General features: G+C 70.3%; 77 protein-coding genes and 1 pseudogene (1 of these 78 only partly in view). 45 read left to right on the plus strand and 33 right to left on the minus strand.

All coding sequences use genetic code 11. The features are described from left to right. Nucleotides 1-289: 289 nt before the first annotated feature. Both O0S08_RS32680 and O0S08_RS32685 read left to right on the plus strand, forming a co-directional pair. Nucleotides 290-9337 carry a Tc toxin subunit A-related protein gene (locus O0S08_RS32680; RefSeq protein WP_269033303.1) on the plus strand — a complete coding sequence of 3016 codons (9048 nt, stop codon included), beginning with the start codon at nt 290-292 and terminating at the stop codon, nt 9335-9337. Between the two features lie 70 nt (nt 9338-9407). Beyond that, complete coding sequence (locus tag O0S08_RS32685; RefSeq protein WP_269033305.1) at nt 9408-10316, plus strand: hypothetical protein; 909 nt, start codon at nt 9408-9410, stop codon at nt 10314-10316. A gap of 214 nt (nt 10317-10530) precedes the next feature. On the opposite strand, the pseudogene O0S08_RS51365 reads toward O0S08_RS32685, so the two are convergent. Continuing rightward, nucleotides 10531-10779: pseudogene (locus O0S08_RS51365) on the minus strand (cation transporting ATPase C-terminal domain-containing protein); the annotation flags it as partial. Between the two features lie 315 nt (nt 10780-11094). Further along, the gene (locus O0S08_RS32690; protein WP_269033307.1) at nt 11095-13200 is read right to left on the minus strand and encodes a serine/threonine-protein kinase; all 2106 of its coding nucleotides are present in this window, start codon (nt 13198-13200) and stop codon (nt 11095-11097) included. A 64-nt stretch (nt 13201-13264) separates the two neighbouring features. On the opposite strand from O0S08_RS32690, the gene O0S08_RS32695 reads away from it, so the two are divergent. Beyond that, nucleotides 13265-13996, plus strand: a complete 732-nt coding sequence (locus O0S08_RS32695) for a hypothetical protein (RefSeq protein WP_269033309.1) — start codon at nt 13265-13267, stop codon at nt 13994-13996. A 29-nt stretch (nt 13997-14025) separates the two neighbouring features. Here the strand turns inward: O0S08_RS32695 and O0S08_RS32700 are convergent, their stop codons facing one another. The 5 genes from O0S08_RS32700 to O0S08_RS32720 form a co-directional block, all read right to left on the minus strand. Next, nucleotides 14026-14235: a hypothetical protein gene (locus O0S08_RS32700; RefSeq protein ID WP_269033311.1), complete on the minus strand. Its 210-nt coding sequence runs from the start codon at nt 14233-14235 to the stop codon at nt 14026-14028. Continuing rightward, nucleotides 14232-14861: an RNA polymerase sigma factor gene (locus O0S08_RS32705; RefSeq protein ID WP_269033312.1), complete on the minus strand. Its 630-nt coding sequence runs from the start codon at nt 14859-14861 to the stop codon at nt 14232-14234. Before O0S08_RS32705 ends, O0S08_RS32700 begins: the two co-directional genes overlap by 4 nt. Before the next feature lie 97 nt (nt 14862-14958). After that, nucleotides 14959-15918, minus strand: a complete 960-nt coding sequence (locus O0S08_RS32710; protein ID WP_269033313.1) for a hypothetical protein — start codon at nt 15916-15918, stop codon at nt 14959-14961. Nucleotides 15919-16362: 444 nt separating this feature from the next. Further along, the gene (locus tag O0S08_RS32715) at nt 16363-17883 is read right to left on the minus strand and encodes an FG-GAP-like repeat-containing protein (protein WP_269033315.1); all 1521 of its coding nucleotides are present in this window, start codon (nt 17881-17883) and stop codon (nt 16363-16365) included. 460 nt (nt 17884-18343) lie between these two features. Further along, nucleotides 18344-19351, minus strand: a complete 1008-nt coding sequence (locus O0S08_RS32720) for an AraC family transcriptional regulator (RefSeq protein ID WP_269033317.1) — start codon at nt 19349-19351, stop codon at nt 18344-18346. 383 nt (nt 19352-19734) lie between these two features. Here O0S08_RS32720 and O0S08_RS32725 point away from each other — a divergent pair, with 383 nt between their 5' ends. Continuing rightward, the gene (locus O0S08_RS32725) at nt 19735-20565 is read left to right on the plus strand and encodes a BON domain-containing protein (protein WP_269033318.1); all 831 of its coding nucleotides are present in this window, start codon (nt 19735-19737) and stop codon (nt 20563-20565) included. A 239-nt stretch (nt 20566-20804) separates the two neighbouring features. Here the strand turns inward: O0S08_RS32725 and O0S08_RS32730 are convergent, their stop codons facing one another. Both O0S08_RS32730 and O0S08_RS32735 read right to left on the minus strand, forming a co-directional pair. Beyond that, the gene (locus tag O0S08_RS32730) at nt 20805-24113 is read right to left on the minus strand and encodes an ATP-binding protein (RefSeq protein ID WP_269033319.1); all 3309 of its coding nucleotides are present in this window, start codon (nt 24111-24113) and stop codon (nt 20805-20807) included. Between the two features lie 375 nt (nt 24114-24488). Continuing rightward, the gene (locus O0S08_RS32735) at nt 24489-25619 is read right to left on the minus strand and encodes an SEL1-like repeat protein (RefSeq protein ID WP_269033320.1); all 1131 of its coding nucleotides are present in this window, start codon (nt 25617-25619) and stop codon (nt 24489-24491) included. A 312-nt stretch (nt 25620-25931) separates the two neighbouring features. Between O0S08_RS32735 and O0S08_RS32740 the strand changes: the two genes are divergently transcribed. Next, on the plus strand, nt 25932-26495 hold the full coding sequence (locus O0S08_RS32740) for a hypothetical protein (protein WP_269033321.1): 564 nt from the start codon (nt 25932-25934) through the stop codon (nt 26493-26495). A 535-nt stretch (nt 26496-27030) separates the two neighbouring features. Then, the gene (locus tag O0S08_RS32745; RefSeq protein ID WP_269033322.1) at nt 27031-30936 is read left to right on the plus strand and encodes a terpene synthase family protein; all 3906 of its coding nucleotides are present in this window, start codon (nt 27031-27033) and stop codon (nt 30934-30936) included. Nucleotides 30937-31386: 450 nt separating this feature from the next. Here O0S08_RS32745 and O0S08_RS32750 read toward each other — a convergent pair whose 3' ends face one another. The 6 genes from O0S08_RS32750 to O0S08_RS32775 form a co-directional block, all read right to left on the minus strand. Continuing rightward, on the minus strand, nt 31387-32673 hold the full coding sequence (locus O0S08_RS32750; RefSeq protein WP_269033323.1) for a hypothetical protein: 1287 nt from the start codon (nt 32671-32673) through the stop codon (nt 31387-31389). A gap of 272 nt (nt 32674-32945) precedes the next feature. Continuing rightward, nucleotides 32946-33209: an SDR family oxidoreductase gene (locus O0S08_RS32755; RefSeq protein ID WP_269033324.1), complete on the minus strand. Its 264-nt coding sequence runs from the start codon at nt 33207-33209 to the stop codon at nt 32946-32948. A 455-nt stretch (nt 33210-33664) separates the two neighbouring features. Next, nucleotides 33665-34372, minus strand: a complete 708-nt coding sequence (locus O0S08_RS32760; RefSeq protein WP_269033325.1) for a hypothetical protein — start codon at nt 34370-34372, stop codon at nt 33665-33667. A gap of 200 nt (nt 34373-34572) precedes the next feature. Next, the gene (locus tag O0S08_RS32765; protein ID WP_269033326.1) at nt 34573-35232 is read right to left on the minus strand and encodes a hypothetical protein; all 660 of its coding nucleotides are present in this window, start codon (nt 35230-35232) and stop codon (nt 34573-34575) included. A gap of 362 nt (nt 35233-35594) precedes the next feature. Next, on the minus strand, nt 35595-37832 hold the full coding sequence (locus O0S08_RS32770; protein WP_269033327.1) for a S9 family peptidase: 2238 nt from the start codon (nt 37830-37832) through the stop codon (nt 35595-35597). Between the two features lie 732 nt (nt 37833-38564). Then, nucleotides 38565-41033 (minus strand): VIT domain-containing protein, encoded by a 2469-nt coding sequence (locus O0S08_RS32775; protein WP_269033328.1) that lies wholly within the window; start codon nt 41031-41033, stop codon nt 38565-38567. 569 nt (nt 41034-41602) lie between these two features. Between O0S08_RS32775 and O0S08_RS32780 the strand changes: the two genes are divergently transcribed. The 4 genes from O0S08_RS32780 (at nt 41603) to O0S08_RS32795 (ending at nt 48809) form a co-directional block, all read left to right on the plus strand. Then, nucleotides 41603-42355: a dienelactone hydrolase family protein gene (locus O0S08_RS32780; protein WP_269033329.1), complete on the plus strand. Its 753-nt coding sequence runs from the start codon at nt 41603-41605 to the stop codon at nt 42353-42355. 57 nt (nt 42356-42412) lie between these two features. Then, a complete protein-coding gene (locus O0S08_RS32785) occupies nt 42413-42778 on the plus strand; it encodes a hypothetical protein (RefSeq protein WP_269033330.1) in 366 nt (121 codons plus the stop codon). 457 nt (nt 42779-43235) lie between these two features. After that, the gene (locus tag O0S08_RS32790; RefSeq protein WP_269033331.1) at nt 43236-43952 is read left to right on the plus strand and encodes a hypothetical protein; all 717 of its coding nucleotides are present in this window, start codon (nt 43236-43238) and stop codon (nt 43950-43952) included. Between the two features lie 444 nt (nt 43953-44396). After that, a complete protein-coding gene (locus O0S08_RS32795; RefSeq protein ID WP_269033333.1) occupies nt 44397-48809 on the plus strand; it encodes a protein kinase domain-containing protein in 4413 nt (1470 codons plus the stop codon). Here the strand turns inward: O0S08_RS32795 and O0S08_RS32800 are convergent, their stop codons facing one another. The 4 genes from O0S08_RS32800 to O0S08_RS32815 form a co-directional block, all read right to left on the minus strand. After that, complete coding sequence (locus O0S08_RS32800; RefSeq protein ID WP_269033334.1) at nt 48810-49712, minus strand: GDSL-type esterase/lipase family protein; 903 nt, start codon at nt 49710-49712, stop codon at nt 48810-48812. 137 nt (nt 49713-49849) lie between these two features. Next, nucleotides 49850-50455 (minus strand): RNA polymerase sigma factor, encoded by a 606-nt coding sequence (locus O0S08_RS32805; RefSeq protein WP_269033335.1) that lies wholly within the window; start codon nt 50453-50455, stop codon nt 49850-49852. Between the two features lie 424 nt (nt 50456-50879). Further along, nucleotides 50880-51323 carry a hypothetical protein gene (locus O0S08_RS32810; protein WP_269033336.1) on the minus strand — a complete coding sequence of 148 codons (444 nt, stop codon included), beginning with the start codon at nt 51321-51323 and terminating at the stop codon, nt 50880-50882. Nucleotides 51324-51819: 496 nt separating this feature from the next. Continuing rightward, nucleotides 51820-52647 (minus strand): TetR family transcriptional regulator, encoded by an 828-nt coding sequence (locus O0S08_RS32815; protein WP_269033337.1) that lies wholly within the window; start codon nt 52645-52647, stop codon nt 51820-51822. A gap of 333 nt (nt 52648-52980) precedes the next feature. Here O0S08_RS32815 and O0S08_RS32820 point away from each other — a divergent pair, with 333 nt between their 5' ends. From O0S08_RS32820 to O0S08_RS32840, 5 genes are all read left to right on the plus strand, one after another. After that, the gene (locus tag O0S08_RS32820) at nt 52981-53715 is read left to right on the plus strand and encodes a helix-turn-helix domain-containing protein (protein ID WP_269033338.1); all 735 of its coding nucleotides are present in this window, start codon (nt 52981-52983) and stop codon (nt 53713-53715) included. Next, nucleotides 53712-54875: a hypothetical protein gene (locus tag O0S08_RS32825; protein ID WP_269033340.1), complete on the plus strand. Its 1164-nt coding sequence runs from the start codon at nt 53712-53714 to the stop codon at nt 54873-54875. The genes O0S08_RS32820 and O0S08_RS32825 overlap by 4 nt, the downstream gene beginning before the upstream one ends. Before the next feature lie 202 nt (nt 54876-55077). Next, entirely contained in the window at nt 55078-56229 is a 1152-nt protein-coding gene (locus O0S08_RS32830; protein WP_269033342.1) for an IS5 family transposase, read from the plus strand. 228 nt (nt 56230-56457) lie between these two features. Further along, nucleotides 56458-57090 (plus strand): helix-turn-helix domain-containing protein, encoded by a 633-nt coding sequence (locus tag O0S08_RS32835; protein ID WP_269033343.1) that lies wholly within the window; start codon nt 56458-56460, stop codon nt 57088-57090. Between the two features lie 19 nt (nt 57091-57109). Then, the gene (locus tag O0S08_RS32840; protein WP_269041883.1) at nt 57110-57703 is read left to right on the plus strand and encodes a transposase; all 594 of its coding nucleotides are present in this window, start codon (nt 57110-57112) and stop codon (nt 57701-57703) included. 48 nt (nt 57704-57751) lie between these two features. Here O0S08_RS32840 and O0S08_RS32845 read toward each other — a convergent pair whose 3' ends face one another. The 4 genes from O0S08_RS32845 to O0S08_RS51370 form a co-directional block, all read right to left on the minus strand. Then, nucleotides 57752-59587 carry an NAD(P)/FAD-dependent oxidoreductase gene (locus tag O0S08_RS32845; RefSeq protein ID WP_269033345.1) on the minus strand — a complete coding sequence of 612 codons (1836 nt, stop codon included), beginning with the start codon at nt 59585-59587 and terminating at the stop codon, nt 57752-57754. Between the two features lie 70 nt (nt 59588-59657). Continuing rightward, the gene (locus tag O0S08_RS32850; RefSeq protein ID WP_269033347.1) at nt 59658-60251 is read right to left on the minus strand and encodes an aspartyl/asparaginyl beta-hydroxylase domain-containing protein; all 594 of its coding nucleotides are present in this window, start codon (nt 60249-60251) and stop codon (nt 59658-59660) included. An 80-nt stretch (nt 60252-60331) separates the two neighbouring features. Continuing rightward, a complete protein-coding gene (locus tag O0S08_RS32855) occupies nt 60332-61036 on the minus strand; it encodes an enoyl-CoA hydratase/isomerase family protein (protein WP_269033349.1) in 705 nt (234 codons plus the stop codon). A 731-nt stretch (nt 61037-61767) separates the two neighbouring features. Continuing rightward, nucleotides 61768-62052, minus strand: coding sequence for a MerR family transcriptional regulator (locus O0S08_RS51370; RefSeq protein ID WP_371879563.1), 285 nt, complete (start codon nt 62050-62052; stop codon nt 61768-61770). A gap of 166 nt (nt 62053-62218) precedes the next feature. On the opposite strand from O0S08_RS51370, the gene O0S08_RS32865 reads away from it, so the two are divergent. Both O0S08_RS32865 and O0S08_RS32870 read left to right on the plus strand, forming a co-directional pair. After that, nucleotides 62219-63280 carry an extracellular medium-chain-length polyhydroxyalkanoate depolymerase gene (locus O0S08_RS32865; protein WP_269033351.1) on the plus strand — a complete coding sequence of 354 codons (1062 nt, stop codon included), beginning with the start codon at nt 62219-62221 and terminating at the stop codon, nt 63278-63280. 5 nt (nt 63281-63285) lie between these two features. Then, entirely contained in the window at nt 63286-64083 is a 798-nt protein-coding gene (locus O0S08_RS32870) for an alpha/beta fold hydrolase (protein WP_269033353.1), read from the plus strand. A 60-nt stretch (nt 64084-64143) separates the two neighbouring features. Here the strand turns inward: O0S08_RS32870 and O0S08_RS32875 are convergent, their stop codons facing one another. Further along, a complete protein-coding gene (locus O0S08_RS32875) occupies nt 64144-65241 on the minus strand; it encodes an MYXO-CTERM sorting domain-containing protein (protein WP_269033354.1) in 1098 nt (365 codons plus the stop codon). A gap of 1546 nt (nt 65242-66787) precedes the next feature. Between O0S08_RS32875 and O0S08_RS32880 the strand changes: the two genes are divergently transcribed. The 3 genes from O0S08_RS32880 to O0S08_RS32890 are packed head-to-tail and all read left to right on the plus strand — an operon-like array spanning nt 66788 to nt 70296. Continuing rightward, nucleotides 66788-68185, plus strand: coding sequence for a hypothetical protein (locus O0S08_RS32880; protein WP_269033355.1), 1398 nt, complete (start codon nt 66788-66790; stop codon nt 68183-68185). Then, complete coding sequence (locus O0S08_RS32885) at nt 68182-69243, plus strand: ABC transporter ATP-binding protein (RefSeq protein ID WP_269033356.1); 1062 nt, start codon at nt 68182-68184, stop codon at nt 69241-69243. The genes O0S08_RS32880 and O0S08_RS32885 overlap by 4 nt, the downstream gene beginning before the upstream one ends. A gap of 21 nt (nt 69244-69264) precedes the next feature. Next, a complete protein-coding gene (locus O0S08_RS32890) occupies nt 69265-70296 on the plus strand; it encodes a polyamine ABC transporter substrate-binding protein (RefSeq protein WP_269033358.1) in 1032 nt (343 codons plus the stop codon). A 3-nt stretch (nt 70297-70299) separates the two neighbouring features. Here O0S08_RS32890 and O0S08_RS32895 read toward each other — a convergent pair whose 3' ends face one another. The 3 genes from O0S08_RS32895 to O0S08_RS32905 all read right to left on the minus strand — a co-directional run bounded on the left by O0S08_RS32895 (nt 70300) and on the right by O0S08_RS32905 (nt 74484). After that, the gene (locus O0S08_RS32895; protein ID WP_269033359.1) at nt 70300-70914 is read right to left on the minus strand and encodes a hypothetical protein; all 615 of its coding nucleotides are present in this window, start codon (nt 70912-70914) and stop codon (nt 70300-70302) included. A 332-nt stretch (nt 70915-71246) separates the two neighbouring features. Continuing rightward, nucleotides 71247-73544 (minus strand): sigma-70 family RNA polymerase sigma factor, encoded by a 2298-nt coding sequence (locus O0S08_RS32900; protein WP_269033361.1) that lies wholly within the window; start codon nt 73542-73544, stop codon nt 71247-71249. Nucleotides 73545-73581: 37 nt separating this feature from the next. Continuing rightward, a complete protein-coding gene (locus O0S08_RS32905) occupies nt 73582-74484 on the minus strand; it encodes a hypothetical protein (RefSeq protein ID WP_269033362.1) in 903 nt (300 codons plus the stop codon). Nucleotides 74485-74785: 301 nt separating this feature from the next. Here O0S08_RS32905 and O0S08_RS32910 point away from each other — a divergent pair, with 301 nt between their 5' ends. The 5 genes from O0S08_RS32910 (at nt 74786) to O0S08_RS32930 (ending at nt 86896) form a co-directional block, all read left to right on the plus strand. After that, nucleotides 74786-75889, plus strand: coding sequence for a carboxylesterase family protein (locus O0S08_RS32910; RefSeq protein ID WP_269033363.1), 1104 nt, complete (start codon nt 74786-74788; stop codon nt 75887-75889). 165 nt (nt 75890-76054) lie between these two features. Further along, nucleotides 76055-76609: a protein kinase family protein gene (locus tag O0S08_RS32915; RefSeq protein ID WP_269033365.1), complete on the plus strand. Its 555-nt coding sequence runs from the start codon at nt 76055-76057 to the stop codon at nt 76607-76609. 278 nt (nt 76610-76887) lie between these two features. Continuing rightward, the gene (locus tag O0S08_RS32920; RefSeq protein WP_269033366.1) at nt 76888-81123 is read left to right on the plus strand and encodes an AAA family ATPase; all 4236 of its coding nucleotides are present in this window, start codon (nt 76888-76890) and stop codon (nt 81121-81123) included. Between the two features lie 12 nt (nt 81124-81135). Beyond that, on the plus strand, nt 81136-83721 hold the full coding sequence (locus O0S08_RS32925; RefSeq protein ID WP_269033368.1) for a metallophosphoesterase: 2586 nt from the start codon (nt 81136-81138) through the stop codon (nt 83719-83721). A 244-nt stretch (nt 83722-83965) separates the two neighbouring features. Next, nucleotides 83966-86896 (plus strand): serine/threonine-protein kinase, encoded by a 2931-nt coding sequence (locus O0S08_RS32930; protein WP_269033370.1) that lies wholly within the window; start codon nt 83966-83968, stop codon nt 86894-86896. A 782-nt stretch (nt 86897-87678) separates the two neighbouring features. Here the strand turns inward: O0S08_RS32930 and O0S08_RS32935 are convergent. Next, complete coding sequence (locus O0S08_RS32935; protein ID WP_269033372.1) at nt 87679-87837, minus strand: hypothetical protein; 159 nt, start codon at nt 87835-87837, stop codon at nt 87679-87681. A 46-nt stretch (nt 87838-87883) separates the two neighbouring features. Here O0S08_RS32935 and O0S08_RS32940 point away from each other — a divergent pair, with 46 nt between their 5' ends. Together O0S08_RS32940 and O0S08_RS32945 are read left to right on the plus strand one after the other, a co-directional pair. Then, entirely contained in the window at nt 87884-88585 is a 702-nt protein-coding gene (locus tag O0S08_RS32940) for a YopT-type cysteine protease domain-containing protein (protein ID WP_269033374.1), read from the plus strand. Between the two features lie 376 nt (nt 88586-88961). Next, complete coding sequence (locus tag O0S08_RS32945; RefSeq protein WP_269033376.1) at nt 88962-89771, plus strand: hypothetical protein; 810 nt, start codon at nt 88962-88964, stop codon at nt 89769-89771. A gap of 12 nt (nt 89772-89783) precedes the next feature. Here O0S08_RS32945 and O0S08_RS32950 read toward each other — a convergent pair whose 3' ends face one another. Further along, nucleotides 89784-90401 carry an RNA polymerase sigma factor gene (locus O0S08_RS32950; protein WP_269033377.1) on the minus strand — a complete coding sequence of 206 codons (618 nt, stop codon included), beginning with the start codon at nt 90399-90401 and terminating at the stop codon, nt 89784-89786. 80 nt (nt 90402-90481) lie between these two features. Here O0S08_RS32950 and O0S08_RS32955 point away from each other — a divergent pair, with 80 nt between their 5' ends. Beyond that, the gene (locus O0S08_RS32955; protein ID WP_269033379.1) at nt 90482-93289 is read left to right on the plus strand and encodes a serine/threonine-protein kinase; all 2808 of its coding nucleotides are present in this window, start codon (nt 90482-90484) and stop codon (nt 93287-93289) included. A 2-nt stretch (nt 93290-93291) separates the two neighbouring features. Here the strand turns inward: O0S08_RS32955 and O0S08_RS32960 are convergent, their stop codons facing one another. Next, nucleotides 93292-94161, minus strand: coding sequence for a trypsin-like serine peptidase (locus O0S08_RS32960; RefSeq protein ID WP_269033380.1), 870 nt, complete (start codon nt 94159-94161; stop codon nt 93292-93294). Between the two features lie 187 nt (nt 94162-94348). On the opposite strand from O0S08_RS32960, the gene O0S08_RS32965 reads away from it, so the two are divergent. The 4 genes from O0S08_RS32965 (at nt 94349) to O0S08_RS32980 (ending at nt 98254) form a co-directional block, all read left to right on the plus strand. After that, nucleotides 94349-94747: a hypothetical protein gene (locus tag O0S08_RS32965; protein WP_269033382.1), complete on the plus strand. Its 399-nt coding sequence runs from the start codon at nt 94349-94351 to the stop codon at nt 94745-94747. A gap of 488 nt (nt 94748-95235) precedes the next feature. Next, entirely contained in the window at nt 95236-96612 is a 1377-nt protein-coding gene (locus tag O0S08_RS32970) for a transposase (RefSeq protein ID WP_269041884.1), read from the plus strand. Between the two features lie 48 nt (nt 96613-96660). Continuing rightward, the gene (locus tag O0S08_RS32975) at nt 96661-97656 is read left to right on the plus strand and encodes an isopenicillin N synthase family dioxygenase (RefSeq protein WP_269033383.1); all 996 of its coding nucleotides are present in this window, start codon (nt 96661-96663) and stop codon (nt 97654-97656) included. A 136-nt stretch (nt 97657-97792) separates the two neighbouring features. Then, entirely contained in the window at nt 97793-98254 is a 462-nt protein-coding gene (locus O0S08_RS32980) for a BON domain-containing protein (protein WP_269033385.1), read from the plus strand. A 59-nt stretch (nt 98255-98313) separates the two neighbouring features. On the opposite strand, the gene O0S08_RS32985 is transcribed toward O0S08_RS32980, so the two are convergent. Beyond that, complete coding sequence (locus tag O0S08_RS32985) at nt 98314-98772, minus strand: MarR family winged helix-turn-helix transcriptional regulator (RefSeq protein WP_269033387.1); 459 nt, start codon at nt 98770-98772, stop codon at nt 98314-98316. 55 nt (nt 98773-98827) lie between these two features. Here O0S08_RS32985 and O0S08_RS32990 point away from each other — a divergent pair, with 55 nt between their 5' ends. Beyond that, nucleotides 98828-99700: an SDR family NAD(P)-dependent oxidoreductase gene (locus tag O0S08_RS32990; RefSeq protein WP_269033388.1), complete on the plus strand. Its 873-nt coding sequence runs from the start codon at nt 98828-98830 to the stop codon at nt 99698-99700. Between the two features lie 4 nt (nt 99701-99704). On the opposite strand, the gene O0S08_RS32995 is transcribed toward O0S08_RS32990, so the two are convergent. Further along, entirely contained in the window at nt 99705-100661 is a 957-nt protein-coding gene (locus O0S08_RS32995) for an MBL fold metallo-hydrolase (RefSeq protein ID WP_269033389.1), read from the minus strand. 101 nt (nt 100662-100762) lie between these two features. Continuing rightward, nucleotides 100763-103906: a hypothetical protein gene (locus O0S08_RS33000; protein WP_269033391.1), complete on the minus strand. Its 3144-nt coding sequence runs from the start codon at nt 103904-103906 to the stop codon at nt 100763-100765. A 518-nt stretch (nt 103907-104424) separates the two neighbouring features. Here O0S08_RS33000 and O0S08_RS33005 point away from each other — a divergent pair. The 12 genes from O0S08_RS33005 to O0S08_RS33060 form a co-directional block, all read left to right on the plus strand. Next, nucleotides 104425-106596 (plus strand): ATP-binding protein, encoded by a 2172-nt coding sequence (locus O0S08_RS33005; protein ID WP_269033393.1) that lies wholly within the window; start codon nt 104425-104427, stop codon nt 106594-106596. Between the two features lie 569 nt (nt 106597-107165). Beyond that, nucleotides 107166-107762 carry a Pvc16 family protein gene (locus O0S08_RS33010; RefSeq protein ID WP_269033395.1) on the plus strand — a complete coding sequence of 199 codons (597 nt, stop codon included), beginning with the start codon at nt 107166-107168 and terminating at the stop codon, nt 107760-107762. 72 nt (nt 107763-107834) lie between these two features. After that, nucleotides 107835-109334, plus strand: a complete 1500-nt coding sequence (locus tag O0S08_RS33015; protein ID WP_269033396.1) for a phage tail sheath C-terminal domain-containing protein — start codon at nt 107835-107837, stop codon at nt 109332-109334. Between the two features lie 21 nt (nt 109335-109355). After that, nucleotides 109356-109817, plus strand: a complete 462-nt coding sequence (locus O0S08_RS33020) for a phage tail protein (protein WP_269033397.1) — start codon at nt 109356-109358, stop codon at nt 109815-109817. A 31-nt stretch (nt 109818-109848) separates the two neighbouring features. Beyond that, on the plus strand, nt 109849-110610 hold the full coding sequence (locus tag O0S08_RS33025) for a T4 family baseplate hub assembly chaperone (RefSeq protein WP_269033399.1): 762 nt from the start codon (nt 109849-109851) through the stop codon (nt 110608-110610). 187 nt (nt 110611-110797) lie between these two features. Next, nucleotides 110798-112033, plus strand: coding sequence for a hypothetical protein (locus tag O0S08_RS33030; protein ID WP_269033400.1), 1236 nt, complete (start codon nt 110798-110800; stop codon nt 112031-112033). A gap of 21 nt (nt 112034-112054) precedes the next feature. Beyond that, the gene (locus O0S08_RS33035) at nt 112055-112642 is read left to right on the plus strand and encodes a CIS tube protein (protein ID WP_269033402.1); all 588 of its coding nucleotides are present in this window, start codon (nt 112055-112057) and stop codon (nt 112640-112642) included. A 7-nt stretch (nt 112643-112649) separates the two neighbouring features. Further along, on the plus strand, nt 112650-112943 hold the full coding sequence (locus tag O0S08_RS33040; RefSeq protein ID WP_269033404.1) for a LysM peptidoglycan-binding domain-containing protein: 294 nt from the start codon (nt 112650-112652) through the stop codon (nt 112941-112943). 3 nt (nt 112944-112946) lie between these two features. Beyond that, on the plus strand, nt 112947-114080 hold the full coding sequence (locus O0S08_RS33045; protein WP_269033405.1) for a phage late control D family protein: 1134 nt from the start codon (nt 112947-112949) through the stop codon (nt 114078-114080). Between the two features lie 3 nt (nt 114081-114083). After that, the gene (locus O0S08_RS33050; protein WP_269033406.1) at nt 114084-114842 is read left to right on the plus strand and encodes a phage baseplate assembly protein V; all 759 of its coding nucleotides are present in this window, start codon (nt 114084-114086) and stop codon (nt 114840-114842) included. A gap of 30 nt (nt 114843-114872) precedes the next feature. Continuing rightward, complete coding sequence (locus tag O0S08_RS33055; protein WP_269033407.1) at nt 114873-115253, plus strand: GPW/gp25 family protein; 381 nt, start codon at nt 114873-114875, stop codon at nt 115251-115253. Between the two features lie 18 nt (nt 115254-115271). Continuing rightward, a protein-coding gene (locus O0S08_RS33060; RefSeq protein WP_269033408.1) for a baseplate J/gp47 family protein crosses the window boundary here: on the plus strand, nt 115272-115343 show its beginning. Its footprint extends 1422 nt past the window's final position; 72 of the gene's 1494 nt are visible here — the first part of the coding sequence; it begins with the start codon at nt 115272-115274; the stop codon falls past the right edge of the window.

The raw sequence follows: 115343 nt of genomic DNA on the forward strand, positions 1-115343 counted from the left end.
GCACGAGCCGTCTCCCGCCCAGAAGTGATACGCACGCGAATACGAGCGCGCACGAGGTTTGAACATTGTAGGGGATGGACGATGAAAGTCGAGGACAATTGTCTAACCCATCAATGGGCGTTCCCGCTCACTGGCCCTATCGACCCCGGCCCTGTGGCCTCGAAATATCCGGCCCGCGGGCTGCGACCAGTTTCTTCTTGCACAGCTTGACACCTTGGATTAGGTTCCAAACCTCGTTCGAACCTCGAGGAAGTCTGTCGCGCCGCTGCGCGCGAAGGAGCATTGCGGTATGCCGAGTCTCATTGTTACGGGCAAGGTGGTGACGACCGCGGGCGAGCCGGTGACCGGGAAAGTGGTGTCGATCCTGCCCCGAACCCGTGCCGATGCCTACGGGACGCCGGTCACCACCGTCATCACGCGCGATGGCACGTACACGTTGTCGTATAGCACGACCGGTGCGGAGAATTCGTTCGATGTCTACGTCATCGTCTCAAACTCAGGGGGCGGCGAGATTGGGCGGTCCGTGTTCCTGTACGATGTGTCCGGCGAACTCACCGTCGATATTGTCGTCGGAGACGACGAATACAGCGGTCGCTCCGAATACCGACGGATCGAGGCCAGGATCGAGGACCTGCGGGGCGACGTCGCCGTCGTTGCGCTCGACGCCGATTATCTCGAGTACCTCGCCGCGAAGCTCGGCATGGATCCGTTGCGCATCTCGCTGTACATTCATGCCCACCGGATGAACGCACATCTGGCGAGCGCCGTGCCGGCGGACGCAGTGCCGGCCTGGGCGTTCTATGCCCTGTTACGGATGGGGCTGTCGACCAATCTCGGCCAGTTGCTCGCCGAGGGGCGGGCGGCGCACGCGAATGCAATAGCGAGCGGCATCGCCCGCGGTGTCATCTCGGATCCCGGCGAAACCGCGGTGGAAGAAGCACTCGATGCGCTACAGGCGCAGGCCGCGGCCAGCGCGGTATGGGCCGACGACCCGGTCGCACCGACGATCAAATCGAAGTTCCGCCGGCTCCTCGATACGGCCTCAGGGGCCGAGGCGGAGCCGGACAAGCAGCTTCTATTCATCCAGAAACATCTGGCTCACACCGGTACGATCGACGAGTTCTGGGCGGCCGTTGAGATCGACAAGGACCTAGGCCCCACCGTGGTGGCCACCTATCAATGGACCATCCAGATCAGCGCCCTCGCCAACGACCACATGCCGCTCATCGAGCGGTTGCAGGCGAGGCGCGAGGATGTCGGCGAGGCGATCAAGAAGTTTCGCGACCTCGCGGAGCTCGACGTCAACCAATGGATCGCGCTCTTGAACACCGCGCCCGCGATCGGCGCGCCGCCATCGATCCCCACCGACTGGCCGGAGGAGGACCGGGTCCGGCGGTACGCAGAAACGCTCGAGCGCATCGTGGCCGACACGTATCCGACGGCCGTCGTCCACCAGCGAATCGTGCGCGACCACGCCGCGAACCCCGGGAGTATCGCCGGTGCCGCCGACCTGATTCAATTCTTCATCTACAACCCCGACTTCGAGCTGCTCACCGACGATCTCGAGGAATACCTGGCCGATAACACTGGTGCGCTCGACCACGTCACCGACGCAGCGGCCACGAAGGCGAACCTCAAGCGGTTCCAGCGGCTGACCCGCCTCGCTCCGCGCGGTCTCCACTACAACGTCGTCAAGCCGCTCTATCAGGCCGAGATCTACTCGGCGTTCCAGATCAGCCGCATGAGCCGCGCCAACTTCTTGCGGAGGTTCGGGAGCAGTTTCGGCGGCGAAGACATCGCCGGTGCGGTCTATCAGAAGGCTGCGCACACCTCGTCGATCGCGCTCGCCACGGCGGCGCGGTTCTCCTCCGCGTTCAATCCCGTCGCGAACAGCCACGTGCCGTCCATGTTGACGGAATTCGGATCGCACGCCGAGCTCAAGACAATCTTCGGCAACCTCGACTTCTGCGCCTGCGAGGATTGCCGCTCGGTGTTCAGCCCGTCGGCCTACTTCGTCGACCTGCTGCACTTCCTCGCCAATCAACCGGGGCAGGACGCCGGGTCCTCGGCCCTCGATGTTCTCAAGGCGCGCCGCCCCGAGCTGACGACCATCGAGCTCAGCTGCATCAATACCAACACCGAAGTCCCCTACATCGACCTCGTCAACGAACTGCTCGAATACCACGTATCGCGCCGCGCGGAGGCGCCGCCGTCGGTGCCGACGAGCTTCTGGCAGACCACCTGGACGGCCGAGGAGCTGGCGATCCGCCCGGAGCATCAAATTCAGGAGGCCTACGAGGTCACGGCACAGGGACTCTACCCGTGGCTCCTCCCGTTCGACCTCCCGTTCGCCGAGACTTCGATGTATCACCAGAGCTTCGACGTCTCGCGCGAGCGGATGGTGGACGCGAATCCGGCCGGCGGCGACTATGCCGACCGGCGCGCCCGCGCGCGGCTCGGGCTGGACCAGCTGACATGGTCCATCATCATCAATTCGGGCTTGCTCGGCGGGCCGCCGGGGGCCTACTGGAACGTCGCCGAGGACGACTGGCCGGACTCGCTGCGCGTCGTCTCGACCTTCTTGAAGGTCGCGGAGCTCGAGCTCCCGGAGCTGGCCACGCTGCTGCGTACGCGCTTCATCGGCGGGCTCGAGATCACGTACGCTAATCCGCCCGACGACTGCAACCTGGACCTCGCCCAGATGACGGATCTCGACGAGGACGACCTCGGCAAGATCCATCGATTCGTTCGCCTCCAGCGCAAGCTCGGGTGGACCGCCGAGGAGATCGACCACGCGTTGCATACGCTCGGCGGTGCGATGCCGGCGCTCGACGCCGAGATGGTGCGCAAGCTGGCCGTGGTCCATCGATTGAAGGAGCGCCTGGGCCTGCCGCTCGACGTCCTGTTGACGCTCTGGTCACCGATAGCGACCCACACGCCCGCGGACGACGAGACCAAGCCCAGCTTCTACACGGCCCGATTCATCAACCGGGTCCTCGACGGTGGCGGGACGTCGCTGTTCGCCGAGACGGATGGTGTACTGACGACCCCGGCCGGCCGCATGTCGATAACCTCGCGCGTCGCCACGGTCCAGGCCGCGCTCGGGGTCTCGGGGGAACAGGTCGTCTTCCTCGACGGCTGGATCGGGGGTCCCGACAACACGACGACCATGGCGAAGCTGTCCGCCGCGCACCGGCGCACGAGCCTCGCCAAGGCACTCGGCGTGTCGCTGCTCGAGCTGCGGCGGCTCATCGATGTCGTCGGCAGCTCTCCATTCCACGAGGAGGTGGGCGCACCCAGCGAGATCGACCTCGCCGCGACAGAGTCTTTTCTCGCCGCGGTGGCCGCGATTCGCGGCAGCGCCTTCACCAGCGAGCAGCTCGCGTATCTCCTGCAGCACACCGCGCCGACGACCCCGGGCGTTGCGCCGAGCCCGGAGGTCCGAACGCCCTTCCTGAAGGAGCTGGCGGCAGGTGTGAAGGCGATCGCGGACAAATACTCGCTCGAGGCCGGAGGGCTCGGAGAGGGCCCGCTCGGCGAGCGTCTTCGCGCCGCGCTGGCGGAGATCCTCGCGGCCGACGAGGTCGAGGCGGCGATGGCGATCGCTCAGGGCAATTCGTCGGAGGGGGACGTCGATCAGGAGGCGCGGATCGCCGCGCACTTCGATCCTGACAATGACGCGCGGTTGGTGTTCTTCAGCGACGTCGAGGTGGCGAAAAACAACCTGGTGGGGGGCGCTGCCTTCGATGAACGCGCCGAACGCTACAACTACATCCTCACCGAGCTCTATGCCGCGCTGCGCGAGCGGTCGAGCCGAGAGTTCGTGGTCCAGCGATTCGCCGAGCATTTCGGGGTCGCGGTCGAATCGATGCAGGCGCTGCTCTCGGAACACCTTACCGCGCCGTCGGATACGTTCCTCCTCGACTTCTTCGTCGACGACGGGTTCTTCGACGACGCGACGCCGGAGATCACCGGCCAGTTCGCATACGAGCGCGTCCACAAGAGCGCCCGCGTAATCGTTCGCTTTGAGCTCGACGCGACCGACCTGCATTATCTCTACGGCGACGGCGTGACCGGCTGGCTCGACCTCGACGCCCTGCCGAGCGGTGAAGGCGTGATCACGCCGGTCGCGTTTGCCGGGTGGAAGCGGCTGTTCGACTACACGCGCGCCCGAGCCCTGTTCCCCCATCACCCGGGGACGCTGAGCGAACTGCGGGCCGCGGCCGATACGGGCGAGGTCTTCGCTCTGCTGGTGTCCCGGCTCGGCTGGAGCCTCGCAGACGTGAGCTTCGCCAGCGAGACGATCCACGGGCTCAGTGTCGCCGACTTCGACGATGAGGCGGCGCTGCTGCTCGTCGCCGAGACGGTCACGGTCGCCCGGCTGCTCTACACTCCGGTCAGAGACGTGTACAACTGGGCGACATCCGAGCCCAACGTCGGCCAGGCCGTCGCCATGCGCAAGGCGCTGCGCGGGCGATATGACGAGAGCACCTGGAGAGGCGTCGCGCGCAGCATTCAGGACGTGCTCCGGGTCCAGCAGCGCGATGCGCTGGTCGCCACGCTGATCGCCAGGGGCATCGACGCCGATCCGACTGACATTCCGATCGCCAGCGCTGACCAGCTCTACGCCTATCTGTTGATGGACGTGGAGATGAGCGTATGCATGATGACCTCGCGCATCCGGTTCGCGCTCAGCGGGGTGCAGCAATTCATCCAGCGAGTGTTCCTGGCGCTCGAGGAGGACCTCCAATTCGACGAGGACGCCGAGAACGAGTGGCAATGGATGAAGCACTACCGGGTGTGGGAGGCCAATCGCAAGGTCTTTCTCTACCCCGAGAACTGGATCGACCCCGCCCTGCGCGACGACAAGAGCGAGTACTTCCGCGAGCTAGAAGAGACGCTGCTGCAGGGGGATGTCACCAAGTCTCTCGCCGAGACGGCCTATGTCGCCTACCTCGAGAAGCTGCAGTCCGTGGCGATCCCCGAGGTCATGGGCATGTACCATGAACGCGACTACGACCCCGACACAAAGCATCTCAAGGTCAACGACCTCCACGTCGTCGCTCGCACTGGACACGGACCCTACCGCCACGTCTACCGCAAGCGACAGGACCTCCGCCGCTGGACCGCCTGGGAGGACCTGCCCGGCGACATCCAGAGCGACCATATCATGCCGATGGTCTACGGCGGGCGGCTCTACGTGTTTTGGGTCGAGTTCCGAATGGAGGACGTGATGCCGGCTACGCTCGGTGGCAGCGGGGAATTCCCGATCAAGCAGCCGGTCGCCGATCTGTTCTGGATCGAGAAGCGGAACGGATCGTGGACCAGCCGCTTCCACGCCGAGGGGTGCAAGCTCAGCATCGGCGATGCGAGTCAATATGACACCCTCGATTGGGTGAAGCGCAATCGGTCTTGCATGGCTTTCATCGTACCGGAGACGCAGGCGCTGGAAATCCACGTCTGCGCATACGCCGGGTCCCAGGGAGAAAAGTCCGACGGTGTCACTGTCACGACACTCGGGCGATTCGTTTTGAAGCCGAAGATCGGCCGGTTCGTCTCCTCGGCCTCGGGCGGGGACCCGTACTATGTGACGTACGCGCCGCGCAGGCGACTCGGTCAACGATGGTTGGAAGTGTACGAGGGACGACCGGCGAAGTTCCGGTTGCCGAAGACCGGCGGTCGCGCGGAGCTCTTCAGCGAGGTCACACCGAGTTTCCGGACCCTGTTCAGGCACGACCTACCCGGGGAGGATCTCAGCGAGTCTGGATTCTTCGTCCTCGCCGAGCGCCACCAATTCTATGTCGTTCCCAAGGCGACCGAGAAGGGGCCGCAGGGCCCGCAGACCGGCTCGATGAACAAGCCGCCACCCAACGCGACGGAGCTCCTGCCGTGGAGCGCGTATGCGTTCTTGCCCACGGACTCGGCGCCCCTGTTCGGCGAACACCCCATGGACCTGTCGCAGAAGAAGTACCAGGCTGATTCGCTGCAGGTGCCGATGAAATGGAAGGGTACGATTCCCGGGGTCACCGCCACCCCGACGAAGGACAATGTCGTGTCGGGTCAATCGGCCGGGATGATCAAGGAACTCACCGACAAGTCCGAGGAGGTGCTCCTCACCCCGCCGGCGCCCAAAATGGATACAACCCTGGGGTACTGGGAAGAGAAGCTCTTTCGCGTGTTCGTCTTCCAGCACACCTATGCCGGGATGTTGCTCGGGCAGATCCGGCGCTACGGTGTCGAGGGCCTGCTCCGACCGCTGGCGGGGTCCGCGGGAGAGGAGCTCAGTCGCCAGCAGATCAGCGAGGTGGCCGTGCCCCAGGTCGCCGACTACGACGCGGACGAGCACCACTATCGGCCGGGTGCGGATCTCACCTTCCCGACGGCGACCGCCCCCATCGCGGACACGCTCGACTTCAGCTACGGCGGCGCTTTCAGCCTCTACAATTGGGAGATCTTCTTCCACGCGCCGCTCCTGATCGGCGACATCATGAGCCGGCAGGGGCGCTACGAGGAGGCCGATTCATGGCTGCGGGCGATCTTCGATCCGACGGCGTCGGACATCGAGCATGCCAACCGCTTCTGGCGGTTCAAGCCGTTCTTCACCACGCCGCACGTCCCCTCGATCAACGATCTGCTGCGGCTCCTGCAGGGCGACGATCCGGACGACCCCGCGCGCCTCGAGTTCGAGTATCAGGTCGAGGAGTGGCGGGACAACCCGTTCAACCCGCACCTGATCGCGCGCCTGCGCACCGGCGCGTACCAGTGGGTGACGCTGATGCGATACCTCGATAACCTGATCGCCTGGGGCGACGCGCGGTTCGCCGAGGACACGATCGAGTCGATCAACGAGGCGACGCAGATCTACATGCTCGCCAAGATGATCCTCGGCGACAGGCCGGTCGAGATCAAGAAGACGGTCGCTCCCGCGGTGAAGACCTACGACCAGATCGACCAGGATCTGGACAGCTTCAGCAATGCGCTCGTGGAGCTCGAGCCCAAGGTCAAGGGACCCCCGGGCTTCATTCAGCTCGACATCATCGCCAGCAAGGGCGAGTCGTGGCACACCAAGCACTCCGCGCCGCGGTTCTGGTACTTCTGCGTCCCCGGCAACCCGAAGTTGCTCTCGTACTGGGATGTCGTCGAAGACCGCCTGTTCAAGATCCGTCACTGCCAGGACATTCACGGCGTCGAGCGGCGGCTCGCGCTCTTCGATCCGCCGATCGATCCGGGCCAGATCATCAAGGCGCTCGCAGGCGGCGGCGATCTCGCCTCGGCGCTCTCGCAGCTCACGGGCCGGGCGCCGGTGTACCGCTTCCAGACCTACCTGTCCAAGGCGTACGAGCTCGCCAGCGAGGTCAAGGCGCTCGGGAGCGGGCTGCTCCAGGCGTATGAGAAGCGCGATGCGGAGGAGCTCGCGTTGCTGCGGAACGCCCACGAGCGTTCGGTGCTCGCGCTGGCACGGGCCGTGAAGGAGGCGCAGATCGAGGAAGCGGCGCAGGCCTTGCTCGCGGCCGAGTCGGCGCGGCCGATCACGCAGGCGCGGCGTGATTACTACCAAGGGCTCATTCAGAGCGGGTGGATCGCCAACGAGCACGCGCAGATCGAGCTTCAACAGTCGGCCATGAGCGCGACGGAGTCCGCGGGGCTGGCCAGCTTTCTGGGCAGCGAGCTCGGGCTCATTCCGGACTTCGACGGCGGCGTCGAGGGCGTGTCGTCGCCCGTGGTCAAGGCGTCGTTCGGCGGCTCGCAGCTGGCCGCCGTCGCCAACATGATCGCGGGGATCTTGCACACGCAGAGTTCGTACGATTCCATGGCGTCGAGCCTCGCGGGCACGACCGCGACGTACGAGCGCCGCCTGCAGGACTGGAAGCTTCAGGTCACGCTCGCCGACCTCGAGTTGGCGCAAATCGAGCAACAGGTCGAGGCCGCGAGAGCGAGGAAGGTCGTCAGCGAGAAGGAACTGCGAGCGCACGATCAGCAGATCGAGAACGCCGAGGTCGAGGACGCCTTTATGCGTTCCAAGTACACCGACAGCGAGCTCTACGGGTGGATGATCGGCAAGTTGTCGTCCCTCTACAAGCAGGCCTACGAGTTGGCGTACCGCGCGGCCGTCGCCGCGGAGAAGGCCTATCAATACGAGCTGCATACCGACGAGAGCTTCATCGGGTTCGGCTACTGGGATCAATCCCGGGCCGGACTGCTCGCCGGCGAGCTCCTCGCGCTGGACCTGCGGCGCCTCGACGCCGCGTACCTCGACAACAACATTCGCGAGTACGAGCTGACGAAGCGCATCTCGCTCGCTCAGCTCGATCCGTACGCGCTCGTGCAGCTGCGAGAGACCGGGTCATGTTACATGCGGGTGCCGGAGCACCTGTTCGACTTCGATCACCCGGGACACTACTTGCGGCGCATCAAGATGGTTAGCGTGGCGCTGCCGGGGGTCACGGGGCCGCACGTCAACGTCGGCTGCACGCTGACGCTCGAATCGAGCAAGATCCGCGTGTCGCCGGTAATCGGGGAGGATTACGCCGAGGATACCGGTAACGACGGGAGGTTCAAGTATCGGGTCGGGAAGGTCGAACAGATTGCGACGAGCAGCGGTCAGGACAGCACCGGGATGTTCGAGTCGAACCTCAACGACCCGCGGTTCTTGCCGTTCGAGGGCGCCGGGGTGATCGCTACCTGGCGGATCGACCTGCCGCAGACCAGGCGTCAGTTCGACTATCGGACGATCGCCGATGTCGTTGTCACGGTCCAATACACCGCACGCGAGGGCGGCGGCGCGCTGCGGACCGCGGCGCTGGCGAATGCGCAGATCGAGGCGGCGAACGAATACGCCAACAATTCAGACGTGCTGGGTTCGGCGCTGCTGCTGCGCGCGTCCACCGACTTCTCGGCGGCCTGGCACGCCTTCCTCTACGCCGAGACCGCGACCTCGGTGCGCGAGTTCGACATGGATCTGGTCGCCGAGCGCTTCCCGTACCTGGCAGCGAGATGGCCGAATCTCGAGATCAAGGCGGTTCGCCTCGTTCTCGTGACCGACGATCCACAGCAGGTCGATGACGTCACGCTCAAGCGCGACGGGGTGACGATCGGGACGCAACATCTGCAAACGGCCCCCGTGCTCGGGGACCTGCCGACCAGCAGCTATTCGACTCCTCCGGATACCGAGCCGGGGCCGTGGAAGGTGACGGTCGACGCCAGCGCCGCCAATCCGATCTTCCCGGACAAGTACCGGCAGGAATACACCATCGACGGTATAACCTACTCTCGGTTCAAGGATGGCGTGATTCGTGACATGGTCGTGATCGTTCATTACGAGCTCCCGACGACGTAGGAGTCTCGATGGGCGACGGGCGCGGCGTGCGCTGCTTGCGCCGCCCCCGATTTTGGTGTATCAACGCGATATGCGCGTTCGCTTCATGCTCTCGCCGCTGGTGCCCTGCCTGTCTCTAGTTGCCTCGGGGTGTCCGGATGGATCGTCGAACACCGAAACCACGCAGGCGACGACCTCTAGCGGGGTCAGCGGCGCAGATCCCTCTGGCACGGGGGGGCAGCAGTCGACCGGGACGGGCTCCGAATCGGGGACGGGCTCGGACACCGGGGGCGCGGGTCCCCACGCGATTTGCGAGCGCTACCTTCAGTGCGTCGCGGTAGTGGCCCCGGGCGACCTCCCGACGGTGCAGATGGGCTACGGCGACAACGGCATGTGCTGGCAAGGCAGCGAGGCCGACGCGCAATTGTGCCTGGATGCGTGTCAGGCCGGGTTGGAGATGTTCAACGACCTGTTCCCCGAGGAGCCGAAGTGCGGGCTGTGTCAGGACCATTCGGAGTGCGACATGGCCGCGGGTGAGCTGTGTCATTTGGGCAAGTGCGAGGTCACGACCTGCGGGGACGGAATCGTCGACGATCAGGACATTTGCGACGGTCAACCCCAGTGCGATTTGAATTGTCAGGGACCGCAGGATTGCAACCCGATCTCCAATTTCGGATGTATGCAGGACGAAGTCTGTACAGTGGACAATGACGGGCATGAATTCGTCTATGCGAACTGCCGCGACTTGGGTGACCCTGGCGCTCAGGTCGGAGCCCCGTGCATATGGAACAACGACTGCCATGTCGGCCTGGTTTGCGCCTGTCAGCAGAACTATCCTGCGTGCGAATCTCCGGGTGTCGAGGGTATCTGCGCGAGCTATTGCGACCTCGGTGCGCCGAACCCATGCCCGGATCCGCTGACGTGTGTTCCTTACGAAGACGAGACGGGCGGTCTTTTGCCGCCGGAGCTCGGGTTCCTCGGCGTCTGCGTCCCCGCGTGATTTCGATCGGCCCGGGCGGTCCGGGCGACGGGCCGCGCCCACCACTGAATGGAGTCGCTGGCGGGTTGTTTGTCGATCGGTCGCTCGGCCGAGCGTGACGCGGAGCGGCACTTCTTGCCGGCTTGCAGGCGTAGGCAGCCTCGAGGTCGTCCTGCCGTCGACGCTGGATCTGCTTGTTCGGCCGGCCGGCCAGCACGGTGAGCAAGGGCGGCCGGCTCGGCCGGCTGTCCCATGGGCGCGCGGCGGTACGGATGACGAACAACACCAGCGTCTGCGTGACCAGGGACTCGACGAACCAGCGGGTGTGGAACAGCGTGGGCGAGGCGTGGAACAGGTGGAGGAGCCCGTAGAACGTGAGGATGTCGTAGAGCGAACTGATCGGGCCGAGGACGACCATGAATCGACGGATCAGGCGGAGGTCCCACCGCCGCGCTTGCCGGCGCCGGGGAACCCGGTCAGTCACCAGCCGACGCGGGTGCGCTGGCGGCGTGGGGCATGGGGGACGATCGGTCGGGCTCGGCCTGCCAAGACTGCGTCGCCGCGCTTTGGTCGCGCGCGCCGACCCTGATTGCCAAACTGGCCGACCCGAGGTCCGCCAGGCCGCCGTCAGTGTTCGCAGGCGGGACGCTTTCTCGCGGCCGGCAGGGCGCCAGGCCCCCGGCGGCCGCCTTGCTCAGCTCTTCCTGGCGGCGAGGGCGAGGACGTCCGACGTGCTCAGGCAGCCCGCGGGAACCGGGGTTGGGGGTCGTCTGCGAGGGGCGGGATGCACCCGGCGATGTCACTCGCTGGCGCCGAGCGCGTCGAGGCGGGCCTGCGTCTGCCGTGTGTCGGGGTGCGAGTCGCCGAGCGTGTGCCGGCGGATCTCGAGCGCGCGCATCAGCAGCGAGCGCGCCGCGTCCAGGTCGCCGGCGTCGGCGCGCAGGCTGGCGAGGTGCCCGACGACGGTGGCGACGCCGTGATGCTCGGGCCCGAGGGTCGTCTCGGCGAGCGCGAGGGCCCGCTCGAGCTCCGTCGACGCCGCCGCACCATCGCCGCGGCGCGCGTGGACCAGCCCGAGCGCGGTGCGCAGGCGGACCTCGATCGGGTCGCCGGCATTGCGCCCGAGCGCGTTGAGGGCCAGCGCGCTCCAGCGCAGCGCCTCGTCGGTGCGGCCCTGGCCGTAGCCGATGGCCACGACGAGCTCGGTCCGCGCGCGCACCAGCGCCGACAAGTTGTTGCCGCGCTCGGCCGCCAGCGCCGCCGTGAACAGCGTCGCCTCGGCTGCCGCATAGTCGCGAGCGTGCGACTGCAACGAGCCCAGCAGCACCAGCGCCTCGGCGGTCGTGAAGTCGTGGCCGAGCAACTCGGCCTGGGTCGCCGCCTCGCGGGCGCGGGGCAGTGCGCGCGCGACCTCGCCAGCCTTCAGCAGCGCGGCGATCTCGTCGAGGCGGCCGGCGAGCGCCTGCACCTGCACGGCCACCGCCGGGTCGCTCGGTGCGATTTGCAGCGCCAGCTCGGGCCGCTCGCGGCAGGTCGCCAGAGGTCGCAGCCGGACCGCCGCCTTGACCGCGTTACCGAGCACGCCCTCGGCGTCCTCGGTGAACGCCACCACCAGCGCGCGCAGCTCGCCGAGGCTGCGGTCGAGGCAGGCGAGCTCGAGGTGCGCTTGCTCCTTGGGACCTGTCCTTTCGGCGTCGTTGGCGGCGCGACAGGCGGCCTCGCGGGCAAGCGCCCACTCCTCGGCGTAGGTGTCGAGCCGGGCCGCCACCTGCGACCACGCCTCGACCGCCTCGGGCTTGCCCGTGGCCAGAAACGCCTGGCGCACCGCTGCCCGCCGGCTCTCGCCCCAGACTTCGGCCGCCTCCGAACCTGCTCCTGCGCACAGGTCTTCCTGGACATGTTCTGTGCGCCAGGACCATCCGACCAGCCCGGTCGCCAGCGCCGCGCCGACTGCCCATAGCGCGGGCCCGCGGCGCCGGCTCGCCCGCTCGAGCGCCGCTAGCAGCGCCGCCATGTCGGGCCAGCGGTGGGCAGGCTCGACCTGCAGGCCGCGGAGGAGGATCCGCCGCAGCGCCGCCGGCACCCGCGCTCCCTCCGGCGGCGGCGCTATCGTCCCGGCCAGCGCGCGGCTGCGCAGCTCCTCCGCAGTCGCGCCGACGAACGGCCGCTGGCCGTGCAGCGCCTCCCACAGCGCGACGCAGAAGCTGAACTGATCGGAGCGGGCGTCGACCGCGGTGCCGCGGTGCTGCTCGGGGGACATATAGGGCAGCGAGCCGACCAGTGCGCCCGTCGCGGTCGAGCTGCCTCCAAGGACATGTCCTTGCAGCAATGTCCCGCGGGCCATCGAGGACGCCACCGCCTCGGCGGCCGCGTGGGCCAGGCCGAAGTCGGCCACGCGGGCCCGGCCGTCCTCGCCGACGAGCACGTTGTCGGGCTTGAAGTCGCGGTGGATGAGCCCGGCCTGGTGGGCGGCCCGCAGCCCGCGCCCGGCCTGCAGGAACACCTCGACCACCTCGCGCCAGCCGCGGGGCGCCTCGCCGAGCCACTGCGTCAGCGTCGTGCCGGCCACGAACTCCATGACCACGAACACCTGCTCGCCCCACGTCCCGGCCTCGTAGACGGTGACCGCGTGCGGGCTGGAGACCCGCGCCATCGCCTGGGCCTCGCGCAGCAGGCGCTCGCGGCCCGCGCTGCCGGCTCCGACGCGATCGGGCCGGACCAGCTTGATCGCCACCTTGCGCCCGAGCTCCGGGTCGAGGCCGGCGTAGACGACCCCCATGCCGCCCGCCCCTATCCGCTCGCCCACCACATAGCGCCCGAGCCGCAGCGCCGGCGCCGGCTCGCCGAGGAGCCGCCCGCGGACCTCCGCGAACAGGCGCTGGAACTCGAGCGGTCGCTCGCCCACGCGCGCATCAACGCCGTGATGGTTCGGCCCGGTCTCGACACCCATAGCCCGAGGACTCAAGACCATGCCTACCACTACCCACGAACCATCGGGCCTCATCGCCATCCGCGCGCTCGTCGACATGGAGCGCGAGCGACAGGACCGCGAGCAGGCCGCCGCCGCCGCTCGTGAAGCCGCCTCGGCCGCTGCCCGCGAGGCCGCCGCGGCGACCGCCCGCGCCGAGGCCGAGGCGCAGACCCGGGCCGCGGCCGAGGCCGCCGAGGCGGCGCGCCGGGCCGAGGAGCGCCGCCAGCACGAGGAGCGGCTGCGCGCCGCGGAGATCGAGGGCCGGCTGCGCGCCAGCCAGGCGGCTCACCTGGTCCACGTGCAGGCCGAGCTCGACGCTCGCGCCCCGCGCTCGCGCCCGGGCGCCGTCGGTCTGTGGACCGCCGGCGCCGTCGGCCTCGTCGGCCTCGGCCTCGCGGTGCTGCTCAAGGCCACCGCCGTGACCACGCCCGCGCCGGTGCTCGCGCCCGCGGGCGAGGACACCTCGATCCGCGACGCCCGCCGGGCGATCGCAGACCTCCGCGCGGGGATCCACGACATCGAGCGCGAGGCCGAGGCCGACCGCCGCGCGCTCCAGGACGCCATCGCCCGCGTCACGGCCCCCGCCGCCGCGCTCCCCGAACCCGCCGCCCCCGCGCACCCGCGCCCGACCGCCCGTCCCACGGCCAAGCCGGTCGACAAGCCGGTCGTCGGCAAGCCCGGCGGGATCAAGATCTGCGACACCAACGACCCACTGGCCGAGGACTGCTGAGTCGGGCCTGCGCCTGAAGACATGCTCCTTCAAACATGCTCGATCGGGCATGTCTGATCGAGCATGCTCTTCAGGCCATCCACGAACGTTCCCTCGCTGTCGCCGCCGCAGGTCGGCTTGAGACGTGCGCGTAGCGATCGGCGCCGCGGCTCGTCGTCGCCACGCGCCGTGAACTCACCCCGCTCGAAGGACGCCGCGCTGTTCACGAGCAGGTCGAGTCGACCGTCGCCGGCGCTCACGCGGCGGGGCCGCGCGGCAGCCCGCGGGCCGACAGCTCGCGGACCCAGTCGTCGAGGCGGTCGACCGTCGACGCGCGCAGCGCGGGCGTCTCGGCCAGGCGCTCGCAAGCGGCGACGACGAGCAGCCGGGCCTTGCGCAGGCGCCCGTACATGCCGGGTTCGGACAGCCCGTACATGCGGGCCAGCTCGCCGGCGGTGGCGCCCTCGAGGTGGTACAGCTCGAACGCGATCTGCAGGTCGATCGGCAGCTCGCGCAGCGCCTGCAGCAGGATCATCTCCTCGCGCCGGTGCGCCAGCGCGCTCGTGGGCGACGGCCCGAACCCGGCCAGCGAGTGCTCGATCGGGTCGAGGTGCTCGGCGTCGCGGCGCTTGCGGCGGAGGTGCGTCAGCAGCACCAGGCGGGCCGTGCCGAGCACGTAGGTGCGGAACGCCGACTCGCCGCGGAACCGCTCCTTGCCCTCGCACATGGCCAGGAACGTCTGCTGGATCAGGTCGGCCGCCGCCTCCTCGCCGACCTTGTAGTAGAAGAAGCGGCACACGACGTCGAAGTGACGCGCCAGCAACGAGTCGCCAGCGGCGCGGTCGCCCGCGCGCCAGGCAGTGAGCAGCTCCTCGTCGCTCGTCATGCCGGGCTGCAGTATAGCGGTGCCTGCGGACGGCAGTCACGCCGACGCCGACCGCCGCGTCGCGCTCGGCGAGGCCTTCTCGTCGAGACCACCGCCGTCACGCCGGCTCGATCCCGTACTCGCGGCGCAGCTCCTCGACCTGGCGCTCCATCACCGGCCAGAAGTCCCAGTGATCGGTGAAGTCGAGCTTGACCCGCGAGCCGCGGGCGAACGCCCGCACCACGTCGTCGATCGCGCCCGGCCTGTCGTTGTAGAAGCCGCGGGCCGGAGCTGCGAAGGCCGTCAGGCGCAGGCCGTGCTGACCGTTGAGCAGCAGGAACACCAGCACGCTGAACGCGTCCTGGCGCTTGTAGCCGGCCTGGAAGGCGAGCACGAGGCCCTCGCTCTGGAAGTCGGCGGCGTACCCCCCGAGGATGTGCGACAGGTCGTGGGCCAGCAGCGCCTCGGGCGCGCCGTGCTTCTCGCCCGGGAACTTGAAGTCGTTGGCGCGGTAAAACCGCCACAGCTCCTTGCCCAGCGAGCCCTCGGGGTAGTTCTCCAGCGCCCTGTAGCGCTCGGCCACCGCGCTGTTCTCCCACAGCCCGGCGAAGCTGCCGAAGTTCTTGACGACGCCGAGGAAGCCCTGGTCCTCGTACAGCTGCTTGATCCCCGGGCCGGCCAGGCTGCGGCGGATCACGTCGACGCGCAGCGCCATCAGCCGCTCGGTCTGGAACTTGCGCAACTGCGCCAGGGTGACCGGCTCGACCGCGAGCCCCGCCGCGAACCGCTCGATCGCCGCCTGCTCCTCGTCTGCCACCGTGTCGCGGACGAGCGTCAGCGTGACCATGCCGCTGATCAGCTGGGTGCGCAGCGCGGGGTCGTCGATCGCCGCCGCAAGCTCCTCGGGCGTGATCGGGCCGAGCGCGTCGAGGTCGACGGCGGTGCGCAGCAGGTGGCTCTGGATCGCCCCCAGCGCCTCGCGGCGGATCGGCGCCAGCGGGCCGGCCGCGGTGAGTACTGTCTTCATGGCGCGGAGGCCGGCGTGGGCCTGCTCGTGGGTCGGGATCAGAAACGTCATGGCTCGTTCTCCGTGGACCCATCGTGCGCCGCCGCCGACGGCCGCGCCTTGTCGCCGCGCGCCAACGACTTGTCGTCACGCGTCACTAGCCGCGCGCCTCGTCCCCAGGCGACCCGGCCTTGTCGTCGCGCGCCAACGATTTGTCGTCACGCGTCACTCGCCGGGCGCCTCGTCCCCAGGCGACCCGGCCTTGTCGTCGCGCGCCAACGATTTGTCGTCGCGCGTCACTCGCCGGGCGCCTCGTCCCCAGTCGACCCGACCTTGTCGTCGCGCGCCAACGACTTGTCGTCGCGCATTTTGTCGTCGCGCGTCACTCGCCGGGCGCCTCGTCCCCAGTCGACCCGGCCTTGTCGTCGCGCGCCAACGACTTGTCGTCGCGCGCCACTCCTCACGCGCGAGCCATGGCACGCGCGCCTCGTCATGCGTTCACGGGGGCGCACTTCGTCACATCGAGAGCACCGTCACCTTGGTGCCGTCGGCGACGCCGGTGACGATGTCGTTGCGGCCGTCGCCGTCGACGTCGCCGGCTGCGAGCAGCCGGCTCGAGGTGTCGGCGCCCGCCGCCAGGACGAGCTCGCAGCTGAAGCCGCCGAGGCCGTCGCCGACGAGCGTGGCGACGGTCGCAGAGCCGGTCGCGGACACGAGGTCGACGACGCCGTCGGCGGTGACGTCGGCGAAGCGGCCGCCCAGCAGCAGGCTCGCCGTGCCGTACGCCTGCGGGACGTCCTGCCAGGTGTTCGGGTCGGCCTTCGCCCACACCAGCGCGAGCCCGCCGGAATTGGCGTCGCCGCGGACGATCGCCAGCTCCGGACCGGCGAACCCGTCGAGGTCGGCCACGAGGGCTGACGACCACTGGGTGAGGCCGACCTCGAATTCACGCAGGAGGTCCCAGGAGCCGCCCGCCTCGCCGCGCAGCAGCCTCAAGTTCTCTTGCGTGCTCGTCGGCGTCAGGATGTCGGGGACGCCGTCGAGGTCGGCGTCGGCGACGGTCGCGTCGATGGAGTCGACGAGGTCGGGCACGAACTTCTCCGGGCCGAAGCCGCCGAGGCCGTCGCCGAACCACACCGAGACACCGAGGAAGGTGCCGATCGTCATGAGGTCGACCTTGCCGTCGAGATCGACGTCCGCGGCGGTGACGGTCCACGGCGCGCTCGAGCCTGTGAGCACCGGGCCCGGCGTGAAATTCCCGTCCTCTCCGAACAGCAAGACGAGCTCGCCGCTGTCGGGCGCCGTGACCGCGAGGTCGACATCGCCGTCGCCGTCGAGGTCGGCGGCCGCCGGGTGCATCGCGATTTGTGGCGGGCCGACGTCGACGAGCGTGCCCGGGGTGAATTGGCCGCCGCCGTCGTTGAACGCGAGCTCGATGGCCGCGCCCGACGGCACCGCCGCGAACAGGTCGAGGTCGCCGTCGCCGTCGAGGTCGGCGAGGTCGAACGCGCCCGGCGTCGCTGTCAGGTTCCACTCCGACGCCATCGTCGGTCGCAGTTCGCAGATCGGCAGGATCTTCGGCAACGGCCCTTCGAGGACGCAGTCGCCAGTGAGGTCGCAGATGTAGCCATCTGGGCAATCCTCGTCGCCGAAGCACGCGTGCTCCGGCGGCGTGCAGCGCCAGCGGTCGACGCCGTCCGGCGTCAGGTAGTTGCAACACAGCGGGTCCGGCGAGCACACGCCGAGCTCGCAATCGAAGCAGTACGGGCAGTCGGCGCTCGACTCGCACTCCGGCGCCGGTCCGGTGGTGTCGGTCGGGTCGGTCGTGTCGGTCGGGCCGGTCGTGTCGGACGGGCCGGAACTGCCGGTCGGACCGGTGGGGTCGACCGTCGTGCTGTCGGGGAGGCCGCCCGTGGTGTCTTCCGGGCCCTCGGTGGTCGCGGGCGGTGTCGGGCCGCAGGCGAGCAGGCCGAGGCCCGCGAGCCAGGCGCGGTCGAGGCCGCGCGGGGTCGAAGTCGGTAAGGATAAGAAACGCATGTCGACAGGGTCGCACGCGGTGGCGGGCCGGGCAACCGACGCGCGAGGGCGCGGCTGGAGGCGCTGGAATCTCGTTTCGCCGGCGCTCTTCGTCCATCCGGCATCGGTGGTGCTCGCACGACGACCACCTCGGTCGATCATGATCGCCCGGCCGTGGCCGCGCCGCGCACCGGTCGACGGCCTCGTCGACGCATTCGCGACTGTCCGTGCCGACAGTCGGTGAGAGCTCGACGCGACCTCGTCGTCACGCGTCACTCGCCGCGCACCTGTCCCTCTCCCCCAGCGCCGACGACTCGTCGTCACGCGGCCCTCGCCGCGCACCTGTCCCTGTCCTCCAGCGCCGACGACTCGTCACGCGTCGCTCGTCCGCGCGAGCCAGGGGCGCGTTCGCCTCGTCACGCATGCATGTTCGCGCCGCGGTCGCGCACCCCTCGTTCTGCAGGGCGACATCCTCGCCCTCTCATTGCCCTTCGCGCTGCCGCCAGGCCGACGGCGCCGAGCCGGTCCAGCGGCGGAACGCGCGGGTGAACGCCGCCACCTCCGTGAAGCCGAGCAAGAACGCGATCTCCGACACCGTCCGCTGGCCCTCGCGCAAGTAGCCGAGCGACAGGTCGCGGCGCACCTCGTCGACCAGCGCCTGGTACGTCGTGCCCTCGGCCTGCAGCGCGCGCTGAAGCGTGCGCGTGCTGGTCGCCAGCGACTTCGCGGTCGCCTCGAGCGTCGGCAGCTCGCCCGGCAATGCGCGGACCACGTGCGTCTTCACGCGATGGACCAGGTCGTCGCGGGCCGGCAGCCGGGCCAGCAGCTCGTCGGCGTGGCGCTCGAGCAGCGCCGCCAGCGACGGGTCGGCGCCGCGGACCGGCGCGTCGAGCAGCTCGGTGCGGAAGTCGAGGCCGCTCGCGACCTCGCGGAAGGCCAGCGGTGCGCCGAAGGTCCGCCGGTGCGGTTCGATGTCGGCCGGCGGCCCGTGCTGGAACCCGACCCGTCGCGGCGCGAAGCTCGGGCCGACCAGCGCCCGTGCTCGCAACATCCACGTCGTCACCACGTACTCGGAGAAGTGCCGCGGCGCGCAGGCCGTCCCGCGCAGGCGCAGCAGCAGCCGCGCCTGCGACCCCTCGATCGTCAGCGTCAGCTCGGCGTCGTCGTGGTGCAGGCGTTGATAGCGGAGCATCCGCTCGATCGCCTGCCGCAGCGTCGGCCCCTGCGCGCACACGTAGTCCACCACGTCGAACGGCGCGTCGCGCAGCAGCTCCGCCGCCCCCAGGCCGAAGCTCGGGTCACCGCACAGCGCCGGGATCTCCTCCCAGGCGCGCAGGAACAGGGCGTGCGGCACTCGCACGTGCGGATCGGCGAGCAGCGCCGGGTCGAACTCGAGCCGGCGGGCGAGCTCGTCCGGGGCGAGCCCGAAGCGCGCCGCGCCCAGCACACAGATCCGGATCGCCTTGATGCACGCCGTCGACGGAGTCATGCCCGGGACGAATGTCGCGACCCGGCGTGCTGGCGTCAATCACCCACGCGCGCCCGCCTGCCGCCGCGCAGACCCGGCTCGGGCGCATCGCCCCCCTGTCCCTGCCGGCGACCCGCGCTCACCCGGCCCCGACCTGCGCTCGCCTTGTTCTCCATGCTCTATAGGACATGTTGTTCAAGACATTGTCTTTTCGACATGCCCAGAGATACATACGAGATCTCGCCTCGATTCGCCGGTACGCCTCGGCCCGCTGCGGCTACTACGCACTCTGGCGCGTGCAAGGAACCTCAGGCGCAGCCGCGCCTGCGTCGCGGGGCAGCGGGCGAAAGATCGTGGCTCACGCCGTTCACGGCCGCAATTTGCCGACCGCGGAGGAAGGAACCATGCAGAACAAGAAACACCGCCACCGCGGGCGCCGCGGCGGGCGAGATCTGGGGGAGACGCGCGGCATGCTGGCGCGGACGATCGATCGCGTGCGCGCGTGGTTCGGCGACGAGGAGGCGTCGTGTCGACTGGCGCTCGACGGCAAGCGGGCCCGTCGCGACGCCCGGCTCCAGGCGCGCGCCGAGCGACGGCAGCACCAGCAGCAGATGGTCGAGGAGCGGATCCGCGGCAAGCGACGTCGACGCGACCGCATGCCGGGCTCTTTCCCGCTGAGCTTCATCCCGTCGCCGCAGACCTGGCCGTGGCAGTTCATGGGTCGTGGGAGCCCGTGGCCGCCGAGCCCCGAGTCGTACTACCAACAATCCCTGCCGACCGGCGTGCGCGGACGTCCGCTGCACCGGCGCGGGCGCTTCTCGGGCCGCGGCCCGCGCGGCTACATGCGCCCCGACGCGCGGATCGTCGAGGACATCAACGAGGCCCTGACCTACAGCCCGCACATCGACGCCAGTGACATCGAGATCCGGGTCGACAGCGGCGACGTCGTCGTGAGCGGCACCGTCGACGACCGCTACATCAAGCGCCTGGTCGAGGATCTGATCGAGGACGTCTCGGGCGTACGCGACGTGCAGAACAACCTCCGCGTCGAGAAGGCCGAGCTGCAGGGCGCCGGCGGCATGAACCGCGCCTCGGGCAGGCGCGACGAGCTCGGCGAGATGCGCCGCGACATGACCATGGGCCAGGACTTCGAGGAGATCGAGGTCAGCAACCTCAACACCGGCCAGGAGAGCTGCGCCCGCAAGAACCGCGGCGGCAGCTTCTCCGGCACCTGATCGCCGGCGCGACCACCACGGTCGCCCCTCGTCCCGCCGACGATGGGCCGCGAGCGCACGGGCTGCGCGCGGCCGCGTCACGGCGCGGCCGCGCGGCGCTCGTCGCCACCCTCTCACGGCGCGGTCGCCTCGCGCATGAAGTCGAGGTACGCCGCCAGCGCCTCGGCCTGCGCCCCTCCCGGCGTGGGCCGAGCCGCCGGCGGCGACGCGACGGGCGGTGTCGCGGCGCGGCGGCGTCGCTATGGCTCGCTCGCTCCGTTGCCGCGACCGGCGTGGGCCTCGCGCCACAGCGCATGCGTGCGCGCCGACTCGAGGGCCGCGCCGCCGCGGTCGAAGCATTCGATGCTGGCCGCAAACTGCTCGTCGATGGCGCTGCGCGGCGCCGCCGTGGCGGCGAGCGCCTGACCGCAGACGCGCCGGGCGAACCCCTCGCTGTAGATGCCGTCCACGGCGACCGCTTCCTCGATCGCCGCGCGCGCCAAGGCCAGCGCTGCATCGAACCGCCCGGCGTTGAGCGCGACCTCGGCCTCCATCGCGGCGAACCAATCGGCGGTCACGAGGTTGCGGCCGAGGCTGGCGGCCATGTCACGCTGCCGGGTCAGGTTCTCGGCGGCTGCGGCGTGGTCGCCCAGTCGGCTGTGGGCCAGCGCCTGGTACCCGTGGCTGAAATAACAATACATCCGGTCGCCCGAGGCATCCGCGAGTTGCCAGGTCCGCTGGCTCTCGAGCAAGACGCGCTGCATGTCGCCCGTGTGTACCGCGATCACTGCGAGGAACATGTGGCCGTAGATCTGGCCGGTGTTGTTGTGGGTCTCGACGGCCCGCGCGAGCGCTTGCTGGGCCAGCCGCTCGCCCTCCTGCCGGCGGCCCAGCGCGACCTCGGCCAACCCGAGGAACACCAGGGTCAGGATCCACTCCGTGAGGTCATCCCAACGCGCCAGCGGCTCGATGACCCGACGAAACAGCGGGATCGCGTCCCGGAATCGGCCATTGATGACCAGGATCTTGCCGATATTCGTCGACGGCGCGACCAACAATTCCTCGTCTTGAAACTCCTGCGCGACCGGGAGCACCCGCTGAAAGCAGGCGTTCGCCGCTGCGACTGCATCCCCGCACATCAGATACGAGAGCGCCTGGAACAGCTGGACACGGGCGAGGCGCAGGCGATCCTCCGCGAGCCCGCTGCGCGCGAACAAGTGGCCGACGCGCTCCTCGGCCCGCTTGAGGCGCGCCAGGTTGATGCCGGGCTCGTCGGCGACCTGGGACACCCGGGCGAGGCCGATCGTCAGATCGATGACAGTCCGATCGATCGTGTCGTCCGGAGGCAGGTGCTCCAGCGCCTTCAGGGCCTCCCCGTAGTGGGTGCGGGCCTCCACGTGGGCGTAAAGGCGAGCGGCGGCGGCGGCGGAGCGGGCCAGGTAGTCCGCGGCTTTGGCCCATTGCTCGCCGAGCAGGAAGTGCCGGCCCACGATCGGATTGAACTCCGCCAGCCGGTCGGCGAACACGGCTTCCATGACGTCCCCGACCTTGCGGTGAAGCTCCTTGCGCCGCGGGCCGAGCAAGCTCTGATAGGCCACCTCCTGCGTCAGCGCGTGCTTGAACATGTACTCGACCTCGGGCTGGCACGAGCGCTCGCGGATCAGCCCCTCGCGCTCCAGCAGATCGATGTCGACCTCGAGGTGGTCAGTCGACGCCACCCGCGACAGCACCCGGTAGAGGAAGACGCGGCCGATGACGGAGGCCTGCTGGACGATCCAGCGGGTCTCCGGGTAGAGCCGGTCGATGCGGGCCATCAGGACCCCGTGGAGCGTATCTGGGATCGAGACCTGATCGAGGAGGTCGGAGGGGACCCAGGCGTCGCCGTCGGGCGAGCGCACCAGCGCCCCGCGCTCGACCAACATGCGCAGGACCTCCTCGATGAAGAACGGGTTGCCCTCGGCCTTGTGCAGGACCGCCAGCCGGACCGGCTCGGGCAGGGTCGTCACTTGCAGCAGCTCCCTGACCATCGTGGCGCTGCCCTGCTCGCTGAGCGCCGCGAGCGGGAGGAGCGTGGAGCACTCGGCGTAGCGGGCCGTGACGACCGCCTGGAAGCTGCGCATGACTTCGTCGCGCCCGCCACGAGACACGCCGGCCACGATCACCGGGTGGGTCTCTACCAGCGGCAGGAGCGATTGGATCAGCTCGACGCTGGTGGTGTCGATCCAGTGCATGTCCTCGAACACCAGGACCACGGGCCGCTCGACCGCCAGGTCGACCAGCCACTGGCGGACCAGCGCGAATAGGCGGCGGCGGCCCTCGGCCGGCAGGGCGGCGAGCAGGGCCTCCTCCTCGGCGGTCGGTTGTAGCGCCAGCATCGACGCGAACAACGCCTGGGCCTCGAGGTTCGCCGGGAAGAAGCGCTCGACGATGACGCGCAGGCGCTGGCGGGCCAGCTCCTCGCGGTCGTCGTCGCCGATGCCGGCGTAGCGGAGAAACAGGTCGAGGAACGGCCCGTAGGGCAACGACCCGGTGTGGGGGAACGAGCGGCCCTCCAGCCAGCGCAGCGCCGGCGGCAAGGAGGCGCGCCAGCGGGCCATCAGCCGCGACTTGCCGATGCCGGCCTCGCCGGTGACGACCAGGACGTGGCCGCTCCCGCTCTGGAGCCGCTCGGCGAGGGCGCCGAGGAGCGCCAGCTCGCGCTCGCGCTCGACGAAGACAGCGCGAAAGCCCTTCAGGCCGCGCGACTTGCTCGGCGTCAGCCGGGCGTGATCGAGCTCGTAGACGACCAACGGCTCGCGCTTGCCCTTGACCTGCAGGGGCTCCAGGGCCACGAACGCGAACGAGTCTTGAGCCAGGCGATAGGTGTTGTGGCTGACCAGAATCTGTCCGGGCCGGGCGGCACTCTCGAGCCGCGACGCAGTGTTAACAGTGTCGCCCATGACCGTGTACGAGAGCCGCATGTCGGAGCCGATGTTGCCGGCGATGACCATTCCGGTGTTGATGCCGATGTGCAGGGTCAACGGCTCGCCCACCCGATCGCGCCAGCGGCGATTGAAGCCCTCGAGGCGCTCGCGCATCGACAGCGCGACACGCAGGGCGCGGTCGGGGTCGTTCTCGTGGGCTATCGGCGCGCCGAACACGGCCATGACCGCGTCGCCGATGAACTTGTCGATGTATCCCTCGAACTCGTAGACCGCGCCGGCGAGCTCCTTGAGCACCGCGTGGGTGATCTCAGCGACCTCCTCGGCGTCGAGGCGCTCGCTGAGGTCGGTGAATCCGGACAGGTCCGCGAACAGCACCGTCACCTGCTTGCGCTCGCCGTCGATCCGGCCGAACGCGCGCATCTTGTCGGCCAGCTCGCGCGGCAGGTAGCCCTGGAGCAGCTCGAGCAGCCCGTCGCTGCGGCTCGTCCGCGTGGAGCCCTGCAGCTGGCTCTGGAGCGCCTCGATCCGGCTGCGCAGCGCGGCCACTGTGACGTCGACGACCGCGTCACCGAGAGTCGAGCGCAGCAATTCCTGCGCTGCGATGGCGGCCTGACACTGACGAACCTGCTCCTCCAGCGCTGCCATGCAGACCTGCTTTGCCGACGAGCGGGCGTGCTCGCGCCGCGCGCGTAGAGAATGAAGGAGCATCGCACGTCCCTCATTCGAGGGCAACCACGCGCCGGGCCACGCCCGTCCGCAGCACGAACGCCGGCCGCGCGGCTCGGCGGGTGTTGGCCGGCGCACGGGCTGTTGCACACGCGGGGCGTCGGCCGGGCGGAGGTGTCGGCCGTCGTGCGCGGGCTGTTGCGCGGTATCCTGTGCCGTCCGCCGGAACTTGTCACCGGCATGTCCCATAGAACATGTCCGAAGAGCTATTTACGGAACCCGACCCGCGCCTCGCGGCGCTGCGCGAGCTGCTCGCCGAGGAGCCAGAGATCTTGCAGGAGGTCGAGGCGGCGTTCACCGACCCACGGCGGACGCCCCAAGACATCGACCTAGGGCTCGCCGGGCCCGCGTGGGAGACGTTCGTCGCCTGCGGCCTCGTCCCCACCGCCGGCCCGCCGCGCCGGTTCGTCCAGCGGTACAAGCGGCGCTGCCCGGCGCGCCGAGGGGGAGCGCCTTCGCCAGGTTTGAACAACCCTTGTCCTCCGCGAGGTCGCAGCGCGCCTTGGCGAGCCGGATCCCTCGCGCCAGCAGGGCCTCGCCCTTGGTACCGTCGGACGCCGCGACGAGCCCGTCGCGCTCGGCCTTGCCGATGATGATGCACCCTTCGTCGCTGCCGGCCGCGCAGGCCTTGCGATAGATCGCCTCCTTGTCGCGGTCCTGGCTCCTCGGCAAGGCGGCGGCGACCTCCAGGCACGACTCGAGGTCGTCGAGCTCGCAGCCTCGGTCCAGGAGGCGCCTGGCTCGCTGCAGCTGTTCACTCCCTGCGAGGCCGGCGACCTGCTGCGCGGCGATGAAGCAGTCGTCACGGGTCCCGCGCAAGCAGCTCCCTTCGAGCAGGTCGGCCCCGCGAGCCCTCCACTTCGCGCCGTCGGTCGCGGAGGGCGAGAAGCTCCCCACTGTCATGCCGTAGAGGGCGCACGCCCGGCCGTCGTCCTTCATGCAGGCCACCCGCGCCACCTCGAGCGCGAGCGCCACCGCAGGGGAGTTCGCGGGTTTCCCGTCCGCCGCGCGGAGCGAGGCCTTTTCGACCTCCTCCCGCGCGAGCGTGAAGCAGCCGACCGGATCGTTCAGCTCGCACGCGCGCTGGATGAAGCGCCAGGCCTTGGCGTCGTCGCGCGGGAGCCCCGGCGCCTGGAGGTGCAGATTGGCGAGCTCGACGCAAGCGTCGGCCGCTCCGCCGGTGCACGCGCGGTCGAGGACCTTCACGAGCCGCGTCACGTCGATCTCGAGCGGCGCGCGGTGCATCTCCTTGCCGGCTTTCACGCAGCTCGGGACGTCCCCCTTTTCGCAGGCCGCTTCGCACGAAGAGACATCGCTGCAATCCATGGTGGGCGGTGCGGGATGCGGCTCCGGCACCGGATTGGGCGGCTCTGCATTCGCGGCGCAGCCGAGCACGAACAGCAGGCCGATCGAGAGGCGAATCATCGGCGGAGCCTACACGACCTGGGCCGCGGTCGTCGGCACCCTGGGGGTCGCGCCGGCGCGATCGAACGCAGCCGCGGCGATGCCCTCCCCACTGTCCTGAGCCCGTCCGGCTTCGCGCGATTCCCAATCGACGCGCCGCTCGTCGAATATTCACGACGAAATGCATGCGCTAAATCAACGAGCGGCTGTGCTGGTGATCGCGCGATTCCGGGCGACACGCCGCTCGTCCGATATTCCCGACGAAACGCGTGCGCTACGTCAACGGAGCGGCTGCGCTGGTGCTCGTCGCACGGGAGTTACCCTCACGCGGCCATGCATCCTCGTCGTTTCGTCGCGCTGCTCGGTCCTCTCCTGCTCGCCGCGTGCGGGCCGACCGCCGACGAGATCGCCGGGGCGGTGCTGTTCTTCTCGCCGGTCGTGTACCTGGCCGCGATGTGGATCGTCTCCCTGCTGCACGCGATGTGGCGGGACGCGTTGCCCGACGTGAACTTCGGGCGCGGCAGCCACGTCGCGGCCGTGGCCCTGTTCTTCGGGTTGGCGCTCTACGGGGCCGGTTACGCCGATGCCGGGCTGTTCGGGGCCGACCTGTGGCTCGTCGGCTCCGCGCTGCTCACCGGGTGGTTGCTGCTCGCGCGCTTGACCCTGCGCAGCGGCTGGGGCTTCCGCTGGGGCGGGCTGGTGATAAACGGCCTGCTGACTGCGCCCATGCTGCTCGATCTGCTGACGACGGTGATCACGCCCGAGATCCGTCTCCTCGTCCTGTACACGTATTTCTGCGGAGGCGGCGCCGGACTGATTCCGCTGCTGCTCCTGATCGTGATGCTGATCGAAGCCGCGAGGGGTTCACGGGCCGCCCGCGCTGCTGCGCGTCGCTAGCACGAGACTCGATGAACAGACTGTTCATCCAGCGATCGCAAGACAAGCGTGAGCGCGCCTTCTGTGACGACTCGGGCCTCACCGACCGAGTGCTCTCGGAGCTCAAGTTCCGCGCGCATTCGACTGCGGAACCCCGTGCACGCTTCGAGACCAGGTCCTCGCCGGGAAGTACCACATCGTCCGGCGCCCCGCAGAGCGCTCGGCAGTGCTTTGCCTGAGCTGCCGCTTCAACCTCCCCGTCGCTCCGCACGTGTGTGATCGCTTCAGGACCTGTCCCATCGGGCAGATCGTGCTCGACGAGCAGCACCGCGTACTGCTCGCTCGCTAGCCACACCTTCACCTCCGCGACGCTGGCCGCGTGCGTTACTTCATGCGCCCTCAAGAGCTGCTCCATCGCCGTGCGGTCCCGAAGCGCGCGTGCGCTGGAACGAACCTCGGTGACCTGTCCTAACGGTCATAGCCGCGCCGCGCGAGAGTGCCAGCGCGATCGTCGGCGTCGAGCGCGACCCAGCTACATGAGAAGATAGCCGCCGAGATGATTCTGGCTGTGTACGACAACAACGGCGGCGGCGCCCGGGAACATGGACGTTCAATGAAGCACCACTGCAACCCTGCCTGGGACCAGGCAGAGCGGCAAGCTCGCGACTGGGCCGCCCGCGTCGGCCTCGTCACCACCGACCGCGACCACCGCCGGCTGGCGAAGATGGGGCAGGGACGCATGGCCGGCTGGCTCGCGCCGCACGCGGATCCAGGCGAGCTCGCCCTGCTCGCCCAGTGGGGAGCTTTCATCGCCCTCGTCGACGATATCTATGACCGTGACTCGCAAGCCGGGCCCGCGCAGGTCGACGACTTGATGGATCGGCTCGTCGCCGTCGTGACCCACTCCTCGGTCGACCATGACACCTCGATCCCGGCGGTCCGGGCCCTCGTGGATCTGTGGCCGCGCTCGGTCGCAGGGGCCGCGCGCGGGTGGGCTCCGAGGTTCGCCGAACACTACCGGCGGTTCGCCGACGCGACCCGCGAGGAGGCGCGCCTGCGGGCCGGCGGTGTCCGCCTGGACCTGAAGCGGTACCTCGAGCTGCGCCGTCATACGATCACCGCGATGCCCGTGCTCGACCTGATCGAGCGCACCCTCCCGGCCGAGGCCGACGCCCTCGACGAACTGCGGTGGATGGTCGTCGACGCGATCGCGTGGACCAACGACCTCGCCTCGGCCGAGCGCGAGTTGGCCGAGGGCGCCGACAACCTCGTCGGCGTGGTCGCTCGCGAGCACCGCTGCGACCGCCACGAGGCCGCCGCGATCGTCCGCGCCATGCTCGACGAACGCATGGACGACTTCGACGATGCCGCCGCCGCGCTGACCACCGCGGGCCCGTGGCAGGCCGGACTCGGCCCCCGCCTCGCGCTCCTCCGGGCCGCGCGCGACGGCTCACTCGCCTGGCAGGGCGAGACCCATCGCAACCGCGCCGAGCCCAGCGACGCCGGCGGCCCTCGCTCCGTCCCGGGCGTCGACCCGCTGATCCGCCACTTGATGCCCGCCGTCGCCGCCGACGGGGCGGTCCGCGACCGCTGCGCCAGCCGCGTCCTCGAGACCGCGCTGCTGCTCTCCCTGCTCCGAGCCACCGATACCCACCCGGCCGAGCAGGAGCTCGCCACCCGCTACCTGCGAGCCCGTCGGCCCGACGCCGACGCCCTCGACGCCCTCCTGATCGACGCCTGCCTCGACCCCGAGACCACCGCGCCGCGGGCCGTCGCCGCCGCCGCCGCGCTGGCGCTGCCGCTGAGCCGCGGCACCGGTGGCCGCGGCCAGCTCAAGTTCGCGATGCTGCGGGTGGTGCTCCACTTGTTGTGCGGCGCGCCCGTGGGTGACCTCGAGATCCCCCCACTCTCCACGATCGACGAGAGCACGACCTTCACCGAGGTTCACCGGCTCGTCCTCCGCATCGTCCAGGCGCCACACCTCCATGCGGTGTCCACCGGCGAGCGCGAGCGGCTGCTCGACCTGCTCGGCACCAGCCGCAATCGCGTGCTATGGGAGGCCAGCGCCACGACCCACCTGCTCGGGCTCCACGCCGTGCGCAGGTTCCGTCCGACCCACCGCGTGATCGCCGACGGCCTTCTGCGCCTGACTCTCGCGCAGAACCCCGATGGCGGCCTGCCCTTCCTCGACAGCCAGGACCTCTGGCTCGCGGCCGTCGCCGGGCTCGCCTTCCTCCACCACGCCCGCCTGCGCCCGCTCACCCGCCGCATGGCGGCGTTCGTCGCCGCCTGGCAGGCGCGCGACGGCGGCTGGCCGTTCGCCTCCGGCATGATGCAGACCGACGTCGATACGACGACCCGCTGCATGGAGTTCCTGCGGGCCGCCGACGCCCATCGCTACCGCGTCCAGCTCGACCGCGGCGCCGCCTACCTCGTGCGCATGGCCGGGCCGACTGGCGGGTTCCCGACGTGGGTCCGCGGCGAGGTCCCCGACCTCGACATGACTGCGGGTGCGATCCTCGCCCTCGCGCCCGACGGCCAGCGCCACCGCGACCTGCTCGTCGTCGCCACCGACTTCGTCCTCGCCGGGCAATTGCCCGACGGCACGTTCGAGCGCAGCTGGACGCTCAGCGAGGCCAGCGCGATCCTCCGCGTCGTCGACGCCCTCGACGCAGTGCGCAGCAGCTCGTCCCCCGCGGTGGTCGATCGGATCGCCGCCGCGATCCAGCGCGCGGTGGCCCGGCTCGCCGCCACCCAGAACCACGACGGAGGCTGGGGCCGCGAGCCCGATGCGGACAGCGACGTCCTCTCGACCGCCCAGGCCCTCCCCGTCGTCGTCCGCCACGGCGACCCTCGCCACGCCGCACGCGCGCTCGCCTATCTGCTCGCGCGCCAGGACCCCGACGGCGGGTTCACCTCGATCCCCGACCAGGTCGGGCCGCGCCCGCTGCCGTTCGACTTCCCGGTTCTGGCCGACATCCACGCCCTCACGGCCTTCCAGCGGTCCGCCGAGCTCACCAACACCGCCGCCCTCGCCGGCCGCACGCCGCGGACCGGAGACCCCGACTGGTCCGCGCTCGCCTCGAAGATCCGCGGCGTCGTCGTGCGCCCGCGCGACCCCGCGTACGAGCAGGGCCGTCTGCTCGTCAACCAGCGCTTTGACGACATCCGCCCGCAGGCCCTCGTCTACCCGGCCTGCGTCGAGGACGTCGCAGCGATCGTGCGGTTCGCCCGCGACCGCAGCGTCCGCCTCGCGCTGCGCTCCGGCGGGCACAGCTACGCCGGCTACTCGACCGGACCCGGCCTCGTGCTCGACGTCGGCTCGCTCAACACGACGAGCGTCGGCGGCGGCCGGGCCCTGTTCGGCGCCGGGGTCAAGGGTATGCAGGCCCACCTCGCCCTCGCGGCCGCTGGCGCCGGGCTGCCGCTCGGACGCTGCCCGACGATCGGCCTGGCTGGCGTGACCCTTGGCGGCGGCTTGAGTGCATTCACCCGCGCGTGGGGCCTCGCCTGCGATCACCTGCGCAGCGTCGAGCTCGTCACTGCGGACGGCCGGATCCGCCGCGTCGGGCCGTGCTCCGAGCCGCCCGACGACGACCTGTTCTGGGCCCTGTGCGGCGGCGGCGGCGGAAACTTCGGCGTCGTCACCTCCTTCGAGTTCGCCACCGAGGTCACCCGCGACCGCCACTTCGCCAGATTCATCCTCACCTGGCCCGCCACCGACACGGCCGCCGTGATCCGCGGCTGGACGCACTGGAACGCCGACCAGGACACGCCCCGCGCACTCTGGAGCGCGTTCGAGCAGCTCAGCGACGCCGGCGCTCCTTCCCTGCCCGCCGTGACCGGCACCTTCATCGGCACCTCCGACGCCCTGCAGCGTGCGCTGGACCGTCTGGTCGCCGCCGTCGATCGCCACGAGGCCCAACGCCTGATCACCCCGTGCAGCTATATCCAGGCCGCCAGCGAGGCGGAGCGGTGGGGCGGCGGGGCCTGGGGCGCCCGTGTCGCCTTCGCCGCCAAGTCGCACATCGTCCGCCGGCCGATGTCCCCCGCCGCGGCCCACGACATGGCCGAATCGCTCATGCAGCTCCACAGCCTCACCGGCGTCGGGGGCGCCAGCGGCCTGCTGATCGACGGGCTCGGCGGGGCCGTCGGCGATCGCCCCGCCGACGCCACCGCCTTCCCGCACCGCACCGCCGTCGGCATCGTCCAGTACCACTCCTACTGGACCGCGCTCACCGACCGCGCCCACGTCGAGCGGCGAATCCAGTGGTTGCGCACCATCCACGCTGTCATGCAGACCCACCTCGGCGTCGGCGGCTACACCAACGGCATGGACCCCGAGCTGCGCGACTGGCCCGCCGCCTACCACGGCGACAACTACTCGCGGCTGCAGCGGGTCAAGGCCACCGTCGACCCCGCGCAGTTCTTCGACTTCCCGCAGGCCATTACACCTTGGTGATGGGAGCCGCAATGCATGGGGCGGTCCGGGGTGAGTGGCTACCGCCACTGCAGAACCATGCCCGCGAAAGTCGCCGCGCTGGCGCTGGGCGTTCGCTCCCGCAAAGCTGGCGTCGCTGAGCACGTGCGAGCGACACCGGCGCTCTGACGGGCCGTCGTGCCCCGGCGTAGCGTCAGGGCGAGCCGCTTGCTGGCCATGCTGCGCGACGGCCCCGAACGCGACGCGGAGGCGCGAGCCGCAGCGAGCAGCTCTCGGCGACGACGGTGCGGGCGACGGCCGGGGCGTCGCGCGGCTCGATCGTCAGCACGAGCTCCCACCGGCGATCGCCGCGACGGCGTGCGCTCACGGCCTCGGCGTCGCACGCGTCAAGCTGGCCGGTCGAGCAGGTGCTCAGGCGGCGCCTCGATCAGCGTGCCGTCGACCGAGAAGTGCTCGCTGCTCATCGGCTCATCACGTCGGCGGCGGCAGCGGGGCGCCGACCTGGAAGCGCGGCGCACCGGTGGCCTGATCGACGGCGAGCAGCATGCCTGGCTTGAAGATGTACAGGTTTTGCGCTGGCGAGCCGGCGTGCGAGGCGAGCAGCAGCGAGTGGTACAGGTTGTCCGAGGGGTTGGGCGACACCGTGGGCATGTCGCCGCGGGCGACGCTCCGCGCCCACAGCAGCTCGCCGGTGCGCGCGATCGAGGCGACGATCTCGATCCTCTCGATGCGCTGCTCGACCTTCTTCGCCTCGAACGAGGTCGACGACGGGTTGTTCTGGGCCGTCACGTGGCGGTACTCGGTCATGTCGAAGAAGGCGCGCGGCCACGACAGCTCGAAGCCGACGATCGAGGGTTTGAAGTCGATGCCCGCGGCGTACGACGGCAGGCGGACCAACAGCCAGTCGTCCTCCCGGCGGAACATCACGTCGCTGACGTGGAGCATCACGGCGCGCTTCGGGTCGCCGTCGGTGGTCCGCATGTCGGAGCAGTACTCGCGCCCATACACGCGTCCACCGGAGTACCTGCCGCAGGCATCCTCGGGATAGCCGCGGAGGCGATCGTCGGCCGCGTACGGCGTGGGATCGGCGTGCGCGTTCTGCATCGCGCTGATGCTCTTCGCGTCGCCGCCGTCGCCGGCGGGCAAACAACCTGCCGGTCGATCGCTGCGCGCGTCGGCGAGCACGCCGGCGGCGCTGAGCATGACGCCGCCGTCTCGATCGTCGGCGATCGAGATCCAGAAGTCGCTGCCGACGAGGCACGCGGCGCCCGTCGCCGGCGGCACCTGCGACGGGAAGTTGCCGGTCTTGACCGAGGCCCCGCCCTCGGCGACGAGCATCCACGTGCGATTCCCGGCCACGAGATAGACGCCGGGGCCGGCGAGCGTCAGCGGCACCGCCGGCACGAGCTCCTTCACCCGCCAGCCGTCCTTGCGCACCAGGTCGGCCGGCACGGGGCCGGTCGAGACCTGCCAGAGCACGCGCCCGCTGGCCTCGTCGAGGGCGACGAACTTGCCCTCGGCGCCCTCGTGGACCCATCCTGCGACCTTGCCGTCGGCGGTGCGCGCGGGGATCGAGGCCCAGCTCGCGCCGGGCAGGACGACGGGCGCGGGGTCGAAGGCCGGCACGGACCAGGTGCCGACGATCGGGCCCTTGAGCGTGGTCTCTTCGTAGCTCTTGGCCTGCATCAGCCGGCACGTGACGACCATGAGGCCCAACAGGGCCCCGATGGCGAGGAAGATGCGCGCGCCATTGTTCACGGCCGCGACTATAGCGACGACGCGCGCGCGAGAGGGCGCAGCGTCGCCGCGGACGCGTGCGTCGTCTCCGCGCCCCTTCGCGCGACAGCGCCAGGTCCCGGGCACTCCCGATGCGACGCGACGAGCCGCTCCAGCGTCCGATCCTGTCCCCACGAACAGCTCGCCTCGCCCGCCCGCGCAGCCCCGCCGGCCTGGCTCTCGCGTACGGGCCGATGGCGGTCGCATGTCCTTCGCTACATGTCTCTAAGGCTCCATCGTGGCTCCGAGCGCCGTCACAACGTGGGCGTGGCCCCGCCATCGATGCGAAAGGTCGCGCCCGTCATGAAGTCCGTCCGCGGACTGGCGAGGAAGCACACCGCTGCAGCGATGTCGGCCGGCGTGCCGAGGCGAGCGACCGTCTGATGGACCGCGTTCTTCAGCACCCACGCACGCCCTTCGGCGGGATCGGTCCCGCCGTGCCTGGCGGCAACCTCGCGGAACCCCCCGTCGAGGGCGGGCGTGTCGATGAGCCCGGGCATGATGCCGTTCGACGTCACGCCGGTGCCGGCGTCGACACTATCATCCCGGCGGTGGACAGCAGGCCAAGGCCTGCGGCCAGCGGCTGCCCAGCCGTCGAGACAAGCGGACCCGTTGCGGTGGGGACAACATGGCCCGAGGGACATGTTGAGCGCGTCGAAGTGAGCGCGGCGGGTCGCGGTAGGAGCTGCTTCGTGACGGCACCCAGGAGCTCGCGTCGCCGTCCTCCGGGTCGAGCGCGAAGTGATTGTGTTGACGATAAGTGGCCCGAACGACGCCCGCCGGATGATTGCGCGCAGCTCACAAGCTTGCGGCGTGAGATGGTGACCACATGGACATGTCCGAACGAGCGTGCGGTGGGCTGGCCCGGGCGTCACTTCGGCCGGCAAACGTCGAACCGCTCGGGCAGCACCATGCGTCCCGCTCGTGACATTCGCGCGTGGACCGGCGCGGCTCGAAGCCGAGGCGGTGTGGGTCAGTCGATCCAGGCGAGCAGCTCGATGTTTTCGATCATGGCGGTGCCGTCGCTCCGCCGGCGAGACAGGTGGAGGAATCGGCGGTCGGCGGTGCGGCCGAGCGCGAAGTCGAGGGCGTCGAGCTCGCGGGCGGACGGGTTCGATGCGTCGCGTCGCCACGAAAAGCCCGACCAGGTGCCGAAGTCAGCCTTCAGGTTCTCGACGCGTTCGGGCTTGTCGATGACGAGCTCGCCGTAACGCAGGCGGCCGTCGGCCTCGATGGCGAGCTGGGTGAGCGGGGCGAGGGCGCCGGTCGCGGTGAACCGCAACGCGTCCCCGTCGATCCGCACCTCGAGGTCGTGCCTGTCGCCCTCGGCGAAGAGCGGGTTCTCATAGGCGTGCACGAGCTTCTGATACTCGGCCTCGGTGATGGCGAAGTTCGGGTGGTACGGCAGCCGCGCGCCCGGCGGCAGTTGCAGCTCGGTGAGGTACTGCTGCAGCCAGTCCTGCTGGACCGCCATGGCCTGGGTGAAGCGGAGCTGCACCTCGCCGAGCTCCGCCGGGAGCGACGGCGTGACCGGCACCGCCGTGTGGTGCCCCGGCTCGAGGAGCCAGTGCTCGCGCGCCTGCGCGGCGACGGGTGCGGGCGAGGCGGGCGGAGGCGCGGGCGCCTCACACGAGCAGGCGATCAGAGCGAGGGCGGCGAACAGCGGGGCTCTCGTTAGCATGCGCCGGCTGACGATCGTATGCGAACGCGAGGGACGTCAAGCCGGTGCCGTGACTGGACTCCCAGCGGGGGTCAGGGTCGACCGGGAGCAGCTAGCGACCGCGAGGTGCTACTCGCTACTGCGCCGGCGGCGTCCGACCGACCTGGTACAAGGGACAGCATGCCCAAGCCTCGCACCGCACCGCGCCGTGAGATCGTCAGCTACATCCGTATGAGCACGCTGAGCTGTCCGACGCGACAGCTCGCGGAGCGATCGGAGGTCGCTTCTGCTCGCGGGCCCGCTTGCGCCGGAGGCCTTGCATGTGCGATCAGGCCAGGAATGCCCGCATCGAAGTCCCTCACCGAGCACGTCGGCGCAATCGCGCTGCCCAGCGATGTGCCCACGCAGGTCGACGCTTCACTCGCGGCGACGAAGAAACCGCTTTTGCACACCGCAGCCGGACGCGAGCCTCCTGCGCGCGAAGCTCGCCGCCGGTGCAACCACGGCCGCCGAGCTGCTGCATAGTCAGCAGACAGCGATCGGGCCGGGCGATGCGTGCCGAGGATCGACACTTCTGTGCCGCCCTCGGCGGGCTCGAGGATCAAAAACAGCGGCTCACCGCCACTTGTACACAACAACGCGTACTTGCCCGCGGTGAGGCGCGCGCTGACCTCTTCGAGTTGCAACACGATGTGACTGAGATAGCCAAAGCTGTTGATGTCGTCGTTGAAGATGAGCGGCAGCATGTCGAACATCAAGACTGTGCGATCTAGCCGCGGCGTCCACGGCGGCCGGTCTTGCAAAAATGCTCCGAGCGTCATTGCACTCGGCGGCGGAAATGCATCGCGTTCGTCGTCTGGATCCACCACATAGAGCGTCAACACAGCATTTCTCCACGATGTGCGCGCCGCGCTTCGGTCGCTTGTTTGGTGTTGATGCCCATCGTGCCTCCTGGGTACGGCCCGTACGGTAGCATCGAACGGCCGCAGATCGGTTCCTTCCACGTGTCGCAGCGGTGTGCGAGGGGTGATTTCGGGATGCTGCGCACGGCTCCGCCGCCGGTACCGCGTGTTCACGCCCTCGGGTCGTCGCCCGCGTGGCTGGGCCCCGGTGGCCCGGTGGCGCGTTGCAGCCCCTCGATGATCCGTCGCCGGCGACGCGTTGTACGTCGCGCTCGCCGGGCCGATCGGGCTGTTGAAACGCTTCGCGCCGGGCCGCGGGCCGCGGCGCCTGAGCGTGTCGCTCAGGGCTCCTTCACCCCCAGGCGATCGAGCATCCAGGCGTACGTGAACGCCGTATCACGCAGCTTGTCGTAGCGCCCGGAGAGCCCCCCGTGCCCGGCCGCGCCGAGGTGGATCCTCAGCAGCACTGGGTTCTGGTCCGTCTTCGTGGCCCTGAGCTTCGCCACGTATTTCGCCGGCTCCCAGTACATCACCTGGCTGTCGCTGTACGACGTGCGCACCAGCACCGGCGGGTAGGCCTTCGGCGCGATGTTGTCGTACGGGCTGTACTGGAGCATCATCGCCAGCTCGTCCGGCTTCTTCGGGTTCCCCCACTCCTCGAACTCCTCGACCGTGAGCGGCAGCGACTCGTCGAGCATCGTGTGGATCACGTCGACGAACGGCACCTCGGCCACCACCCCCGCGAACAGGTCCGGCCGGAGGTTCACCACCGCCCCCATGAGGAGCCCGCCCGCGCTGGCCCCCTGGATCACGATCCGCCGAGGATCCGCCCACCCCTCCGCCACGAGCGCCTCGGCCGCGGCGACGAAGTCGGTGAACGTATTCATCTTCTTCTGCATCCGCCCGTCCTCGTGCCACCGCTTGCCCATTTCCCCGCCGCCCCGCACGTGTGCCGTCGCGCTCACCACGCCCCGGTCGAGCAGCGAGATCCGGGCCGACGAGAACCCCATGTTGATCGAGTGGCCATAGGACCCGTAGCCATAGAGGTGGACCGGGTTCTTCCGGTCCGGCGCCGCGCCCTTCCTGGCCACCACCGAGATGGGCACCTTCGTCCCGTCCTTCGCCGTCGCGAATACCCGGCGCACTTCGTACCGTGACGCGTCGTAGCCGCCCGGCACCTCCAGCCGCTTCCGCAGCGTGAGCGATCGCTTCGCCGGGTCGTATTCATAAACGGTCTCGGGCGTGATGGGCGACTCGTACCCGATCCTGTAGGACGTCGCCCCGAGCTCCGGGTTGGCTCCGGGCCAGACCGAATAGACCGCCTCCGGCAGCACGACGCGGTGCGACGCGTCGAGCGAGAGCTGCTTGCCCTGCATGAACCGCAGGTGGCGCACCCCATCCTCGCGCTCGACCAGCACGGTGAAGCCCTGAAAGGCGTCCGCCCCCTCCAGCATCACCCCGGGCCTGTGCGGCACCACCTCCTTCCAGCTCGCGCGTCCCGGCCTGTCGAGCGGCGCCGATACAAGGCGGAAGTTCACCGGCTTCGCCCCGCCCGCCGTCGCCGCCGAATTCGTGGTGATGAGCAGCTCCTTGCCCCGGTGCTCGACCGAGTACTCGTGCCCCTGCTCCCGCGGCTCCACCGTGACGAGCGGCCCCTCCGGCCTGTCCGCGCGCACGAAGCGCACCTCGCTCGTGATCCGGCTCTCGATGTTCACGAAGACGATCTCCCGGCTCCGCGAGCGGTGCACATGGACCCGGAAGCGCTCGTCCTTCTCGTCGTGCACGAGCGCGTCCTTCGCCGGCTCTTCCCCCAGCCTGTGCCGATAGAGCCTGTGCGAGCGCTTGGTGGTCGGGTCCTCCACCGTATAGAACACCGTGCGGCCGTCCTTCGCGAACGCCACGCTGGTGACCCGTTCGATGCGCTCCGGCAGCTCCTTGCCTGTGCGCAGGTCCTTGAAGCGCAGCACGAACTGCCTGAACCCCGTCGTATCGATGCCGTATGCGAGGACGCTCCCGTCATTGGAGACCGACTTCGGCCCGAGGCCGACGAACTTCTCGCGCTTCCCGATCTCGTTCAGATCGAGCAGGATCTCCTCGTTCGCCGCCTCGCCCCCCTTCACCGCCTTCCTGCAATGGATGGGGTACTGCTTGCCCTTCTCGACCCGCGAGTAGTAGAGATAATCGCCGTCCTTGTACGGCACGTCCACGTCCGTCTCGACGAGGCGCCCCAGCATCTCCTCGTGCAGCTTCTCCCGGAGCGGCGCGAGGTGAGCGGTCATTGCCTCCGCGTAAGCGTCCTCGGCCCGGAGGTGGTCGAGCACGTCGGGCGCGTCCTTCCTGCGCATCCAGTGGTACTCGTCGACGAGCTTCAGCCCGTTCGCGAGCTCCACCACGTGAGGCTCCTTGCGCGCCACCGGCGCCGCCGGCCCGGTGAGCCCCGCCTCCGCCGCCCCTGCCTTGTCGGGCGTAGGCGTGGCCATCGCCGCCGGCGCGGGCGGCTCGACCTGAGGCGGGGCCGACACGCAGCCCACGGAGATCAGGGTGGAGAGGAGCGGCAGGCGCAGGGACCGGAGCGACATTGGTAGATCCTACTTTCCTTTCCGCATGTGGCGGAAGAGTCGAGCAAGACCCCGTTCAAATGTTTTGGCTCAGCTGGAGGTGGGACAAGCCCCAGTCCGGTAGAAGGAGCCGGGGCAAGGACCGCCCATGAGGCAACCCGTGGCAAGTCGCCTCGAGCTCCTCGCGGCCGCGGCCGCGGCGATCGAACCGGCGTCCGCAAGGTCCGTGGTGGGGACGCGGCACCTGGAAGATCCGCCACGTGCCCAAGGTCGGCGAGGTCGTCTGCGCCCCAAGAAAAACCGAAGCAGCATGCGCCGCGTCGTCTCACGCGCACTCTTGAGCCCCGCCCAGGCGGCAGTGGCCGAGTTGACAGAGCGTGTCCGGGTGCTCCACGAGAAGAACGTCGCGCTCGACGGCCGGAAGTTCGTCGGGTGTAACCCGGCCGTCTTGGCGGCGGCGACCAGGTCGAAGTCGGAGCCGACCAGACGATCAGGTTGGTCGGTCGCGTCCTCGCGGCGCCGTCGTTGCCGTTGCGGAGGCGTCCGTGCGCGCAGGCGGGTTCGCCTACCGGCTCGTGATTCGCACACGCCCGTAGGAGCTCCGGCTCGATCAATGCCTTCACTTCCTCGATGCCCTCCTGACGGCGGGCGTGGAGCTACCCGCGTCCGAGCGTCGAGTATATTGATGGTCAGTTCGCGGAAGCTGAATGCCAAACTCGAGAGGAACATCGCGGATCGCCATGTGACGACCTCTCAGCCGAGACTGACCCTGTGCGTCTCGCGGAATGGCCAGTCGCCGTTCGGAAGCATCAATTGCCAGGCCGCCTCGACGAGACACTCGCCCATGCCCTTGCCGCGGGCGCTTGTCGCCTGGACATCGACGATCTCGACGCCGGTCGTCTCGAGCTCGAGCTCGACTTTCCAGCCGCTCGCCGGTTTGTGCGCGGCGACGCAGCGATCGACGGCGGGGGCCAGGAGGCTCTCGAGCGACGGCAACGGCGCTGCCCCGGACCCGCCCCCGCCCCCGCCGGCACCGACCAGGCCGAGCCCGCCGAGGCCGAGCGATTCGCCGATCTCCTCGCCGAGCAGGCCCTCGGTCGACGGACGGACGCCGGGCTCGGTGGCGAGGTACGAGGTCACCGGCGAGACCGCGCGGCCGGCGAACGCGACGCGCAGCATCTCCTCCTTCGTCAGCTCATCATGCTCGTCCTCGGAGAACACGAACGCGGCGGTCGCGGCGTCGAAGCCCGGCTCGTGGCGAACGACTCTGCGGAACGGGGTCGCCCAGATCTTGCCGGTGATGACGACGCTGCGCGTCGGATCTTTCGCGGCGATCATCGCCCGGTAGCCCGCGCCCTCGCGCAGCGTCTCGGGCACCGCCTGCGCCTCGGACAGGTCGACGCCGCGGATCGCGAAGTGATCGATGGCGATCGGTCGCACGAGCCCGAGCATCGTCTTCGCCAGCGCCTTGTCGCCCTCGGGGGCCGACACGGCGAACAGCACGCCTCGATGGCCCTCGGCGATCGGCGCCAGGTCGTGCGCGTCGTCGCGGCGGATCCACGCTTCGCTGTCCTGCTCGGGGATCACGAGGTGAGTGACCGTCGCGCCCGGCGCCTGCGCGAGCGCCGGGTCGGCGAGCGCGTTGCGGAAGCGGGTGCGCAGCAGTGCGTCGGTCAGCGCGACGATCCGCGTCGGCCCGTGGCGGCCCTGCAATGCGGTCGCGGCGAGCTCCAGGCCCTCGTCGAGCGCGCTGCCGTTGCCGCCGTTCAGCGTCCCGGCCGCTCGCGCTTTGGCCAGCGCGGCCGTGACGTCCTTCGCCGCGACGAATTGCCCGAACGCGCGGCGGGCCGTCCGGTCGAACGCGACCAGCTCGACCGACGCGTCGGGCACGTGCGACAGATAGGCGTCGACGATCCGCAGCTGCGCCGCGGTCTCCGCCTCGGGTACCGAGCGCGACACGTCGAGCACGAACACGACCGACGCGCGGCGCGGCAGCTCGCGCAGGCGCGGCGCGGCGTCGATCTCGAGGCGCGTGAAGCCGCGCTCGGCCGAGGCGACGACGCGGCCGAGGCGAGCGGCCAAAGTGGCGAGCGGCGGCGGCTCGACCTCGATCACGGCGTGGTCGCCGTTGCCGTCGCCGTCGGGCGCGTCGGGGATGAAGCGCGGCAGGTCGACCGCGGTCGCGCGGATCGGCGCCGCGCCGGCCTTCGCCGGCGTCAGCGTCAGCGACCAGGCGTCGAGGCTGCCGACGTCGAAGCCGGCGTGATCGGAGACGACCAGGTGCCACGCGCCGAGCGATGACATGCCCTTCGGGACAGGGTCCCTGGGGCTCTTCGGCGCCGGCGCGGGCAGGTCGAGCTTGAACGTGCCGCGGATGTCGTTGCTGCCGCTGTTACCGCGGGCGACCTCGACGTGCTCGCCGGCGGGCGTGACGAGGTGGACCTGCAGGTCGCCGGAGAACGTGTGGTCGATCTCGAGGTTGACCTCGGCGGCGAGCACCGGTTCGTCGCGCTCGATGTCGAGGCGGCTGAACACGTATCCCGCTCCCGGATCGGGCGCGCCGTCGCCGACCCACTCGGGCTTCGGCAGCGGTGCGAGCACGACGGCGGCGTCCGGCGCGACGCGGTTGCCGGCGACGCGGACGACCGTGCGCGCGTCGCCGTGGCCCGGGTCGACGCGCAAGATCGGCGCCGCCAGCGGCAACGTGCCGTCGGTGCTCGCGTCGGGCCGCGGGTACGTGATCACGTAGCGGCCGTCGCGGTACTCGAGCGGGGCGGTCAGCGTGTACTCGACGGTGTGGACGGTGCCCGCCAGCACCGGAAACACCCGCAGGTGCACCGAGTCGGCCCACACCCACTGCAGCAACGCCGGGTCCTTCGCCTCCCACGCGCCGATGCCAGTCAGCTCGCGGTACTTGGCGAGCGCCTCCTCGGCCTCCATCAATTCGCCGGTGTACCAGCGGTCGCGGGCGCGGATACGCAGGCCAGTCACCGCCGCGCCGTGGGCGAGGTCGATGCGCAGCGCCGCCTCCTCGGCCCGCGTACCGGCGTTGGCGAAGGTCCGGCGCACGCGGTAACGGGCGATCCCGTCCTCGATCCGCACCGTCGCCTCGTGCGACACCTCCGTCAGCGGCTGCCCGCGGGCGGACGCCAGCCGGTCGGCTGCGGCCGGCGCGGGCGAGAGGGTCGCGAGCACGGCGAGGAGCACGGCGGTGCGCTGCATGGGCCCTGCGACAATCGCCGCGTCGCGAAGTTCTCCGGCCGCACACGCACGCCGCGTGCGGCGGGCTCGGGAACCCCAACGACGGCGCGAGCGCTTCCGGCAACATCTCGGCCTCGCGGTGTGCCTGCCTCGAAGGTCGTCGTCGAGACCCGAACCCTTTCTCCCGAGGAAGAGAGGAAGAAGGGATCCACGTCACGAGCTCTGTCTCGAGGCGAGATCGACCCCCGCGGATCGCTCAAGCTCGTCCACGAACGTGGCGAGCGCGTCGAGGCGGTCCTTGGCCGTCAGGCTGCCCCCTCCCGGGGCAAAGTTTAAGGCGCTCGCAACGACACCCCGGAAGCACCAGCGCCATGGAGAGGACGCCGCCGTCGCGGGCTCGAAGACGGCAGCCTGAAAGCGCCTCCGAAAGGCCTGCCGGCAGGACAGCGACTGTAATGGCTCGCGGTGCTGGCCCAGATGCTGTTCCGCGACGCCGTCGCCGAGGTCGAGGACAGAGGCTCGGCGTGTTGCTCGGCGGGCGGGCGGCCGCGCAGGGTTGGGCAGCTGCCGGAGAAGGAGTAATACGGGGCATGACCGCGACCGAACCGAAGAAGCTCGAGATCAAGACCGACGACGGCGTCTGCCCCGCCCATGTGCACGGCGCCGATGGTGCCACCCGGCCTGGCGTCCTTCTCTTCCCCGACGCGGGCAGCGTGCGGCCCGCCTTGGATGAGGTGGCGAGCCGCCTAGCCGCGCTTGGGTACGTCGTGCTGCTGCCCCACATCTTCTACCGCGCCGGAGAGTACGCGCCCTTCGACCCCATGACCGTCTTCACCAACCCCCCAGAGCGGGAGCGGCTCATGACCCTGGTGCGCTCGCTCGACCTCGCCTCGGCGATGCGCGACGCGGGCCACTTCATCCGCACACTCCGCGAGCAGCCTGGCGTAGCGCCGGGGCCGCTCGGGGCCTTCGGCTACTGCATCGGCGGGCGCCTCACCCTCGCTACCGCCGGCACCTACGCCAGCGAGATCGGCGCGGCGGCGGTCATCCACGGCGGGGGCATCGCGAACGACGCCCCCGACAGCCCTCACCTCGCGGCCTCGAAGATCAAGGCGAGCCTCTACTTCAGCATCGCCGACGAAGACCAGAGCTGCACCCCCGAGCAACAGGGCAAGCTCGTGACCGCGCTCGCCGAGGCCCATGTGCAGTTCACCGTCGATCACTTCAAGGGCCGCAAGCACGGCTTCGCGGTGAAGGACTTCCCCGTCTACGACGCGGCCGCCCACGACACGCACTGGTCGCGCATCGTGGAGCTCTTCCACGCCTCGCTCCGCGCCGCTTAGCGCGTCCTCGTCAGTCGAACGAGGGCGTCTCGATGGGCTCGGAGGCCGCGCCGCGGCTTGTACCCGACGCTGGCGGAGCAACAGCTCGCGCCGAGCAACAGTGCGATCGCCAGCACGACGCGGCCGCCCGCGGTCGCTCGCGTGGTTCCTGTATCGCCAGCGCGGGCCGAAGTAGCCGAGCGAAACTTGAGTCGCGCAGCGTTCTGGCAGGTGCTCGCGTATTACCTCGACGCTGAAGCGGACGATGGCTTGAGCGACGGGGACTGGAGGTCCGAGCCCGACGCGATCGACATGGAACTGCTCGAGCACTGCAAGCTGCTCGAGAAGGACATCGTCATCGGCAAGACGGCCGAGCGCCTCACCGCCGGCGACGCCCCTCCATCGCAGGTTCACGCTGCTGGTCTCGGACCCGTTCTGGGTTGAGGTGAGCGAGTACCGCGCCGCGGAAGAAGCGCGAGGGGACCCGCCGCGAGAAATCGCGACCGACCGTCGATGTCTTCTTCGCGTAATGCGACGAGCAAGCGGCCGCTGTCCTCGGCGAGACGCCGATCGCCAGGGCCATCCACCATGCCCAGAACCAGCGCTCACGCGCTTCCTCGGCGACGGTCGCCTGCCGCTCGGGCTGCTGACCGCCGAGCAATACGAAGAGATGCTCAAGAGTTTATGAGTCATGCCGACCTGGCTCGCGCTAGCCGCGGCCCTCGCCGCCCCGCCATCCCCTGAGGGCCCCGTCCCCAGGGCCGCAAACTCGACCCCCGCGCCGACGAGCGCACCCGCGCCGACGACCGCGTCGACGTCCGCGTCGACGACCCCCCCCGCGAGCGCACCCGCGCCGACCGAGGGCCCCGCCCCCGGCCCGACCGCCGGTCCGAAGCTCTCCGTGCCGAGCTCGGTCAAGCCCTCCGGGACAGGTCCCATGGGGCCTGCATCTCCGGACAACCCCGCGGCGCTCGGCATGAGGCGCATGCGCGACGGCACCGTGCTGTACATCGACTCCGCCAGGCGCTTCACCGCCTCCTTCAACGACGACGGCACCGTCCGCCTCTTCAACCGCCGGGGCCGCGACCAACACGGCCGGTGGATGCCCCTCGCCACCCGCTGGGAGCTGCGCCAGAAGGGCCTCACCGCCATCGGGATCTCCGGTCCGATCGAGTGGCTGCTCTGGCTGCAGCATCGCCTGGGCGGCCCCGAGCTCCACGCGTCGGCCAAGGCCGCATTCATGGCCCGCACCGCCGAGGTGCGCACCCGGATGAGGATCGACTGGACCCTGCGCCTGCTCGACGACCGCTTCAACTTCCTCAACCGGGAGCTGACCGATCTGTGGACGGCCCCCGGCCGCGAGGCCGCCGCCAGGCGCGAGCTGCTGTTCCAGCGCTGGGACGAGTGCGACGAGGCGTTCGCGGTCAGCCCCGCGGCGTCGGCGATCGACACCGCGCGCGCCGCGACGGCCGAGAAGGCCCGCCGGCTGATCGAGTCTTTCATAAGTCGCCAGCTCCCGCGCTACTCGGCGAGCGGTTACACCAAGGCTGAACTTTCGGACATGAACCGCCGGCGCCGCAGCAAGCAGGCGTTCGAGCCGTACAACGCACGCCGATGAAGGACCTGGCGAGATCACCTCGTCGGTCGAGCCGCACTCAGCCGATCGATCCCACGGCCCCGGCTCTGGTCGCCGCGTCCTTTCCGATGCCGACCTCTCCCCCCTGAGCGCGAACGTTGGGCTGCCGAGCGCACGGTCCGGGAGCACGATCACGCGGAGCAGTTGCTCGCGCTCCGAACCAAGCTCGACACGGTCGAGGGAGAACGCAATGCAATCGCCGTCGAACTGGCGGCGGTGACAGCGCTTGCGTGGACGAGACCTGGATGAGTGTCGACTGCCAGGCGCGCCGCTTCAGCATCGTGCCCGAGTGGTGTTTCGACAGCGCGGATGACCGTGTATCACCGCGAGCGCGACCTGGAGCCGCTGGACAGTCTCCCGCGGAACCTCGTCACGATGACGAGGATGGGGCGCGGCGGGATACACTGACGAGGCGGGTCCGACGAAATGAAGGGTCACGAGCAAGGCGGGTCGTTCGAGCTCGAGCAGATGCGGCGCTCGCTCAAGCAGAAGCTGTTTCAACGGACCGCCGCGCCGCTGAAGATCCACCGATTCGTCGTCCTCGAGCGGCTTGGCGAGGGCGCGATGGGCGTCGTGTTCTCAGCCTACGATCCGCTCCTCGACCGCAAGGTGGCGATCAAGCTCCTGCGCGCGTACCCCGGCGCCGGCGAGGACCGGAAGCGGCGACGCCTGCTCCGCGAGGCGCAGGCGCTCGCCCAGCTCGCGCACCCGAATGTCGTCGAGATCTACGAGGCGGGCGAGCACGACGGCGCGGTGTTTCTGGTGATGAGCTTCGTCCGCGGTCGCACCCTCCGCGCGTGGTTCGCCGAGGGTCCGCATCCGGTGGAGGAGGTGCTCCGCGTCCTCATCGCCGCGGGTCGTGGGATCGCGGCCGCCCACGCGGCCCGCATCGTCCACCGCGACATCAAGCCCGAGAACATCATGCTCGGTGAGGACGGGCAGGTCCGTGTGCTCGACTTCGGGCTCGCCGCGTTGCACACCCGCGACGAGGAACGGACCAGTCACGACGCGGCCGGTCCGCACGAGTCCGACGCGGTCGGCGACGATCGGACGCGCACCGGTCTCCGGCTCGGCACGCCCGCATACATGGCCCCGGAGCAGCAGGCCGGCGCGCCTGCGGATGCGCGTAGCGATCAATACAGCTTCTGTGCCGTCGTGCACGAGGCCCTCCACGGCGTGCGGGTCGGGGACACGTCGGCTTCGACGGCAGTCACCCGCGCGGCTCGCCCGGTCCCGACCTGGGTCGTCGCGGTCGTGGAGCGCGGTCTCGACTCGGACCCTGCCACGCGCTGGCCGACGATGGAGGCGCTGCTCGCGGCCCTGGCCGCAGATCCGCCGGCGGCCCGACGAAGGTGGTGCGCGCGTGTGTTCGGCGTCGTCGCGCTGCTCGCCCTCGGCGGTGTGCTCGTGACGCTGCTCGCCCGCGGTGCGACGGCGTGGTCGCGGCAGCGGGCAGAGCTCGAACTCGAGGCCCGGTTCAGCGCGATCGAGCCACATCTCGATCGCTGGTCCCGCGAGGGTCGACTCGCCGATGCACGGGCGCTGCTGCGGGAGCTCACCGAGCGCCCCGAAGTACGAGGAACTTCGGCCCGAGCGCGAGCCTGGCTACGGCAGGCCGCACGCGAGCGCGCCGTAGGCGACCGCGAGGGGACGATCGAGAGCCTCGCCGAGGTATACCTCGAGGGACCCGACGGCCTCGAGCAGAGGGTGGCTCGGCGCGACCTCGCCGAGCTGTTCGGCGATGACCACGACTGGTACTCCATGGCCGCCGTGCTCGCGGCGATCGACGACGGCGCCCTGCGGTCCGACCCGGCACTGATCGATCTGGCGATCACCTCGGCGGCCGCCGGTCGCGATCTGGCGCGTGCGCTCGAGCTGAGCCGCGAGCCGGTCGTGTCGCCTCGCGCGCGCGCGCTGGCACCGGTGCTCGCTGCGCTGGCGGCGACCACTGCGACCACGCAGTTTGGTGTAGGTGCGCTGGGCCTCGACGCCGACGGCGACGGACAGCGCGAGTTCCTGGTCCGGGGCGAGCCTGCGGGTGGGGTCGCGGCTTTCACCCTCACTCGCGCCGATCCGACACTGACGCCGCTGCACCTGCCCGCCAGGGCGCCTCCCGGGCTCCTGCCACTCGCGTCGGCGCCCGTCGCGCCCGGGGAGCCCGAGCGGGTGCTCGGGTGGGACGGCGAGGACGGAGTTGTTCTGTCCTTCGAGACAGGTGCGGCGCGTGAGCACCTGCGCTGGACCGAGGGGACCGTGGTCGCGGGGGCGAGCGCCGACCTCGACGGCGACGGGTTGCGCGAGCTGTTCGTCGGCACGGGACCCTACAGCCGTCGCCTGCTCGAGCTGCGCCGGGCCGGCGCGGGCTGGGAGACCGCGAGCGCCTATCCGCGGACGCACGGCTCCGAGATCACGGCGCTCCTCGGCGCCGACCTCGACGGCGATCGCATCGACGAGCTGGTGGTCGCGGCCGGCCCCTGGCGCGCCTACACCGTACGGGTATTGCGGCGTCCGCATGGCACCGATGCGCTCGAGCTCGTCGATCAGCGCCAGCTCGGGCACGTCACCGGGCTTCAGACCCTCGACGCACCGGGGCAAGCGCGCCGGCTCGTGGTGCTCAAGGGCGATCGCAGCGCCAATCGGCGGATCTTCCCGGCGAGCAGCCCGAGCGGTGCGCCGCCCGGCGTGTACTTGTTCGAACTCGCCGACGACGCGCTCGTTCAGCGGGCCTTCCTCCCGGCTCCACGACGCCTGAGCCACGAAGCTCCGCTCGACCTCGCCGGGCTGCACGTCGGCGACCTCGACGGCGACGGCCGCGACGACATCGTCGTGCACGTCCGCCGTCGCGTGGAGTGGCGCGACGCGACCGAGGACGCACTGCGGCCCCATGCGCACGGCATCCTGATTCACCGGCAGCTCGCCGAAGGTGACTTCGAATCGCTGCTGGTCGGCGGGATCGCCCCGCTCGCGTTCGCCGAGCTGGACGGCGACAGCGCGGCTGAACTGCTCGTGCGCGACACCGCGGGTGACTCACGGATCTACGCCCTCGGCGTCGGCGAGCGGGCGATGCCGCCGATCCCTGGCCCGCTCCCGACGCCGGCGCCGGACGATCCCTGGGCCGCGCGGGCGTGGAGTAACGCGGAGCGGCTCGTACAGCTCGGCTTGCGTGAGCGGGCGATCGCCGTGCTCGAGCGGTCGGCCGAACCGAGCACCTCCCCCGCGGCGGCTGCGAGCCTGCTGCGGCGTGCGGCCGAACTCGGTGAGCTGGGCCGGCAGTACGAGCGCTCCGCGGTGCTGTACGAGCGGGCGGCGCGGTCGCCCGAGCAGCGCGAGGCGGCGCTGTGGGCCGCGACCCGCGACTATTTCCGCGTCGGTCGCTTCGACGACGCCGCCCGGACCGCCGGTGAACTGTTGCACGAGGGCCTGCTCGATCCAACGCGTCGCCGTCAGCTCGAACAACTTCGGGACCTCGCGCTGGAGTCGACCGCCGAGCCGCGCCGGATTGCATGGACTTTCGATCGATCCCTCGCACCGGCCTGGCGCATCGTCGATCCGCTGGCACTACGCCGAGATCCACACGAGGCGACTCTGCATGTGCACGCATTCGCGGATCGCGGGACGATCGCCACGCTCCCGATCAGCTGGGATGCGCGGCAATTCACCCTCGAGCTCGAGCTCGAGCTGCTGCGCGCCGAGTGGAGCTCTGGCGTACGTTTCGAGCTCGCGCCCCGAGGCGGCGAGCCGGGACAGGCGGTCGAGCTCGGGCTCGGGGCCGGAGGTGGCGGCGGGATCGCGGAGCAACGGATTCACTGCAAGGTCCCAGGCAGCGACCGCGGCAAGTTCTTCATGCCGCCCGGCGGCAGCGGCGTGGGGCTTCCGCCCCGACGCGTCGTGGTCCGGCTCGACGTGCTACCGCTCCTCGGCGAGTGGGCCTGCGTGTTGACCGACGCCGACGGCCACGTGCAGCAGGAACGCGGCGCGCTCACGGTGGCACCGACACCGGGCGACTACGAGCTGCGGATCGCCGGCCACGCGGGCCGGCCCGAGGGCACGAGCGCATGGATGGAGCTCGCGCTCCGTCGCATGACCCTCATCGGCGTCGAGATCACCGAGCCCGACCCCGACGACCCACAGGCTCGCCTCGCGCGCGCGCTCGTCGAGGGCGACCCGGTTCTGGCGCTCGCCGCCGCCGCGGATCCGCGGCTCGACGCGGGGTCGACGGAGCTCGGGCGCGGGGCAGCGTTACTCGAGCTCGGGCGCTGGGACGAGGCGGCCGCGCTGCTGGCCCCACGGCTGGGTCCGGAGCCCTCGCCCGAATCGCTGCACCTGCTCCGCACGCACCGCGCCGCGTTCGCTCCGCTCGCGCGCGCGGCGGATCCGGCCGAATTTCCGCGGCTGTTCTGGCGCGCGTGGTCGGTCGCAGCGACCCATGGCGTCGATGACCCCCAGGTCGATCGCGCGCTTCTGGAGGACCTCGCCGATGTGATGATATGTCCTGAAGGACATATCATCACATCCATGGAACTCGGGCTGCTGCTCGCGCGGGCCCGCGCGAGCGCGAGCGCGGGCCGCTCGGGCGACGCCGAGGCGGATCTGTCGCTGGCGCTCGCGGCGATCGCCGAGGGTCGTGTACGCGGACCAATCGAGGGTGACGGCGAGCACACCGAGCTCGCCGCGGCGCTGTCGATCGAAATGGCCGACCTCGCGGCCCGCGCCGGCCGTACGAGCGAGGCGCGGGACCACCTACGAGACGCGCTCGTGCGCGCCGACGATCGGCTCTACGTCACCGCGTTGGCGCGCCGCCGGCCCGCGCTGGCTGCATGGGTGGAGCCTGGCCTCTGATCAACAGCCGGCCGCGTCGAGCGCGAGGCGCCAGCGCGCCGCCATGTTCGCATAGCCCGTCCAATCGGGGTGGAGCCCGTCGAGGATGGTCGCCGTCGGGAAGAACGTGTTGTGGTCGACGATCCGGACGTCTTGGCCGATCGCCTGCCGGGCGGCGGCGACACCGTCGAGCTGGGCATTGTAGGCATTCACCTCACTGTTGAGGTAAGCGTATGCGCCGGTCATCGGGATGATCTTCGCCATGAGGATCGTCGCCCCGGGGTTCTTCACCCGCAGGTTCTCGAGCAGGACATTCAGGTTCGCCAGCGCGGTCGCATGCTGCGGCCACCCGCTCAGGCGGATGTCGTTCGTGCCGCTGTGCAGCAGGATGATGTCCGGGTTGAAGCTCGAGGAGCCGAGGGTTCCGACGGTCCACGCGATCCCGGCGTTGGTGTACCCCGAGTACCCTGAATGCGCCGCCTGCCCCCATGCGACCTGCAGGGGCGTCGAATGCTCGACGAGGGCGCCGACCATCTTGATCGGTCCGACCGTCGGCGACGGCACCTGAACGAAGCCAGCGACCAAGTGCGCCCGGTAGCCGCCGTGGTACGTCCCGGTCGGGTCTCCCTCCTGCGCCGGGTTCGAATTCCAGCCGTAGGTGATCGAGTCGCCCAGCGCGAGGATCCGGCACGGGGCGCCCGCCTCTTCCGGCGGCGCCGCCGGTGCGGCGAATGCTCGCTGGTCCGCTGCGCCGGACCTGTCCGGCGGTTCGTCGCCGTCCGCAGCCGACGCGCCCAGTTTCTGCGGGTCCGCCGTGTCGGGCCCGTCGCCCGCGATGTCGACGACCTCTCCCTCGGCATCGACGACGAGCGCGTCCGGGTCGTCGCAGCCCGCCGCAAGTGCGAGGGTGACGGTGATGAGCATCGAACGATGAGTTGTCCTGTATGGTGATTGCATGACGATCCTCCGGACGCCCCTGCACGGCGCGCCCTGTCGTCACGGTCTGTAACGGCAGCCGGGATTTTAATTGTGCGACGGACAAAAAAATCGCGGACGCGGTCTCATCGGTCACGATCGACCAGCGCGCGCAACGAACGCGCCCACGTCTCGAAGTCGAGCGTCGCCTGACCGAGCGAGCCAGCCTGACGCTCGACCTCGGCGGCCAGCAGCTGCCGCGCGCGGCGGATCCGGGTCTGCGCCGTGCCGTGGGGGACCTGCAGCACGTCGGCGATCGCCGCCGAGGTCATGTCCTCCCAGTAGTGCAGCTCGAGCACGAGCTGCGCGTCCAGCGGGATCCGGCGCAGGCACTCGAGCAAGATCTGGTGCTCGCGGCGCTCCGCGATCACCGCGCTCGGCCGCGGGTCGAGGTCGTGCAGCGAGACCTCGCTGATCGCCACCGCAGCGCCGCCCCGCTGCCTCTCGCGGTAGAAGTTGAACAGCACGTTCCGCGCGATAGCGAACAGGAACGCCTGGAACTGCCCCTCGCCGCGGAAGCGCCCGCGACTCTCGAGGCAACCGAGGAAAGTCTGTTGGACCAACTCCTCGACCTCGCCGTGGACCTTCGTGCGGAAGAAGCGGACGAGGCGCTCGAAATGGCGATCGAACAACCGCTCTCCGGCCGCCGCATCGCCCCCGTTCCACGCCTCGAGCAGTGCTTCGTCGCTCACCACGACCCCGAGCCTACCCGCCCGTCCGCCCGCCGCCAACCGCCGCACCACCCGCCTGCGCGAGCGGGAGGCGAGCGCGCGCCAGGTCGAGCTCGGGCCAGGACGGTCGCCCGGAGAAGTTTGCGATCGCCGCTCGCAGCGGAGCGATGGCGGTGGTCATCCGTGCCGAATGCGCGGTTCCCCAACTCCGCTCCGTGAGCCGCTCCCGAGCCTTTCGGCACAGGAGCTCTCGATCCTCGTCCTTGGGCTTGAGTCCCGCATTCGCATGCTGCAGATGCTGGACCAGGGGAAGACGCTGGCGTCCGGGGTACCATCTCAAACTGATGGGCCTGCTCGCCGATCTCCCCGCTGGACGCCGCGGTGTTCGCTTCACCCCACCGCTCGACCTCGCGCCGATCGACGGCGACGAGCGCCCCGACGTCCTCTACGCCCCCGATCGCAGCCTCGCCTGGCAGTTCTTCCTCAAGCGGGTCCGCACCACGAACTGCTGCGGCGCGACGCCTACCGGTGCGTCCGTGGCGTCTTCATCCACTACCCCTCGCTCCTCGAACCGGAACGACGGTCGCTGCACGTCCATCACCATCTCGAACAGCATCAGCGCCGCGTCGGCGAAGAGCGACAGCGTTGCAGCTGCACCGAGAGCGTGCTGGTCGCCTGTACCGACGCATTCGTGCTGGATCCGTCGATGATGGGCGCGCCTTCGTCCGAGGATATCGATGCCCAGGATCGATTCGCGTCCGATCACCTGGTGCGCACCGCGGCAAGTGCCGTGCGCGAGGTGGCCCGCATGCGCACGGCCGCCGATGAGGCCGGCAAGCGCCTGCTGACGCTCACGCTTGAGGCCGATCTCGGCTTCCCCATCCACCACCCACGATCGAGGGGTAGCTGCGCCGCGTCGTTCGTTGCTCTCTCGAGCGTCGTCACGAAGCTCCTGGGGCTCCGAGAGAGCAGCGCGTCTCGAGAAGTGGCCAGCCCAGCGTTGATCGCAGCTGTGTGGAGCTCGCGGAGGGCATCGTCAACCAGGATGGCCATGGATGTTTTGTGGCAACCAGAGGCACCCAGAGGCAACCCGTGGCAAGTCGCCCTCCCCGCCCAAGCCCCTCCGTGTGGAGATCCGCGGCGTTTGGCAGCGGAGGGGCTTTTGGCGAGGATGGGTCAGAACTTGTTCCACAAATACCGGCGCGCGCGCTCCGGAACCGGCGACTGCGAGCGCCTTCTGGTACGGCGACGTTTCGCCGCGTTCTCAAACCGACAAGGTTCCATGTCCAGGGGACTCTCGCAGCGTACCTCAACACTGGCAAGGACTGCGGCATCCGCAAGGATCACGGCGGCCTTTCGGGCACGTGAACCTCGCCACGCGCGTGTCACGGCGCGGTCGCGCGGCGCATGAATTCGAGGTAGACCGCCAGCGCCTCGGGCTGCGCGTAGCGGTCGTCGAGGGCGAGGCGGTCGCCGAGCGCGAGCAGGGCGCCCCACAGCATGTAGGCCCACAGCTCGGTGTCGCCGCGGCGCAGCTCGCCTGCGGCCATGGCCCGGCGCAGGCTCGGCTCGGCGTTCATCACCATGCGGTGCAGGGCCTCGCGCGCGCGCGCGGCGACCTCGGGGTCGCGCCCGTGGGCGGCCGCGCCGAGCAGGTTCGTCATCGTGCGGAAGCCGGCAAACCGCGACAGCACCGCCTGCGCCCGCAGCCGTGCCTCCTCGCCCAGCGGCAGCCCCGATTGCACCTCCGCCCGCGCGCTCGCCGGCACCAGCGTGAAGCGCAGACGATCGAGGCACTCGACGAACAGCTCGCTCTTGCCGGCGAAGTATTGATAGACGGTCGCCTTGCCGACCCCGGCCGCGCGCGCGATCGCCTGCATGTCGGCGCCGTCGAACCCGCGCTCGAGGAACAGCCGGGCCGCCGCGTCGAGGATCGCCGCGCGCCGGTCGGCCGCGCCGTCGCGGCGCCGTCGCGGCCGCTTGCGGGCCGTCCGCGGCCGCAGGCGGGTCTGAAGCCGCTGGCGGATCTCCCCGAGCCCGAGCCCCTGGGCCCGCAGCGCCTTGATCTCCCGCAGCCGCTCGACGTGCTCGTCACCGAAGACGTGGAGCCGCGGACCCAGAGTTTCGGGCCGCGGGAGCAGACCGAGGTCGAGGTAGTGGTGGATGGTCGAGCGATGCGTGCCGCTGACCCGTGAAAGCTCCGCGATCTTCATCCTCGCGCCGATCTTGACCGGCCGTTTTGTCTTGCACAACCGCATTTTTGCATAACTCAATTTATGCGAAAAGATGGCATTTCAGTGTCTTTTTTCAGCCATTTCCGCCGACCATGATAGCCTGTCTTCGTGGAGTTCTCCCCGCGCGATCGAGCGGTTCGAGGAGGAAATTTCGTCACGGTGTCGAGTACGAGAACGCCTCGAGGTCCATGAAGCAGGTTCAGCTCGTGAACCGCAGTGCTCGACCTCGGACGACAACGGAGGTTTGAGCGAGGTGCTGGAGGCGATCGATCTTGGCCACTTGTCGAACGAGCTCCGGTATCGTCCCAGGCCGTGCCGAGACGCAGCGACATTGCCGTGGCCCAGCGATTCCTGGCATCGGCGCGGTTGGAGCGCCACCGTAATGGGATCGGGTACGTCGCCGTCGTCGTCGCCGGGAGCTACGTCGAAGCAGGAGACTCGGGTCGATTCCGGCTCAGCACCGGCTCCGTGGTCTTCCACCGCCCCTTCGAGGCGCACGCCGACCAGTTCGGTACCGCCGGGGCCGACGTGCTGAACCTGCCGCTTCCAGTCAATGCACCGGATGTGCCGGTCGCCATGTTGCGGAACCTCGATGCTGTGGTGCAGACCGCCGAGCGGGACCGACTCGCCGCGTCCGGCCTCCTGTCCGCCTTGTGCGTGGCCGCCACGGAAGGGCCCGGGGACTGGCCGGACTTGCTCGCCGCCGCGCTGCGCGAGAACCCGTCGCTATGCCTCACGGAATGGGCGGAGGCCACGGGCCTCACGGTGGAGACGGTCGCCCGCGGCTTCAAGCGCGCGTACGGCGTCTCACCCAAGCGCTACCGGGCCGACGCGCGCGCGCTCCGTGCATGGCGGACGATCCCCGGCTCGCCACTGCCACTGGCACAGCTCGCCCAGAACCTCGGCTTCGCGGACCAGGCTCACATGACTCGTGACGTGGCCGCGCTGACGGGCCGGACGCCGGCGTCGCTGAGGCGCACGCCGAGGCCGGAGGGTCAACTGGATTCAAGAACACTCGGCCGCGAACGGTTATTCGAGGAGGAATGAATCGACGCGACTGCCTCTTCGCCCTGTGCCGACTCCCGCTCGTCGCGGCGGTCGGCTGTGCCACCCGCGGCTCGCTCGTCCCCGCCGCCTCGGCCTCACGCACCCGCTGGAACGTCACCGACTCCGAAGGCCTGGACGCGCTCTGCTTCCTCGGCCCGCTGTCCGGTGACCCATTCTACACCGACAACTATCCCGGAGAACTCGCGCGGTTCCTGCCCGGATTCAGCGCCGAGGCCATCGGCACCGTCCAGCAGCTCAAGGCATCCGCGAAGGAGCAGAGCGGTCTGCTGGGCCCTTTCCTCTGCATGGTGTTCTCCGCCGGGCCCAGCGAGACACTCGCCGACCTGCGCGGCTCGCTCGCGGAGGCCGAGCAGCGGCTGCTCCCTCGCTACCGCACCAGCCCCTACTGGGACGACAAGGAGTGGGCCTGGTTCATCGAGGCACGGCCGGCGCTGACACGGGTGCTCGATGCGCTGGCGGCCGCCGACTTTCCGGTGTTCCGCCGGCACTTCCTCGGTGACCGGGTGGAGCGGCGCGTGGCGGCGCTGCGACAGCGACTGACGGGGGTGGACATCATCGCCGAGCAGGAGCGGCTGCTGGGCCGCCGGCTGCAGCCGGACATCACCATTCACCTGGTGCACTTCTCCAGGCCGCACGGCATCAAGATCATCGGCCAGCGATTCATCTCCCATCTCGACTATCCCGACGAGACGGTCATCCGCATCGCCGCGCATGAGATCCTCCATCCCCCCTTCGACGTCGAACACCCCGCGATTCGTGATGCGCTGGAGGTGCTGCGCCGCGACCCCCTGCTCACCCGGATCGTCGCCGAGCATGACCCGAGCTTCGGGTACACCACGCTCGACGGGCTCTTCGACGAGGACACGGCGGAGGCGCTGGATCAACTCATCAGTGAGCGGATCGGCGTCGCCCGGTCCGCCGGTGAGCGCTGGCGGGGCGTCGACGACGGCATGCACGTGCTGGCCGCCGGTCTCTACGGTCTGCTCAAGACCGACGGCTTCGACCGCACTGGCGGAGCCATCCAGGATTGGCTGGGAAGGGCCGCGCGCGACGGGCGGCTGGCCCCGGACTCGCTTCACCCCGCGGCTGCCTCGGTGCTCGGACTCCCGAGCGACCGCCTCTGGTCACCCGCGACGTGAGCCCTGATTGCAGGCCCCTTTTGGGACCCTGGCGTGACGATCGGCTGAACGCCCGACCCTCATCGCCAGCATCGAGCTCTTCTTCGAGCCGGCGGGCCCGCGTCGAGGCGCTAGCAGGGTGCTGAAAAAGAGCAGCGTAACCACACACCGGAGACAGAGCTGAAGGTCTTGCCGGGCATGCGCGATTTCGTACATTGGTCGTATGCGCGGCATCAAGGTCCCCCAGTCCAGCATGATCTGCCTCGTCTCGCCCGAGTCGAAGATCCCTGAGCGGCACCCGCTGCGCGCGGTGAAGAAGCTCGTCGATGCGGCGCTGAGGGACCTCGCGCCGGTGTTCGAGGGCATGTACTCGACCATCGGGCGGCCATCGATCCCGCCGGAGTCGCTGCTCAAGGCGACACTGCTGATGGCCCTGTTCTCGGTCCGCAGCGACCGGTTGTTCTGTGACCAGCTCGGCTACAATCTCTTGTTCCGGTGGTTCCTCGACATGGACATGACCGAGGATGCGTTCCACCCGACGACCTTTACCAAGAATCGCGAGCGGCTCATGGATCACGACGTGGCCCGCGAGTTCTTCGCGCTGGTCGTCGGCCAGGCGAAGGCCGCCGGGCTGATGAGCAGCGAGCATTTCTCGGTCGACGGCACGCTGATCGAGGCGTGGGCATCGCTCAAGAGCTTCAAGCGCAAGGACGGATCGGTCGAGGAGAAGCCGCCGGTCGAGGAGAAGCCGCCGGTCGAGGAGAAGCCGCCGGTCGAGGAGAAGCCGCCGGTTGAGGATGCGAAGAACCCGACGGTCGACTTCCATGGCGAGAAGCGCGGCAACGAGACGCATAGGTCGACTACCGACCCGGAGGCCAGGCTCGCGCGCAAGGGCAACGGCAAGGAAGCCAAACTGTCGTATGCGCAGCACGTGCTGATGGAGAACCGCAACGGGCTCATCGTCGACATGTGCATCACGCACGCCCATGGACGCGCTGAGGTCGAGGCCGCATACATGATGCTCGAGCGCAACGATCCGACACGAAGCCGACGCACGGTCGCCGCCGACAAGGGCTACGATACACGCGACTTCGTCGAAGGCTGCCGCCGGATCGGCGTCACTCCGCATGTGGCCATGAATACAGGCCGCAGCGGCGGCTCGGCGATCGATGGCCGCACCTCGAGGCATGAGGGCTATCTGCTCAGTCAGCGATTCCGGAAGCGGATCGAGGAGGTCTTCGGCTGGGAGAAGACAGTCGCCAACTACCGCAAGACCCGATTCCGAGGAAAACAGCGCAACGAGATGGCGTCGCTTCTCATCGGCGCCGCCTACAACCTGCTTCGGATGGCCAAGCTGCTGCTGCCCATCGCATGAGGCCCCTCGGGCAGGGGGCCCCCTGGCCCGAAGAAGGCCCCGGAGGCCTCTCGCACGGAGGCAGCGGCCCAACAAGTCCTCTCGTACAGTGCTCCGGGCCGCTGAGATGGGTTCATATTCGAACACCTGGGTCTTTTTTCAGCACCCTGCTAGTGCTGCCGGGCTGAAAATACCAGAAGTTTGGAGCGAAATCGCCCCCCGGGGTACTTGTGCAGCCGGAAGACCATCATGGCACGGACGGCCCCCAAGATCCTCGTTACCGAACGGCAGCGGCGCATCCTCGACAAGCTGGAGCGGAGCCACAAGACTCCGCAGCAACTGGTCCCGAGGGTGCAGATCGTGAAGTTGTCCGGGCACGGCGTACCGAACAACGAGCAGGCGGTCGAGCTCGACATGGGACCCGAGGCGATCGGTCGATGGCGGCACCGATGGCTGGAGGGCCAAGCTGAACTGGCCGCTGCTGAGGAGAGCGGCGTCAGCGACCTCGAGCTCGAGCGCTTGATCCTCAGGGTACTTGCCGATGGGCCGCGGACGGGCGCGCCGCCCCGCTTCGGGGCACATCAGGTGGCGCAGATCTTCGCGTTGGCGTGCGAGCCCCCGGAGAAGAGCGGCGTCCCCTTCAGTCACTGGACGCCTGGAGCGCTCGCGCGAGAGCTGACGAAGCGAGGGATCGTCGACTCGATCTCTGCGCGCCAGGTCGGGCGATTTTTAAAGGGAGGCCGACATTCGGCCGCACCGGGTCAAGTACTGGCTGCGAAACACGCCCGAGGACCCGGAGCGCTTCGCTGGCGAGGTTCGGACGATCTGCGAGCTCTACGAACAAGCGACGACCTTCCACGGACAGGGCGTCCATCTCATTAGTTGTGACGAGAAGAGCGGCATTCAGGCGCTCGAGCACGCCCGGCTTGCGCTTCCGGTGCGGCCCGGAAAGATCGAGCGCATCGAGTACGAGTACATCCGTCATGGCACGCTCTGCCTGACGGCGAATCTCGAGATTGCCACGGGACGTATCGTGAGCCCAACAATAGGCCCGCGGCGTACCGAGGAAGACTTCGTCAACCACGTCGCACGTACTGTCGATGCCGACCCCGACGCGCGCTGGATCTTCGTCCTCGACAATCTCAACACCCACAACTCGGAGGCGCTGGTGAGATTCGTCGCCGCCCGCTGCGGCCTCGACGTGCGCCTCGGAGTCAAGGGGGAGAGCGGCATCTTGCACAAGATGGAGACCCGCGCCGGGTTCCTGTCGGATCCCTCGCATCGGATCCGGTTCGTCTACACGCCGAAGCACTGCTCCTGGCTGAACCAGATCGAGATCTGGTTCAGCATCCTCGTCCGCCGCTTGTTACGACGCGCGAGCTTCTCTTCTCTCGATGACCTCCGCGAGCGCCTCGTCGCGTTCATCGCCTTCTTCAACACGCGCATGGCCAAACCCTTCAGGTGGACCTACAAGGGCAAGGTTCTGGCGGCGTGAGCGATAACGCGCCACACTTGCGCCCGGCGGCACTAGCGACGTTGAACGCTATTCGGCCACCGCATCGGCACGGACCGTGGGCCGTGGCGCGCGGAGCTTGTGGAGCGCCGTCTCTGCCCAATCGTAGGCGTACAGGGCAGAGAAGAGCCCCACGGCCGCCTGGTGCCGCAGGCGGATCACCCAGCGCAGCCGCCCCTCGAAGGAGATCGGCAGACGCTGGATCCACGATGCCTCGCCGGACTTCACCACGTCGAGCGCCGACAGGGTGACGACCTTGCCCATCTTCAGCAGCGGCAGTCGCCAGAGGGGCGGCAAGGGCTTCGTAAAGCCGACGATGGTCTTGAGGGTAGGCCCGCCGATCCCATGGTCGAGCCGGAACCGCGCCCGCTCCGCGATGGCGGATTGAAGGGCCCGCTGGATCGCCTGCACGCGCTCGGGGGACAGCCAGCGCCAGGCCGTGGTCTGCGAGAAATACAGGCACCGCTCGAGCCGGTCCCGGATCGCTCGAAGCTCCGGCGTCTCCCTCGACGTGTCGCCCTCGGTGTCGATGAGCCAGCGCACCAGGTCGGCGCGCACCGGCCCCGAGGCGAACAGGACCACGAAATCGAGGAGGTGGGAAAGCGCGAAGAAGCGGCTGTCCGCGATGGCCGGCGAGTACTTCTCTCGCACCATGTTTCGCATGATCTGCCAGTCTTGCGCCGTGGCGTCGTTCACCCGATGGATATAGGCCTGATCGAGGCGATGCTCGCGTACGTCGCGCTCGACGATGTTGGCGATGTGCCAGGAGGTCACCATCGCCAGCGAGATCCCCTGGCTGTAGTAGGCGTCGATGATGGACGCGGCATCGCCGACCATGCCGTAGCGCCGCTCGCTCACGAAGGTGTCGGTCAGGTGTTGCACATCGCGGTAGCTGCGAAACTCGAGCAAGGTGTCCTCGGAGATCAATCCGTCCAGCACCGGGTGGCGGCGCATGACGTTCCAGAACTTCTCCCGCAGCGAGGAGCCTGCCGGCGGCAGGCGCTGGTCCCACGTGACCCCGATGCTGATGCGGTCGCCGCCGAGCCGGATGACCCAGATCCAGTACCCCTCTCCCCACATGTGCACCGTAAAGTAGTCACGCGAGCTCTTGTCGCCATCCTCGTCGTTGAACACCCAGCGCTCGCCGAACAGCGCGTCGGTCACGCCGCTGAACTGGCCCCACGCGGCCGTCGTCTGGAAACCGTCGTCCATGGCGACCGCGTGCTTCATCTTCTTGGCCAGGAACCGGTTTCGGCCCGAGCAATCCAGCACCCAGCGGACACGCGCGTTCGACGGCTCTCCGTCCCGGCTGGACGACCAGACGACCGTGTGCGGCCCGTCGCCCTCGTCGAGCAGCACGTCGCGGACCCTCGCAGTGTCGCAGAGCGTGATCTTGGGGTGACTCCGCACCTGGTCGCACAGGAAGCGCTCCAGCTCGGGGCGGACCATCTGCATGTCGAGGAACATGCACCTCGACCACTTGTCGCCGCACAGCTTCTCGTAGAGATAGTGAGGCGGATGGAAATCGGCCTGCGCCCCCCACTCGGACGCCCCCTCGAAGCTCTGCGCGCCCTCCGTGCCGTGCGTCATCCACACGCCCCGCTTGGGGAAGCACTGCGGCAGGAACGGCTCCACGCCGCCGATCGTCCGCAGGAAGGCGTTGGTGAACAACAGCATCGACTCGCCGACCTTGTAGCTCTCTTTTCGGTCGATCAGGTTGTCGACGATTACCACGCGGAGGCCGCGCTTCGCGTACTGGAGGGCGTTGAACAGGCCCAGCATCCCCGCGCCGATGATCGCTACGTCTGCCTCGACGGCCTCGGACACCGAGACCCCGGCCGCGGGATCGAACTCGCCGTTATCCATACCCAGATCCTTTCTTCACTCGTGCCACCGACCTCGGCCGGCGACAGACTCGAACCACCGGAGCGCCGCTTCAACCGCTCACGGGCCGCTGCCCGTTCACATCCTCGCGCGGGTCGCCGTACAGAGAGAAGCTCCGCAGGAACAACTCGCGGAATTGGGCGTTGCCGCGGAGGACGTGCACGATGAGGTGAAAGCGGTCGACCCGGCTGTCGTTGACGACGGAATGCTCGTAGCTGAGGTTGACCGCGAAGGCCCGCCCGTCGGCGAACGGAACCTCATGGACGACGCCTCGATCGCGGTAGAGGAACCGACAACCCGCAGGATGGTTGAGCGCGATCGAGATCGAGGCGAGCTTGCGCTCGCTGTAATCGGCATGGAAGGGGACCCGCCCCCCCGGCCGGAGCAACATCAGCCGGACGCGGCCGAACTGCGCCTCCGGGAACGTGCTCTTGACATAGGCCGTCGTCGCTGGGCAAAGGTCGGCCGCGTCCGTCCACTGGTACGCGTCCGCCTGGCCGGCCTCCGGGACCCCATAGGCTTCGAACCCGAGCGTCTTGTCGCTCCCCAGCCCGTGAAGGGCGAGGGCCTTCCAGCGGCCGTCGGGGACATCGCCCTCGCGGTGATCGACGAAGCGGGGGACGCGGCTCGCGGCCTCGGCGAGCATCGCCTCGCCCGGCGGCGGGATGTCCAGCCGCAGATACGGCATGTCGCTGTGAACGATGGAACCGTAGGAACGTTCGTGATTCATAGCATCTTCCCGAGGTGCTCGGCCCGGGCGCTCGCCGCCCGGGCGACCGCGCCCGTCCACTCCGCGCGCGTGTGTGCGCGTACATGTTCGAGGCCTCGCTGGAGCACCTCGGCGTCGTGCCGCGCCATCCCGTGTGCAGCCGCGAGCGCCAGAGCTCTCAACGCCCCGGCTGGAACGACATGCGACACCAGCCTCCGCCGCTCCGCCTCCTGAGCGCCGATCAGGGCGCCGCCCAGCGCCAGCTCCAGCGCGTGCGCTTCGCCGATTCGCCTCGACACCGCAGGGAACACGAGATACGGCCAGAGCCTCCGCGTGACCTCCGGGAGCCCGAACTGGGCGTCGTCGGCGGCGAAGATGACATCTCCCAGGACGGCGAGTCCGAGGCCGCCGCCGACGGCGTGACCCTGGACCGCGGTGATCAAGGGCTTGGAAAGCCACGCGAACGCGGAGAAGAGCCGCTCGTGCGCGGGGGTCGTCTGCGACGCGCCGGCCTCCTTGAGGTCGAGCCCCGCGCAAAACGACGGACCCTCGCTTTGCAGGAACAAGACCCTGATATCGCCGTCGTCGGCGGCACCTTCGAATTCGGCCAAGAGCCCGTCACAGGTCGCGGCGTCGAGCGCGTTTCGCTTTTCGGGCCGTCTGATTGTTATGATCCGTACGCCACGATCGGTCTCGCCCACTACAGTCGTCTGCCTCACCACGGGCGGCACCCTATCTCTCGATAGAAGCCTCGATCAAGCATTAAGTTCCGCGCGTTCTCGTCGATCGGAGATATGAGGAGGAGGCCGGGGTTTGTCGGGAACGCCGGGGGGTGAGATTGGCCTCGCGGCGTAGGTGCCGGCGGAGCCACGAATGAACAGGGCGAGCGCAGCGCTCAGGAGAGCGCGGTGATGCGGGAACAGCAAGCCCGGCCAGGAGGATCAAGGCTTCTGTTCGGATCCTCTTTATGAGGGCACGACCCGGGTGCCCGCCAGCACCCCCGCGCCACCCCATGTCGAGTCCTGGAGCCTCGCAGGTCCGGGCCCTGGGCCGCGATTCGTGCACCGCGCGCCTCGTCGAGGAACTCGCGGGACGCGCAGGATGATCCTTCGCGTCGAGGAGGCCGGCGGGCTTGCGGTGCTCGCCCGGATGCGGAAAACGCCCCATCGTGATCGCCCGGATCGGTCCATCGCGATCGCGTAGATCGGCATCGTGATCGCGCCGCTCGGTCTTGTGATTGCCCCGATCGGCGTCGTGATCGCGCCGCTCGGTCTTGTGATTGCCCCGATCGGCGTCGTGAACACCGGCGGCAGCGCGACGATCCCGCGGCTCGGTGACCGCGACGACCGAACGATTACGCGGGCAGACGTCGCGGAGCTGCACGAGACGACGAAGGACACGCCCGGCGCGGCGAACGACATGATCATGATGATCGCCAGCCTGTACGCGCGAATCATCGAGGACTGGGAGCTCGCCCCCGCGAAATGGCCGGTGATTCAGCGTCGACCTCGCCGCCGGTCGGCCGCGCCGTCGCGGCCGCTTTGCGGGCCGTCCGCGGCCGCAGGCGGGTCTGAAGCCGCTGGCGGATCTCCCCGAGCCCGAGCCCCTGGGCCCGCGGCGCCTTGATCTCCCGCAGCCGCTCGACGTGCTCGTCACCGAAAGACGTGGAGCCGCGGACCCGGAGTTTTCGGGCGCGGGAGCAGACCGAGGTCGAGGTCGTGATGGATGGTCGAGCGATGCGTGCCGCTGACCCGTGAAAGCTCCGCGATCTTCATCCTCGCCCCCTCCGCGTCGGCCTGTTTTGTATTGCACAATCACCTTTTTTGCATAACTCAATCTTGCCACGTATAGCCTCTGTAGCCCGTCCTGTTGTCAGTTTCCGCCGACCATGCTAGCCTCCTTCCATGGCGTTCTCCGTGCGGCAGTCGTGGTCTGGTGCCCTCGCCCTCGCGCTCGTCGCCTGCGGGACCGCCGGCGGCTCGACGACGGCCGAGTCACCTGTCTCCGGGGACAGCTCGTCGACCGACGACACCACCACCGCGATCGCGCCCACCGGCCCTGACGCGCCGACGACCGCGCCCGACGTGAGCAGCACCAGCGACGACGGCACGACCGCCGCGAGCACCACCGACGCCACGACGACCACCGCCACCACGACCACCACCGCCACCAGCGACACCACCGCGGCCACCACCGAGGACACCGGCGCCGTCCCGGGCTCGCGCTGCGAGGAGACGGCCACCACCATCACCTGTCCGAAGATCACCGTCGAGCTCGGGCCGTGGCAGCGCGACGTGCATTATCAGGTCCCGCTGGGCGAGCCGCCCGCGGGCGGCTGGCCGGCGGTGCTCATGTTCCAGGGCTCGTTCTTCACCGCCGAGGTGACCTGGATCGCCACCGACGACCTGCCCTTCGGCGCGTGGTACCAGACGCACGTGGTCAAGCACCTGCTCGACCACGGCTACGCGGTCATCACCCCCGAGGCCAAGCTCGACGGCGGCACCTTCTGGGACACCAACATCCCGCCGTACTCGTTCAACTGGGAGTCGTCGGAGGATCACGCGCTGATGCTGCTGATCTTCGCCGGCATCGAGGAGGGCACCTTCGGCCCGCTCGACGCCGGGCGTCTGTTCGCCACCGGCATCTCGAGCGGCGGCTACATGACCAGCCGGATGGCCGTCTCGTACCCCGGCAAGTTCCGCGCTCTGGCGATCGCTGCCGGCTCGTACGCGACCTGCTCGGGCCCGCTGTGCAGCGTGCCCGACCTCGACGACAGCCACCCGCCGACGCTCTTCCTCCACGGCGAGATCGATCTGACCGTCCCGCTCGTCACCGCGGAGGCGTACTACGACGAGCTGCTGAAGTCCGGCGTCGACACGCGGCTGGTCACCGAGCCCGGCGAGGGACACGCGTGGATCTCGCCGTCCCCCGAAGAGGTCCTGGCCTGGTTCGACGGCCACCCCTGATCGCCATGTTCGCCCGCAATCACCACACCCACATCTATTATGAAATCGGCGGCCGCGCCGACGGCCCGCCGCTCTTGCTGCTGCGCGGCCTCACCCGCACGATCCGCCACTGGGGCCCGCTCCTCGACGACCTCGGCGCCAGCTTCAAGACGATCGCCATCGACAACCGCGGCGTCGGTCACAGCGACAAGCCGTTCGGCATCTACTCGACGGCCACGATGGCCGACGACGCCGCGGCCGTGCTCGACCACGCCGGCATCGATCGCGCGGCGGTGTTCGGCATCTCGCTCGGCGGCGCGATCGCGCAGCAGCTGGTCCTGCGTCACCCGCCGCGTGTGCGCCGGCTGGTGCTCGGCTGCACGCGCGCGAGCGGCAAGGACGGCCCGCCCGCCAGGCTGTCGACGGTCCTGACCTTGCTGTCCGGCCTGTGGCTGCCCGAGGCGCGCGCGCTCGAGCGCACCACGCCGCTGGTGCTGTCGCCCGAGTTCCTGCGCGAGCACCCCGAGATCGTCGGCGAGTGGCAGCGGCTGGCCGAGCGCTTCCCGACCCGCCGACGCGCGCTGATCGGCCAGCTCGGCGCCGTCTTGCGCCACGACACCCGCGCGCAGCTGGGCACGATCTCCGCCCCGACCCTGGTCGTCAGCGGCGACGCCGACCGCCTGATCGACGTCGCCTGCTCGTACGCCCTGGCCGCCGCGATCCCGGGGGCCCGGCTCGAGCTGCTGCCAGGCGCCGGCCACGACATCCCGGCCGAGCGCCCGCTCGAGCTCGCCGAGCTGCTGCGCGAGTTCTGCCTGCAATGAACGGACATGTTCTGAAGAGCATGTCCATTCAGACATTCTCCATGGAACATGTCCCATCAGTCACGAGCGGCGCTTGATGAACGCCAGCCCGAGACCGAGCACGAACAGCAGGAAGCGGCCGGCGTCGCCCGGATCGCCGCCGTTGCTGCTGCAGGCGCAGCCCTGGTCGCCGCCGTCGCCGCCGGTGGCGCCGCCGCTGTCGCCGGTCCCCTCGCTCCCGTCGCCGGTCGAGTCGCCGGAGGTGTCGCTGCCGCCGGTGGTCGGCGCGGTGTCGTTGCCGGTCTCCTCGCCGGTCGTCTGCGGCACCTCGCCCGCGCACGGGCTGCCGGGCACGCCGTCGGCCTCGGTCCAGTCGGGCTCGGGGGGCGTGTCGACGTCGGGCCCGAGCCCGTCGGCGCGGGCGAAGCAGGCGGGGCACAGCTCGAACGGCTCGGCCGCGTTGCCGGCGGCGTCGAAGGCGGTCACCTCGAGGCAGACGTCGTTCACCGGGTCCGCGCCGCCGAGCTGCTCGGTGACGAGCGACAGCGGGACCACCTCGGCGCCGGCCTCGACGAGCACGGTCCTGCGGAAGCCGAGGTCGCCCTCGCCGTCGGGGTCCCAGGCGATCGTGAACAGCGACGGCTGGCCCGGCTCCGGGTGCGTCTGCGTCAGGTGGACGTAGAGGGTCAGGTCGCTGTCGCTCATGCAATCGCCGCCGCTCGAGACGAAGTCCGAGTGGTCGTAGACGGCGAAGAAGGTCGAGTCGACGAGCGGCTGCGGGGCGCTGAGGTCGTGCGGGCCTGCGGTATAGGTGATGGTGACCGGCTCGCACTCGTCCCCGCAGAAGGACCCGGACACGACCACTGTCTGGCCCTCCATCGGCGTCGGCTCGACGAGCACGGCGAGGCCCGGCGCGACGTCGTCGAACGGCGCGGGCACCAGCGCCGCAGGCTCGCCGTCGACGGTGACGGTGACCCCGCCGAGGCTGATCGCAAACCCGTCGAACAGGAGGGCGGCGTTGCCCGGATAGGTGTCGCCGTCCTCCGGCACCGAGCGCTCCAGGCCCGGGTCGGGCGGCGCACAGGCCTCGGCCGGACGCGCGAGCAGACCAGAAAGGGCACACGCGCCGATCAGCGCGGTCGCCTCGAGCAGACGACGAAAGCGAGAGGTCTTGAGCATGACGCCGGCTCCTTGCAAGGGTCGATCGCTGGCCGCGATCCCGAGGGATTTTCGCCGGTTGCAGGCGGATCACGAGGCCCCTGGTGACGTGCCGCATGGCGCGGCTGTCCCGGTCGCGACGCGCACGCCGGTCCGGGGCCCGCACTCGCGGGCGTACGTCCGCGATGCCCCGATGCCGACGCCGACGCTCGCGAATGACCTGTCCGATGAGACATCTGCGCGCGGGATAAACATGTCCCAAGAGACATGTTAATCTTGCGAGCGAGGCTCACCGCGACGAGCGTCGCACGGCAGATCCGGGCCCCGGATCGATACGCGGCGAGGGTCGCGGGGCCGGTGTCCGGGACGCCCTGTCCCCTCAGACAGTTGCTCGGACTTCGTGAGGGGTAGGGTGCTTCGAGGCGGCGATTGCCTCGTCCTGCGCAAACTCGGTGCCAGGGCGTCCCGGCCCCCGTCCTCCGGGAGCTCTCTTGAAAGCGGAGACTGTCGGCTCCGCCGAGCTCCGGGGCCCGGATCTGCCTGAACCTCGAGTGTCACACCTCGACGAACCCGGCGCAGAGGCTCCACGTCTCGAGACAAATTCGCACCCTTCACCCGCCTGCTCGACGAGGTCGTCTCGGGCAGAGCAGAGCCGTATGTCCCGAGAGACAGTTCACCTTCTCGCGACCGAAGCTCACCGCGACGAGCGCGACACGGCAGATCCGGGCCCCGGATCGAAACGCGGCGAGGGTCGCGGGGCCGGTGTCCGGGACGCCCTGTCCCCTCAGACAGTTGCTCGGACTTCGTGACGGCCGCCGCGCTTCGAGGCGGCGATTGCCTCGTCCTGCGCAAACTCGGTGCCAGGGCGTCCCGGCCCCCGTCCTCCGGGAGCTCTCTTGAAAGCGGAGACTGTCGGCTCCGCCGAGATCCGGGGCCCGGCTCTGCCTGAACCTCGCTCGTCACACCTCGACGAACCTGGCGCAGAGGCTCACGTCCCGAGACAATCAGACCTGCCCACTTGGCGCCACGCGACCTGTCCGATGAGACATCTCGCGCGGCCCTTCCGTCTTCCGGCCGCCCAGGTCGGCATGTCCCGAGAGACAGCTTCACACCGACGAGCGCCGCACGGCAGACCCGGGCCCCCGATCGATACGCGGCGAGGATCGCGGGGCCGGTGTCCGGGACGCCCTGTCCCCTCAGACAGTTGCTCGGACTTCGTGACGGCCGGCACCCTTCGAGGCGGCAATTGACTCGTCCTGCGCAAACTCGGTGCCAGGGCGTCCCGGCCCCCGTCCTCCGGGAGCTCTCTTGAAAGCGGAGACTGTCGGCTCCGCCGAGATCCGGGGCCCGGCTCTGCCTGAACCTCGATCGTCCCCCCACGTCTCGAGACAGCAAGGTCGCGCGGCCTCGGTGCTGCGACTGTTGCTGTGAACATCGACCGCCACCCCCGACCACCCGCGGCACTCGCTGCACCAAAACTCTCGCGAGAGTACCGCTCATCCCCGCGCGCGTGCCGCCTGCGTTCCGCACTCTCACCACGGCGGCGATTTTCGCTACTCTCGCCGCCGTGCCGCGCCCGCACCCTCCGCTCTGGCTCGTCGGCCTCGCAGTGTGGGCGATCGCCGCGCTGGCCATTCCTGCGGCGGGGCTCGTGCTCGCGGCGGCCGAGTCGGGCGCGCCGGTCATGCTGCCGGCGCTGCTGGCGATCACTGCGGACAGCCTCCTCCTCGCGGCCGGCCTCACCGCGCTCGCGCTGGCGCTCGCCTACCCGCTCGCGCGAGCAGTCACTGCGCCGTGGCTGTTGCTGTTCGTGATGATCGCGCCGCTCGCCCGCGCGATCGGGGCGCTCGCGCTCGGCATGTCCCCGGGGACAGGTTCCGTCGCGCTCGCCCGGCTCGCCGGCGACGTCCCGCTGGCCGCGCTGCTCCTGCGCGCGCGGCTGCGGACCCGCCCGCGCAGCTGGCTCGACGCCGCGGCCGACCTCGGCGCCGGGCCGTGGCGCCGCTTCGTCGTCGTCGAGTGGCCGCACCTGCGCCCCGCGTACCTGCTCGCCGCGGTCTGCATCGGCCTGCTGGCCCTGGGCGACGCGACGATCGCCGCGGTCGCCGGCGGCGGCAAGCGCTACACCCTCGGGCTCGCGCTGCGCGAGGCGGTGCTGCTCGACGCCCACCCGCGGCGGGCCGCGGCGATCGCCGCCATCTTCGCCGCGATCGCCCTGCCGAGCGCGTGGGCGCTGGCGCGAGGGCTGCGCGCGGCCGGGCGCAGCCGCGAGGGCCGCGATCCGCCGCCCGCCCGCGCCGGCCTGGCGATCCTCGCCGTCTGCGCCGCGCCGATCGCCGCCCTGGTGGTCCCGGCGGTGACCTGGCCTTTGGGACAGGGAGATGCCCTCCTGCTGCGGCAGCTGCCGGCCACCCTCGCCGGCGCCGGCGCCTCGGCCGTGCTCGCGGCGGCCATCGGCTGCGTCACCGGCCTGGCCGCGCCGCCGCGCTGGAGCCCCGCGCTGCTGCTGCCGCTCGCGCTGCCGCCCGCGGTCTACGGCGCGGCCTGGCTGGTGACCGCGCAGCAGCTCGGCTGGGGCCCCGGCAGCGGCCTGACCTTTGTGACATTGCTCCCGGGACAGGTCGCCATCGCCCACGCCGGCGCCACCGCGGCCTTCGCCGGCGCGGGGCGGCTGGCCGACGCCGCCCGCGATCTCGGGGCCGGTCCGGCCGCGCGGGCGCGCTGGCTGTGGTGGCCGCTGGCGTGGCCGATCGGCGCCGCCCTGGCGCTGGTGGCCTTCGCCCTGGCGATCGGCGACGCCGGGGCCGCCGCCTTCACCTCCGGGCCCGGCGGCAGCACCCTCGCCGTCGGCCTCGAGATCCTCGGCCGCGGCGGCGACCTCGGCGCCGTGCCGCGCTGGGCCCTCGGCCTCGGCCTCGTCCCCTTGCTGGCGGCCGCGCTTGCTGCTCTCCTGCGCCGGCGATGACGCTCTCGCTGCGCGCGCTGACCAAGTCCTACGCCGGGCGCCTCGCGCTCGCGGACGTCGGCGTCGAGCTCCCCGCGGGCGGCTACACCTGCCTGATGGGCGCCTCGGGCTCGGGCAAGACCACGCTCCTGCGGATCGTCGCCGGCCTCGAGCGCCAGGACCGCGGCAGCGTCCTGCTCGACGGCCGCCCGCTCGACGACTTGCCCGCCGAGCGCCGGCCCGTCCACACCCTGTTCCAGGACTACGCCCTGTTCCCGCACCTCGGCGCCGCCGACAACGTCGCCTTCGCCCCGCGCCTGCTCGGCGTCCGCGGCCCCGAGCTGACCGCGCGCGTGCGGGCCCTGCTCGCGGATGTCGGATTGGACATGTCCTTCGAGACACGCAGGCCCGCCGCCATGTCCGGCGGCGAGCAGCAGCGGCTGGCCCTCGCCCGCGCGCTGGCCGGCGAGCCGCGCTGGCTGCTGCTCGACGAGCCGCTGGCCGCCCTCGACCGCCCGCTGCGGGCCGGCCTGCGCCGCCTGCTGCGCGCCGTCACCCGCCGGCGCGGCCTCGGCTGCCTGCACGTCACCCACGACCCCGAGGAGGCGCTCGCCCTCGCCGATCGCCTGCTCGTGTTCGGCGACGGCCGGCTGCTCGCCTCCGGCGCCCCGGCCGAGCTGTACGCCGCCCCGCCGTCGCTGGCCGTCGCCCGCCTGCTCGGCGAGGTCACCCCGGAGCCGGGCGGCGACGGCTGGCTGCGCCCCGAGCACCTGCGGCTCTGCCCGCCCGATCGCCCGCCGCTTCAGGACATGTCCCTGGGAACCTATCCGAATCGACATGTTTTGAGCGACATGTCCCAAGAGTCCCTCTCGGTCCCCCTGCCCTCCGAACCGGCCCGCGCGTCCGGCACCGTGGGCGCGGTCGCCTGCCTCGGCGATCGCTGGGAGGTCGAGGTCGAGATCGGCGGCCGCGTCCATCTGTCGCGGATCGGCGGCGCCCCGGCCTGCGCGCCCGGGCAGGCCGTCGTGGTCGCGTGGGACCCGGCGCGCGTGCTGCGGTTCGCCGGGCAGCCCGCCTGAGGTTGTGGCATGGTGCCGGCGATGCAGGGCATCAGCCGCCGCACCTTCCACCGCTTGCTCGGCGCCGGCGCGTGCGCCACCGCCTGCTCGGGCGGCTCCACCCTGGCGCTGTACAACTGGGGCGACTACCTCGCGCCCGAGGTCCTCGAGCGCTTCACCGCCGCCACCGGCGTCCGCGTCACCCAGGACTACTACCTCGCAGAGGCCGAGCTGGTGGCCAAGCTCGCCAGCGGCGGCGCCTACGACGTCGTGTTCCCGATCGACTACGTGCTCGAGCGCATGCGCAAGCAAGCCCTGGTGGTCCCGCTCGCGCGCGACAAGCTGCCCGGCCTCGCCAACCTCGATCCGCAGTTCGGCCCGTGGATCGCCGCCGACAACCAGATCTACGCCGTCCCATACCTTTGGGGCACCACCGGCATCGGCTACGACAGCGACCGCGTCGACCCGCCGAAGTCGTGGAAGGCGCTGTTCGACCCGCAGTACGCCGGCAAGCTCAGCGTCATCGACAGCAAGGGCGACGTCTTCGACCAGGCCCTGCTCGCCGCCGGCATGGACATCAACAGCACCGACAAGCCCGCCATCCGCGAGCGCGTCTATCCGCTGCTGCGGGCCCAGAAGGACCTCCTGCGCGCCTACGACAGCAACCCCGCGCGGGCGCTCGTGTCCGGCGAGACGTGGATCGCCCAGATCGACAGCGGCGACCTGTTCCGGGCCCAGAAGCAGCGGCCGAGCCTGCGCTACGTCATCCCCGACGAGGGCGCGGTGCTGTGGATCGACTATCTGGCGATCCCCGCCACCGCGCCCCTGCCGGGCGTCGCGGTCCGCTTCCTCGAGTTTTTGCTCGACCCCGAGGTCGCCGCGATCAACGCCAACGCGCTGCGCTTCGCCACCCCGAACCTCGCCGCCCTCCAGCGCGGCCTCGTCGCCGACGCCGCCGACCCCGCGCTGTACCCGTCGGCCGAGACGCGCAAGAAGCTGTTCGTGTCCGAGAACTGGTTCGGCCAGACCGAAGCAGTCGTCGACGAATTGTGGCTCGAGCTGCGCCGCGCCTGAGCCTCACGCGCCGCAGGCGTCCGGCTGCGCGCAATCCTGCTCGATCTGCTCCGTCTCGGCCAGGTCCACGAGGTCGGCGCAGGCGCACGTCTTCTGGCAGCACAGGTCGCCGATCGTGGTCAGCGGCACGCACACCGCACCGGTCCCGCAGCCGGGGATCGGCGGACAATCGGCGTGGCCGTCGCACGGGCTGGTGCAGAACGACTCCGACACCACGAATTCTTGATCGAGCACGCAGCGCGTCCCGTTGCAGGTCGACCACGGCCCCTCGCAATCGCTGTCGTCCGCGCACCACGGCGGCTGCTGCTCCCACTGGAACAGGCAGATGCCCCCATCGCAGTCCGGCTGGAGCGACACGGCCCTGGCCTCGATCGAGTGATCGAGCTCGAGCTCGCACGGCGCCCCGTACTCGCCCTCGGCCGGCCCGCCGCCGTCGGTCGGCACGAGGCTGGTGGCGCTGGTCGCAGCATTGCCGTCCGTATCGCTCCACGCCGACGACGCGCTGACATTCGTCGCCGGACCGTCGGTGGAGAGGCTCTCGCCGATGACCTCGGGGGTCAGGACGCAGCCGCCGAACAACAAGCTCGAGATTGGGAAGATTCGTATGCAGTGGTTCATACCCTGGTAAATCTCCGGCCCCCGCCTCCGTCAGCGAAAATTCGCCGGCTCGCGATGAACCGGGCGACGCGCCGGCCGCGAAGGGGAGCAGGCAGGAGCGGCTGATTCGCCGGAGGACGCAGCGACGCCGACAACCACCGACGACATTCGGGCTCGACCCGTCTCCTGGCACCGCGGACCCGCGGCCGCAGCCACGAGCTGGTTCCTCCGCGCGTCCGTCCCCGGCGGCCGGCTGCGGCCGAGCCTCGCCCGGGCACAGCGACGCCGCCGCAGCGACGAATTGGTGTCTCGACGCCACCGCCAGCGACGAGCGGATCTATCGGCGCCGCGCATCAGTCCTCGGCGGCGGGCCCGGGCGAATTCTCGCCCGGGCACAGCGACGCGGCCTTGCGGGCCAGGGCGGGCCGCTCGGGGGTGAGCCGCTCGATCTCCGCGCGGGCCGCTGCCATCTGTCCCGAAGCACATGTCGCGACGATCTGCGACAGCCACCGCTCGTCGCGCAGCGTCCCCTCGGGGAACTCTTGCGCGTGGGTGGCGAGCAGCGCGATCGCCCGGTCCCACGCGCGCCGGCGGATCGCCCGACGCGCCTCACCGATGAGCCCGGCCTCGCGCGCGAGCCCGTCCGCCGATGCCTGGGTCGTCGGCGACGACAGCGCGGCCGCAGCCGGTTGCGCCGGCGGCGTCGTCCCGTCCGCCGGGCCTGTCGGCGTCGTCGACGACGACGGTGCGGCCCCGGCCAGTTGCCCCGGCGGCGTCGCCCCGTCCGCCTGTGACCTGTCCAGGACACCTCCTCGACCCAGCGGCGCTCGCTCGCTCGCCTCGCCGGGGCTCGTCCCATCGGGCTCGCCGCGCGACGCTCGCCCCTTCGGGCCCCGGCGGGACGTCACGCCCTCGCCGCCGCCGGTGGAATCTGCAGTCACACCCGCCGGCGACCTGTCCTTGCGGACATCTGCCACGAGTCGCGCGCCCTTGTTCACCCCGGCCTCCGCGGAACGCGCGGCCGCCCTCTCGCCGCCGCCCGGGCCGGTCGCGGACTCGTCCGCACCGACCGCGACCGCCGAGCGTCCCGGGGCCGCCAGCGACCCGTCCGGGCGGACATCCTCGCCCTGCAAGCCCGCCGGGCTCGTCCCCCCCCTGCTCCAGCGGGCCTCCTCCGCCCTGCCCTGCGCGCCCGCGGCGCCCGCCCTCAACCTGTCCTCGCGGACATCCTCTTCTCCGCCGGACGGACTCCCGGCGCCGCGGCCCGCCGCCCCGCCTCGCAGAGCCGCGCCTCCCCACCTGTCCCCGAGGACATCCTCGCTCTCGCCCTTCGGCCCACCCGCGCTTCCCGACCTGTCTCCGGAGACATTCTCTCTCTCTCCCTGCGGCCCGCCCGCACCTCCTGACCTGTCCCCGGGGACATCCTCTCTCTCTCCATTCGGCCCGCCCGCGCCGCCCGACCTGTCCCCGAGGACATCCTCGCTCTCGCTCTGCGGCCTGCCTGCGCCCCCTGACCTGTCCCCGAGGACATCCTCCGCCCCGCCTTGCCGCTCCCGCCCGCCTCTCGACCAGGCCGCAAGAACCGCCACCTCCCCGCCTTGCGGCCTCGCGAGCACATCCTCGGCCCCGCCCTGCCGCGCTTCCGCACCCGCGACAACACCGTCCGCGCCGCCCTGCTGCTCGCCCGCGAGGGCCTCGCCCTGCTCGTCCGCTCCCGCGTCCGCGACAGCCGCCTCGTCCTCCCGCGCTTCTGCACTCGCGAGCACCGCCGCCGCGCCCCGCTTCCTGGCCTTGCTCCGCCCGGCGCTCGCCTGCTCCTCGCCATCCACGCCGACCTGCGCCCCCGCATCCGCCCGGGCCCGGCCCGCCTCGAGCAGGGCGGCCCCGGCCCCGAGCACCGCCAGCAGCACCGCCCCGATCGTCGCCGGCAGCTGCGCCCCCACCACCCCCGAGATCATCGCCATCAGGCCGCCGCCGGGCACCCCCGCCGACGCCGCAACGGCTGTCCCTCCGGACATGGCCCAAATACCAGGTACAAGCAATCCCGCCAGCACCCGCTCGCGCGCCGCCGGCGACGGCTCGTGGGCGCGGCGGGCCCGGCCGAGCAGCGCCTCGCGCTCGACCGCTCGCTGGTCGCGCAGGCGGAGCCGGGCGCAGCTGCGGTCGAACTCCTGTCGGGCCGCGCGCAGGCGCGAATACACCGTGTTCTCCTTGATCCCGAGCGCGCTGGCGATCTCGCCCGCGGTCTGCTGCTCGAGCTCGGCGAGCACGAACACCGCGCGCTTGTCGTCGTCGAGCCGGGCCAGGAATCGCTCCAGCAATTCGGCCGCCTCGCGCTCCAGCAATTGCGCGTCGTCGTCGGCCGCGCGCGGGGCCGGCTGGTGGGTCAACGCCTGCACCAGCCGCTCGCGCCGCGACGCCCCGCGGCGGAAGCGCCAGGCGATCCGGCGGACGATGCCGAACAGCCAGCCCTGCACGTTCGTGATCGGCGCGTCGGCCCGGCGCAGGACCACCAGGAACACCTCCTGGGCCGCGTCCTCGACCGCCGCGGCGGGGACCCCCAGCCGGCGCAAGTTCTGGTGCACGAAGGTGTAGTGGGCGCGGAAGAACGCGGCGAACGCGGCGATCCGGTCGGGCGAGCAGGGGGGCATGGCTACAGGGATCAATCTCCGGCGGCGGCGGCTTTCGTCAGAAAAAAAACACCGCCACCGACGCGCCGAAGCGCAGCCCCACGGGCGGCACCCGGTACAGCAACGCGGCCCCGTCGGCGACGGCGTAGCCCCGCTGCGTGAACGCCAGCACCGCCTCGACGTCGGCGCCGAGCGCGAACCACCGGCGCCGCCACTGCGCGCCCGTGCCGACCACCCCGGCTGCCCACAATCCCGTACTACGAACATTGCGGGTGGTGAAGCCGAACCCGCGCGCGGTCAATGCCCCGAGCTCGAGGCCGCCGCACAAATGCAGCGACCACGCCGCCCACGACCACCGCGGGCAGCCGCGGATCGCCGCGGCCGACAGCTGCAGCTCCAGGCCCGCCGCGGGCGCCTCCGCGACCCGCAGCGGCGACGCGAAGGTGTGATGAAAGCGAAACTCCAGGCGCGCCCCCGGCCACACCACCGCCAGCCCCGCCTGCAGCCCCGGCGCCGGCCGGCGCGGCGGGCCGAGGGCGCCGACCGCCGCGACGAAACCACCGACCGCGGGCGGCGCTCGCACGGCCGGCGCCGGCGTCCGCCGCAGGCCCGGCGGGATCTCGTCGTCCCGCGCCGGCCGGCTCGTCGCGCTGCCGTCCGGCTCGGACGCGACCGCCACGATCACCGCGGTCGCGTCGGCCAGCGGCCCGCAGCTCGCGTGCTGCACCCGCCGCTGCTCGACCTCGTCGCCGGCCCGCACCGACAGCTCGAGCGAATAGCCGGTGTCGACGACCGCGATCGCGGCCTCGGCGACGACCGGACGGCGGTCCCCGACCGCCGCCAGGCGCTCGGCCGCCGCGACGACCTCCGCGGCCGCGGGGCACCCCGCCACCTCGGGCCAGCGCAGCTCGAGCCAGCCCAGCTCGGCGAGGAGGAGCGACGCGAGGGCGGCGGGGAGCACGTCGGAGGAGTATGCCCGCGAATGCGAGTCGGCGCCCCCCGTACGCCGGCGCGGAACCGACCGGGCCCCGCGCCGACCCTCCGCATTGATCGGTCCCTCGCTCGGAGAGGCACTCAGTCGCCAGCGTGCGTCCCCCGATGATTGGCGCGAGGACACCGTCGATTACGAGCGTCATCGACAGACCATTGGGGTCACTTCTCCTCGCATCGAGGCCCCATCTGCGGCCGCCGCACTGCATACACCCGAGACGCGCGAATCGACGCCTTGACGCTATTTGCCGCGCAATGATAAGGCCGCTGCCATGGCCATGACCCTGCGAAATTGGTGGTTCGTACTCCCCTCACTGACGCTCCTCGCCGCGCCCGCGTGCGGCGACAACGGCAGCTCCACCACCGAGGGCACCGGCACCGATGGGACGACGGCGCCGGGCACGACCGACGGCACCGCCACGACCGCCAGCACCGACGAGACGAGCGAGCCGAGCAACCCGAGCAGTCCGGCCACCACCGACACCACCACCGCCGAGCCGACGACGACGCCCGGCGACCCGACGGTCGCCACCACCGACGGGCCGACCGCCACCACGGAGGAGCCGGGCACCAGCACCGATCCCGGCACCACCACCGGCAGCACCACCGCCGAGGAGACCACGGGCACCACCGGCCCGGTCGAACCTGGCCCCGAGGACATCCCCGAGATCCCCGACGACGGCATGCCCTCGTCGGCCCACTTCAAGAAGGTCCCGCTCGGCATGTCCGACGCCGCGCAGGGCTACTGGGAGTACACCCCGCCCGGCTACGGCGGCGGCGAGAAGTACCCGCTGATGGTGTTCCTCCACGGCATCGGCGAGAACGGCAACGGCGACAGCGAGCTCGACAAGGTCCCGGCCGGCGGCCCGCCGAAGCTGCAGAAGAACAATCAGTGGGACACCTCGCTGCCGTTCGTCGTGCTCTCGCCGCAGCACCCGGGCGACGGCTGCCCCGGCTCGGGCGAGGTCCACTCGTTCATCGAATTCGCGATGACGCACTACGACATCAACCCCGCCCGCGTCTACCTCACCGGCCTCAGCTGCGGCGCGATCGGCTCGTGGGGCTACCTCGGCGACTTCCTCGACGAGCAGATCGCGGCGATGGTCCCGATCGCCGGCGACGGCCAGGGCGCCTTCGCCAAGGCCAAGTGCGAGCTCGGCCGCGTCCCGATCTGGGCCTTCCACGGCGACAACGACGGCACCGTCAACGTCAACGGCACCATCAAGCCGGTCGAGGGCCTGCAGATGTGCGACCCCAAGCCCGACGTCGAGATGGTCATCTACCCCGGCGTCGGCCACGACTCGTGGTCGATGACCTACGACCTCTCGGCCGGCCACGACATCTACTCGTGGATGCTCGAGCGCTACAAGCAATGATCATTCGCCGCTGAGCCGCCGAGCCTATGATCCTGGTCGCGGGGCCGCACTGCCCCGCGATTTCGGCCCGGGCCGCGCCTTCAGCACCAGCGGAGGCCCGGCAACGGGCGACGCGCGGTTTCACGCATCTGCGCTCCGGGCCCGCCATTGGTATGCTGGGCCCCGGTGACGGAGCCCCCGCCTCGGGTCCCCGACGTCGACGCGGCCGTCGCCGACACGAACCCGCGAGAAGCCCCGCCGGTCGTGCAGGCGGAGCCGGGCCGGACGCGCTCGCACCCCCGCGTGGAGGAAGAGCCGGCCGCGCCGACGCGGATCCGCCACTTCACGGTCCTGCGCCAGGTCGGCCAGGGCGGCATGGGCGTGGTCCTCTCCGCCTTCGACGACGAGCTCGATCGCAAGGTCGCGATCAAGCTGATGCGCCCGTCGCAGGGCGACAGCCTCGGCCGCGCCCGCCTGCAGCGCGAGGCCCAGGCCGTCGCCCACGCGGCCTCGGAGTACCCTGTCTTCCGTCCCGTACTCCTCATCTGCAGACTAAAATCAGATTCAACTCCCGTTGACCTTTTCCTTGGGGACCTCCGGCGGTACTATGGCCTGTGTCCGATATCAAGCGGCGCTGTATCGCGCTTCATGTTCGGCGACATGTGCAGCTCACGCTCAATACCGGGCGTACCCTCGCATCGGTACGAATTGTCGCATTCGAGGACGACGTCGTCGAATTAGAGGACGGTAGCTTTTTTTCGCTGCCACAGATCGCGTCCGTCGAGCCTGCGGGGGCCGAGCTCACTACTTGCGGGTCGGTAGCGCCTTCGCCTCGTACCACGGCTTTGATCGAGGTTAAACCGCCTCTTCCCTTCCAACCTCCCCCAACCGGAGTGGAACAGCCCCATGCGAGTTATCCTATCGTCCCGCGTGTCCAGGTCGAGCCGAGCGAACAGCCGTTAGAGGATCCTTCTCTCGCCCAGAGGGTCCCGGCCGCCCCGGCCGAACAGCAGCTCTCCATGCCTCGTCCGGCCACGCACGGTGCGAACGCAGCAGCCGACCTGCCGCCCTCAACGCAAGCCTCCGATGATTTGCCAGTCGCGGTGAGCCGGGAGATACTCGAGATCCTCAAGCACAAGGCAACTCCCTTCTCCGAACTCGTAGCCGGGCATGCTTGGGAGCCGAGCCCGGTGCCACCATTGGCCCATCGTTCAGTGCCGAAACTTCCGCCCTCGACGCTCCACAGCGACACGGCGAAGCACCACTGGAGTCGTGCGCTTAACCTCCTCAGCGCTCGCAACTTCCGCGATGTCATCCGCGAGTTCCTGTCGTTCTCGGTCCTGGTACCCTCTTCGGTGGAACCGCTATGGGGTGCGGCGTACGTCGCCGAGCAGCAGGGCGACCTCGTCCAGGCACTCGCCCTGTTACAGTGGCGTCCACACCTGCTGGGGGCAGTCCCGGAGCTCATGCGCGCCGCAGTGGGCTTGGCCTGGCGTCTGCGGCTTCCAGACACCATGCTTCGTCTGTTGCGTGCGCACGCGCGGCCGCCTAGCGGCCTACAGCGGGACTACCTGATGCTCGCGTGTCGCTACGGTATGTACCGTCAGATCGCCTCATTCATTGACGAGGAGTCAGTCTCCGATCCCGAGATCGAGGAGCCGCTCTCGGCCTACCTCGTCCTCCAGATGCTCGAGTCCGGCGCTGAGGTGAACGTCGCGCAGCTCAACTCGTTCCGCTTCGGCCAGATCCTGCCAATACTCGTGCGCGATGGCCAGGACGCCCCGACACGCGCATATCGGGACGATGCGGCGATCGAGGGCACGGTACTCGACAAGATCCGTTACCTCCAGGAAGGGTTCGATGATCACGAGCGTGCGACCCGCGAACGCTTCTCGCTCGGACACTACCTGGGGATGATTCAGGAGGCCCGGCGTGAGCTCGATTTTGAGCGGGCGAGGTTCCTAGCGAGCACGGCGCTCTCGCGCGCAGAGTCAGTCCAGTGGCGCCAAACTTTTCAGGAGCAGTTCCGGCAGATCGACGCCGAGACCCCACGAACTGACTCACCGCGGAAGCGTCCGCCCGCCCCGGTACGACCGGTGCGCTCGTTTCAGCCCGTGCGTCCGCCGGCGCCGTTGTGGCAGCAGGCCTCGGACGCCGCCGTCGCCGGCCAGCTTGACCGTGCGATCGAGCTATACCAGCGCTACCTGCAGGAAGCAGTCAAGAACCGCGTCTGGCCTGAGCGCGCCGACCCGGCCCTCAACGCCTTGGCCGTCGTCTACAACCAAAAGCGCGAGCGGCAGAAAGCCATCGAGGTGATGCTAGCCTACCGCGACAAGGTTCAGGCTCGCTTCCGATTCCATAACCAGCTGGCAACTCTCTATTTCCTCACTGGCGAATACCTTAAGGCCGCCGAGGAATTCAAGCTCGCCGTCGATGTCGCCCCCGGGGCGATTGAGCGCCAGAAAGCACACAAGAACGCAATCAACGCACGCCAGCGGGCGCAGAACGAGACCGTCGCCCACGCACGGTCCGGAAGCGCTTCGGAGGCCGCTACCTATGAGTCGGAACTCGAGCGCGAGTACCTCGCCATCGGTGTCGAGGCCGGGATCAAGATGCCCGAGGTCACACTGGCGCTGGACCCGTTTCTACAGCCCGATGTCGAGCGCCTGACGGAGAACGGAACGAAAATCGTCGGCATCGAGCGAGCTCAAGTCGCCCGCAATGAGTTCGACTACCGTACCGTCAAAGATCTCGATAGACGGTCACAGAAAGAACAGACGACGCAGGGGTTTCGCTCGCAGTACCTGGCCAGCGCCCTCTGGCTGATCTACAACCGCAGCTGGCACCAAAGCGACGAGGCGCAGGACCAACTGCCTGATCTTCGGCTGCTCCAGACACGACTCGCCGCATCCCTCGGGGACGACGCCGCCGCCCAGGGTCGCAATGAGGTCGCGCGCGAGTACTACGCATTCGTCCTCGAGCGCAACCCCGCCGAGGCCCTCGCGCTCGCCAAGGTTCGCGATTATCTTCGGACGATGACCGGCGAGCGATTTTCCGCCGGGACAGAGAAGTGGCGCTGGGAGGAGCTACGGAAGCTCCTCGACGGCGAAGGCCCGGGCGGGCCCGACGGCGCGCGGATCACCTGCTGGACGATCGTCCACATCGCCGGCCTCTCGACCGCCGCGTACAACGCTGTACTCAAGGCCCTCGACAACGACGCGATCCGGCGCGCGCTTGTCGGCGCGATGAATCGCCACATCCCGGGTGTCCATGACACCGGAAGCGACTTCAACACCGCGCTGGCGACCGGCGTCAGCCTGGTCAGTTCTCACCAGGAACGCATTGTAGAGCAGTTCAAGCGCTTCGAAGCCTCAGGCTTCGACCTTCACAACTTGACCAGGGCCGAGGGCACGGATCCGTTGATCGGCTTCGATACCGACCTCCCGCACACCCCGCTGGACTTCGGCGAGAAGGGTCACGTCAGCATCTTGCGTGCCTCGGCCTTGCCGAACGTCACCAATTATCTCGCTCCGGTGTCTCCCTCGAACAAGGAACTCCTCTACGACACCGCGGACAGCAGCATCGACTCCGCCCGGAAAGAACTCCTCGCTCACCCGACCCGGTTCGGGCGGCGGGTCCTCCTCCCGCTACTCGATCGGCTCCGTGCCGCGCTCGGGGCCCACTTCCAGGAGTGGAAGCCGACCGTAGCTCCGGCCGTGGACGTGACGATCGAAGATACGCGCGAGAGAAACGAACACTTCGAGATCGATCTGCTGATTACCAACGCCGTCCAGCGCCGCGCGGCGCAGGACGTCCAGCTCGAGCTTGTGATCTCCGACTGGAGCCTCCGCTGCGTCTTCCGCGAGAGCGGCGGCCTCGACGGAGGCGCGCGCAAGTCGCAGCGGTGGCAGCTCCAGAAACGTAAGGATCAGCAGACACCAGCGAGCCTCACGTCGGTCGCTACGGTTACATTCCGGCTCGACGGATACGAGCACCGGTCGGAGATCGAGCTCGAGATCCCCCTGCGGCCAATCCCCTATCAACCGTGGAAGAGCCCTTATCACCCCGGGCCGCCAGTCGCCTCCGACTTCATGCTGAAGGGACGCGAGCAGGAGGTCACGATGCTGACCGAGGGCGTGTCCGATGGGGAACGCTGCACGTTCTTCCGAATCGTCGGTCCGCGGCGCATCGGGAAATCCTCGATCATGGAGGCGGTCCGTCGCAGGCTCCTGAACCGCCGAGATCAGCGGCTGTTCGTCACCGAGCGCTTCGACATTAAGATGGCGGGCACGCATAACGTTTCGCTGCAGCGCCTACTCGCCAGTTGGGCGGTCAGCATCCAGGCCTCTGCACGGTCCGCGGGCCTCGATATTCCTGCCTTCCGCAGAGATCCAGAGCTCTTGGTGACGCACCAGTTCCTGCGTTGGCTCGAGGAATCTGTGCGTCCCGTCGGGCACCTCGTATTTTTGGTCGACGAATTCCAGAATGTGGCGACGATGTTCGACGAGCACACCCTCGCGGACTTCCTCGCCTTCTGGAAGACGCTGATCGAGCGGCGCCTTCTCTCGGGGATTCTGTGCGGCGTTGACAGCATGGACGAGCTGATCGCCGGAAGGGGGTTCGGCAACCAGTTCGCCAGCCTGCAGACCGTGCAGGTCGGATACCTTGACGACATCGCGGCCCGAAATCTGATCGAAGACCCGGTTCGGCTCCCCATCGATCTGTCGGCCGAATTTGAGGCATACCGCGGTAAGTCCCGCTACACACCGGGTGCTGTGAATCGGCTCCTCGACCTGACCGCTGGCAACCCATTCTTCATCCAGTACATCTGCGACAGCATCGTCAAGCTCCTGAACTCCGTTGAGAGCCGCGGGATGCTCGTCACCGAGATCGCGGTGAAGTTGGCGGCACAGGACTTCCTCCGGCACGACGATTTTTCGACTCGGTTCGAGAGCCTTACCGACTTCAATCCCGGCGCGCCGTTCTCCGGCGGCGACGCGCGCGAGATCGAGGGCCGGTTGCTTGCTACGATTGCGCTGGACACCCGGGATCGTTCGCAGTGCGACCTGCACGGGCGGATTCGTTCCTGGCCGAGGCGTTATCAGGAGACGGCGTTCTTGACGCTGAGTCGACTCGAGCGCAACAAAATCGTCGCCAGTGACCGCGGGGCACATCACTACATCCGGGTCGGTCTGTACCGGTTGTGGTTCCAGCAGTTCCGTCCCTTCGGCGACCAGCCGGCTCCAGAGGCCTGATCGGATTGTCCCATGACTTCTCCTCGCACGAACGCAGACAACAGCAAGTGGGGTGAGCACCTCGCCGACGAGAACGCCCGTTCACTGACTCTCGTGGGAGAGCGGCGTTCGGGCCTGTCATCGATGGCCGACGAGCTTCTACGCGCCGCGTTCGATCCGCTCGGCGCGCACGCACCGATCGTGATCCGACTCGACGCTCAGGGGCTTCCGGCGCCGCAAGACGATGGTGACGCGGCTCGCCGGGCCACCAGCCGGCGTTGCGTGGAGGTATTGATACTTCTCGCAGGATATCTACTCGCTTCCGAATCAAACGGCGGGGACGCCGAAGAGCCCGAGGACAAGCTCGTTCGCCTGCTGGTCGCGCTGCAACGCGGCGCACGGCCCCCGCTGCTGATCATCGACCACTTCGAGTGCTTGATGTCCCGCTTGGACACCGCCACCTGGGAGTTGCTACGGGGCTTGGTCGAGCAACGAAAGCTGCAGATGTTGCTGTTGTCACGCTTTTTGATTCGGGAGGTCGATCCGCTGACCGGGTCACGCCTGTTCGGCGTGGTCCCCAACTTCGTCGTACTCGGGCCGCTGCCGGCGTCGGAGCGGCAGTTCCTGGCCCGAACAGAGCTACTCCAGAACGGCGTCGTCCCCAGCGACGAGGTCGCGGCCTACCTCGCGCAGCTCGGCGGCGGGTGGCGCTGGTTGACCGCCGAACTCGGGCGTCTGGTTGCCCGCCATGCAAGCCGCCAGCCGGTCGTCACGAGGGAGACGGTCGACCAGGCGATCGCGGCCGACCGCGTCAGGGTCCGCGAGTACTTGCGGTCCATCGCCGAATGGCTCGAGCCGGAGCGTGAGTCGGACGCGATCCTGGCGATGGAAATGGAGCGCGAGGCCGGCGCTATATTCGAATTGTTGTTCGCGCCGAACGGGCTTATTACCCCGCTGGACAACCATGTGAAGCGGCTCCAGCGACTCGGGCACGTCGAGAACATCGATGGGGTGTTTCGCTTCTCGAGCCCGCTGATGCGCTCGCTCGCACTTGTCCGCTGGCGCGAACTACGAGCCGCGAGGGTACCGGTCGATGCGAGCTACTCCCGCTGGTGGGAGTTTGATGAAGCGTTACGGCACTGGATCCGGGCGAGCGTACCTGCCACCGACATCGACGGTCTGGTCGTGGGAGCGGGGTACGCTGACGCCGTCTCCGCTCACCGGGTCGCCCGCGTTTGGTGGGGCCCGGCGGCCGGCGGTGATCCGCTCGACGAGCTCACGGCCGAGATGCTGATCGCCGTGTTGCGCCAGGCGGGTTTCGCAGCCGACTGGCTCGCCCACCAGGGAGACCGGTTGGAACTCGTCTCCAGCGCCCGCGCCACCATGCTCCACTCGAAGTGGAACGCCCCCTGGAGTGCGAACCGGCGTCTGCAGGAGGAAGACCGGCTACGAGCGCTCGTGGCAGAGTTACCGCAGACTCACCACCTCGTGGTGTCCGGACGTCGAGTGGTCCGCTGGCTGCACATTTCGGATCTCCACTTGGGCCGCAACAGCAAGCCGGGCGAAGACTACGTCCTCCGCTCATTCCTCAAGACGCTGAAAGAGGATATTCAGCGCGATCCGGAGCAACGGCTCGGTCCGTCGCCGGACCTCGTCTTCTTCACCGGCGATCTTGCGCATGCGGGGAAGACCGAGGAGTACGTCCGCGCTGTGCCGCTCCTCGACGAGCTCCTGAAGATCCTCGGCCTGGAGCGACGCCACCTGTTCCTCGTCCCCGGCAACCATGACGTGCATCGTCCGGACACTCGATACCTTAAGCGGGACTTTCAGAACGACGAAGAGATTCAGCAGGCTCTTCAAGACGAGCGCTGGCATCGTCTCTACCGCGAGCGCCTCAATGCCTTCGATCGACACGTCGAGACCTATTTCGCCTCCGTGCCCGAACGGCTGCGGCGAACTGCGCACGGTTTTCCGCAACCGCAACGGATGGAGGTGCGAGGTGTCAAACTTCTGATCCACTTGCTCGATCCGCTTCTCTGCGGTGGCCTCGACGACGACCAAGGTAAGCTGCTGCTCGGTCTGATCGCTCGGAGGGCCGAGTTCGCCGACGTGAGTTTGCTGATCTCAGCCTGGCCCTCATGCATCACCCGCCCGATTGGCTGTGCCAGCCGGATCTCCTGCGCTTCAACAACCTGGTCGGAGCCAACGTGGACCTGCTTCTCGGCGGCCACGTCCATCGCGGCGAGTTTCGTCGGACGATCAGCACTTTCGGCAATCTATGCGAGTTGCGCGCTGGGGCGCTCTTCCAGGGGGAGTCCCACGAGAATACCGCGCAGTTCGCCGAGTTCGATGGGACCACCCGTGAGCTTCAGGTATTTCCAATCCTCTATGCCAAAGACGGCGACCGGTGGGTGCGGGATCACCGGTACGGCGATTATCCAACGTACACGCACCGCGCAGTGCTCATGCGGCGGCGATGACCGCGACGAAACGAGCGAGCCGAGCAACCCGAGCAGTCCGGGCACCATCAAGCGGTCGAGGGCCTGCAGATGTGCGACCCCAAGCCCGACGTCGAGATGGTCATCTACCCCGGCGTCGGCCACGACTCGTGGTCGATGACCTACGACCTCTCGGCCGGCCACGACATCTACTCGTGGATGCTCGAGCGCTACAAGCAATGATCATTCGCCACTGAGCCGCCGAGCCCCTGAGACACTAATCCACTGATCTACTGATCATAGGTCGCTACGGTCCCGCGATTTCGCCCGGGCCGCGCCTTCTGCACCAGCGGAGGCCCGGCGCCGGGCGGCGCGCGGTTTCACGCATCTGCGCTCCGGGCCCGCCATTGGTATGCTGGGCCCCGGTGACGGAGCCCCCGCCTCAGGTCCCCGACGTCGACGCGGCCGTCGCCGACACGAACCCGCGCGAAGTCCCGCCGGTCGTGCAGGCGGAGCCCGGCCGCACGCGCTCGCACCCCCGCGTGGAGGAGGAGCCGGCCGCGCCGACGCGGATCCGCCACTTCACGGTCCTGCGCCAGGTCGGCCAGGGCGGCATGGGCGTGGTCCTCTCCGCCTTCGACGACGAGCTCGATCGCAAGGTCGCGATCAAGCTGATGCGCCCGTCGCAGGGCGACAGCCTCGGCCGCGCCCGCCTGCAGCGCGAGGCCCAGGCGATGGCCAAGCTCGCCCACCCCAACATCGCCCGCGTCTACGAGGTCGGCGAGTTCGAGGGCCGCGTCTACATCGTCATGGAGTACGTCCAGGGCGAGACCCTGCGCGCCTGGCTGCGCCGCGGCCCGCACCCGTGGCGCGAGGTCCTGGCGGTGCTCCTGCAGGCCGGGCGAGGCCTCGCCGTCGCCCACGCGGCCGGCCTCGTGCACCGCGACTTCAAACCCGACAACGTCATGGTCGCCGAGGACGGCTTCGTCCGCGTCCTCGACTTCGGCCTGGCCCGCGCCGTCGAGGCCGGCGACGCCGCGGCGAACGCCGCCGACCCGCGCCTGTTCGCCCCGGTGACGCATAGCACCGGCTCGCTCGGCGAACAATTGACGGAGGCCGGCACTCTGGTCGGCACGCCGCCGTACATGTCCCCCGAACAATTCGCGCTGCAGCCGATCGGCGTCGACAGCGATCAGTTCAGCTTCTGCGTCGTGCTCTACGAGGGCCTGTACGGCGCGCGGCCCTTCAAGGCGCGCACCGCCGACGACCTGCTGGCGCAGATCGAGGCCCTGCAGCGCAGCGAGCCGCCGCGCGGCGCCAGGGTCCCGCCGCGCCTGCGGCGGATCTTGCTGCGCGGCCTGTCGGCCCGCCCGGAAGATCGCTGGCCGTCGATGGCGGCGCTGCTCGAGGAGCTCACGCGCGAGCCCGGCAAGCGGGCCCGCCAGTGGTTCGCCGGCGTCGGCCTCGCCGCGCTCGCGGCCGGCGTCGGCTACGGCCTCACCCCGCGCGGCCCCGCCCCGATCGATCTGTGCAAGGACGCCGCCGCCAGGCTCAGCGGGATCTGGGACGACGCCCGCAAGGCCGAGCTCCGCCAGGCCCTGCGCGCCACCGGGGCCGCCGGCGCCGACGACGTCGCCCGGCGCGTCGAATCGCGGCTCGACGCCTACGCCGCCGCGTGGATCGCCATGCACACCGAGGCGTGCGAGGCTACCCACATTCGCGGCGAACAATCGCCGCTCCTGCTCGACCGCCGCATGGAGTGCCTGAACCTGCGCCGCAGCGAGGTCGACGTGCTCGTGCAGAGCCTGACGACCGCCGACGCCGCGATGCTCGATCGCGCGGTGCAGGCGACCGTGAGCCTCGGGCGGCTCGACCGCTGCGCCGACGCCGAGGCGCTGCTGGCCACCCTGCCGCCGCCCGACGATCCGGCCCAGGCGGCCCGGGTCGCCGAGCTGCGCGAGAAGCTGGCGCGCGTGCGCGTGCGCGGCAACCTCGGCCAGTACGAGGCCACGCGCGCGCTGGCCGACGAGCTCCTGCGCGAGGCCGTCGACATCGGCTACCGCCCGCTGCACGCCGAGGTGCTGGCGCGCCACGCCCAATTGCTCGAGTACGCCGGCGACGCCGCGGGCGCCGAGCAGGCCATGCTCGACGCCTACTTCATGGCCGGCACCGTCAAGCACGACGAGGTCCAGGCCGAGGCCGCCCTCGCGCTCACCTTCATCTGCGGCGTCGAGCAGGCCCGCTACGACGACGCGATGCTGTGGGACCGCCACGCAGTCATGCTGCTCGAGCGGCTCGGCGCGCGGCCGCTGCTGCAGATCACCCGCCACACCGGCCTCGGCGGCCTGCTCGAGCGATGGGGCAAGTACCCCGAGGCCCGCGAGCACCTCGAGCGCGCGCTGGCCCTCGCCGAGGCCGACGAGGGCCCCGAGAGCCTCAATGTCGCCACCGTCGCCCACAACCTCGGCGGCGTCTACCTGGCCCAGGGCGACCTGACCGCGGCCGAGCGCATCTATCACCGCTCCCTCGACATTTACGAGCAGCAGCTCGGCCCCGAGAACCTCGCGGTCGCCGACACCCTCAACAACCTCGGCATGACCGCGCAGCAGCGCGGCGACCTGCCCGGCGCCCACGAGCGGCTCCTGCGCGCGCTCGCCATCTACGAGCGCAGCATCGGCGCCGAGCACCCGCGCGTGTCGTTCCCGCTGGTCAACCTCGGCAGCGTCGCCATGGCCCGGCGCGACCTCGCGGCCGCCCATGATTATTACGAGCGCGCCCTCGCGGTCACCGAGAAGGCCCTCGGCGCCGACGACTTCGAGGTCACCGAGCCGCTCGCCGGCCTGGCCGAGCTCGCCGCGCTCGAGCGCCGCTGGGACGACGCCGAATCGCTGGCCGGCCGCGCCCTGGCCCTGCACGCCCGCGTGCAAGGGCCCGCCCAGCCGGGCCAGATCCAGCCGCTCTGCGCCCTCGGCGAGGTCGCCCTGGCCCGCCGCGAATACGCCGACGCCCGCGCCCACTTCCAGCGCGCGCTCGAGATCGCCGAGGCCACCTACGGCCCGCAGGACATCGCCGCCGCGACCGCCCTCGCCGGCCTCGCCCGCGCCGCCGTCGGCGAACACAAGCCCGACGAGGCGCTCCCGCTGCTCACCCGCGCCCGCGAGATCCGCCAGCAGACCCACGGCCTCCCCCACGAGTTCGCCGCGCTCCACTTCGTCGAGGCGCAGGCCCGCCAGCAATCGCGCGACCCGGCCGCCGCCGACGCGGCCCGCCGCGCCCTCGATGCATACGCCGCCGCCGGCGAGCGCTTCGCCGCCGAGCGCGCCGAGGTCGAATCGTGGCAGGCCGCGCGCCGGTGAGCCGATGCGCCCGTCGACACGGGCGAAGCGAACTTCGGCCCTCTGTCGATTGCCCCGAGCCGGCGACGCTGCTCGGCTCGCCGGCCCGGCGGATTCTTTCCGCTGCTCCTCGCGCGCACGAGATCGATCTGCCCGACGAGGATCGCCGCAATGGTGACGAACCCGCGCGAACCTCTCGTGACTGCCATGAACCAGGGACGCGAACCAGCTCAGCTCGCCGGCCCGGTGGATTCCCTCTCCGCCTCCTCCCGCAAATGGCGAGCGAGCAGTCCTCGTGGATCCGCGCAATGGATGTCGAGTCCGCGCGAGCTTCGTGTCGCGCGCTTGCACGCGCCCGCGCATCGCCGCGCCGTTGACCCCCGGCGACTCACGTGCCACCTTCGATCGAAGTGCACTGATGTTTCGTCCGCGGCAACCGCCTCATCGAGCGCACGTCGACTCTCCCGAGCCCGTCGCTCGCCCTCCCGTCCGTCCAGGGGAATCGTCTCCGCGGCCGCTCGCCAGGCCTCCCCACCCGGACACTCCGCGCCCCGGTCCGAGTCGTCGTCGCCGGCCGAGTCGGCCGACTCACATGATTCGCAGCAGTCCGGGTCCCCGGTCGCCCTGATCGGACCCCCCGGGCAGAGCTCCGCCGGGACCGCCCTGGTCCCGCCGGAGCCGCGACCGCCCGGCGGCGCCTGGAATTTCCGCTACCCGCTCGGCGGCGGGCAGGTCGGCATCGACTACGGCCTGGGCGGCGCCCCGCAGGTCTCGCGTCGGCCCGGCAACGAGTCGGGCGACGCTCAGGACAATACGACGACGACCACGACGACGACCACCACCACCACCACCGCATCGACGACGACCACCACCTCGACGAACTCGACCTCGACCTCGACCTCGACCTCCGGCCCCGGCAATCCCGGCGGGGACGGCGACGACGGCGACGCCCCGTGGCGCAAGCGCCCGGACGAGACCTGGGGAGAGAACGACGCTCGCACCAAGGAGATGAAGGAGGTGCTGTACAAGCAGGGTACTGCCGAGGCACGCGCGGCGGTCCCTGTATTGAAGGAGCGGTACAGGCTCAACCTCAGGCAGGCGTATTCGCAGGGCAAAGAGCTCAAGTCCATCCCTTGGCCCTTCCGCCCCGAGTCGACCGGCATGTGTCAATCGCTGTGCTTCACCTGGATCCGCAAGCGCTATGCGGGCACCGACCCGGTCTCGACCCACTGGTGGAAGACGCGCGAGTACAACACCAATCAGGACGCCTACAAGAAAGTGCGCGAAGAGCAGCGGGTCAGCGTCGGCCCGCGCGAGGCCCTGGACGTCATGAAGCAGCGAGACAAGAAGCTCAGGCCGCTGCACATGGGCGGGGAACAGGGCCACATGGCGTCTCCGCCATACCCGACGGCGGCGCGATGGGACCTCGGCCGCGCGCAGTTCGCCGAGAACGTGCGAATCTCCTTGACGGGCGGGGGCCCGGGCCCGATGTGCTGGGCCGTCGGGTTGAGCGGGGGCGGGGGCGCGCACGCCCTCGCCCTCGCCCGCCGCGACGACGGTTTCTACTGCTTCGATCCCAACCTCGGCGAATACCGCTTCGACAGCGCCGAGAACGCGTCCGAATTCATGGCCGATCTGTACCGCGACGTTTATGCGCCGCGGGGCCTCGACGCCACGCAGATCTTCCCGGTCCGCCACGGCCCCGCCTGACGACGGAGCCCGGGCTCCGCCGACGGCCGTCCTCGCATCCTCCCGACGACACCCGTCCACCCGCGGTGGGCCACGAACCACTCCCGCCCGAGCGCCGCCACGGCATCGCAACGACGGCACCCGATCGGCGAGGTTGAACCAGCCCGTCGCGATGCGACCGGTGACCCCCGGGCGCGAGCCATCCCCATGCCCCCAATCGGAGTCCGGACGAGCGAAGCCATTGTCGCCATTGTCAGGACTGCTCGGGCATCGCACAGGCCCGCTCCCGGCCCTGCAACCATTGCCGGCAATCCTTGCACCACGCCCACGCCCCCGCGTCCATCGCGCCCATCGATCTCGATGACCGGATCGACCTCGTCCGGCGACTACCGAGGCGATGGACAACTCCGAGCAGCACGAGAGCGGGGTGCGGGCGCTCTTCGCCGCGTTGGCGACCGCCGACAGCGACGAAACCGCGCTGGCCCGATTCGCCGCGGTCCTGGCAGATCCGGGCGGCGACGCCTCCGGTGAACGCCTGCGCCGCCTGTGGCCGCCGCCCGCGTCCCCGGCCGACCCGACCGCCGCGCTGGTGGCCGACCCCCCGCGCCGCCCCGTCCCGCCGCTGCGCCCGCGGGACCCCGCGCTCGAGCGGGCGATCGCGACTGCCAGCGCCTGCGTCGGCCGCCTCGAGTCGGTCGACTCCGGCAGCGTCACCCCGCTCGCCACCGCCTGGCTCGTGCGCCCCGACCTCGCGGTCACCATTCGCAAGCCGCTGCTGCCCTGCCTGGCGCAGCTGACCCGGGGCGAGCGGACCCTGCAGATCGACCTCCCCGGCGACGCCCCCGTGGCCGTGCGCGAGGTCGTCTACGTCGCCCCCGATTGCGACCTCGCGCTGCTGCGCGTGGCCACGCGACCGAGCTTCATCGCCTTCGCCCCCGGCGTCGCCCACGGCCACGAGCTGGCGGCGATCGACTGCGATGATTCGCCCGCGCCGCCGCACGGCGAGGCCCTGCCCGGCGGCCTGCGCCTGGTCCCCGGACGCGTGCAGGAGGTCTCGGCCGCGCTCCTGCGTCACGACTGCGCCGGGCGCCCCGGCGGGGTCCTCCTCGACCTCGCCTCCGCCCAGGCGATCGGCCTCACCCTCGGCGACCACCGGTCGGTGCCGGGCTGGCTCGTGCGCGAGCGGCTCGAGCGGCTCAACCGATGAAGCGCGCCTCGCTCACCGCGTGGACAGCAGCTGGGCCCGCAGCCCGGCCGCCCATTGCTCGAGCCCCGAGATCGTGCTCTCCATCTCCGCCGCGCTCGCCTCGAGGCCGCGAATCGCCGCCTCGAGCTGCTGTCGGGCCCGGCGCAGCCGGCTGCGGGCAGTGTCCTCGGGCACGCCGAGGAACGCCCCGAGCTCCGGCCCCGTCATGTGCTCCCAATAATAGAGCTCCAGGATCACCTGCGACGCGACCGGTATCTTGCGCAGGCCGTGCAGCAGCAGCCGCTGCTCCGCGTGGGCCGCCAGCAGCGACGTCGCGCTCGCGCCGAGGTCGACGAGCGACATCTTCTCGAGGTCGAGCTCCTCCGGCTTGCGCCGGTGGCGACGGAGATGATCGCGGAGGATGTTGTGCGCGATCGCGAACAAATACGTGCGAAACGAGGCGTCCCCGCGGAACCGATCGCGACCCTCGACGCAACCGGTGAAGGTGCGCTGCACGAGGTCCTCGGCCTGGTGCTCGACCTTGTTGCGAAAGAACCTGCGGACGGCGTCGAAATAGCGGTCGAACAGAACGCTGCCCGCCTGGCGGTCGCCGGCCCGCCAGGCGGAGAGGAGCTCCTGGTCGCTCGTCATGACGCCACTCTACACCACGGGGGGCCGGCCGCGAAACACGCTGGCTGACGGACCCGGGCCTCGGAGACACTACCCCCGGCATGGACGGGAAGCAGGAGCACACCTGGCCCAGCCTCGAGCGGCTCGGCGCCGAGAAGCGGGACCTCGCGGACGAGGCGATGTATCGCAGCCTCAAATCGAAGCTGTTCGACGAGGCCTATCCGCCGGTCCAGATCGGGCGGTTCAGAGTGGTGCAGGCCCTGGGCCAGGGCGGCATGGGGGTGGTCTACGCCGCCCAGGACGTGCAGCTCGACCGCCTGGTCGCGATCAAGGTCATTCGCGACGACCGTCTGCGAGAAGGCGCGAAGGACCGCGCGCGCCTGCTGCGAGAGGCGCGGATGCAGGCCAAGCTGGCCCACCAGAACGTCGTGCCGATCCACGAGGTCAGCGAATACGAGGGCGGCGTCTTCATCGTCATGGAGCTGGTCAAGGGCTCCACGCTGCGCGAATGGCTGGACCGTGAGCCGCGCCCGCTGGCGGCGATCCTCGAGCGATTCGTCGAGGCGGCCCGCGGCCTGGCGGCGGCGCATCGGGCCGGGATCGTCCACCGCGACTTCAAGCTGGCCAACGCGCTGGTCGGCGAGGACGGCCGGGTCCGGATCGCCGACTTCGGCCTCGCGGTGGCCCACCAGAGCGCCCCCGAGACCGAGCCCGAGCGGGCCGCCGGGCCCGCCTCCGCCGCCAGCACCAGCAAGTACGCCGGAACCCCGACGTACATGTCGCCCGAGCAGGCCCTCGGCCGCGAGTGCGACGCCCGCAGCGACCAGTACTCCTTCGCCGTCGCCCTGACCGAGGCGGTGCTCCGCCGCGCCCCGGCGCCCGCGCTCGAGCGACTCGCCGAACGAACCGCCCCGGCGCTGCCGGCCGACGGCCCCGCGCCGCAATGGTTGCGCCAGGCCCTCTCGCGCGCCCTCTCGCTCGACCCCGCCGACCGCTACCCGTCGATGGCCGCCCTCATCGACGTCCTGGTCGAATCGCCCCGGCGCCGCCGCCGACGCGCCCTCGCCGTCGGCCTCGTCGCCGCATTGACCGGCGCGACCGCCCTCGGGGCCACCCTCTTCACCGATTCCTCGCAGCCGCAGTGCGCCCAATCCGACGAGCGCATCCGGTCGATCTGGAACGAAGCCCGCCGACAATCGCTGCACGCCGCATTCACCGCCACCGGCCTGCCCTACGCCGAGGCCTCGTGGCGCCGCGCCGGCGCGGCGCTCGACGCCTACGCGGAGCGCTGGGCCGAGGTCGCGCGGATCAACTGCGAGGCCACGGACGCGTCGACGCCCCAATTGGATCGACTGTTCGCCCAGGGCGCCGCCTGCCTCGACCGTCAGCGCAGCGCCTTCGTCACCTTGCTCGACCAATTCGCCGCTGCGGACGCCGGTCTGGTCGCCGGCGCCGACACGGCGATCGCCGGCCTGCCGCCCCCGATGCAATGCCGCGTGTCTCCGACCATGCGCATGGACGATCGACCCGCCGGGCCCACCGATCCGCGAGTGCGCGAGCTCCTCGATCGCGGCAAGATCCTCATGAACACGCAACGAGGTCGCGACGCCGCCGCCTTGCTCGACAACGCGTTGCCGGAGATCCGCAGCACCTCCGACGTCGCCGGCGAGGCCGAGGCGCTGCTGTTGCTCGGGCGGACTCAGGGACGCCTGCTCGGGGACGGGCCGGCCGCCGCGCGCTCCCTGCACCAGGCTTACAATCGGGCGAACACCGCCAAGCAATCGGACCTGAAGTGGGAGATCTGGAACGAGCTCGCGCGCGTCCACGCCGTCGTCTTCGACGCACCCGGCGAGGCGCGCACGTGGCTGGACCACGCCAAGTCCGAGACTCATCCGGACTCACGGGCCGCCGAGGCGGCCATCGCGGCCGTCGAGAGCGACATCCTGATCGCCGAGAACCGACCCGCCGACGCGGTCGGCCTGCGAAGGTCCGCCCTCGCCACGCTCAAGTCCATCCATCCCCCGGATCATCCGGAGGTCGTGCTCGCCCTGCGCTCGCTCGCCGCCGGCCTGGGCGAGGCCAGACAGGTCCAGGAGGCCCGGGACCTGAACGTGCAGCTCCTCGCGGATCTGCAGAAGGAGTACGGCCGCGAGCATCCGTGGCCCGCGCGCGTCGAGCTGGACCTCGGGCTCGACCTCCTCGAGCTCGAGCGACCGGCCGCGGCCCGCGAGCACCTCGAGCACGCGCGCGCCGCATTGGTGACGACCTACGGCGAAGTCCACCTCTGGGTCGCCAAGGCCGAGGTCGCGCTCGCGCAGCTCGACCTCGCCGAAGGCGAGCTCGCGTCGGCGATCGTACGGGCAGAGAAGGCGCTCGCGGCCTACGACGCTCTGGTCCCGCGCGCTCACGTCGAGCGCGTCATGGCGCTCGTGCTGCTGACCGACGCTCACTGGTCGAGCGGCCGGACCGATCGCCTCCTCGCAATCAGCCGAGAATTGCTCGACATCCACGACGCCGATCCGACCCACAGCGGTGTGGACGTCGCCGGTGTCCTCACCAACATCGGCGACAGTCTGTGTCTACTCGGCAGGTGTACGGAGGCGCTACCGTACTTCAATCGATTGATGGCACTCTATCTGGAGGATTCGCCGCCCGAGCCGGCCCTGCGCGCGGTCCCGCTGCGAGGGATCGGGCTCGTGCACGGGGCGAAGGGTCAGCCGGAGCTCGCGCTCGCGTTCCTCGAGCAGGCGCTCGAGATCCTCGAGAAGTCGCCGCTCGAGCGCGGCGGCATGTCGGACATCCTGGCCGCGACCATGCGCGAGCTGGCCGACACGCTCACGGCGCTCCGGCGCGATCCCGAGCGAGTCCGCCAGCTCCGCCGGCGCGCGGCCGAGATCGATCCGCAGTGAATTCAGCCGTGGCGCTCGAGCTGCCCCAGCCGCTCGCGCACCACCCAGCCCGGCACCCCGAGGTTCGTGCGCCGGCCGTCGTGTTCGCCGTAGTTGAGGCCGATCGCCACCCCGCGGACGAGGTCGACGATCGCCGCGCCCGAGCTGCCGCCGAGCGTGGTGCAATCGTGCTCCAGCAGCGCCTGCGTCGTCGACACCAGGCGGCCGAGCGAGATCCGCTTGAAGCCGCGGCCGTCGCGGTCGAACCAGCCGTCACCGAAGCATTGCTGGTACTCGGGTTGCGGATACCCGCCCTCGGCGTGGCTCGGGAAGCCGATCACGGCCACCGGGTTGTCGGCGACCAGCGAATCGACGACTGCGAGCCCGGCGTGGGGCGACCGCAGCTGGGCGACTTGCACGAACGCGAGGTCATGGGTCGGGTCGATATAGAGCACCCGCCGGATCGGGCAGCGGAGGTCCGCCCGCGCGCCCGCCTCGGCGCAGAGGTCGAGGCGCAGGGTCATGCGGCCGCGTTCCAGGTCGTCGAGGAGCGACAGGATCGTGTGCCGGTTGGTCACCGCGACGTCGCCGCGGACCAGCCAGGCCGTGCCGCACTGCATCAGCGGGCCGAGCTCCGGGCACTCGAGGCGGCCGACCGCGCCGAGCGCCGCCTCCAGTTGCGGCTTGGCCGTCTCGACGACGGCTCGCCAGGCCGGCTCGCGCGGCAGCTCGAAGGTCCCGGCGCGGACCGTGAGCGGGCACGGGAACCAGTGTCTCACGAGCTCCCGACCGGACACCTCGGCCCCGGCCGCGGCAGGTTCAGGTTCAGCTGCAGGCGCGGACAATCCGACCTCGTGGCGCTCCAGGGTGTCCTCAGACGTCGTCGTTTGCATGGCTCTCCCGGCTTCTTGCCTCGGGATGTTAGTGGCACGGGCTCGCCCTCCCGTGCATCCGCGCGGCGCGATCGATCGCCGTGGCGATCGACTTGACCGGTTCGGCCGGCTCTCGACACTACCCATTCACAGCGCGAGGGCCCCGACGATGTCCGCCGGGTCGAAGCGCGACAGGAGTTGTATCGCCATGGCAGTCACGTGGACCTTGAAGGACGCATCTGGAGGGAATCTCACCACCCAGCCGACGTCGACCGGCACACTCACGCTCAATTTCAATAACAGCGGCTATCCGTACTTCGCCGTCGGCGAGACGATCAACGAGGTCTACGCCGAGGTCGACAGCACCGGCCCGATCACGGTCACCCTGGGGCCGCAGAATTCGGGCTACTACCTCGACCAGGTCCGCAGCGATCCGCAGGAGCTCCCGTCGCCCCACGGCGGCGTGATGAGCTGGACCGACAGCGGCGGCACCACCACCCTCACCTTCACCGCGCCCGGCACGGTCAACCAGGAGTGGTCGTGGGGCTTCGGCGGGCTCAACCCGCCGGTCGCGCTGAAGATGAAGGTGCGCGTCCGGCGGACGTGAACCGGGTCGGGCGAGACTCGAAGTCGAGCGGCACCTGACCTATCCGCCAGGTGCCGCTCGACTTCGGCGCCGCCCGCCTCCGACCCCGGAGACATCATGGCCGTCCCTCGGACAGGGAAGGATGTCGCCCGCGCGGCTCTCACCCATCGACGTCCTCGAGCGGCCCGCTGGCGCCGAATTTCGACGCGCGGGCTGTCCCGATCCCTCCTCGGTGAGGTCGTATCGGCGAGGGTATCGGGCGAGAGCGAGCTCGTCACCAGGACGGCGCTGGCGACCTCGATGCGGGTCGATGCTCTCGCTCGATTCGGCCGCTCGCACGACCTGTCCCTTCGGACACATCACCGCCCCGTCGCCCCCGCCTCGCCGAGCTGCTAGCAGCCCGTGGTGAAAGTCGCGGTAACCACGCCGCGAGGAATCTCGCGAACAGCAAAGCGGCGCGCGGTATCGCGCGCCACTCGGAAAGCTGATAAAGTGGCTCTGCCATGGCAATGGGACACGACAACGGAGAGCAGCCGACGCTGTTTATCACGTACGACAAGCTGCAGGGGCTCGGGCACCCGTTCTACGAGGCGCTCGACAAACTGCTGCGGAAGCACGGGTTCGACCGCTTCGCGGAGAAGCAGTGCGAGTCGTTCTATGCCGAGGTGATGGGACGACCGGGCCTCGCGCCGGGGGTGTACTTCCGCTGCTTGCTCATCGGCTACTTCGAGGGGATCGGCAGCGAGCGGGGCATCGCTTGGCGGGTCGCCGATTCGCTGAGCCTGCGGCGGTTTTTGGGGCTCGGTCTGGAGAAGCAGCCGCCGGATCACTCGACGATCTCGCGGACGCGGCGCCGGCTGAGCACCGACGTGCACGAGCGAGTCTTCACGCGGGTGCTGGAGCTGGTGGCCGAGCACGGCCTGCTGCGCGGCAAGACGCTGGGGATCGACGCGACGACGCTCGAGGCGAACGCGGCGCTGCGCTCGATTGTTCGCCGCGACGACGGACGCGCGTACAAGGAGTACCTGACCGACCTGGCGGAGGCCGAGGGGATCGAGGAGCCGACGCGCGAGGACCTGGCGCGGCTCGATCGCAAGCGCCCGAAGAAGGGCTCGAACGAGGAGTGGGTGCACCCGCACGATCCCGAGGCGCAGATCATGAAGATGAAAGACGGCAGCACCCACCTCGCGCACAAGCACGAGCAGGCGGTCGATCTCGAGACCGGTGCCATCGTCGGCGTGACGGTGCACGGCGGCGCCACGGGCGACACGAAGACGATCGAGAAGACGCTGGAGGTCGCCGACGCCAACCTCGCGGAGGTGCGCCAAGAGGCCTCGGAGAAGGCCAAAGAGCAGCTCGCCGAGCGCGTCGAGGAGGTCGTCGCCGACAAGGGCTATCACAGTAACGACGTGCTCACGAACCTTGAGGAGGTCGACGTGCGCAGCTACATCCCGGAGCCCGCGCGAGGCCGCCGGCGGTGGGAGGGCAAGCAGGCCGAGCGCGACGCAGTCCGCCGGAATCGCCGCCGCATGAAACGGAGTAAGGGCAAGGAGCTGCAGAAGAAGCGCAGCGAGCTGGTCGAACGGCCCTTCGCACACATGCTCGACTCCGGCGGAATGCGCAGAGTCCACGTCCGCGGTCACGACAATATCCTCAAGCGGCTGGTCATCCACGCCGCCGGATTCAACTTGAGTCTGATCATGCGAAAGGTCCACGGAGTCGGGAAACCGAGGGCCCTCCAGGGCCTTCGGGCCGCGCTTTCTGCCGTACTTGTGGCTGTCCTCACGCTTTTGCGGTGGCTCGGAGCGCTCTCTGGACGCGACTCGCGTCAGTCTCCGCCGATGCTCGACTTTCAGAGCACACCCGCTCATGCGAGCCCCACATGAGCGATTTCGTCCCGGCGATTTCTACCTCGGGCTGCTAGCATCCGCCGCGTGTCCGCCCTCCCGGTCCTCGACCTCTCGCCGCTCCGCCGCGACGCCGCCGAGCCCGCGCGCGACCAGCTCGCGCGGGCCATCGCCGCCGCCTGCCGCGACAGCGGCTTCTTCTACGTCGTCGGCCACGGCCTCGACCCGGCCCTGCTCGGCCGCCTCGAGCAGCTGAGCCGGCGCTTCTTCGCCGCCGCCGAGGCCGACAAGCAGACCCTGGCGATGAGCCGCGGCGGCCGGGCCTGGCGCGGCTGGTTCCCGCTCGGCGGCGAGCTCACCTCGGGCCGGCCCGACCTCAAGGAGGGCCTGTACTTCGGGACAGAGCTGGGCCCCGACCACCCGCGCGTGCGCGCCGGCGTCCCGCTGCACGGCGCCAATCTGTGGCCCGCGTGGCTGCCGGAGCTGCGCCCGGTCGTGCTCGACGTGATGGCGCAGCTGGCCGAGGTCGCCCAGCTGCTGCTCACGGGCGTCGCCCGCAGCCTCGACCTCGCGCCCGAGTGGTTCCGCGTGCACTACACCGGCGACCCGACGCTGCTGTTCCGGATCTTCCACTACCCGGCGACGCCACGATCGGGCTGGGGCGTCGGCGAACACACCGACTACGGCCTGCTCACGCTGCTCGTCCAGGACGACGTCGGCGGCCTGCAGGTCAAGACGCCGGGCGGTTGGATCGACGCGCCGCCGCTCCCCGGGGCGCTGGTGTGCAACATCGGCGACATGCTCGACCGCCTCACCGGCGGCTGGTACCGCTCGACGCCCCACCGCGTGCGCGGCTCGGTCGACCGCGATCGCCTGTCGTTCCCGTTCTTCTTCGATCCCGCGTGGGACGCCGAGATCGTGCCGCTGCCGCGCCGCGCCGCCGACCTGCCCGACGACGCCGCCGAGCGCTGGGATCGCGCCAGCGTGCACGCCCACCGCGGCACCTACGGCGAATACCTGCTCGCCAAGGTCGCCCGCGTCTTTCCCGCCCTGCACGCCGAGGTGCACGGCGACGGCGCGTGACCCAGGCGCCGGCCACGCCGCCGATCGAGGCCGGCGACCTCTGCCGTGCTCACATTGCCTGAAGGCGACATTGAACAATGTACAGTGGTCGCCTGGTGGCGTGTTCCTACGGTGTGAAATCGCGGAGGGAACAGCCATGCGTGCGAAGCACCACACCAGCGACCTCGGGGACACCCGCGCCACCACCGACGCGGAGGCGCCGTTCGAGGAGTTCATCGGCCCCGGCTTTCGTTCGCGCGGTCTGTACGGCGAGGTGACCTGGCCCGACCGGGAGCCCACGCCCTGGCCGCGCGACCGCGAGGGCGACGCAGCCGCCTCGCAGTCCGGCCGCGGCCGCTGCGTCGGCCTGGGCCCACGCAGCTACCGCCGCTCCGACGCCCGGATCGCCGAGGACATCAACGAGGCGCTCACGTGGCACCCCGACATCGACGCCAGCGAGGTCGAGGTCGCCGTCGAGCGCGGCAACGTGACCCTCACCGGCCTCGTCTACGACCCGCAGACCCGGCGCCTGATCGTCGAGCTGGCGCTGCAGACCGCCGGGGTCGCCGAACTCGACGACCGCCTGTGCGTCTCCGGCGGCAAGGCCGCGAGCGACTGATTCACCGCACCTGTCCCTGCGGATAGTCGCGCATCCGCGGCGCGCGACTCGCTGCGAGGCTAGCCCGCGTTGAAGCGACGGAGCAGCGCCGTGAAGGCCTGCAAGTCCGCGTCGGACCAGCCCTGCAGGCGCGCCGAGAAGACGGCGCCGCGGAGGTCGAGGGCGGCGAGCACCCGCTCCTCGCCCAGGGGGCTGAGCGAGAGGACCACCGCGCGGCGGTCGGACGGGTCGGGGCGGCTCTCGACCAGGCCGAGGCCCTTCATCCGGCCGACGAGGTGGCTCGTCGAGCTCCGATCCATCCCGACCGCCTCGGCGACCGCGCTCGGCTTCGCGGGCCCGTAGGCGTACAGCCAGCGGGCGATGTGAAACGCCGCCGGCTGCAGCGCCGGGTGAAAGGCCGCGGCCGAGCGCTCGGTCAGCGCCCGCGAGGCGCTGAGGAGCGCGCTCAGCTCGACGCCGAGCTCGAGCTCCAGCGCGTCGCGGGGCGAGGGGTCGCGGTTCGGCAATTTGGTTGACATATCCCTATCATCTCGAGGATGGTTGAGTTATCCCCACTATATCGGAGGCTCGATCATGCTCCCAGACCGCCTCATCGTGCTCACCGGCGCCACCCACGGGCTCGGCCGCGTCGCGGCGCTCGAACTCGCGCGTCGCGGGGCGCGTCTCGCCCTCGTCGCCCGCGACCGCGACAAGGCCGAGCGCACCCGGGCCGAGCTGAGGGCGGCCGCGCCCGGCGCCTCCGTCGACCTCCACTTCGCCGACCTGACCCGGCTGGCGGAGGTCCGCCGCGTCGGCGAGGAGATCGCCGCGAAGCACGCCCGGATCGACGTGCTCATCAACAACGCCGGCGTCCACGGCTTCGCGCAGCGCGTGACGCCCGACGGGCTGCCCGAGATGATCGCGGTCAATTATCTCGCGCCGTGGCTGCTCACGCGGATCCTCCTGCCCGCGCTCACCGCTGCCGGTCGGGCGCGGGTCGTGACCGTCGCCTCCGAGGCCTCGCGCCGGCACGGCACGCTCTCGCTGCCGGCGGACCTCACCGACACCCGGCCGTTCACCGCCCGCGGCTCGTCTGCGATCTACGGCAAGAGCAAGCTGCTCGACATCATGTTCTCCCTCGAGCTCGCGCGGCGCCTCGAGGCGACCGGGGTCGAGGCGGTGTGCCTCGATCCGGGCTTCAACGTCACCGGTCTCGGCCGCGACCTGTGGTTCGCGGCGCCGCTCGAGCGGGTCCTGCGAGCCTTGAAGATCGGCGATCCCGCCCGCGGCGCCGGGCTCATCGTCGAGCTCGCGGTCGGCACGAGCATCGCCGACCGCGACGGCCGCTACTTCACCGTGAAGGGGCGCCGAGCGCTCACGCCGGCGCCTCCCGGCGGCGATGGGGCGCTCCAGCGGCGCCTGTGGGCCGAGACCGAGGCGCTGCTCGTGCGCCTCGGGGTCTGGTGAGACGTCACAGCGGGATCTCGAGCCCGTCGCGCGCGACCTCGAAGCCGCGGCGGCGGATCTCCAGCGCCGCAGCGCCGCCGGGGTCGACCGCCGGGTTCGAGTGATTGAGGTGGGTGAAGATCACCCGCACCCCGCCGGCGTCGATCAGCGGCTGCAGCAGATCCATCGTATCGACGATCAGCGGGTGCGCCAGGGTCGCCAGATCGCGGCCAGGCAGCTCGTCCGGCGAATAGAAGCAGCCGTCGAGCAGCGCCACGTCGATCCGCTCCGCCGCCAGCACCTCCGGCAGCGGCCGCGGCCACGCGGCCCACGGCGCGCTGTCGGGCACGTACAGCGCACGCGCCCGCGGGCCGGCGATCACGAAGCCGTGAGTGTCGGTGTACTCGTCGCGGTGCGGGACCTGCAGCGGCGCCACGGTCACGCCGCCGGCGAGCGTCACCGTACCTGCCCCTTCGAACATGTGCAATCGGACATTGTCGAGCCGCACCAGCTGATCCCACGGCGCGTTGTCGCGGAGGAACGCCGCCATCCGCGGGCTGGCGTGCACGGGCAGCGCCTGGGCGTGCAGCGCCTCGAAGCCGAGCAGGGCCAGGCCGACGTAGTGGCCGACGTGCGCGTGGGTGAGGAACAGCCCGGCCAGCGGCGCGCGGTCGACCCCGCCGCGCGGCCTGCCTGTCCTCGGGGCCAGGTCCTCGAGCTGCGCGGGCAAGTCGGGCGTGGCGTCGATCAGCCACGCCTGCGCCCCGGCCACCACCGCCGCGCTCGCCACCTTGCGGCCCGCGCCCGGGTCGGTCCGCGCCCGCGCGCAGCGCTCGCACGAGCAGCCGACGTGCGGCAGGCCGCCGTCCTGGGCGGTGCCGAGCACCACCAGAGCTGGCCCTCGGGGCATGTCCTTCGCGCCATCTTCGGACGGACACCCGAGCAGGGCCAGCGACAGCAGAGCAGCGGGCGCGCGGCGCATCACGGCACCGTAGCACGACGGCGCCGCCCGGACGACGCACGCCCGGACGACCGTTCGTCGCGGCCGCCGACGCCCCGCGGGCGTCGGCGGCCTCGCGCCGCTCAGCGTGACCGCCGGCGGCGCAGCGTCAGCAGCAGCAGCGTCAGTGCCGACAGGCCGAACCCGCCGGGAGCGTCCTGCCGGCAGCCGCAGCCGCTCTCGTCGGACGCGGCGCCGCCGGAGTCGCTGTCGGTGTCGCCGTCGGTCTCGGTCGCGTCGGTCGTCTCGGTGTCGCCGCCGGGCTCCGTGTCGCTGGTCCCCGGCTGCTCGCCGGTGGTCTCGCCGGGGCCGCCGGTCGTCGGCACCTGCCCGCTCGAGCCGTCGGAGTCGGAGTCGCCGCCGCTCGTGGTCGTCGGGTCGCCGCCCGCGAGGCAGTTCGCCTCGCAGCCGTCGCCGGCCTCGTTGTTGCCGTCGTCGCAGTCCTCGCCGCCGTCGACCACCCCGTCGCCGCAGCTCGCCTGCGTGCAATCGGTGCGGCAGGCGTCGGCCTCGACGTCGCTGTTGTTCGCCCCGTCGTCGCACTCCTCGCCGGCGCTGACGATCCCGTCGCCGCAGATCGCCGCCGGCGCGTCGACCACCCCGACCACGCACAATGCGTCGAGCGTCCAGCCGCCCATCTCGAGCCCCTGGTCGCTCCGCAGCTCGTACTTCAGCGTGACCGCGTCGTTCATCACCGACGCGGTCAGGTCGACGTCGTGGAAGCGCCACTCGCGATCGGTGTGGTGCGTGGTCGCGTCGTTCATGTTCGGGCTGGCGAAGTTCGTCCACACCTCGGCGTCGTTGGCGTAGATCCGCGCGCGGTCGAAGGCGCCGTCCTCGATGTTGAGCCAGCGGCGGTACTGCAGGCGCACCTGCGAATAGCCGGTCGTGTCGATCACCGGCGACTCGGCATAGTTGGTCTTGTCCGACTGGTACGTGCCGTTGTAGTTGCCGCCGCCGAGGTCGTTGCCGAACACGCGCGTACCGTCGTAGGCGGCCTGCGGGTCGCCCGAGGACGTCGGCGCCAGCGGCTCCTGCCACATCCAGTCGTCGGCGCCCTCGCCCTGCATGCCCATGGTGAGGCCGTGCGTCCAGCCGTCGGTGGCCGGGTCGGTCTCGAAGTCGGTGCAGTAGATCTCCTCGACCGCGCCGACGAAGAACTCGTAGAACGGATCGGCCGCGTTCTCCGGGTACTGCAGGACGGTCGCGTCCTGGAACGTGATCTTGACCTGGTACTGCACCACGCTGCCCGCCGGCTGCTGCGGGATCTTGCCCGTGATCAGATCGGGCGCGACGTCCATCGCGATCACCCCGCCGACGTCCTGCTGCTCGCGCAGGCGCCAGGTCAGCTCGGCGGACTCGATCATCCCGCCGGTGCACTGGCCGCCGCCGCCCTCGACCCCGACCGACACCGTGTACTCTGCCAGCTGCGGCAGGGCCACCCCGGGGGCCTCGACGTCGACCCCGAGCTTGAACAGGCCGTGCTTGGCGTACGCGGTGTCGATCAGGCACTTGTTGGGCGTGCCGTTGGCGAGGTCGCCGTCGTCGTCGTCGGCCGCGAGCGCCTCGAAGTACATGCTCGGGATGTCGACCGCGCGGCGGATCGATTCATAGTAGATGTGATCGGCCTGGGCCACCGCGCCCGGCCCCTGGTCCTCGATCAGCGCCTTGCGCAGGTCCCACAGCGCGCCGGCGATGATGAGGCCGGTGATGTGCGTGTCGCCGTCGATGTCGTCGGGCCACACCGCCTCGCTGCCGTTGGGGTCGATGTGGCGCAGCGGCCCGGGGTCGTTGAGGAAGAAGCCGATCCCCATCGCCGGGTCGTCGACGATCGTCGCCGCCAGGTAGTCGCTCACGCCCTCCGACAGCGACGGGTCGAAGTTGCCGACGCCCTGGATGATGGCGTGGTCGTGCACCCCGTGGCCGAACTCGTGGTAGACGATGTCGGCCACCCGCCCGGTGTTGTTGCACTGGTTGCTCTGGCGGAAGAAGTTGACGTTGCCGTCGTAATAGGCGTTGCAGCTGTCGTTGATGTTGACGATCGCGTCGAGCTGCTGGCCGAGGAAGTCGAGGTTCGGATCGATCTGGCGCACGTACTCGATCACCTCGTTCGCGTGCACGAACGTCGTGATCTGCGCGTCGACGAGCTCGTCGTTCGGGGCGCCCCACACCGCGGTCTGGTTCGGCTGCAGGTTGAGGTTCGCGGTCGCCGCGGCGCCGGCGTCGTTGTCGACCGTCACCTGGGTGCCCGTCGCCCGCGCCGTCACCTGCGCGGCGTTGTTGCCGTTCCACATCACGTCGCCGGTCTGGCTGCTGGTGGCGTTCACCCCGGCCACGGTCAGCGACGCGCGGTTGGCCGGCCAGTCCTGGCGCTCGCCGCCGGGCTCGCGCAGCGGCGCGTTGTAGGCCACCTTGCCGCCGGCGAACAGCAGCGTCTGCCTGCGCGCCACCGGCTCGCCCGTGGCCGCGTCGACGTACACCCGCCAGCGCCCGAGCGGCGCCTGGGTCGTCAGCTCGACCGGCACCACGGCCCGGTACTCGACCTTGCTCCCGCGCACCAGCGGCAGCACCACCGCCTCGTGCGCGCCCTCGAAGCTGACTGTCCCCGGGGACAGGTCCCGCTCGAGCCAGGCGATCGCGGCCCCGCGGGCCTGCTCCGCGCCGACCGTGCGGACCGCCGGCGCCGGCACGTGCGGCAGCGCCTCGGAGCCGATCATGAACAGGCGGTCGTTGCGGAAGCGGAAGCTGACCTGCCCGCCCTCGACCGCCACCCCGCGGACGCGCTGGACGAAGCCGAGTGTGCGCATTCCGCCGCTCTCGACATTCGCCACCAATGTGAAGTCCGCGGCCGAGGCCCCCGGCGCCAGCAGGGCCACGTGGCGGCTCAAGAACGCCCGCGCCAGCCGCTCCGCCGCGATCGGCGAACGCGCGGTCCCGGGCGCAGCGATCCCGGCGCCCCAGATCCGCCTGACCACGTCCGTGTCCCGGTCCCACACCGCCCATGTCTGCGGTCCCATCTCGGCGACGAGCCGCGACCAGGCCCGCCCGTGCTGCGGTGGCACCCGATGCCAGGTCAAGTCGCCGGCGACCCGCACCGGAGCGCCGGTGGCGACCTCGAGGGCGGGCCGCCGCGCGTGCGCGGCAGGGGTCTGAACCGCGCTCGCGGTCGGGCTGACGGCCAAAATCGTGGCCGCGGTGAGGGTGGCAATTCCGTGGGCGAGTCTCATCGGTCCTCCGCGGGTGCGCTGGACGCACCACGCCGCCACCCTACCAAAACGCAAGCCCCTGGAGGTATGTTTGTGTCTAGCGCGTGCTCACAGGGCAAGGCCCTGTCGCCGCCAACCCCCTCGCCCCGCCCCCAGCCTTCGCGGCCCGCAGCGAATGGCTGCACTCGCCCGGCCCTCGCAGTCCGCGGGTGCAGGTGCACGGCTCCTCAGGACATGACCTTCGAGCCATGTCGTCACGATCGCCGCGCGTCGACGACGTGCGCCTCGTCGACACACCCGCTCACGCGGTGTCTCTCCATAATCCGTGGAGGATCCGTTCCGTCGACAACCACTCATGCGATTCACCCGCGCCCCGAAATGCGGCGAGTCCGAATTGCACCGCCGCGAATCGGCTCTCACGCGCCTCGCGCCGGAGCGCGCGGTCGACCCCGCGCTCTCGCGCGCGTCGCCGGGCGAGCTCCCGCCCGCGTCGGGGCCCGCAGTGCTCCGAGCGTCGGCTTCGACTATGCTGGCGTCGCATGTCCGTGAATCCTTATGGCAGCTCGATGGAGCAGGTGTTGGCCGAGCTCGAGCGCGTCGAGCTGCTCGTGCGGATCCAGGTCGCCCGACTGCGACAAAGCAAGCGGGACGACCGGTTCGAGGGCCTCTACGTCTCCGAGGAGGAGGTCGACGAGCACCTCCGGCGACCGCTCGGCGCGCCGCGCTGGGCCCACGAGCCCTCGCCGGTGGCCGACGCCCAGGCAGGGCGCCTCGACGCCCTGAGGCGCGGCCTCCTCGCGCGCGCCGAGGCCACGCGGGCGGCGGGCCTGCGGCTCCGCCTCGACGAGCTCGTCGCCGCGTTCGGCCTGTCCGACCTCGACCGCGACGTCGTCCTGCTCTGCCTCGCGCCGGAGGTCGCGCCGCGCTACGAGCGGGTCTTCGCCTACCTGCAGGACGACGTCACCCGCCGACGTCCCGGCGTCGACCTCGCGCTCGAGCTGCTGTGCCCCGCGTTCGCCGACAAGCTGGCCGCGCGGACGCGCTTCGAGGCGAGCGCGCCGCTCTCGCGCCACGGCCTCGTCCAATTGTTCGACGAGCCCACGCACCCGCATCCGACCCTGCTCGGGCGGTTCTTGCGGCTCGATCCGCGGGTCGCCGGCTTCTTGCTCGGCGGCGACGAGCTGGCCGCGGAGCTCGACGGCCTGGTCACGCGCTGCTCGCCGGAGCCCGCGGGCCGGTCTCTGGCGGCGGACGACGCCCGCGCCCGGATCGCCGGCCGCTACGATCCGCGCGAGGGGCTGCTCGTCGACCTCGTCGGTCCCGCGGGCAGCGGCAAGCAGTCGTGGGCCCGGGCCCTGGGCGCCGAGCTCGGGCTCGGACTCCTCGTCGCGCACGCGCCCGGGCTGTTCGCCGCCGGCCCGGCAGAGGCGGCGAGGCGCCTGTCGACGCTCGCGCGCGAGGCCGTGTTGCAGCGCGCCGCGGTCTACTGGGAGGGGCTCGACGAGCTCGCCGAGGCCGATCAAGCGGCGGCGCAGGACGCGGTGCTCGGGTCGGACTCGCACCCGCGCCGGTTGACCTTCGTCGCCGGCCCACGGCCGTGGCGGGTCGCCGAGCGCGTGCCGGGGTTGCGGTTCACTCGCGTCGAATTGCCGCGGCCGAGCGACCACGAGCGCCTCGATCTGTGGCGACGCGAGCTCCCGGCCGCGTTGCCCGACGCCGTCGCGGCCGAGCTGCCGGCCCTCGCGAGCAAGTTCCGCTTCACCGCCGGGCAGGTCCGCGCCGCCGCTGCCAACGCGCGCGAGCGGGCGCACTGGCGGGCCGGCGAGCAGCCGCTGGCCGTCGCCGACCTGTACGCCGCGTGCCGGGCGCAGAACAACAGCAAGCTCGGCGAGCTCGCGCGGCCGATCGTCCCGCACTACACGTGGAGCGACATCGTGCTCTCGGCCGACAGCCTGACGCAGCTGCGCGAGGTGTGCGATCGCGTGCGCCTGCGCGGGCGGGTGCACGAGGAGTGGGGGTGGGGCGCCAAGCTGTCGCTGGGCAAGGGGATCAACGTCATCTTCTCCGGCCCGTCGGGGACGGGCAAGACGATGGCCGCCGAGATCCTCGCGCACGAGCTCGGCCTCGACCTCTACAAGATCGACCTCTCGGGCGTGGTCAGCAAGTACATCGGCGAGACCGAGAAGAACCTCGCCAGGATCTTCGCCGAGGCCGAGACCAGCAACGCGATCCTCTTCTTCGACGAGGCGGACTCGCTGTTCGGCAAGCGCTCCGAGGTCAAGGACGCGCACGACCGCTACGCCAACATCGAGACCAGCTACCTGCTGCAGCGCATGGAGGAGTACCAGGGGCTCACGATCCTCGCCACCAACCTGCGCAAGAACCTCGACGAGGCGTTCGTCCGCCGCATGGCCTTCGCCGTCGCCTTCGCGCTGCCCGAGGAGGCCGAGCGGCTCGACATCTGGCGGAAGGTGTGGCCGTCGGCGGTCCCGCTCGACCCGACGCTCGACCTCGAGTTCATGGCCCGGCAATTCAAGCTGAGCGGCGGCAACATCAAGAACATCGCCATCGCCGCGGCCTTCCTGGCCGCGAGTCGGGGCGTCCCCGTGTCGACGGCGCACCTGATCCTCGGCACCCGGCGCGAGATGCAGAAGATCGGCCGCATGTGCGTGCCGGCGGACTTCGGCAAGTACGCCGCGCTCGCCGAGTGAGCGGCGCCGTCGGCCGGCCTTGACCCACGATCGGCGATCGCCGAGCGCCGAGCGCTCGACCTTCGCGCCGTCGGTGAATCGCCGACCCCGACGCGGCGAAGTCCGCATCGTGCACGATCGTTCGCGCGACGAGCCGTCCGCGGCGGCGCCGCCACGTGTGACGGCGCCGACGGGCGCGGGTGATTCGCGCCGACCTGTCGCATTGGCCAGACTGCGCGCCTTTGCGGCGAGGCGGCGCGTCGCGCGTCGAGGCGTCGCGCCCTTCCATCATTAAAGCTTCGCCGCGTCGCGACCTCGTCCGATCACGATCGGACCTCGGCGCCCATGAGGCCCGCGCGGCGCTCGATCGCCGGTGCGCCGCGCCCCCGCCGCGAGCCGCGTGTCGCACGGGCGGAAATGGAGTGACCCGGGCGGCGGGCCGTGTCCGCGGTGCGTAATTTAAATTCAATTGACGAGGCCCTGAGCGACACATAGTATTCGAGGCGTTGCGATGGCAAGAGCGCGCGTCTGCGTGCGGCCGATGGGCCGCGCGCGATCCGTGACGCTCGGGTGAAGCTCGGGGATGGACGATGATTCTGGATCTGGACAATACCATCAAGGAATTGATCGAGACCTTCGCGCCGGCGAACTCGGAGCTGGCCGGCGCGACGGTCTCGTTCGACCTGCCGGACGCCGGTTGGCGGGCGCAGCTCGACGCTTTGACGGTGAATTGCTACCTCTACGACATCCGCCAGAACATGGCGGCGGCGACGAACGAGCCGATATTGGTCCAGAGCGCCGACCAGAAGAAGCGGGCGCGGGTGAGGCCGCCGGCGCGGATCGACTGCGCCTATTGCATCACCGCGTGGAGCCCGGCGCTGACCGGCGCCGTGTTCGAGGAGCACCGGCTGCTCAGCCAGCTCCTCCAGCTGTTCCTGCGCTTCCCGAAGATCCCGGACGAGGTCCTGCAGGGCGCCCTCGTCGAGCAGATGGCGCCGTTTCCCGGCATCGTCGCGTCCCAGGAGGGCGTGCGCAACCTGCCGGAGTTCTGGAGCGCGCTCGACCAGAAGCTCAAGCCGTCGCTCAATTACGTGATCACCCTCGGCATGCTGCCCGACGCGGTGCCCACGGACGCAGAAATGGTCGAAAAGCCGACCGCGATCACGGTCGGCGTCGACCACCGGTGAACACCAGAGCTATCGGGCGGCCTGCGGGCCGCGGCTACCCACGGCCTTTTCGGCCTGAAATGGAGAGAGGTGATGGACAACATTGGAATCAATCTCAGAGAAGTCGATGGGCGGGCGACGCCGAGCATTCAGGGCGCGGCGACGTCGGTGGCGGGCTTCATCGTTCGCACCAAGCGCGGGGTCCCGGGGAAGGTCCGGCTGGTCACCAACTTCTCCGAGTTCCTCGAGTACTTCGGCGGCTACGTGAAGAAGGCCGACGCCCACGACAATTACTTCGGCGCCTACGCGCTCAAGGGCTTCTTCGACAACGGCGGCGCGGTCGCCTACGTGACCCGCGTGTTCGGCACCGGCGTCGCCGCGACCGTGACCTCCACCGACGGCGATGAGGAAGAGGGCCCGCTCACCATCACCGCCGCCTACAGGGGCCAGACCGACCCGGGCGCGTGGGGCAACAAGATCAGCGTCGCCGTCGCCTACCACGCCCCCGTGGCGCCGGAGACCGTGGGCTCGTTCGACCTCACCGTGAGCTTCGAGGGCCGCCAGGTCGAGGTCTGGGACCACCTGCCGGCCAGCGCCGCCGCGGCCGACACGGTCAACGACGAGTTCAGCGGCTCGAAGTACATCGTCATCGCCTTCGACGCGACCGTCAACGGCGGGGTGCTCGTCGCGGAGACGCTGGCGCTGAAAGACGGCACGCAGGACGCGCCCGACGCGGACGCGCTGGAGGACCTGTGCTCCGCGGCGCTCCCCCTCTACGACACCATCGACATCCAGCTGCTGGCCTGCCCCGAGTGCTCGACCGCCGACTTCGCGCTCGCGGGGGCCGACTATTGCGCCCTCCGCGGCGATTGCATCTTCGTCAGCGACGCCGGCGACGTCGACATGGCCGGGGCGCAGGCGTTCACGACCAACCTGCGCGGCAACAACATCTACGGCGCGGTGTATTGGCCCTACATCCGCATCAACGACCCGATCGGCACCAGCCGCTGGATCCCCGCGACCGGCCACGTGCTCGGCGTCATGGCCCGCACCGAGCGCGAGCGCGGCGTGTGGAAGGCCCCCGCCGGGGTCGCCGCCCGCGTCCAGGGCGCGCTCGACGTCCGCCACCACATCTCCGACCCCTCGCACACGATCCTCGTCAAGGGCTCGGGCGTCAACGCGGTCCGCTTCATCTCCGGGCAGGGCATCGTCATCGACAGCGCCCGCACCCTCAGCAGCAGCACGCTGTGGCAGTTCATCAACGTCCGCCTGCTGTTCAACTTCGTCAAGAGCTCGCTCAAGAGCGGCCTGCGCTGGGTCGTGTACGAGCCGAACGACGAGGTGCTGTGGAACAAGGTCAAGCACAACGCGGTGACCCCGTTCCTGATGAACCTGTGGCGCCGGGGCGCGTTCGGCCCGGGGTCGCCGGACGAGGTGTTCTCGGTCCAGTGCGACAGCGCGAACAACCCGAGCGACAACGTCAAGCTGGGCATCCTCAACGTCGAGGTCTACTTCTACCCCTCGCGCCCGGCCGAGACGTTCATCATCACCGTGGGCCAGCAAGAGGGCGGGCCGACGGCGAGCGAAGGCTAATACGAGGAGAGGAGCACGGTCATGGCAACTGTAGCGTTCACCGAGGCGTATCGTACGCACGAATTCGTGGTCGAGATCGAGGGGATCGAGAGCCCGGGGATCACCAAGGTCAGCGGGCTCTCCGAGGGCGAGATCGACGCGATCGATCAACCCGACGGCGGCTCGAACGTCGTCCACAAGATCAGCTCGGGCATCGTCAAGTACGGCGATCTGACCCTCGAGCGCAACATGGACGGCACCGCGGCCGACGCGGCGTTCCAGAAGTGGTTCCAGGAGATGTTCAAGCTCGACGGCACCGGCGTCGGCTCGAAGCTGCGGCGCAACGGCTCGGTCGTCAAGCGCCAGTTCGGCAAGGAGGTCATGCGCTTCGCCTTCGAGGGCGCGTGGATCAAGTCGTCGCGGTTCTCCGACCTCGACGCCTCCACCTCCGGGCTGATGAAGCAGACGCTCGTGCTGGCGATCGAGCGGATGTACCGGGTCTGAGCGGGCCGGCTTGCGGCGGAGGGACGGGACCATGAGCCTACCGAGGCGAGAATTCGAGGTCGAGCTGCCGCTCGGATGGGTGGACGACGCCGGTCGGGTGCACCGCCGGGTCGTCCTCCAGAAGATGCGCGGCCACGAGGAGGCGCTGTTCTACGACTCGAGCCTGTCCGCCGGTCGGCTCGTCACCGAGCTGATCAAGGGCTGCCTCGTGCGATTCGTCGACGGCCCCGAGGCCCCGGGCCCGCTGGTGTCGCGGATGTTCTCCGCCGACCGCAACTTCCTGGTGGTGCAGATCCGCCGGGTCACCCTCGGCGACGAGGTGCCCTGCCGCTACGCCTGCCGCGGCTGCGGGGCCGACATCGCGGTCACCGAGGACCTCGGCCGACTCGCGGTCCGCCGCGCCGGCGACGGCCCGCTCCGCACCACCCTGCACGTCGAGCTCGCCGACGGCTGGCGCGACGGCGAGGGCGTCACGCACCAGGCGCTGGAGCTCCGCCTGCCCCGCGGCGACGACGAGGAGTTCATCGCCGAGATGACCGACGACCCGCTGCGCGCCCGCGACGCCCTGGTCCTGCGCTGCATCCAATCGTTCGGGTCCCTGCGCCGGGCGACGCTGGAGGCCTACGGCCTCAAGATCCTGCGCGACCTGACCCTCGGCGACAGGCGGGCGATCTACCGCGCGCTCGACGACGACAGCCCCGGGGTCGACTTCCGCCGCACTGTCACGTGCGGCCGCTGCGGCGATTCGTTCAAGACGACGCTGGAGGTCTCGGGTTTTTTCGACCTCGGCTAGGTGGCGGCGTTCGCCTCCGACAGGAGATCTTCTACCTGGCCTATCACCTCCACTGGCCCTACGGCGAACTGATGGCCATGGAACCGAGCGAGCGGCGCGCCTACGTGCACATGCTCGCGGAGCGCATCGAGGCGAACAACGCCGCGATGGAGGAGTTCAACGCGCGATGGGAGCGAAGGTGAATCGTATGACGATCACGGACGACAGCGCGAATCGACGGACCGCGAGCGCGGCCGACCTCGACGCGCCGCTCGCGAGCGCCGGGGTGCTGCTCCTCGCTCGCCGCTCCCGCGCGGCGGCGGCCCCGGGCCCGCGGAGGCTCGCGTGCCTGCCCTTCCTCGGCCTCGGTCGCGCCGCCAGGGCGCGCCGGGTGACCGTCGAGGACCCCGCGCTCGCCTGGGCGTCGCTGCCGCTGGCGTCGCTGCTGCTCTGGGGCCTGACCCCGGCCGACGGCCCGCGCTCGCCGGCCTCCGCTCCCACCAGTCCTTCGGGACAGGTCGAGGCGCCGCTGGCCGGCGCGAGCCTGCCGCTGCCACTGCGCCACGCCGAGGCCACGAGCCCGCCGTCCCGCGATGTCGGCGCGGCGCCGCGCTGGTCGGCGATGCAGCGACCGGCCCCGACCCCGCCGGCCCCGACCCCGCCGGCCCCGACCGCGCCGGCGCTCGCTCCCGCGCCGCCCGCCACGGCCGCCCCTGCGCCGGCCGGAGCGGCCGCCCCCCGTCCCCCGGCGCCCGGTCCCGCCGCGAGCGCCGGCGTCGTCCACACGGCGCCCAGCGAGCCACGGTGGGCCCTGCCGGTGCCCGCGGGCTCCCGCCCGATCGCGGCCGCCCGCGACCTGCCGGCGAGCGGCTCGTCGCCGCGCGTCGATCACACCTGGCCGCTCGTCCCCCGCCCCGGGGCTGCAGCGCTGCCGGCCACCGCCGCGGCCCCGCCGGCCGTCGCGTCCCCCGCGGCGATCGAGCTGCCTGCTCCCGTCCCCGCGCGCGCGTACGACCCCGCGTCGCGGGCCGCGGCGCCGCCCGTCGCGGCGCCCGTCGCCGCCCCGCCGCGCCGCTCCGACCGCGCGCCTGGCGGGCCCGCGCAGCTCCAGCCGCTGCCGGCCCTCCCGTGGGCCGAGGGAGGCACGAGGGTCGGGCGCGACGGCCCCGCGCTCCCCGGCGAGCCGCCGCTGCGCCCGACGCTGGCCGGCGCGCCGATGGAGCTCCCGCAGCTGCTACGCGCGATCGATCGGGTCGTCGAGCGGACAGTGACCGAGCGGGTCGCGCGGGCGCTCGCGCCGAGCAAGCCCCCGCCGGCGCCGGCCCCCGCGCCCGCGTCCGCGCCCGCGCCCGAGGTCTTCAGCGAACAAGGGGTGCGCCGCTTGATGGTCATGATGCGGCGCATCGAGCAATACGAACGCCTGCGCGGCGGCGAACTCGCATGAGCCCGCGACTGTGAGGATGTCATGGAACAGCTGCAAGTGCTCCGCGGATTCATCGCCAACATCGACATGATCCCGCCGCTGGTGTTTACATTCCAGTACAACCCACAATCGGTCAGCGACAACAAGAAGGTCACCTACGTCGACCGCAATTCGTCGCTGTGCGGCAACGCCCCCGGCAAGTTCTACGTCGGCGGCGGCGATCGCATCATCTCGGTGTCGTTCAAGCTCCACGGCCTCGAGCAGGGGCTCAACGTCATCAACCCGACCGGGGTCGACAACGGCATCAGCACCGAGCTGGCCAAGCTGCGCTCGTTCCTCTACCCCAAGGCCGACGCGTGGGCGACGTTCTCCGGCGGCGCCCCAGGCGGCATGAAGCTGGCCGCGCCGCCGACCTGCTACTTCGGCTTCGGCACCAAGATCCTCGAGGGCACGATCGTCGAGATGCAGATCACCGAGACGCAATTCAACAGCGCGCTGGCCCCGGTGCGGGCCGACGTCTCGGTCACGATCGCGGTCGACGAGTCCGAGGGCAACGCGCTGTACGAGCTCGACAAGCAGCACCGCAACGTCCTGGCGGCGCTCGGCCTGCAAAACATCAGCCTGTTCTAGGAGCGCCATGCCCCTCTCGGTCACCTCTCGTTATCACCGCCTCGAGCTCCTGGTCGACCCCGACCGCGGGCCCTACGTCGCCCAGCGCCCGGCGCCTGCGCCCGACGTCGCGACCGGCAGCATCAACCACGTGCTCGTCGGCGAGGAGACCCTCGATCAGCTGGCGAAGCAGTACTACGGCCGCGAGGAGCTGTGGTGGCGGATCGCCGACGCCAACCCGGCGCGGCACCCCGCCGACTGGCGCGCCGGCGACACGCTCGTGATCCCCCCGCTCACCGCCGCGCCGGCGCCCACGGAGTGACGCATGGCGGACACCCTCTTCTATCAGGTCCTCGTGACCAGCGGCGGGGCCAGCTACGACCTGTCGCGCGACCTCGCGGCGTTCACCTGGGAGCAGGACGACACCCGGCCCGACCAGCTGTCGCTGCAGGTGCCCGACGGCCACAAGGTCTTCAGCCACGCCCTGCAGGAGGGCATGAAGATCGAGCTGTCGTTCGGCACCGACGTCGAGCACGCCGTCGTCTTCCGCGGCCGGATCTACAGCGTCGACATGAACGTCCCGCGCGCGAGCGCCCCGGAGCTGACGGTCCGCGCGCTCGATCGATCGGCGGAGCTGGGCACGCACAAGACGACGCGCCGCTGGGACGAGAAGCCGCTGTCGACGGTGGTGAAGGACGTGCTGGCGCCGTACGGGTTCGGCGAGCCGGCGCTCGAGATCAGCCCCGACCCCGACGTCAAGGCGGTCCAGGAGGGCACGACCGACCTCAAGTTCCTGTCGCAGCTGTGCGACGAGTACGGCTGCGTCCTCTACGTCGAGCAGCGGCCGGGCGACGAGCGGGTCCACTTCGCCGGCAAGTCGCAGCTCGTGCAGGCGGAGCCCGAGCTGCAGCTGTACCACGGCCGGTGCGGCGTGCCGGACGTGCTCGACGAGTTCGACGCCACCGTCGACGCGCGCCGGTCCGAGATCCCCTACGTCCTCACCGGCGTCGATCGCAAGACCGGCAAGCCGCTCGACCCGATCACCGTCGAGCCGCGCTCGCCGGGCGTCGTCGACGACCCCTTCCTCGCCGAGAACCTCGCCGCGATCGCCGACCCGACCAAGCGCGCGCTGCTACAGCAGCTCATCGACGCCGCGCCGGCCGCCGCCGCCGAGATCCGCAAGCTCCGGCTCGCGGAGGACGGCGTCGAGCACGACCGCTCGAAGCCCGCGCTCACCACCACGGCCGAGCTGCGGCTCAAGGCCGACAACTGGGTCAGCACCCGCGCGCTCGGCATGTCCGCCACCGGCGGGTCCGCCGGCCTGCCGCGCCTCCGCGCCCGCACCCTCGTCGAGCTCCTCGACGTCGGCGGGCGCTTCTCCGGCCGCTGGTACGTGTCCCGCGTCAAGCACAGCGTGGGGCTCGGCGGCTACCGCACCGAATTCGACTGCCAGAGGTGAATGATGTTCGACGAGCTGCAACAAGGTCTCGGCGCCCAGGGTCGCGGGCAGCACCACGGAAAGTACCCGGGGACGGTCAAGGACAACGCCCCCGCGGACGCCGAGGTGCCGGGCTCGATCCTCGTGCAGGTCGCGTTCTTCCAGGAGCGCGACCCCGGCAACCCCGCCGCGGTGCGGCCGATGGAGTGCATCGCGCGCCCGTGCCTCCCCCCGGGCGTGTTCTTCGTCCCCGACGTCGAGGCCGCGGTATGGGTCGAGTTCGTCGCCGGCGACCTCACCCACCCGATCTGGACCGGCGCCTGGTACCCCGAGGAGGCCGCGCCCGCCACCCCCGAGGGCGAGCAGCCCACCGCCGACCAGCGCCTCCTCCGCAGCGTCGCCGGCCACGTGCTGTGCCTCGACGACACCGCCGGCTCCGAGCGCGTCGTCTTGCAGGACCCGAACGAGCACGTCCTGACGATGAACAAGGACGGCGTCGAGCTCAAGTGCGGCGCCTCCGTCTCGCTGCAGCTGAAGAGCGACGCGATCGTCCTCGCCTGCGGCAGCAGCAAGATCACCCTCGACAATCAGGGCATCCGCCTCGAGGCCGGCGGCCACCACTTCACCATGGAGTCGGGCGGCACCACCCTCAACGGCCAACTCGTCGTATTGAAGCCGATCATCGACTGGTTGACCGCCCACGTCCATTCGGCGCCGAACGCCGCCGCCACCCAGGCGACCGAGCTCGTCGCACCGTATTTCGTCTCGCAATTGCCTGGGTGACCGCGCCACGCGCGACCCGAGGAGTCTCCTGTGACCGAAACCATCCGAGGATTCGCCTTCCCGTTCCGCATCGACCCGGACTCCGGCAGCGTGGCCGCGCAGACCGGCGACGACAAGCTGCGCGAGAACATCGCCCACATCCTGCTCACCGGCATGGGCGAGCGGATCATGCGGCGCGGCTACGGCGGCGGGCTGCAGCAGCTCGTCCACGACCCGAACAACGAGGTCCTCCGCGGCGTGGTGCAGCACCAGGTCGCCAAGTCGCTCGGGCGGCTCGAGCCGCGGATCATCCTGCAGGAGGTGCGCGTCACCCAGGACGGCGAGACCCTGCTCCTGCGAATCAAATACATCGTGCGCAGCACGAGGCAAGTCCAGACCTTCTCCGTGCCCTTCGGGACGGGCCAGCTCTGACCGACGGGAGGTGCACCCATGACGACCAAACCACGACCGCGGATCGACTACACGAGCATCGACTACGAATCGCTGCGCGGCGCCCTGCTC

Origin of the sequence: Nannocystis punicea (assembly GCF_026965555.1) — a bacterium.
GTDB lineage: Bacteria > Myxococcota_A > Polyangia > Nannocystales > Nannocystaceae > Nannocystis > Nannocystis punicea.

Excerpts from the sequence above, each read along its gene's own strand:
- O0S08_RS32680 (WP_269033303.1), top strand. The coding sequence starts at position 290 with ATGCCGAGTCTCATTGTTACGGGCAAGGTGGTGACGACCGCGGGCGAG.
- O0S08_RS32685 (WP_269033305.1), top strand. The coding sequence starts at position 9,408 with ATGCGCGTTCGCTTCATGCTCTCGCCGCTGGTGCCCTGCCTGTCTCTA.
- O0S08_RS32695 (WP_269033309.1), top strand. The coding sequence starts at position 13,265 with ATGCCTACCACTACCCACGAACCATCGGGCCTCATCGCCATCCGCGCG.
- O0S08_RS32705 (WP_269033312.1), bottom strand. The coding sequence starts at position 14,861 with ATGACGAGCGACGAGGAGCTGCTCACTGCCTGGCGCGCGGGCGACCGC.
- O0S08_RS32710 (WP_269033313.1), bottom strand. The coding sequence starts at position 15,918 with ATGACGTTTCTGATCCCGACCCACGAGCAGGCCCACGCCGGCCTCCGC.
- O0S08_RS32715 (WP_269033315.1), bottom strand. The coding sequence starts at position 17,883 with ATGCGTTTCTTATCCTTACCGACTTCGACCCCGCGCGGCCTCGACCGC.
- O0S08_RS32720 (WP_269033317.1), bottom strand. The coding sequence starts at position 19,351 with ATGACTCCGTCGACGGCGTGCATCAAGGCGATCCGGATCTGTGTGCTG.
- O0S08_RS32725 (WP_269033318.1), top strand. The coding sequence starts at position 19,735 with ATGCAGAACAAGAAACACCGCCACCGCGGGCGCCGCGGCGGGCGAGAT.
- O0S08_RS32730 (WP_269033319.1), bottom strand. The coding sequence starts at position 24,113 with ATGGCAGCGCTGGAGGAGCAGGTTCGTCAGTGTCAGGCCGCCATCGCA.
- O0S08_RS32735 (WP_269033320.1), bottom strand. The coding sequence starts at position 25,619 with ATGATTCGCCTCTCGATCGGCCTGCTGTTCGTGCTCGGCTGCGCCGCG.
- O0S08_RS32740 (WP_269033321.1), top strand. The coding sequence starts at position 25,932 with ATGCATCCTCGTCGTTTCGTCGCGCTGCTCGGTCCTCTCCTGCTCGCC.
- O0S08_RS32745 (WP_269033322.1), top strand. The coding sequence starts at position 27,031 with ATGATTCTGGCTGTGTACGACAACAACGGCGGCGGCGCCCGGGAACAT.
- O0S08_RS32760 (WP_269033325.1), bottom strand. The coding sequence starts at position 34,372 with ATGCTAACGAGAGCCCCGCTGTTCGCCGCCCTCGCTCTGATCGCCTGC.
- O0S08_RS32770 (WP_269033327.1), bottom strand. The coding sequence starts at position 37,832 with ATGTCGCTCCGGTCCCTGCGCCTGCCGCTCCTCTCCACCCTGATCTCC.
- O0S08_RS32775 (WP_269033328.1), bottom strand. The coding sequence starts at position 41,033 with ATGCAGCGCACCGCCGTGCTCCTCGCCGTGCTCGCGACCCTCTCGCCC.
- O0S08_RS32780 (WP_269033329.1), top strand. The coding sequence starts at position 41,603 with ATGACCGCGACCGAACCGAAGAAGCTCGAGATCAAGACCGACGACGGC.
- O0S08_RS32795 (WP_269033333.1), top strand. The coding sequence starts at position 44,397 with ATGAAGGGTCACGAGCAAGGCGGGTCGTTCGAGCTCGAGCAGATGCGG.
- O0S08_RS32800 (WP_269033334.1), bottom strand. The coding sequence starts at position 49,712 with ATGCTCATCACCGTCACCCTCGCACTTGCGGCGGGCTGCGACGACCCG.
- O0S08_RS32815 (WP_269033337.1), bottom strand. The coding sequence starts at position 52,647 with ATGAAGATCGCGGAGCTTTCACGGGTCAGCGGCACGCATCGCTCGACC.
- O0S08_RS32825 (WP_269033340.1), top strand. The coding sequence starts at position 53,712 with ATGAATCGACGCGACTGCCTCTTCGCCCTGTGCCGACTCCCGCTCGTC.
- O0S08_RS32830 (WP_269033342.1), top strand. The coding sequence starts at position 55,078 with ATGCGCGGCATCAAGGTCCCCCAGTCCAGCATGATCTGCCTCGTCTCG.
- O0S08_RS32835 (WP_269033343.1), top strand. The coding sequence starts at position 56,458 with ATGGCACGGACGGCCCCCAAGATCCTCGTTACCGAACGGCAGCGGCGC.
- O0S08_RS32845 (WP_269033345.1), bottom strand. The coding sequence starts at position 59,587 with ATGGATAACGGCGAGTTCGATCCCGCGGCCGGGGTCTCGGTGTCCGAG.
- O0S08_RS32850 (WP_269033347.1), bottom strand. The coding sequence starts at position 60,251 with ATGCTCGCCGAGGCCGCGAGCCGCGTCCCCCGCTTCGTCGATCACCGC.
- O0S08_RS32865 (WP_269033351.1), top strand. The coding sequence starts at position 62,219 with ATGGCGTTCTCCGTGCGGCAGTCGTGGTCTGGTGCCCTCGCCCTCGCG.
- O0S08_RS32870 (WP_269033353.1), top strand. The coding sequence starts at position 63,286 with ATGTTCGCCCGCAATCACCACACCCACATCTATTATGAAATCGGCGGC.
- O0S08_RS32875 (WP_269033354.1), bottom strand. The coding sequence starts at position 65,241 with ATGCTCAAGACCTCTCGCTTTCGTCGTCTGCTCGAGGCGACCGCGCTG.
- O0S08_RS32885 (WP_269033356.1), top strand. The coding sequence starts at position 68,182 with ATGACGCTCTCGCTGCGCGCGCTGACCAAGTCCTACGCCGGGCGCCTC.
- O0S08_RS32890 (WP_269033358.1), top strand. The coding sequence starts at position 69,265 with ATGCAGGGCATCAGCCGCCGCACCTTCCACCGCTTGCTCGGCGCCGGC.
- O0S08_RS32895 (WP_269033359.1), bottom strand. The coding sequence starts at position 70,914 with ATGAACCACTGCATACGAATCTTCCCAATCTCGAGCTTGTTGTTCGGC.
- O0S08_RS32900 (WP_269033361.1), bottom strand. The coding sequence starts at position 73,544 with ATGCCCCCCTGCTCGCCCGACCGGATCGCCGCGTTCGCCGCGTTCTTC.
- O0S08_RS32910 (WP_269033363.1), top strand. The coding sequence starts at position 74,786 with ATGGCCATGACCCTGCGAAATTGGTGGTTCGTACTCCCCTCACTGACG.
- O0S08_RS32920 (WP_269033366.1), top strand. The coding sequence starts at position 76,888 with ATGCCTCGTCCGGCCACGCACGGTGCGAACGCAGCAGCCGACCTGCCG.
- O0S08_RS32925 (WP_269033368.1), top strand. The coding sequence starts at position 81,136 with ATGACTTCTCCTCGCACGAACGCAGACAACAGCAAGTGGGGTGAGCAC.
- O0S08_RS32940 (WP_269033374.1), top strand. The coding sequence starts at position 87,884 with ATGAAGGAGGTGCTGTACAAGCAGGGTACTGCCGAGGCACGCGCGGCG.
- O0S08_RS32945 (WP_269033376.1), top strand. The coding sequence starts at position 88,962 with ATGGACAACTCCGAGCAGCACGAGAGCGGGGTGCGGGCGCTCTTCGCC.
- O0S08_RS32950 (WP_269033377.1), bottom strand. The coding sequence starts at position 90,401 with ATGACGAGCGACCAGGAGCTCCTCTCCGCCTGGCGGGCCGGCGACCGC.
- O0S08_RS32955 (WP_269033379.1), top strand. The coding sequence starts at position 90,482 with ATGGACGGGAAGCAGGAGCACACCTGGCCCAGCCTCGAGCGGCTCGGC.
- O0S08_RS32960 (WP_269033380.1), bottom strand. The coding sequence starts at position 94,161 with ATGCAAACGACGACGTCTGAGGACACCCTGGAGCGCCACGAGGTCGGA.
- O0S08_RS32965 (WP_269033382.1), top strand. The coding sequence starts at position 94,349 with ATGGCAGTCACGTGGACCTTGAAGGACGCATCTGGAGGGAATCTCACC.
- O0S08_RS32970 (WP_269041884.1), top strand. The coding sequence starts at position 95,236 with ATGGGACACGACAACGGAGAGCAGCCGACGCTGTTTATCACGTACGAC.
- O0S08_RS32980 (WP_269033385.1), top strand. The coding sequence starts at position 97,793 with ATGCGTGCGAAGCACCACACCAGCGACCTCGGGGACACCCGCGCCACC.
- O0S08_RS32985 (WP_269033387.1), bottom strand. The coding sequence starts at position 98,772 with ATGTCAACCAAATTGCCGAACCGCGACCCCTCGCCCCGCGACGCGCTG.
- O0S08_RS32990 (WP_269033388.1), top strand. The coding sequence starts at position 98,828 with ATGCTCCCAGACCGCCTCATCGTGCTCACCGGCGCCACCCACGGGCTC.
- O0S08_RS32995 (WP_269033389.1), bottom strand. The coding sequence starts at position 100,661 with ATGCGCCGCGCGCCCGCTGCTCTGCTGTCGCTGGCCCTGCTCGGGTGT.
- O0S08_RS33000 (WP_269033391.1), bottom strand. The coding sequence starts at position 103,906 with ATGAGACTCGCCCACGGAATTGCCACCCTCACCGCGGCCACGATTTTG.
- O0S08_RS33005 (WP_269033393.1), top strand. The coding sequence starts at position 104,425 with ATGTCCGTGAATCCTTATGGCAGCTCGATGGAGCAGGTGTTGGCCGAG.
- O0S08_RS33010 (WP_269033395.1), top strand. The coding sequence starts at position 107,166 with ATGATTCTGGATCTGGACAATACCATCAAGGAATTGATCGAGACCTTC.
- O0S08_RS33015 (WP_269033396.1), top strand. The coding sequence starts at position 107,835 with ATGGACAACATTGGAATCAATCTCAGAGAAGTCGATGGGCGGGCGACG.
- O0S08_RS33020 (WP_269033397.1), top strand. The coding sequence starts at position 109,356 with ATGGCAACTGTAGCGTTCACCGAGGCGTATCGTACGCACGAATTCGTG.
- O0S08_RS33025 (WP_269033399.1), top strand. The coding sequence starts at position 109,849 with ATGAGCCTACCGAGGCGAGAATTCGAGGTCGAGCTGCCGCTCGGATGG.
- O0S08_RS33030 (WP_269033400.1), top strand. The coding sequence starts at position 110,798 with ATGACGATCACGGACGACAGCGCGAATCGACGGACCGCGAGCGCGGCC.
- O0S08_RS33035 (WP_269033402.1), top strand. The coding sequence starts at position 112,055 with ATGGAACAGCTGCAAGTGCTCCGCGGATTCATCGCCAACATCGACATG.
- O0S08_RS33040 (WP_269033404.1), top strand. The coding sequence starts at position 112,650 with ATGCCCCTCTCGGTCACCTCTCGTTATCACCGCCTCGAGCTCCTGGTC.
- O0S08_RS33045 (WP_269033405.1), top strand. The coding sequence starts at position 112,947 with ATGGCGGACACCCTCTTCTATCAGGTCCTCGTGACCAGCGGCGGGGCC.
- O0S08_RS33050 (WP_269033406.1), top strand. The coding sequence starts at position 114,084 with ATGTTCGACGAGCTGCAACAAGGTCTCGGCGCCCAGGGTCGCGGGCAG.